The organism is Ancylobacter sp. Lp-2 (assembly GCF_020523795.1).
Taxonomy (GTDB): Bacteria; Pseudomonadota; Alphaproteobacteria; order Rhizobiales; family Xanthobacteraceae; genus Ancylobacter.
Genome location: NZ_JAJALI010000011.1, coordinates 1 through 111,985, shown reverse-complemented (window position 1 = coordinate 111,985; position 111,985 = coordinate 1). Strand labels below are relative to the sequence as shown.

The following is a 111,985-nucleotide window of genomic DNA, read 5'->3' as shown; positions in this document are numbered from 1 at the left end:
TCGCCTTCCGGCCGGAAGATGTCGGCCTTGAGCATCACGCCGTCACGCATGGGGATGTCGACATCCCTCTCGATGACGATCCGGGACGCGGTGGCCGTTTGCGGGGCGAGGGTCGTGGGCGCGTTCATGAGCGGGATTCCGGGCGATGATCGGGAAAGGCGGCGGCGGGCGCGAGGCTCACTCCAGCGAAACGTTGGCGTCGGCCACCGTCTTGCGCCATTTCTCGATCTCGGCGCTCAGCCAGGCCTGGGCGTCCTCCTGCGAGGCGCTCGGCTCGGCGGCGATGACCTGCTTCTGGAAGGCGGCGACGATCTCCGGCGAGGCGAGCGCCTCGACGACCGCCTTGTGCAGCGCATCGAGCACCGGTTTCGGCGTGCCGGCCGGTGCGAACAGCCCCTGCCAGTTGAAGGTGCCGATGCCGGCATAGCCGAGCTCCTTCAGGGTGGGCACGTCGGGATATTCCTTCATGCGGGTGTCGGTGATGACCGCCAGCGGCTTGAGGTCGCCGGACTTCACCATGGCCATGGAGCTCGCCACATTGATGAAGGCGGCCTGCACGTCACCGGTGATGAGGTCGTTGATCATGCCGGAGGCACCCGCCTTGGTTGGCACGTGCACGGCGTCGAAGCCGGCCTTCTTGGCGAACACCGCCATGTCGAAATGCGGGTAGCTGCCGACGCCGGCGCTGGTGTAGCGCAGCTTGCCCGGATTCTGCTTGGCGTAGGCGACCAGCTCGGCGAGCGTGTCGACCTTGAAGCCGTTCGCCGTCGTCGCCACCACCACAGCCGGGATCACCGCCAGCCGCGCCACGGCCACCACGTCCTTCTGGTAGTCGATCTTGAACTTGCCGGCGTAGATGATCGGCGTGATGGCGTTGGTCGAGACGTTGCCGACCATCAGCGTGTAGCCGTCGGGCTTGGCGCGCACCATCTCCTCGATGGCGAGGATGCCGAAGGCGCCCTGCTTGTTCTCGACGACGAAGGCCTGGCCGAGCTTCTCGCGCAGCCGGTCGGCGAGCAGGCGTGCCACGATGTCGGTGGCCCCGCCCGGCGCATAGGGCACGAGGATCTTCACCGGCTTCGAGGGATAGGTATCGGCAAGGGCGGCACCGGTGGCGAGCACCGCGCCGACCAGGCCACACAACAGCGTACGGGCGAATTTCATGGCACCACCTCCGGGGCTCAGTCCCGCGGGCCGGCAGGGGTGGACCGCCGGGGCAAGCCGGGCGCACGCCCGGGCTGCACCGGTGCGGCCTTCGCGTCGATCGCTCCCGCGTCATCGGCGGGAGGATGAACGGGAGGCCGCCTCCGTCCTCACTGTCCGGCGGCGGATGGCGTTGGCGTTTTCCTCCAGCCGCCTCGTGTCTCCGAGTTTCGGCGGAATGCCGGCGCGTCATCGCCCGGCAAGGGGTAGCGTGTTAGCTCGACCCGATATTTTCCAATGATAAGATCTTATCCTTCCGATCATGATTTATAATGTCGAGGAAAGTCTTCGAGCGCGGCCGGGCATGGTGCAGCGCAGTAAAACCAGACGCCGACCTTGCGTCGCCTGCAATGGCCGGCAGCCGCGCCGTCATTCGTCTTCCCAGCCGCACGAAGCCTCGGGACATAGGGTGCAACAGCCGGGCTCGCGCCGACCAACTCTGCAGGTCGCGATTGTCCCCCCACGCCGCCGAGCGAGAACCCGTGCACCCGCGAGGCGGGAAAAAAGGACATCGTCGCCGAACGATGCCCCCGGCCTGAACCCCGCCTCCTCCGCATCCGCTTCCACGGCTCGCCGCCGACCGGATCGGTTCGGGAGCAATCCACGGCAGGTTCGATCGAGCGAAGATTCCACGCGATCATGCGCGGTTTCCCGGGCACGGTTTCCCGCCTCCCCGATGCGCGCTCCACCAACACACGGCGCGCGCGGCATCCCACACCGCCGGAGGTCGTCACGGTGTGGATCCCCGATACGACCCGCGCCGCATCAGCGCCCGGCGCTCCGGAGCGAACCAGCCGCTCGATATCTGCCGCGCGACGGTGGCCGACAGCTTGTCGATGCCGGGCACGAGATCTGAGGCACCGAAGCTGAACCCGAAACCGAGGCCGCTTTCACGCCTCCTCGCCGGCCCGCCGGCGATCACCGGCACCTTTCATCCAGCCCCGGTGGCGCCGCCATCGCAACGCAATGAGCGGCGCCATATCGGGGATTGAATGCCAGGATTGCCGTCGGTCGGCATGGCGGCGAACCACCTCCCGAAACAGGCTTTCGACGGAAGCGGCGTCAGCCGTAACGCCCACGCGGCCCGGGATCCGCCCACAGCGACCACCGCTTACCCCCGAGCAGACGGACGCAAGGACGTCATCGATTTTCCTATCGGAATATATTGTTCGCTTCCGCCGCCAATGCTTTGATGTGTCGGACTCGTATTGCCGGCGGAGGCACGACCATGGACATGAAGACCGGCGAGAGCCTCGGGGTCGATCTCGGTGCCCGTGTGAGAGGGCTGCGCGGCCGTTCCGGTCTCACCATCAAGCAGGTGTCGGCCCGTTCCGGCATTTCGCCGTCGGCGATCTCCAAGATCGAGAACAACCTGCTCTCCCCGACCTATGACAACATCATCCGCCTCGCCAAAGGGCTGGATGTCGATATTTCCGAGCTGTTCTCCTCCACCCGCAAGCAGGTGCCGCATGGTCGCCGCTCGCTCACCCGCGCCGGGCAGGGCGACTACATCCGCACCCCCGCCTACACGCTGGAAATGCTGTGCTCCGACCTCACCGCCAAGCGCATGCAGCCGATGAAGGCACGGCTGCGCGCCCATGAGACGCGCGAATTCGGCACGCTGGTCGCCCATGCCGGCGAGGAGGTCGTTCTGGTGCTCAAGGGCCGGGTGACGCTGCTCACCGAGTTCTATGCGCCGGTGACGCTCGACGAGGGCGACAGCGCCTATTTCGACAGCACCATGGGCCATGCCCTGCTCAGCGCCGGCGAGGACGATGCCGAGATTTTCTGGGTCTGCGCCGCCGACCAGAGCCTCAATTTCAGAGAGACACCGCCGGAAGCATCTTGACAGTTTCGTATTGAGAATAAAATGTTCTCATAAGAAATGAATTGCAAAATTATATATCAAATAACTATATAATTAACCCGCTCGTTCCAGAGGATATTCACATGACTGAACAGGTCGGCAGTCGCCGCGCCTTCCTGGCCGCCGGATCGCTCGTCGGAGCCGCCGCGACCCTCGCCGCCGCCTCCTCATCCTCCGCGTCGGCCCAGGACGCCGCCGGCGGCTCGCTGAAGGCGATCCGCGACCGCGGCGAGCTGCGCATCGGCGTCGCGCCGGGCGAGCCGTGGTTCTACAAGGACCAGCGCAGCGGCGAGTGGTACGGCCTCGGCTGGGGCCTCGGCGTCGCCGTCGCCAAGGAACTCGGCGTGAAGCCGGTGCCGGTCGAGACCACCTGGGGCAATGCCGTCGCCGCGCTCCAGGCCGGCCAGTTCGACGTCATGTTCACCATGGACGCCACCCCGCAGCGCGCGCTGGCGGTGGATTTCCCGGTACAGCCCATGTTCTGGTACGCGCAGGGCGTGCTCCTCGCCGACGGCGTCACCGTCACCTCGTGGGAGGAGATGAACAAGCCGGAATTCCGCATCGGTGTCGTGCTCGGTACCTCGCCCGATCGCGACATCACCGTGCGCCTGCCCAAGGCCACCATCGAGCGCTTCCCCAGCGCCGACGAAACCGGCGCCGCCTTCATTGCCGGCCGCATGGACGGCATCTCGCTGTTCCACCCGGCGCTGGTGATGCTGCAGTCGCGTCTCAAGCGCGGCAAGGTCATCCTGCCGCAGCCGCTGCGCGAGTCGCCCTCCTCCGCCGCGGTGCCGAACGTCGCCGACAAGAGCTGGCGCGACTGGCTGGGCGTCTGCCTCGCCTATTTCTACGCCACCGGCCAGACGCAGAAGATCTTCGAGGATTATCTCGCCTTCCGCGGCATCGACCCGGCCTCGACGCCGGCGATCATGCGCGAGCGCTGGAAAGCCTGATCGTACACCTCACCGGTCCGGCGCGCCGCCCCGTCGCGGCGCGCCGGTTCGCTGTCGCGCCCCTCCGCTCCCGCAGCCGGCAAGGTGGATCCGAATGCAATATGTGTGGGATTTCCGGCCGGTCTGGCTCAATTTCGGCGTGCTGCTGGAAGGCCTCGTCAACACGCTGAAGCTCTCCGGCTTCTCGATCGGCCTCGGCCTCGTCATCGGCCTCGTGCTGGCAATGGGGCGGCTGGCGCCGACGCGGTTCCTCTCCATCCCCGCCACCGCGATCATCGAGTTCTACCGCAACACCCCGCCGCTGGTGCATTTCTTCTGGTATTTCTATGGCTTGCCGATCCTGACCGGCATCAGCCTGACCCCGTTCGCGGCGGCGGCGGCGGCCTTGTCGGTGCAGTCCGGCGCCTTCTTCGCGGAGGTGTTTCGCGGCGGCATCGTCTCGGTGGAGCGCGGCCAGTGGGAAGCCGGCCGCGCCATCGGCATGGGCCATGCGCAGCTGATGCGGCGCATCATCCTGCCCCAGGCCTTCCGCCGCATGATCCCGCCGCTGATGGAGCGCTCCTTCGAGCTGGTGAAGACCACCTCGCTCGCCGCCACCCTCACCTATGGCGAACTCGTCTACCAGGCGATGGTGCTGGCGACGCAGACCTACCGGCCGATGGAGATCTACTCCACGGTCGCGGCGCTGTTCTTCACCGTGCTGTTCCTCGCCAGTTTGGGCATGCGTGCGGTGGAGCACCGCCTCGCCCGCCGCGCGGCACGGTGATCGCCATGAGCTATTCCTTCCAGTTCGGCGAGATCCTGGCCAATAGCGACCTGCTGCTGCGCGGCCTGAAGCTCACCATCCTGCTGTTCGCCCTCGCCTTTTCCGGCGCGCTGGTCTGCGGCCTGTTCATCGGCCTCGCGCGCGCCTCCACGCGCCGCATCCCCAACCTCGTCGCCACCGCCTATATCGAGCTGTTCCGCAACACCCCGGTGCTGGTCCAGCTGATCTGGTTCTACTACGCGCTTCCCGCGCTCTCCGGCTGGCAGCCCACCGCCTTCACCGCCGCCGCGCTCGGCCTGTTCCTCAACACCTCCGCCTATTGCGCCGAGATCTGGCGCGCCGGCCTGCAATCCCTGCCCGCCGGGCAGTGGGAAGCTGGCCGCGCCATCGGCATGAGCGAGTGGCAATTGCTGCGCCGGATCGTCGTGCCGCAGGCGATCGCCCGCATGGTGCCGGCCTTCACCAATCGTGGCGTCGAGCTCGCCAAGATGACCTCCATCGCCTCCACCATCACCGTGCAGGAGCTGATGTACGAGGCGAAGATGCTGAGCACGCAGACCTTCCTGCCGCTGGAGACCTTCACCGTGGTGGCGGTGATCTATTTCGTCCTCATCTATCCGGGAACGCTGGCCGCCTATGCGCTCGAGCGCCGCCTCAACTCGAAGGGAGCCTGAGAATGGCTGATGCGACACCCGTCCTCGCCGTCGAGGGGCTGCGCAAGAGCTTCGGCCCCAACGAGGTGCTCAAGGGCATCGACCTGAAGGTCGGCGCCGGCGAGCGCATCGCCATCCTCGGCTCCTCCGGCTCCGGCAAGAGCACTTTCCTGCGCTGCATCAACTTCATGGAGACGCCGAGCGCCGGGCGCATCGAGCTCGACGGCGCGCCGATCGGCACGCAGGGCCGGGACGGCGTCCTCACCGCCAAATCCGGCGAGCTGCGCCGGCTGCGCACCCGCGTCGGCATGATCTTCCAGCAGTTCAACCTGTTCCCGCACATGACGGTGCTGGAGAACGTGATGGAAGGCCCGGTGACGGTGAAGGGCATGAAGCGCGAGGAGGCCCGCGCCAAGGCGCAGGACTATCTCAAGCGCGTCGGCCTCGCCGAGAAGGCAGACCAGTATCCCCAGCGCCTCTCCGGCGGCCAGCAGCAGCGCGTCGCCATCGCCCGCGCGCTCGCCATGGAGCCGGAAATCCTGCTGTTCGACGAGCCGACCTCCTCGCTCGATCCGGAACTGGTCGGCGAGGTGCTGGATGTCATCCTCGGCCTGTCGCAGGAGGGCCGCACCATGCTGCTGGTCACCCACGAGCTCGGCTTCGCCTACCATTTCGCGACGCGGGTGCTGTTCCTGCACGAGGGGCGCATCCACGAGCAGGGCACCCCGGACGAGGTGCTGAAGAACCCGCGCGAGGAGCGCACGCAGGCCTTCCTGCGCCGCTTCTCCGCCTTCCATTTCTGAACGGGAGCCGCGAATGGCCGAGGAAAAGGGCGCGCAGACGCCGGTCGAGGACCCGCGCAACCACGATCTGTGGATCTGGCTCAACGGACGGCTGGTGAAACGCGCCGAGGCGCTGGTGTCGATCTTCGACGCCGGCTTCGGCCTCGGCGACGGCGTGTGGGAGGGCATCCGCATGGCCAAGGGCCGGCTGGTGCTGGTCGATGATCACCTCGACCGGCTCTATGAGGGCGCCAACACCATCGCCCTCGACATCGGACGGACCAAGGCCGAGATGAAGGCGGCGCTGGAGGAGCTCTGCGCCGCCAACGGCATCACCGATGGCGGCCATCTCCGGCTGATGGTCACACGCGGCGAGAAGCACACCGTGCATCAGGATCCGCGCAACGCGCTGGGTCGGCCGACCATCGCCATCACCGCCGAGTTCAAGGTGCCGGATCCGGAGATCAAGAAGGCCGGCATCAAGCTGTTCACCTCCACCTTCCGCACCTCCGGCCCGGACAGCTTCGACCTGCACCTGAATTCGCACAGCCGGCTCAACTTCATCCGCCCGCTGTTGCAGGCTATCGCCGCCGGCGCGCATGAGGCGCTGATGCTCGATCCCGCCGGCTTCGTGGCGAGCTGCAACTCGACCAATTTCTTCATCGTGAAGCGCGGCGAGTTGCTCACCTCCACCGGCCGCACCTGCTTCAAGGGCATCACCCGGCGCAAGGTGATCGAGCTCTGCGCCAGGGAAGGCATCGCCTGCCGCGAGACCGACTTCACCCTCGCCGAGGCCTATAACGCCGACGGCGCCTTCGTCACCGGCACCTTCGGCGGCCTCACGCCGGTGCGGAGCCTCGACGGCCGCGCCATCGGCTCCGCGCTGCCCTGTCCCGTCACCGCCCGCCTGTCGGATCTCTATGACCGCGCCTTCCTCGCCTGATCCCCTCCCCGCGGAGGCCGGCGTCACCGCCGCCGTCAGCCGCTTCGCCGCCAGCTTCGACGGCGCCGGCATCCCGGCGGCCGTGCGGGCGAAGGCGCGCCTCCACATCCTCGACGCCCTAGGCTGCGGCCTCGCCGGTGCGCCGACCGACATGCAGAGGCGCATCCTCACCGCGACGCGGGCCGAGGCGCGGCCCGGCCCCTGCCGGGTGCTGGGCGAGGCGGAAGGCTTCGGCCCGGTGGCGGCGGCCTTCGTCAATGCCGCGGCGATGAACGCGCTCGATTTCGACGACGGGCTGGAGGATGAAGCCGGCCGCGGCATGGGGCATCCCGGGGCCTCCAACGTCGCCGCCGCGCTCAGTGCCGTCTTCGAGCGGCCGGTGTCCGGCGCCGCCTTCGTCGCCGCCGTGGCACTGGCCTATGAGGTGAACAACCGGCTGATCCGCGCGATCCAGCCGAGCATCGAGCGCTTCCGCCTCGTCTATGGCGTCTGCCAGCACCAGGCCATCGGCGCCGCCATCGCCTATGGCCGGCTGGCGGGCCTCGATGCCGACGGCATGGAAAACGCGCTCGGCTTCGCCGGCACCTTCGCCAATGTGCCGAGCCTGCGCAAATACAATTGGGAACGCCGGCCGCTCATCACCTTCAAGGATTTCCTCGCCCCGGCGGCGGAGGCTGGCGTGCGCGGCGTCGCCCTGCACCGCGCCGGCCTCGTCGGCGCCAGGGCGGTGCTGGATGGCCCCTCCGGCCTGTGGCGCATGCTGGGTTCGGACCAGTTCGAGCCGGAACGCCTCACCGATGGCCTCGGCGAACGCTGGACGCTCGGCTTCAACACCCTCAAGCCCTACCCCGCCTGCCGCTGGATGCACGCGACGCTCAGCGCCTATGAGGCACTGCTGGTCGCGCACGCCATCCCGGCCGAGGCGATCGAGGCCATCGTGGTGCATACCGACGCCGCGCTGCTGCGCGACTTCATGGATGCGACCCCGCTCAGCATCAACGACGCGCAGTTCTCGTTCCCCTACGCCATGGCGGCGCTCGCCCTGCGGCTCGACCGGCCGCACTGGTACGACGCGGCTAGCATGGCCTCGCCGGCGCTGAAGGGCCTCGCCGCCCGCGTCTCCGGTGCCGTCGATGCGGAGGCGAGTGCGCTGATGAGCGGCCAGCGCCGGCCCGCCGGCCGGGTCGATGTCCGGTTGAAGGATGGCACCGTGCTTGGTTCGCCGCTTGCCGTCGACGCGCCCGGCGGCGTGCGGCTGCCGCTTGCCGACGACGCCGTGGCGGAAAAATTCCGCCGTAACGCCGCCGTCGTCCTCGACGCCCGGCGCGGCGCCGATCTCCTTGCCCTCATCGAGGACATCGAGAACGTGCCCGACCTCGGCGCCGCGCTCGCCGCCCGCCTCTAGAGCCTTTCCGGTGAACTCTGCTTCACCGGAAAGGCTCCAGGGTCTTGTTCGGACGCGTTTTCTTCACGCGAACCGGATTCCACTTCGCTCGAAAGCGCTCTAGCTCAGGCCGGCCCGCCCGGCGCCGACCGGTGCCGGTCGATCTGCCGCGCCATCCCGAGAAGCGCCAGATCCGATCCGGCCGCGCCCACCAGCGACAGTCCCAGTGGGCATCCCTCGCTGTGAGCCAGCGGCAGCGAGACCTGCGGCAGGCCGGCAAGCCCGGCGATGCACAAGAGGTTCATGGCGAGGTTCCGATAGGCGACCTCGACCTCGGCCACCGGGAGGCCCTTAAGCGGCGCGACGCGCGGCACCGTCGGCAGTACGAGGAACGTGCCGGGCACCAGCTGCCGCCGCACAGCCTCGACGATCCGCGTGCGCTCGATCTTCGCCTGCCCCACCTCCGCCGCCGTCACCGTGCCGGCGAGGGCGAAGCGCTCGGCGACGCCGGGGCCGAATTGCGGGCCGACGCGTTCGATCCAGCCGCCTAGCGAGTTCCAGATCTCCGCCGCCTGCAGCGTGCGGAACACCGCCGACCACCGCGCCAGCCCTTCGGGGGCGAGGTCGATCGTCTCGGCCGCGCCGAACAGCTCCTCTACCCGCCGCAACGCCGGCACCAGCGCCTCCCGCACGTCCGGCGCCAGCGCCTCCAACGCCTCGCGCGGCATCAGCAGGCGAGGCGGCGGCGGCTCCCCGGCCGCCGCGCCCAGCATCGCCTCGCCGACCCGCAGCAGCGTCGCGGCGTCGCGCGCCATCCAGCCGACGCAATCGAAACTGGGCGCGAACGGCGCGCAGCCGTCGAGCGAAACGACGCCATGGGTCGGACGGATGCCGTAGAGCCCGCAATAGCTGGCCGGCACCCGGATGGAACCGCCGCAATCCGAGCCGAGCCCGATATCGGCCAGCCCCGCCGCCACCGCGCTGGCCGAGCCGCTCGACGAGCCGCCCGACACCCGCGCCGGCGCGGCCGGGTTCAGCGGCGCGCCGTAATGGGTGTTCTCCCCGGTCAGCGAGTAGCACAGCTCGTCGCAGACCGTCCGGCCGACCAGGTCCGCGCCGGCCTCCAGCAGCCGAGCGACCGCCCAGGCATGGCGCGGCGCGGGCTCATGCGTACGCAGCCAATCCGGATTGCCGTTGCCGGTGACGGAGCCCGCGATGTCGAACATGTCCTTGGCCACGAAGCTGAGGCCGGCGAGCGGCCCCGCGCCGCCTCCCTTGGCGGTGGCGTTGTTCGGCCCGCAGAAGGCGCCGGTCGCCGTGGCGTCAGGAACGGGCATGGGACGCCCCTTCGGGAAAATGGAGATGCGCCGGCTGGCGGGTGAGCGTCCGGCGCCCCCGCTTGAAGGCGTGCAGCACCGGCGCCAGCTCGGCCACCGCCGCCTGCGGGCTGGCAGCGTCGAGCACGACGAAATCCGCCGGATTACCGACCGCGATGCCGTAATCTTCGAGGTTCAGCAGGCGAGCGGAGCGGCCGGTGACCATCTGGAAGCACTCGCCCATGTCGTGCGCCGAGCCGACATGGCAGATATTGGCGTTGAGGTTCGCCATCCGCACCAGCGAGCAGTCGCCGAACGGCGTGAAGGGGTTGAGCACGTTGTTGGTGGAGAGCGAGCAGTTCACGCCGTGATGCAGGAATTCGTGCGCCTCCGCCACGCCGCGCGTCTTGGCATGGTCGCGGTCGCGCCCCATCAGGAACAGGTCGGTCGCGGGCAGCACGGTGAGCGCCACGCCGGCGTCGCTCATGCGCCGGGCGATCTCGGCCCGCTGCGCCGGCGGGACATAGGCGAGCTTGGTCACGTGGCCGATCGCCGTGCGCCCGCCCCAGCCGAAGCGCATCGCGCAATCGCAGACGTGATGCAGGTCGAGCCCCGCCGTGTCGGTGCCGAAGTCGAGATGCATATCGACATCGACGTCGAACTCGCGCGCCATCTCGAACACCCGGTCGATCTGCCCGTGCGGGTCGCTGTCGGTGTAGGGCGCCGCGCCGACGCAGCCGGCCCCGCGCTTCAGCGCCTCCACCATCAGTTCGTCGGTGCCGGGATTGTTGAGCAGCCCCTCCTGCGGAAACACGCAGATCTCGATGTCGATGGCCCAGCGATAAGCCTCGCGCGCCGCCAGCACGCCCTCGAGGCTGCGCAGGCCGATGCCGGGATCGACCTCCAGATGGGTGCGCATGTGCGTGGTGCCCTGCGCGATGCATTTCTCGATGGTGCGGCTGGCCCGGGCGTAGACGTCCTCCGCGGTGAAGTCGCCCTTGACCCGGGCGACCTCGGCGATGGCCTCGGTGAGATCGCCGCGCGCGGAGCGGCAGCGCTCCAGGATGCAGGACTTGTCGAGGTGGATATGCGTCTCGACGAAACCGGGCGCGACCAGCCGGCCCTGCGCGTCCAGCCGCTCGGCATCGCCCGCCAGACCCGCCCCGATCGCCACGAAGCGGCCGTCGGCGATGGCGATGTCGACGAGCCGCTCCGGCTCATCCGCCAGTCGGGCATTGGTTACGATCAGTTCCATCGGACGGTCTCCTCGGCATCGGGGGCGCGCGTCAGCGCGTGACGGTACGCAGTGTTTCAAGGCGGGCGCGGTCGCCCCGGAGCCGGGCGAGCCAGACCCCCGCTCCCACCATCTCGGCGATGACGTCGGCCATCACCTTGGCCACCGCCTCGCTGCCGCGCGGGTTCATCGTGCGCTGGGAGACCACGACCGACAGGCGCCAGGACGGGGTGGGGTCGACGATGGGAACGGCGACCATCTCGCCGCGCTCCATCTCGTCGGAAAAGGCGAAATGCGGCATCACCGCCAGCGCCTTGCGGGCGCGAACCATGCGGGCGATGGCGGGAAGGCTGTCGCAGGCCATGGCGTTGGGCACCACGTCGTGGCGGGCGGCGAACTGCTCGATCACCGTGCGCATCACATTGGGCGCGCCGGGCAGCACGATGGGCAGCGCGAACATGTCGCGGAAGGAAATGCTGCCCTGCGCCACCACCGGATGATCCGGCGGCGCGAACAGCATCAGGTCCTCCACCATCATCTCGGTCCACGCCACATGCTCGAAGGCCTTGTGGTCGTAGAGCAGGGCAACGTCGAGCCGACCCATCTGGATGAAGTCGTCGAGGTAGCCGGTCATCGCCTCCACGATGTGCAGGGTGATGTTGGGCTGGCGCTCCTCCATCGCGGTGATCAACGGCAGCGACAGGCCGCGGCAGGCCGAGGTGGGCAGGCCCACCGACACCCGCCCGGACGGGTTCAGCGACTGCGACCGGACGACGTCGCGGGTGCGCTCGACCTCCTCGAGGATGCGCCGCGCGTGGTCGTAGAACTGCTGGCCTATCTCCGTTGGGGTGACACCGCGCGCATGGCGCAGCAGCAGGTCCACCCCCAGCTCCTCCTCCAGATTCTTCATCTGCTGGCTGAGTGAGGGCTGGGCGATGCGCAGCACCTCCGCCGCGCGCGAGAAATTCCCGCTTTCGGCGATCTGAACGAAATATTTGAGCTGACGCAGATCCATGGAAAGGCCTTTCGTCGCCAACTCTGCCGCTCAAAAACCAAATGTCAAACGACTAAAAAATAGTCCATATGCACAAACTATTGACATATGTTTTCAATTAATACCGTAAAAACAATAAGATATACGATCCACTGTGTTATATGAATTGCCTATAATTACACACAATAGCCACAGCCTATATCTCCGATTGGAAAATCATCTTTGTCGATAGGCAGTCCTTATACGTAGCCTAGCTCAGTACCCGACAGAGACGGGCCTCGACGCCCACCCCCTCCGTTCATCCTGGCCACGACAGGAGAAATAAACATGTCTTCCAAAGGACTTATGCGCGGCCAGCTTCTGGCGGCGACGGTGGCGTTCGGCCTTGCGGGCTCGATGGCCCACGCGCAGCAGCAGCCCTGCATCGGCAATTCGGCCGCCGTCACCGGCCCGGCCGCCTTTTCCGGGCAGGCGATCAAGATGGGCGCGCAGATCGCCATCGACGAGATCAACGAGGCCGGCGGCGTGCTCGGCCAGAAGCTGCGCCTCGTCCAGTATGACGATGCCGGCGCGCCGCCGCGCGGCGTCGACAACACGAGGCGCATCGCGCTGGCCGACAAGTGCATCGCGGTGCTCGGTGGCTTCCACTCCACCGTCGCGGTGGCGCAGGTCGAGCCGGTCAACGAGATCGGCATTCCCTACATCGGCGTGTGGGCGGCCAACACCAAGGCCATCGAGAACGGGCGCGACCCGAACTTCATGTTCCGCGTCTCCGCCAAGGACAAGTGGGTGGCCCGCTTCCTCGTCGACGAGGCGCTGAAGGTCTCGAAGGACGGCAAGATCGCCTTCTTCTACGAGAACACCGGCTGGGGCAACGGCGCGCTGCCGGACATCAAGGCGGCGATGGCCGCGCGCGGCAAGGAACTGGTCGCCGCCGAGACCTTCAACTGGAACGACCAGGACATGTCCCCGCAGGTCATCCGCGCCCGCGATGCCGGGGCGGAAGTGGTGATGGTCTGGTCGCTCGACCGCGAAGGCAACCAGATCCTGCGCGCCATGGACAAGATCGGCTACAAGCCGGCGGTGATCGGCGCCTGGGGCATCAGCGGCAATCTCGGCGAACTCGCCGGCCCGCTCGCCAATGGCGTGCGGGTCATGCAGACCTATTCCTTCCTGACGCCGCAGGGCGAGACGGGCAAGAAGGTCCTCGCGGCGCTCGCGGCGAAATACGGGCTGAACGATCCCTCGGCGATCAAGGCCGCCTCCGGCATCGCCGATGCCTATGACGCCGTCTACATCCTTGCCGACGCGATCAGGATCGCCGGCGCCTTCGACTGGGCGAAGGTCCAGAAGGCGCTCTACGAGGTCAATCGCGACGGGCTGGTCGCTCCCTACAAGCCGGCCTTCGACAAGGCCGATCCCGAGCGCAACGACGCCCTGCTGCCGGAGCATTACCTGCTCGCCGTGTGGCACGACGGCAAGCTGATCCCCTTCAAGGGCTCGCCCTACGACAAGTGAGACGGAGATGGCGGGCCCAGCGCCCGCCGCCTTTCGCAGCAGCAACTTTCGCCCTCCCCCCAACGGCGTTCACGCGCGAGGAGACCCCCGCCGATGTCGACGGTGGCGCAATACATATTTTCCGGGCTCGCCATCGGCGGCATCTATGCGCTGGTCGCGCTCGGCTTCCACATCATGTGGTCCGCCGCCCGCGCGGTGAACTTCGCCCATGGCGACACGCTGATGATCGGCGGTCTGCTGGCGGCCTATCTGGTGGGAGCCGGCTGGCCGCTGGCCCTCGCCTGCGGGCTGGCGGTGCTGGTCGGCGGCGCCTTCGGCTTCGTGATCGAGCGGCTGGCCGTGCGCCCCTTCGCCGGGCAGGCGAACTCCATCGGCTGGATGCTGACCACCATCGCCATCGGCATCATGGTCGAGAGCGTGGCGACGATCGAGACGCAGGGCTACGCGCTGCCGCTGCCCTCGCCCGGCGTCGCCGGCTCGGTGCAGGTGCTCGGTGCCGGGCTCTACCCGCAGGAGCTGGCCATTCCCGTCATCGCGCTGGTCGCCATGGCCGGGCTGCGCCTGCTCCAGCGGCGCACGCTGATCGGTCGCGCCATGCAGGCCGTCGCCCATAACCGCAACGCGGCGGCGCTGATGGGCATCGACGTCAACCTCGTGATCGCCTTCTCCTTCGCGCTGGCCAGCCTCACCGGCGCGGCGGCCGGCGTGCTCATAGCCCCGGTGGTGCAGGCTTCCGCCACCATGGGCGTGCTGCCCGGCCTCAAGGGCTTCGCGGTCGCCATCATGGGCGGCATCACCTCGGCGCCGGGCGTGGTGCTCACCGGCCTCGCCTATGGGGTGATCGAGAAGTTCGTCGAGGGCTACGTCTCCACCGCCGCGCGCGAGATCGTCGGCTTCTCGCTGATGATCGTGGTGCTGCTCGTCTTCCCGCAGGGCCTGTTCGGCAAGCGCGAGGTGGCTAAGGTATGACCCGCCTCCACACCCTCGGCTTCCTCGCCCTCGCCACGCTTCTCCTCGCCGTGCCGCTCACCTCGGGCAACGAGTACGAGCTCCGGCTGTTCATGCTGTTCCTGATCTACGCGATCATCGCGGTCGGGCTCAACGTGCTGGTCGGGCTCGCCGGCCTCGTCTCGCTCGGCCAGGCCGGCCTGTTCGCGCTCGGCTCCTATACCGGCGCCATCGTGGCGACCCGGCTCGGTTTCGACATGATCGGTTCGGCGCTGGTCGCCGCCGTGGTGGCCGGGCTGTTCGGCGTGCTGCTGGCCTATCCGACGGTGCGGGTGCGCGGCGTCTATCTCGCCGTTGTCACCATTGCCTTCGGGCTGATCGTCGAGAACGTCGCCATCGAGTGGCAGTCGCTCACCGGCGGCACGACCGGCCTCACCTCCATTCCCGCCCCAAACGTCTTCGGCGCCGTGCTGTCGGGCTATGCCTATTACGGCGTGCTGGCGGCCTCGTTGTTTCTGCTGGTGCTGGCGGCCCACAATCTGAAATTCTCGCGCTACGGCCGCGCCATGCTGGCGATCGCGCAGAGCGAGACGGCGGCGCGGGCGCTGGGGCTGAACCCCACCGCCATGCGCACCCTCGCCTTCGTGGTGGCGGCGGTGACCTCCGGCATCGCCGGCACCTATTACGCCTTCCTCAACGCCTATATCTCGCCGGACATCTTCACCTTCACCGACAGCGTGCGCTTCCTGCTGATGGTGATCCTCGGCGGGGCCGCCTCCACCTTCGGCCCGGTGATCGGCGCCTACATCCTCACCTATCTGCCGGAATACCTTCAGGAATTCGCCGTCTGGCAGAAATTCGCCTATGGCGCGCTGCTCCTCGCGGTGATGTTCGTGCTGCCGCGCGGCATCATGGGCTCGCTCGGCGCGCTCGCCGCCCGGCTGCGGCCCGCGGCGAAGGCGGCGACGCCGACGGCCGGGCTGCCGGCGGAGATCACGCTGGCGCCGGACGAGCGACGCCCGCATGCCGAGCTGGTGGCGCGTGCGCTCACCGTGCGCTTCGGCGGCCTCACCGCGCTCGCCGAAGCCTCGCTGCGGGTGAAGCCGGGCGAGATCCACGCGCTGATCGGGCCGAACGGCGCGGGCAAGTCCACCTTCGTCAACACCATTTCCGGCTTCTACCGGCCGACCTCCGGCGCCTTCGAACTCGATGGCGTCCAGCTCACCGGCCTGTCCTCCCACGAGATCGCCCGCGCCGGCCTCGCCCGTACCTTCCAGAACACCGAGCTGTTCGGAGAAATGACGGTGCTGGAGAACGTGATGGTCGGCTACCAGCAGCGCCTCGCCTACGGCCTTGCCGCCGCGTTGCTGCACACGCCGGCCATGCGCCGCGAGGAGAACCGCTGCCGCGAGACGGCGGCCGGGCTGCTCGCCTTCGTCGGGCTGGCGGACTACCGGCACGAGCAGGCGCGCTTCCTGCCCTTCGGCCTGCAGCGCCGGCTGGAGATCGCCCGCGCGCTCGCCGCCGGGCCGCGCCTGCTGCTGCTCGACGAGCCCGCCGCCGGCCTGACCACGCAGGAGATCGACGAGCTGGAAGCCATGATCCGCCGGATCGCCGGCCTCGGCATCAGCGTGCTGCTCATCGAGCACCATGTCGAGCTGATCATGGCGGTGGCCGACACCGTGACCGTGCTCGACTACGGGCAGGTGATCGCCAGCGACACTCCGGCCGTCGTCCAGGCCGATCCGCGCGTCGTCGAGGCCTATTTCGGCAGCTCGGCCAGCCACGCCAACCTCGCGGAGGCCTCGGCATGACGACGAGCGGCGATACCCTTCTCGACATCCGCCATCTCGAACTGCGCTACGGTGCGGCGGTGGCGGTGCGCGACATCTCGCTCGCCGTGCGGCGCGGCCAGCTGGTAGCGGTGATCGGCAATAACGGCGCCGGCAAGTCCTCGATGGTGCGCGGCGCCACCGGCCTCGTCCGCCCCTCCAAGGGCCAGGTGCTGTTCCGCGGCGAGGACACGACGGCGCTCCCCGCCCACCGCAAGGTACGGCGCGGCCTCGTCATGGTGCCGGAGGGACGCCTCTTGTTCCCCGACCAGAGCGTCGAGGACAATCTCATCCTCGGCGCCTACGCCCATGGCGGGCTGAAGGGCGCCCGCGCCCGCGCGACGCTCGACAAGGTGCTGACGCTATTTCCCCGCCTCAAGGAGCGGCTCGGCCAGCAGGCCGGCTCGATGTCGGGCGGCGAGCAGCAGATGCTCGCCATCGCCCGCGGCCTGATGGGCGAACCCGAGCTCTTGATCATCGACGAGCTGTCGCTCGGACTCGCGCCGAAGATCGTCGACCAGCTGATGGCGGTGCTCGCCGAGCTCAACCGGCAGGGCCTGTCGATCCTGCTCGTCGAGCAGTTGGCCGCGCACGCGCTGGCCATCGCCGACCACGCTTACGTCATCGCCAATGGCCGCGTGGTGCGACACGGGCCGAGCGCGGAGATCGCCCGCGATCCCGAGGTGATGGAATCCTTCCTCGGCAAGAAGAAAGCCGTTTCTTTATAGTGCTTTGTGGCACATCTCTTATTCAGAACTTTAAGGAGTGACCATGTCCCGCGTCATCGACCTGAGCCTGCTCATCGAGGACAATATGCCGGCCCACAAGCTGTTCCAGCGGCCGGTCATCACCACCCATCTCAGCCATGAGGGCTCCAAGGCGCTGGGACTCGGCGTGCCCGGCGACGCCATGACCTTCCAGACCAATTTCATCGCCATGCTCGACCATGTCGGCACCCATGTCGACGCGTTCCGCCACGTGAACCCCAATGGCGCGCCCATCGACGAGATGCCGCTCGATATGTTCATGGGCAAGGCAGTGTGCTTCGACCTCAGGCACATTCCCGATCTCGGCGACATCACCGCCGAGCACATGCAGGAAGCCGAGGCGAAGGCCGGCGTGAAGGTCGACGGCCACATCGTCCTGCTCTGCACCGGCTTCCACGCCCGCAACTATCCGAGGCTGGATTCGGTGTGGAAGAACCCGCTGCTCACCGTCGAGGCCACGCGCTGGCTCTATGACCGCGGCTCGAAGATGCAGGGCGTCGAAGGCCCCTCCACCGACAAGCCGACCGACGACATCTTCGCCCAGCATCGGCTCTGCCGCGAGCTCGGCATGAGCCACTGGGAGTGGCTGGTCAATCTGGAAGAGCTGATCGGCAAGGGCGAGTTCCAGTTCTTCGGCGTGCCGCTGAAGTTCAAGGGCGGCTCCGGCTCGCCGGTGCGCGCCTTCGCGATTGTTGACTGAGCTCCAGCCGGGCGGTCCGCCGTCCGGCATCGTTCTTGCTGCGTGATGGTCATGATATCCGGTCTACCAGCACATGCTCCCTTTTCGCGGCTGAGCGCCCACGAGGCACGCGACCGCATCGCGCGCCGCGAATTGTCGCCGGTGGAGCTCACCCGCGCGGCGCTCGGCGCGGCGCGGGAGACGCAGGCGAGCCTCAACGCCTTCTTCCTCATCTTCGAGGAGGAGGCGATGGCCACCGCGCGGGCCGCCGAAGCCGCCGTTCTCAATGGCGAGGCGCTTGGCCCGCTGCACGGCGTGCCGTTCTCCGCCAAGGACCTGATGGCGGTGAAGGACGCGCCCTATGCCTCCGGCTCGCGCGCCATGGCGGGCAATATCGCCACTGTCGATGCGCCGGCGGTGGAGCGGACGAAGGCAGCCGGCGCCATCCTCATCGGTAAGACCACCACCAGCGAGTTCGGCTGCAAGCCGGTGGGCGACAGTCCGCTCACCGGCATCACCCGCAACCCGTGGAACCCTGCCAAGACGCCGGGCGGCTCCAGCGCCGGCGCGGCCGCCTCGGTGGCGGCCGGCATCACCCCCTTCGCGCTCGGCACCGATGGCGGCGGGTCGATCCGCATTCCCTGCGCCTTCTCGGGCCTCGCCGGCCTCAAGGGACAGTTCGGCCGGGTGCCGGTGTGGCCGGTCTCGGCGACGCCGACGCTAGCCCATGTCGGGCCGATCGCCCGCGACATCGCCGATGCGGCGATGCTGTTCGCCGCCATCGCCGGCCATGACGCACGCGACCCGTTCAGCGTCGCCGGCCCGGTGCCGGACGTGGAAGGCGCGGTCGGTGCCCCGATCGAGGGCATGCGCATCGCCTGGAGCCCGACGCTGGGCTATGCCCGCCCGGATGCCGAGGTGCTGCGGGTGACCGAGGCGGCGGTCCGGCGCCTCGCCGATCTCGGCGCCATCGTCGAGGAGGTGGAGAGCGTCTTCGCCACCGACCCCGCCGACCTCTGGATCGCCGAATTCTACGCCGGCGTCGGCACTCGCCTGCGCGAGGTGGTCGAGACCCGGCGCGAGCTGCTCGATCCCTCGGTCGCGGTGGTGCTGGAGGCCGCACTCGGCCAGGAGATGCGCGCCTATTACGAGACGGTGTTCGCGCGCTACGCGCTGCGCGACGAGATGTGTCGCTTCTTCGAGCGCTACGACGCGCTGGTCTCGCCGGTGCTGCCGGTCACCTCGCTGGATGCCGGCCTCGACATGCCCGCGCATCTCGCCGACCGCAACCTGGTGAGCTGGGTGTTCTACACCTACCCGTTCAATCTCACGGGCCAGCCCGCCGCCAGCGTCTGCGCCGGCCTCGATGCCGCCGGCATGCCGGTCGGCCTGCAGATCGTCGGCCGCACGCTCGGCGAGGCGGATGTCGTGCGGGTGGCCAGCGCCGTCGAACGGGTACGCCCCGCCTTCGATCCGGTTCCTCCCGCCTTCCGCCCCCCGTCAACCGAGGCCCACCCATGAGCACGCCCGACTTCTTCATGCGCCGCGCCATCGAGATCAGCCGCGAGAAGATGCGCGCCGACGGCTCAGCGCCGTTCGGCTGCGTCATCGTCAAGGATGGCGAGATCGTCGGCGAAGGGGTGAACAACGTCGTCAACAACCATGACGCCACCTCGCATGGCGAGGTGGAGGCGATCCGCGACGCCGGCCGCCGGCTGAAGAGCTGGGACCTCAGCGGCTGCGACCTCTACACCACCTGCGAGCCCTGCGAGATGTGCGTCGCCTCGATGTTCTGGGCGAAGATCTCGCGCCTGTACTACGCGAACACGCTCAAGGACTGCACCGAGGTCGGCTTCGACCTCGAGCCGCTGACGCAGGCGGTTCGCTCAGATCTCCACGACCGCGCCCTCCCAGCCGAACGCCTGCTCGCCGCCGAGGCGCGCGAGGTGCTGGACGAGTGGGTCGCCTCGCCGGGGTTCAGCGCCTTTCAGTGACGTGCCCACGCCTGTGCCTGCACCGATGCCGGCCGCGGAAAAGGCCGGCCAAGATCTTCAAACAACCTTCCCGCAAATAACCTTCCCGACGGAGCCATCGTCAATGAACGAGTTCGACGACAAGATCACGGATTTCCGTGCGCTGCTTCACCCGCTCAATCGCCGCCGCTTCCTGCAAGCCACCGGCGCGCTCGCCGGCGCCGCCGCGGTCGGCGCTGCCGCCGTGCCGGAGGAAGCCTATGCGCAGGACAAGGTGCTGAACCTGCTCAGCTGGCCCGGACATGGCGACCCGGCCTTCGTGAAGCCCTTCGAGGAGAAGTATGGCTGCAAGGTCGTCGCCAAGGAATATGTCGGCGGCGAGCCGATGCTGGCGCTGATGAACCAGTCGCCTCCCGGCACGTTCGACGTGGTGCTGGCGGACGCCGAGTATATCGGCATGCTCGCCCAGGGCGGCCTCATCGACAAGATGGACCCCGCCGACTACCCGCTCGCCGACTACTGGCCGGAGTTCCAGAAGTTCGGCCCGCACTGGGTCAACGAGAGCCTTTACTCGGTGCTGATCCGCTTCGGCTATCTCGGCATCGCCTACCGCACCGACGTGCTCAGCGAGAAGGATGTCGAATCCTACAAGGTGCTGTGGGACGACAAAATCAAGGGCAAGCTCGGCTTCTTCGACTGGTACCTGCCGACCATGGGCTGCCTCAGCCTGTATGACGGCAACCCCGCTCCCTTCGACATCTCCGCCGAAGCCTTCGACAAGCTGAAGAAGACGCTGTTCTCGCTGAAGCCGCAGACCTCGGGCTTCTACTCGATGGCGGACCAGTTCTCGATGCTGACCAACGGCACCGCGGCCGCGATCCCCGGCGTCGGCGACTGGGTGGTGCTGCTCTTGCAGAAGAACGGCGTGCCCGTTTCCGCCACCGTTCCGAAGGAAGGCGGCATCCAGTGGACGGAATCGATGTCCATCGTGTCGTCCTCCACCAAGAAGGACCTCGCCAAGGCGTTCATCCAGTACGCCTCCTCGCCGGAAGGCCAGGCCCGCTCGGCGATCCTGCCGTCCTACTGGGCGTCGATCCCCAACAAGAAGGGTTGGGACGTGCTGATCAAGGATCACCCCGCCGAGGCCAAGGCGCTGCGCCACACCTATGACGCCCGCAACGTCATGGATGAGTACAAGGACGGCAGGATCCACATCCGCCAGACCCCGGTGAAGCAGTCCATCGAGGAATGGAACGACGTCTGGTCCGAATTCAAGTCGATGTGACCCCCGCGCCGGACGGTGACCTGCCGTCGCTGTCCGGCTTCCGGCCCGCCCCCTCCCTCCGACCTTTCCACCGCCGCGAGCGCTCGCCCTATCATGCCGGACGCACGATCCACCCAGACACGGCCATTGGCCGCACCGGTCACCTCATCGGCCCGGGCGACACGGTGGCGTTTCGCCGCTTTCTGGGGCCTTCCGCCGCTGCTGTGGCAGTTCGCCTTCTTCGTGGTGCCGCTCGGCTTCCTCGTCGCCATGACCTTCTGGTCGGTGAAGAGCTTCCGCCTGACCCCCGATGCGACGCTGGCCAACTGGACCTTCATCCTCAACGCCGGCTTCTTCCGCAACGCCTATGTCTACACCTTCTGGCTGGCCGGGCTGACGGCACTGCTGGCGAGTGTCATCGCCTTTCCGGCCGCCTATACCCTCGCCTTCCGACTAAAGCCGGCGACCCGGCGCTTCCTCGTCTTCATGCTGGTGGTGCCGTTCTTCACCTCCTACCCGGTGCGTATCTACTCCACGCAGATCTTCTTCAGCCCGCAGGGCATCATCAACGCGGCGCTGCACCCGTTCGGGCTCGGGCCGATCTCGGTGCTCAACACGCCAGCCGGCACGGTGATCGGCTATCTCGTGCTGACGCTGCCGCTGGTGGTGCTGCTCCAGACCTTCGCGCTGGCCAATGTGCCGAGAACGCTGATCGAGGCGGCGCACAATCTCGGCTGCGGACGGCTGCGCACCATCCTCACGGTGATCGTCCCCTCCGCCCGTGTAGGCCTGATCGTCGCGGCCACCTTCGCCTTCGTGCTGGCCTTCGGCGACTATGTGGCGCCGCTCTATCTCGGCGGCTCCAAGCCGCCCACCCTGTCGATCCTCATCGCCGACCAGGTGAAATCCGGCAATCACTGGCCGCGCGCCTCGGTGGTCGCGGTGATCATGATCGCGACGCTGATCGCGGTGATGACGGCGATGCTCGCCCTCGCCTATGGTCGCAAGGGAGGCAAGCGATGAACGCCGGCCTGCTGCGCCGCGGGGCGCTCCTCATCTGGACCGCGCTGGTCTTCGCCTTCATCTTCGCGCCGATCGTCTCGACGATCGTGTTCTCCTTCAACGCCGACCGCTTCCCCAGCCTGCCCTGGGGCGGCTTCAGCCTGCAATGGTATGAGGCGATCTTCGCCGATGCCTCGGTCCAGCGCGGCCTGATCAACAGCCTGATCGTCGCCGGCGCCACCTCGGTGCTGGCGACCTTCCTCGGCTTCGCCGCCGCCTATGTCGATTACCGCTACCGCTTCTTCGGCAAGATGGCCTATACGGCGCTCGTCGCCATGCCGCCGACCGTGCCGGTGGTGATCCTCGGCGTCGCCATGCTCACCTTCGAGGGGCGGGTAGGACTGTCGGGCACGCTCACCGGCGTCACCGTCGGCCATGTGGTGCTGGCGGCGCCCTTCGCCATGGCGCTCATCCGCATGCGGCTCGCCGACCTCGATCCCGGCATCGAGCGCGCCGCCTGGAACCTCGGCGCCACGCCTTGGGCCACGATGACCGGCGTGGTGATGCCGTTCTGCCTGCCGGCCATCCTCGCCTCGGTGTTCCTCACCGCCGCCGTCTCCTTCGACGAGTTCATGATCGCCTGGTTCGTGTCGGGGGTGAACGAGACGCTGCCGGTGCGGGTGCTCGCCATGCTGCAGGGGCAGGTGTCGCCGCGCATCAACGCCATCGGCGCCATCGTGTTCATCGTCTCGATGACGCTGGTCGTCGTCGCCCAGATCCTGATCGGCCGGCGCCTCGGCCGCCGCAGCAAGGAAGCCTGACCATGACCGGAACCAAAGCCGGACCGATGCTGGAGATCGACCGCGTGGCCAAGCGCTACGGCGACACGGTCGCGGTCGCCGAGGTCTCCTTCAACATCGAGAAGGGCGAGTTCATCGCGCTGATGGGTCCGTCGGGCTGCGGTAAGACCACGACGCTGCGCATGATCGCCGGGCTCGACACGCCGAGCGAGGGCGAACTGCGCCTGTGGGGGCGCCGCATCAATGAGGACGCCCCCTGGGAGCGCGACGCGCCGCTGGTCTGGCAGAACTACGCGCTGTTCCCCTTCCTCTCGGTGGTGAAGAACGTCGAATTCGGCCTGAAGCAACGCGGCCTGCCCGCCGCCGAGCGCCGCAAGAAGGCGATGGAATGGATGGAGCGGCTCGGCATTGCCGGCTTTGCCGAGCGCAGCGTCGACCAACTCTCCGGCGGCCAGCGCCAGCGCGTCGCGCTCGCGCGCGCGCTCGCCCTCGAACCCGACATGCTGCTGCTCGATGAGCCGCTCTCCGCCCTCGACCCGCATCTGCGGGTGCGCATGCAGTCGGAACTGGTGCGGCTGCATCGCGAGCTCGGCATCACCTTCGTCTGCGTGACGCACAGCCATTCGGAAGCCTTCGCCATGGCCGACCGCGTGGTGATCATGAGCGAGGGACGGGTGCAGCAGATCGGCGCGCCGCGCGCCATCTACCGCCGCGCCGCCAATCGCTTCGTCGCCGAATTCGTCGGCGGCAATAACCTGTTTGCCGGCAAGGCCTCGCGCGCCAGCAGCGGGTCGCTGCGCATAGACGGGCCGTTCGGCTCGGCGCTCGCGCCGCTTCCGCCCGACCCGGCGATCGGCGAGGGAGCGTCGGTCACACTGGTGGTCGCGGCCGACCGCATCGACATCGCCGCGACCCGTACGGGCACCGGCAACGAGATCGAGGCTCGGGTGGTGACGATGGAAGTCGTCGGCTCCTCTGCCACCGTCTTCCTGGAAACCGCGGGCGGCGCCGAACTGAGCGTGCAGCGGTCGCTGCATCAGATCGAAGATACCCCTCTCAATCCCGGTCAGGCCGTGATCGCCCGCTGGTCGCAGGACGAAGGCTACTTCCTGCCGGCCTGACACCACCTTTCAGTTGTTTCATGGAGTGATCCGATGTCGATCTTCATCCGCGGCGCCACCGTGCTCGCCATGGGCGGTGCGTCCGGCAGCACGCCCTTCACCGGTGACATCCTCATCGAAGGCGACCGCGTCGCGGCGATCGGCCCGGACCTGCCGGTGCCGGACGGCGCCACGATCATCGAGGGCGCCGGCAAGCTGGTGATGCCGGGCCTCGTCAACGCCCACCTGCATTCCGGCGAGGCGCTGTTCAAGGGGCGCTACGACAACCTGCCACTCGAACTGTGGATGCTCTATTCCTATCCGATCCTCGGGGCGAAGGCGCTCGCCGAGCGGATGATCTATTTGCGCTCCATGGTGGTCGCCATCGAGTCGCTGAAGACCGGTGTGACCTGCCTCACCGACGACATCTTCGAGGCGCCCCGCCAGTCGCTCGCCCAACTCGGCGCCGCCGTGCAGGCCTATGACGATGCCGGCATCCGCGCCACCGTCTCCGGCCATGTGATGGACCGGGACTTCCTCGATTCCATCCCGTTCTCGCGCGAGCACGTCCCGGCCGATCTGCAGGCCGAGGTCGCCAAGCTCGGCGTACCGACGACCGCCGAATATATCGACTTCGCCAAGGAGGCCTACGCCGCCTTCCACGGCCGTTCCGGGCGTATCCGCTTCATGGTCGCCCCCTCGGCGCCGCAGCGCTGCACGCCGGAGCTGATGCAGGCGGCCAACGAGCTGGCGCTGGAATGGAAGGTGCCGTTCCACACCCACATCGTCGAGACGAAGGTGCAAGGCGTCACCGGCCCGGCCAATTACGGCAAGACGCTGATGCGCTACATGGCCGATCTCGGCCTCATGCATTCCGGTACCACCATCGCCCATTCAATCTGGGTGACGCCGGACGACATCGCGCTGATGGGCGAGGCGGGAGTCTCCATCGTCCACAACACCATCTCGAACCAGAAGCTCGGCGCTGGCGTCGCCCCGGTGCGCCAGTTGCTCGACGCCGGCGTCAATGTCGCGCTCGGCTCGGACGGCATCTGCTCCAACGACACGCCGCGTATGTTCGACGTGATGCATGCCTGCGGCCTGATCCACAAGGTGACGACGCCGGACTACACCAAGTGGGTCAGCGCCGCCGAAGTGCTCAACGCCTGCACGCTGGCCGGCGCGAAGAGCGCGCTGATCGGCCACGAGACCGGCTCGCTGGAGGCCGGCAAGAAGGCGGATCTGCTCGTCATCAACCTCAACACGGTGAGCTTCACGCCGCGCAACGACATCCTCAACCACCTCGTCTATTGCGAGAACGGCTCCTCCATCGAGAAGGTGATGGTGAACGGCGAGATCGTCGTCGAGAACGGCCGCCTGACCAAGATCGACGAGGAGGCGCTGCTCGCCGAATTGCAGGCGGCGATGCCGGCCTTCAACACCTACCATTCGGGCGTCGAGGCCACGAACCGGGCCTTCGAGCCGGCCTTCGACGCCATTCACCGCCGCTGCAACCAGATCGACATCGGGGTGCACCGGCTCATCGGCAACAGCGATATGTGGCCGGCCAGCCCGGCGGGGAACTTCTGATCATGAGCACGCCCACCCCTCTCCTCGCCGACCTGACCTGGTACGATTTCGCCGAGCGGATCAAGGCGAACCCGATCGTGTTCCTGCCCATCGGCTCGGTGGAGCAGCACGGCCCGCATTTGCCCCTCGCCACCGATACGCTGCTGCCGCAGGCGATCGCCGTCGAGGTCGCCGGGCGCGTCGGGGGCCTCGTCGCCCCGCCGGTCGCCTATGGCTACAAGTCGCAGCCGAAATCCGGCGGTGGCAACCACTTCCCCGGCACGCTGAGCCTCGATGCCGGCGTGCTGATCGGCCTCGTGCGCAATGTCGTCAACGAACTGGTGCGCCATGGCGCGCGCCGCATCGTGCTGTTCGACGGCCACATGGAGAACCAGTGGTTCCTCGTCGAGGCGGCCGACCTCGCGCTTCGCGACCAGGCGATGCTCGGCCGTACGGATGTGCAGATCATCAAGCTCGGCTACTGGGAGTTCATCACCAAGGCGACGGAGAAGGTGCTGTTCCCCGACGGCTTTCCGAGCTGGGAGCTGGAGCACGCGGCGGTGATGGAAACCTCGGTCATGCTGCATATCCGGCCGGATCTCGTCCGGCAGGACCGCATCCCCGACGACCCGGCGGCCGATTTCCCGCCCTACGACATCTACCCGTTCGACACCCGGCCAATTCCGCCCACCGGCGTGCTGTCCTCGGCCAAATCGGCTTCGGCGGAAAAGGGGAAGGCCGTGCTGGAACAGGTCGTACCCGATATCGCCGATGCCCTAGCGAAGGCGTTCGGCGCATAAGGCCGCCGCGACGCCTCGCAACGGCGGTCAGTGCCGCCTGACGTCGAACCCCGGCAGCCAGGTTGCATGCTCGTCATGCCTGGTTGCCGGCAATAGCTCCTTGCATGAATCGCGCGACGCCAAGGCTTAGAGCCGCGCCGGAATGGCCCACGCCACCTCGCCTCGGCTAGGAGGCGGATACCGCGCGTTCCCGGCACAGGCCTCCGACATGCTGCCAGGCCCGGTGGACGTTGGAGAGGATGTGTTCCATCGAGCCGGAAACATCCGCCAGCTGATTGCGCTCGATCTGCCGCTTCACCGCCTCGGCATGCAGCACTACGGCCGTGAAGGCGTTGATGGCCTCGACCATCGCTGAAACGGTGTCATCACCGGTCGCAGGGTGAGCCGGGCCCAACGTCCAGGCTGCCGTCGGCTCGCCGTCACGTTCGATGGTGATCCGCACCGCGGCGATCTTGTCGTTGGCATCGCGCTCCAGTCGAACCTGAACGCGCCTGCGTACCGGCAACACCGTGCGCAGGCGCACCATCTGCTCGATCTCACAGTCCTCGCCGCTGCCGAGAGCTTCGGCCATCGCTTGGCGAATGAGCTCGAATTCGCACGGGTCGAGCGAGGCACCCCCCTCGCCATCCAAGGGATGTTTCGCGTGCATTCCCATCGCTCCGGCCACGGCAATTCTCCCGCCACCATCCGGGTGGCACCTATGAGTTAGCCGATGCGGAGCGCGCGAAGGTGCAAAAAACTGCAAAATCTCCGTCAGGCCAGCTGTCGCCTTGTTTGCGGTCGCAGCGACAGGGCGAACAGAATGGAGGCTGCCACCACGGCAGCGATGGCGGTGGCAATCAGCGCTTCGGGACCCAACGAATAGACGAGGCCGCCAACCGCGGGGCCAGTGGACAATCCGAGCTTGGAGGCAAACCCGGCCAGCACGGCCGAGCGACCAGTGCCGTCCCCCTCGGCACAGAGCGCGAAGGCATAGGGCAGCGCCATCGCCATGGTGAGGAACACCGCCGCGACGGCGATGGCGAACATGGCCGGATCCTGCCCGAACCCGACCAGTACCTTGCTGAAGCCGGCCGCTAGCACGATCGGCACCATCGGGCGCCAGCCGAAGGAGCGGCTCAGCATCAGCATGGCCAGGGCTCCGGGTACGCCCGCCCACAAGCCGAAGCCGACCGCCGCACCGGAAAAGCCCGCCGCGTGACCAAAATCGGAGCCGATGCCGATCAGAAAGGCACCAAGTCCAAGATTGGCGGCCTGAAACAGGAACAGTGCGCCGATCCGCATGAGATTGCGCGCGGGAAGCCGGCCACCGCCATCAGGCGCCTTGTCCGACCTGGCCTCCTGTCGAAATGCCGGCAGCTGCGGCACCACCAGGAGCGCGAGCAGTCCGAAGACAGCGAGCACCAGGAAAACGACGCCATGTGTCATGTAAGGCGCGAGAAAGGTGGACGCGACCACCCCTAGGCCACCGAAGCCGAAATGGAACATGAAAAGGATGCCGAACCCCTGGCGCGGGTCGGCGGTGCGGGCAATCAATCCGTAGCAGAGGCCGACCAGCAACCCGCCGACCACGCCATGGCCGGCACGTACGGCCACCAGCACTTCATAGCTGCGCACCATGGTGGTGGCGATGTCGGCCGCAACGAGACAGATGAGCAGAGAGGTCGCCAGAGGTCGCCAAGGCACGCGCGACACGATGAACAAAGCGAGCAATGCCCCGAGCGTCGAACCATAGCCGTTGCTGGCCGCGACAAACCCGGCCTGCGCAGCGCTCAGGCCATATTCGGTGCGCAGCGCGGCCACGATGGAAGGCATGATGTCGATATAGAGCGGCCCCGCCATGGCAAGCAGCGCCAGCAGCACGGCAACCCGCAGTCCGCCCGGTCGCGGCTCCACCTGCACCGCCGCTGCGGAAGGGATCTTTCTCATGAAAGCCGCCGTTCCCTTACGTCCATAGAACCCGTTGCCATCGCTGGGGAAAATTGATGAGTGGTTCTCTTTTCAGGATATGTCTATACGCATTATGATCGAGGACGCGATGGCCGAATAGACGTCCCCCGGATCCTTCATGAAACCCGCCTCACGTGCCGCTCTCTTTGGCCCGTTCCGCCTCTCCCTCGCCTCGAAGCAATTGTTGAAGGACGGCGGCGTCGTCCCCATGGGCGGCCGCGCGCTCGAACTGCTGGTAACGCTGGTGGGACGCGCCGGCGAGGTGGTCACCAAGCAGGAACTGCTGGCGAGCGCCTGGCCTGACCTGTTCGTGGAGGAAGCCAATCTGCGGGTGCAGATGACGGCGCTGCGTCGCGTGCTCGGTGACGGTCAGGACGGACGGCACTACATCGCCAATATCGCCCGCCGCGGCTACAGCTTCATCGCCGATGTCACCTTCACCGACATTGCCGACCGCGACACCGCACACGTCCCCTCGATCCGGCAGAACCTGCCTCTCAACCTCACCCCGGTACTGGGACGCGAAGCCGCCGTAACGGTGATCCGCGAGGAGCTCGCCCGCCATCGCTTCGTGAGCGTGGTCGGTGCCGGCGGCGTCGGCAAAACGACGGTGGCGCTCGATGCGGCGCGTGCCGCACTGGCACCGGACGCAGGCCCCGTTCCGGATGCCGTCGTCCTGGTCGAACTCGCGCAGATCAGCGATCCGGCGCTGGTGGAAAACACGGTGGCCTCTGCCATCGGCATGACGTTGGGATCCGGACCCGTGCAACTCGCCGAGCGACTGCCGGTAGAGCGGGGGCTGCTCATCCTCGACAATTGCGAGCAGGTGGCGGCGGCAGCCGCGACGCTTGCCGAGCTCGTGCTCAACGCGAATCCGGAGCTGCGTCTGCTCGTTACCAGCCGTGAGCCGTTGCGGGCCAAAGGCGAACACGTCTTCCGACTGGCAGGGCTGGAAGTGCCGCCGCGCGAAGGCTCCCCGGGGGCCGATGCCCTCGCCTTCCCGTCGGTGCGGTTGTTCGTGGAGCGCGCGGCGGCGACGTTGGGCAGTTACCAGCCGACGTCGGAAGAGGTATCGGTCATCGTCGGCATTTGTCGCCGCCTCGACGGGTTTCCCCTCGCCATCGAGCTCGCGGCCGGGCGGGTCGACGCCTTCGGGATCAAGGAACTGGCCCAGCGGCTGGACGACGTGTTTCGCCTTCTGGTCGCCGGCCGGCGCACCGCGCTTCCGCGCCACCAGACGCTGCAGGCGACGCTGAGCTGGAGTTACGATCATCTCAGCCCCGGCGAGCAGACCACGCTCTGCCGACTGGCCGTCTTCGCCGGACATTTTTCGCTCGACGCCGCTAGCAAGGTCGCCGCCATCGAGGAAGCGAGTTGGGAGACCATCGAGAATCTCACCAGTCTCGTGTCGAAATCGCTGATCGCCGCGGATTTCTCGCAGGCGCTGCCCCGCTATCGCCTTCTGGAAATCACCCGCGCCTATGCGCTGGAGAAGCTTAGGCAGAGCGGCTCCTTCGAGCGACTGAGCCGCCGCCACGCCCTGCTGGTCAAGGAGCTCGCCGCCGCCGCCGAGCAGGAATGGCCACGCGCGCGCCCTGAAGAGTGGCTCGCCACCTACGCCGGACAGCTCGACAACGTACGCGCCGCACTCGACTGGTGTTTCGGGCCGAAGGGCGACCGGGAGATCGGGGCCGCGATAACCATCTCTTCCGCGGTGCTGTGGTTCCAACTGTCTCTGGTGAATGAATGTCGCGCACGTTTCGAACGCGCGGTGGCGAGTCTTGACGAGGGCCTGCCGCTCGACGCCGCTCGCGAGGTGTCGCTGCTGACGACGCTGGGCACATCTCTGATCTACACCATCGGACCGGGCTCGGAGGCCGAAGAGCCCTTGCGAACCGCCTGCCGGATTGCGCGGGAGACCGGCAGCATCGACCTGCAGCTCCGCGCGAACTGGGCTCTGTGGCTGGTCGAGTTCTGTTCCGGTCGATACGTCTCTTCGCTGGAATTGGCCGAGGTCTTCGCCGAACTGGCGCGCTCGGCCGGTGGGACCTCGGAAGCAACCGATCTCGTCATCGCCCATCGCCTCACCGGCATTTCGCTGATGTTCCTCGGTCGCGTTGAGGAGGCACGAACGGCATTCGAGGCAGCGCTCGGCGGCGTCACCACCGCCAACGCCATCGTCCGCATGCAGTACGATCAGCAGTTGAACGGGCGAGCCTTCTATTCGGCAACCCTTTATTTGCTCGGCTTGCCGGATCAGGCCTCCGCGCTCGCAGCTCGTAACACGATCGACGCCCGCGCCCACGGCCATGCCACAACGTTGGCGCTCAACCTCGTCGATTCCGGCTGCCCGGTTGCCTTCTACTGCGGGGAGACCGAGGCGTTGGCCGAGCGGCTGGAGGTGCTGGCCGATGTTTCAAGCCGTTATCCTTTCGGGCCGTGGCGGGCCTGGCATCGGTGCTATCGCGGATCTCTCCATCTGCTGAAGGGCGATTTCGCACCGGCTGCCGAAGATCTGGCCGCGGGAATCGAGGCGCTGGAACGGACGCGCTGGCCGATCCGACGGGCGATGTTCCTCGGCCATCACGCACAAGCGCTTCATGGGCTCGGACGCGGGGCGGAGGCGCTCTCCCGTGTCGACGAGGCGATCGGCTTTTGCCGTGCAAGCGGCGAAGGGTGGATCCTGCCGGAACTGCTGCGCATTCGCGCCGACATCGTCGCGCCGATGTCGGCGGATGAAGCGATGGACGACCTCGATGAGGCCTGGCGGATCGCCCAACGCACCGGCCTGCGTTCTTGGGCGCTGCGCGTTGCCACGACGGCGGTCGGGCTAAGGCCGCAGGCACGCCTCTTCGTCGAGCGGTTGGGTGAGATCGCCGCCACCTTCGGCGAGGGCCATGCCAAGCCGGATTATCGCAACGCTCGACACGCGATCAAGGGCGTGTCGATCACCACGCATCCCGAGCCGAGATAGGTTCACGCGCCGGGGAAGCCGCCGGTCACGCCACCCGATCCGTCGCGGCCCCCGCGTCAGCCACCGAGATATTCGGTGATTACCGCGCGCGCGCCCTTCGCCCACAGCGCCTCCAGCGCTTCCTTGAAGGCAGCCACCACCTCGGCATCCTCGCCGAGATCGCCATAGACCTCCTGCATGGCCAGCCACACGGCGGGATCGGCCTTGGCCTGCCACGCCCGCGCTGTCAGCGCCTCCCAGTTGGGATCGTTCGGGGCGATGACCACTCCGGAATCCGACACGCCGGCGCAGTAGCGGCACCACAGCGCCGAGGCGAGAATCAGCCCGCTCGGCAGCCGCCCGGCGGTGCGGTTGTCGCGGATCGAGGGCACGATAAATTTCGGCTGGCGGTTCGAGCCGTCGAGGCAGAGCCGCCGCACCGTGTCCGCCACCTCGGGGTTGGCGAAGCGCTCGCGGATGATCGCGTAATAGGCCGCGAGGTCGGTGCCGGGCACCGGCAGCACGATGGGGATGATCTCCTCGCGCTCCACCTTGTCGAGGAAGGCGAGGATCAGCTTCTCCTCCATCGCCTCGTGCACCAGCTCGACGTCCATCAGCCCGCCGGGGTAGGCGATGATCGCGTGGCCGCCATTGAGGATGCGGATCTTCATCGCCTCATAGGCATGGACGTGATCGGTGAAGACGACGCCCACCTTCTCCAGCGCCGGCCGCCCGGTGGGGAAGTCGTCCTCCAGCACCCATTGGCGGAATGGCTCGCAGGTCACCGGCACCGGGTCGTCGAGGCCGAAGGCGGCCGCCATGGCGCATTCGCGCTCGCCGGTCGCCGGGGTGATGCGGTCGACCATGCCATTGGGAAACGCGACATGGGCGTCGACCCATTGCGCCAGCTCGGCGTCGAACAGCCCGGCCAGCCCGACCACCACCTGCCGGGTGACATGGCCGTTGCCCGGCAGGTTGTCGCAGCTCATCACCGTGAAGGGTGCGATGCCGGCAGCGCGGCGCGCCTTCAGCGCGGCGAGGATGGCGCCGAAGGCGGTCTGCGGCGCGGCGGGATCGGCGGCGTCGGCGCGGATCTCGGTGACGGCGGTGTCGAGCCGGCCGTGCGGGTCCATGAAATAGCCGCCCTCGGTCACCGTCAGGCTGACGATGCGGATCTCCGGCCGCGACATGGCGGCGATCAGCGCGCCATTGCCCGGCTCGACGGGGAGGAAATCGATCATCGCGCCGATGCGGCGCGCCCGCTTGCCGGAGGGGTCGAGCTCGATGACAGTGGACAGGCAGTCCTGCGCCTTCAGCGCGTCGCGCATCCGCGCATCGGCCGGGCGCACCCCGGCGCCGATGATCGCCCAGTCATGGCCCTCGCCGAGCGCGAACAGGTCGTCGAGATAGACGGCCTGGTGCGCGCGGTGGAAATTGCCCAGCCCGATATGGACGATGCCCGGCGTCAGTGCCGAGCGGTCATAGGCGGGAAGCGATGGGGCGGGCGTACTCATCTCGTGTCATCCGGTTTGCCGCCGTCGGCGCCAGCGCCTCGGGCAACGTCTTGATCCACCTCGCGCGGCACGCGAGGAATGTCGTGCCAGCTGCGGCGGCGCTAACCGGCGACGGCCCGGCCGCCCTCGTCGAAGCGATGCAGCTTGCCGGCCTGCGGCGCGAGGCCGACGGTGTCGCCATAGTTCAGTCCCACCTCGCCGCCGGCACGCACGGTCAGCGGGCCGATGCCGTCCACCTGCACCTTGAGGAAGGTGTCGGAGCCGAGATGCTCGGCGAGGCCGACCACCCCCTTCCACGGACCGTCGGCGGCGAGGACGATATGCTCGGGCCGCACGCCGATCGTATGGACGCCATGTTTCGCGGCTTCCGCCCCGGCGATGAAGTTCATCTTCGGCGAGCCGATGAAGCCGGCGACGAACAGATTGGCCGGGCTCTTGTAGAGCTCTAGCGGCGAGCCGACCTGCTCGATGCGCCCGGCATTGAGCACCACGATCTTGTCGGCCATGGTCATGGCTTCGACCTGGTCGTGGGTGACGTAGACCATCGTGGTCTTCAGCGAGCGGTGCAGCTCGGAAATCTCCTGCCGCATCGAGACGCGCAGCGCCGCGTCGAGATTGGACAGCGGCTCGTCGAACAGGAAGGCCGAAGGCTCGCGCACGATGGCGCGGCCGATGGCGACGCGCTGGCGCTGGCCGCCGGACAGCTGGCCCGGCCGGCGGTCGAGATAGGGGGTGAGGTTGAGCACCTTCGCCGCCGCCTCGACCTTACGCGCCTGCTCGTCTTGCGGCATGCCGGCCATGCGCAGCGGGAAGGCGATGTTCTTGCGCACGCTCATATGCGGGTAGAGCGCGTAGCTCTGGAACACCATGGCGAGCCCGCGCCGAGCCGGCGGCAGGCGGGTGGCGTCGTGCCCGTCGATGGAGATGGTGCCCGACGACGTGTCCTCCAGCCCGGCGATGAGCCGCAGCAGGGTGGACTTGCCGCAGCCGGACGGGCCGACGAACACCGCGAACTCGCCATCGTCGATGGTGAGGTCGATCCCCTGGATGATGGAGACGCCGCCGAACGACTTCTTGACCTCGGAAAGAACGATCTCGCCCATGGCAGTCTCCTATTTCACGGCGCCGAAGGTGAGGCCGCGCACCAGTTGCTTCTGGCTGAACCAGCCGAGGATCAGGATCGGCGCGATGGCCATGGTGCTGGCGGCGGACAGTTTCGCGTAGAACAGCCCTTCGGGGCTCGAATAGCTGGCGATGAAGGCGGTCAGCGGCGCCGAGTTGGCGGCGGTGAGGTTCAGCGTCCAGAAGCTCTCGTTCCAGGCGAGGATGACGTTGAGCAGCAGCGTCGAGGCAATGCCCGGCACCGCCATCGGGGTCAGCACGTAGAGGATCTCCGAGCCCAGCGACGCGCCGTCCATGCGGGCCGCTTCCAGGATCTCGCCGGGGATCTCCTTGAAGTAGGTGTAGAGCATCCACACGATGATCGGCAGGTTGACCAGCGTCAGCACGATGACGAGGCCGGTCTTGCTGTCGAGCAGGCCGGTGTCGCGCGCCAGCAGGTAGATCGGCACCAGCACGCCCACCGCCGGCATCATCTTGGTGGACAGCATCCACATCAGCAGGTCCTTGGTCCGCTTGCCCGGCACGAAGGCCATCGACCAGGCGGCGGGAATGGCGATGAGGAGCCCGATCAGCGTCGAGCCGAGCGCGATCACAACCGAGTTCCAGAAATGCGCGAGGTAGTCGGAGCGCTCATTGACCGTGTGGTAGTTCTCCAGCGTCCAGTCGAAGAACAGGAAGGACGGGTGGGCGTTGATCGCCTCGCCCTCGGTCTTGAAGGAGGTCAGCACCGTCCACAGGATCGGGAAGAAGATGACCAGCCCGACGCCCCAGGCCAGCGCGGTGACGGCGGCCTTGCGGCCGGTGGAGACGTTGCGTGCCATCTCAAGCCTCCAGGTTCTTGCCGATCATCCGCATCAGGAAGATCGCGACGATGTTGGCGAGGATGACGGCGACGATGCCGCCCGCGGAGCCGAGCCCGACGTCGAATTGCAGCATGGACTGCATGTAGACGAGGAAGGTCAGCGTGGTGGAAGCGGTGCCCGGCCCGCCATTGGTGGTGACGAGGATCTCGGCGAACACCGACAGCAGGAAGATGGTCTGGATCAGCACCACCACGGTGGTCGCCCGCGTCAGATGCGGCACGGTGAGGTGCAGGAAGCGCCAGAACGGGCCGGCGCCGTCCATCTCCGCCGCCTCCATCTGCTCGCGGTCGAGGCTCTGCATCGCGGTGAGCAGGATGAGCGTGGCGAAGGGCAGCCATTGCCAGGCGACGATGACGATGATCGAGGCGAGCGGCGCGTCGGCGAAGAAGTCGAAGGGCTCGAGGCCGAGCCCGCGGGCGAAGGCGGCGAACAGCCCGTTCACCGGGTTCATCAGCATGTTCTTCCACACCAGCGCCGAGACGCTGGGCATGACGAAGAACGGCGCGATGACGAGGACGCGGACGATCCCCTGCCCCCACATCGGCTGGTCGAGCAGCACCGCCAGCGCCACCCCGCCGATCACCGTGATGAACAGCACGCCCAGCACCAGCGTCAGCGTGTTGGCCAGCGCCGGCCAGAACGCCGGATCGGTGAAGAAATAGACGTAGTTCTCGAAGCCAGTGAACGCCTCCGTCCCCGGCATCAGCAGGTTGAAGCGCAGGAAGGAGAAATAGATGGTCATGCCGAGCGGCACGATCATCCAGAGGAACAGCAGCAGCACCGCCGGGGAGAGCATCAGCCGGCTTGCGGTCTGCGAGGCTTGCGTCGCCATGGGTGGGCTCCCGGCGTGAGCAGGCGGCCGGCGGCATCCGCCGCGCCTGCGAGGCAAGGGTGAGGCACAGGTGAGGCTGCGAAGCGGGTGGCGGGCGGCGCGGGAGAAGCGCCGCCCGGCCTGCGGCGCCCGCTATTTGGGATAGCCGGCGCGGGTCATCTCGCGGGACGTCAGCGCCTGCGAGGCGGCCAGCGCCTGGTCGGCGGTCGCCTTGCCGGCGAGCGCCGCCGAGAATTGCTGGCCGACCGCGGTGCCGATCGCCTGGAACTCGGGGATCGCCACGAACTGGCCGCCGGTATAGGGCACCGGCTGCTCGGACGGCTTCTGGGTGTTCGCCGCTTCGATGGCCTTCAGCGTCATCGGCGCGAAGGGCGCGGCCTTCAGATAGGCCTCGTTCTTGTAGAGCGAGGTGCGGGTGCCCGGCGGCACGTTGGCGATGCCCTCCTTCTCCGCCACCAGCTTGGTGTAGGCCGGCGAGGTCGCCCAGGCGACGAAGGTCTTGGCGGCATCCGCCTTGGTGGTGCTGGCGGGAATGGCGAGGTTCCACGACCACAGCCAGTTGCCGTGGTTCGAGCCACCCGCGCGGGTCGGCGCCGGGGCGAAGCTAACCTTGTCGGCGACCTTGGATTCCTTCGGGTCGGAGATGAAGGAGGCCGCGACGGTGGCGTCGATCCACATGCCGCATTTGCCAGTCTGGAACAGCGCGAGGTTCTCGTTGAAGCCGTTTGACGACGAGCCGGGCGGGCCGTAGCTGGTCATCAGCTTCAGATAGGCGTCGAGGGTCTTCTTCCATTCCGGCTTGTCGAATTGCGGCTTCCACTGCATGTCGAACCAGGCGCCGCCCATGGAATTGTTCATCGAGGTGAGGAACGCCATGTTCTCGCCCCAGCCGGCCTTGCCGCGCAGGCAGATGCCGTACACGCCGGCCGCCTTGTCGGTCATCTTGGCCGCCGCGTCGGTGATGAAGCCCCAGTCGGGGTTCTCCGGCATCTTCAGCCCGGCCTTCTCCAGAAGGTCGGTGCGATACATCAGCATCGAGCTCTCGGCATAGAACGGCGCCGCATACAGCTTGCCGCCCACGGTGAGCGCCGCCGCCACCTGCGGCAGCAGGTCGGCCTGGTCGTAGTCGGCGCCGAGATTGTCGAGCGGCAGCAGCCAGTTCTGCTTGGCCCAGATCGGCACCTCGTAATTGCCGATCGTCAGCACGTCGTATTGGCCGCCCTTGGAGGCGATGTCGGTGGTGACGCGCTGGCGCAGCACGTTCTCCTCCAGCGTCACCCAGTTGACCTTGATGTCGGGATGCTTGGCGTTGAAGTCGGATGTGAGCCGCTGCATGCGGATCATGTCGCCATTGTTCACCGTGGCGACGGTGATGGTGGTCTGCGCCGAGACGGCGCTGGTGGCGGCAAGCAGCAGCGACGCGCCCATAAGGGCGCGGGCGGTGACGTTCATGGCTTTCCTCCCTGGCGATTTGAGCAATTCATCGCCTTGTGGGCAAATATTCACCCGAGATGACGCGTCGTCAATTCCCATGCTGTGCTGCACCTGCGAGACGCAGGCTCCCTTCTCCCGGCCGGAGGGAGCTCAACGCGTGGAAATGCGGGGATTCAACGCCGCCGGCCCCGCGCCGGTTGCCAGGCGCGGCGACACGTTGGCGTGACGCGGGAATCGCTGGAAGCCGCCTGAGCGGCGGGAGCCTCAGACGGCCAGCACGCCGCGCGCGGTGGGCTCGTCGGTGATCAGGCCATTGAGGATGCCCGAGCGCAGCGCCGCCGCGATGGCCGAAATCTTCGACGGGCCGGCGGCCACGCCGATGACCGGCCGGTCGGGCCGGGCGGCCGGCGCCTGCATGCCGCCGAAGCGCTGGTTGATCGCGAGATCGAGATAGCGGCCCTCGACATCGAAGATACGACCGGCGACCTCGCCGACCGCCCCGGCCGCCTGCACCTCGTGCAGCTCCGACGGCTTGAGGAAGCCGTCGGTCAACAGCGGCGCGTCGTCGCTCATCTGGCCGACGCCGACGAAGATGACGTCCGCCGCGCGCGCCAGCTCGCGCACCTTGCGCACCGGGCCGAGCGACTGGAAGGTGGCGTTCTCCTCGGCGGTGTCGGAAATCACCGGCACCGGCATCGGGTAGTGCGGCGCATGCACCTTCTCCGCCATCCGCATGATGACGTCGAAATAGGAGGCCGAGCCGTCCGGCGCGATATTGCCGATCAGCGACACCAGCCGATGCTGCGGCGCCTCGATCGCGCTGAGCGCCTCCGCCATGCCACGCATGGCGCGGCCGGTGCCGAGCGCGATGACCAGTGGCTCGGGCTGGCGCAATACCCGCTCCATCTCTGCCGCCGCCGCCGGCGCGATGGCGCGCACCGGGTCGCGGTCGGCGCCCAGCCCGGGCATGACCCGGCAGCGCACCAGCCGGAAACGCTCGCGTAGCGCGGTCTCCAGCTCCTGGCAGCTCGCCAGGTGATGGTTCAGCCGCACATGGATGAGGCCGGCGGCCACCGCCCGGCTCACCAGCCGCTGGGCGCGCTGGCGCGAGACCCCCATCTCGGCGGCGATCTGGTCCTGCGTCAGGCCGCCAATGTAGTAGAGCCAGGCGGCGCGGGCGGCCTGGTCGTCGGCGGAGGCATCGAGCTCGGTGGGAAGGTTCATGCGGGATTGGCCCGATCGGCAGACATGAGGGCGGGCGACCGGAAGAGGTCCGGCAGCGCCGCCCGCAATTCGGTGAAACTGGCGTAGCTCCGTTCAGGGCGGAGATCGTCCGGCAGGACAGCCGCCCTGAGGGCCAGATGGCTACCGCCGGTAAAATGCCATACCCGCATGCCGGCTGCCACGCCCGCCTGAAGGCCAGCGACGCTGTCCTCCACCACGACGCAGGCGGCCGGCTCGGCGCCCATGCGGGCGGCGGCATGCAGGAAAAGGTCAGGTGCCGGCTTGCCGCGCGACACCTCGCTCGCGGTGAAGGCGCGGCCGGCGAAGAAGTGATCGAGCCGCGCGATCCGCAGCGACGCGGCAAGCCGCATCGGCGTCGATGAGGTGGCGAGGCAATAGGGAATGTCGAGCGTCTCCAGCGTCTCTACGGCGCCGGGCATCGGCGAGAGCGCGCCTTCGAAGACGGCGATCAGCCGCGCGCGATACTCCGCCTCGAAGCTCGCCGGCAGCACGACGCCGAACCGTTCGCGCACCTCGGCCAGGATCACCTGGTAGGCCCGGCCGATGAAGTGGCGCGCCACGAACTCCATGTCGACGGCGACGCCGTGACAGGCCAGCTCGTCGATGAGCGCGCGCGCGCTGAGCACCTCGCTGTCGATCAGCACGCCATCGCAATCGAAGATGATGAGACCGGGACGCATATCGAGCGATCTAATCCGCCGCGGGCCTGCCGTCCAGCAAAGGTAACTTCCTGCGGCAGCTCAATCCGACAATACGGGGGTCGTCACCACTTGTAGCGCAGCCCGGTGAGCGCAGTGCCCGAGGTGAAGTCGCCGTTGAACTTCACGTTGGCATTCACGAAGCCGTTCCAGCCGCTCGTCTTGGCGAACCAGTTCAAATTACCGCCGATCTCACCGAAGGCTCCATCGAAATCGTCCGACACGCTGAACGGGAGGCCGGTATTGAGGAGAGTGACGCGATTGTCACCGTCAAACTCGTACCACAGGCGCCCGACGGCCGAAGCCTCCATCCAGTAGGCATCGGTTTCGTAAAGCCGGCCGCCTACCCGCGCACCGATAGCGCCGCGCAGACTTTCGCCATCGTGGAACTGCACGGTGTTGCCGGAAAGGCCGACGAGGTCGTCGATGCCGGTGCTCACATAGGCGAGCGTGGCCACCGGCTCGACGAACAGCTTGTCGGTCCAGGCGATGCGATAGCCGGTGTCGAGCACGAAACCCAGCGAGGTAGCGTCGGTGCTCTCACCGGTATAGCCGACATCGCCCAGCGTCGGCGCGCTATAGTCGAGATCGAGGATATCGGCCTTGAACAGCGCGTCGAGGAAGAAGCCGCCGTTCAGATAGGTGGCGTAGACGCCGACCGTGCCGCCGGAATAGTCGGCCGAGGTCGGTGACCCGTCGAAATCGAGCGACGAGGTGACGTAGCCGCCCATCACGCCGAAAATCCAGGCCGAACTGTCGGTGGTCTTACCGAAATCGGCGCCGGCGATGAAGCCGTAAGTATCCTGGCTATAGGACGTGTCGAAGCCGTATTGGTTGCCGAGCGCGCCATAGCTTGCGGAATTGTCACGCGACATCCAGCTGCCGACCGCCTTGGCCCACACGCCGGGCGTGACCCCGGGGGCGGCCGCGGGCGGCGCTTTGGTAACGAGCCCCTGTTCCTTGGTGACGACCGGCGTGCCCGGAGAGGGTGGCGCCGGGTTCGTGAGATAGGAGCGCAAATCGGCCTGCCGGTCGAGCCAGAGACCGGCCGTCTCATGCCAGACGGTCTGCGCGCCGGTGATAAGCGAGGGAAGCTCGAACGCCTCCTGATCCGGCACGCCGACGAGATACTGCCCGGTGCCGCCACCGGCGACCGGCGCCACGGCGAGGTCGTAGATGAACAGGCCCTTGTCGATGACGCCGCCGAACTTGTCGGCATAGTTGGCCGAGGTCGGATCGATGACGAAATTCGAGGCATCCGTCGTCCCGTTGCGGACACTAACCACCAGGATGCCCTCCGGGTTGAAGCCACCCGGGCCGGTATTGAGGTCGTTGATCCGGATCTTGGTCGTCCCTGTCGTGGCGGCACCCGCCACGGGATTGCCGTTCATATCGAGCCCGCCGATTTGAAGCTGGTCGGACGTCGCACCCGGCCCGCCAAGCCAGGCATCGACGCCGAGCGTGCTGTTGCCCGTGCCGGCGAAGATGCCGCTGGTATAGGTGACATCGCGGGAAGCGTCGAAGGCGCGCGCACCCGGCGTCTCGTCGATCATCGTCAGCAAGCCAGCGCCGGCGCCCGCCGGATCGCCATTGGTAAAGCTCTCCAGCGACAGGAAGCTCGTCTGCTCGGCGACGTCACCTTGCAGGGCCGCGACGATGCGGCCCGGGTTGGTCAGCGCATCGGCGCCGCCGCCGAAGCTGCTCGTGCCGGTGACGATCCAGCTGGTCGAGCTGAGATTGGCCAGGCTGTCGGTATTGTCGGTGAGGCCGATGCGCCCGACGAGCGTGCCCGCATTGCTGATCGTGGTGGCGCCGCCATCCGTGTCGAGCACGATACGGCTCGCGGCGGTCACGACATCGTTGTTCGCCGACGTGCTGCCGTCGAAAGCCCAGGGCGTCACCAGCGCACCCGCCCCGATGGAGATCGTCGTCGCATCGTCGCTGGCGACCGAGATCACCGCCATGTTCCAGGACTGACCCGAGCCGGAAACAGTGGCTCCCTGCTCCAGCGTCACCGTTGCGCTGTCCGCATTGATGATACGGATCGCCGATCCAATGCCCGCCGCGCCGGAATCGCCGCGCACGACGCTGTTCTGGCTGACGGTCACGCCGACATCGTCCCAGCTGCCGGCGCTGATCGCATCCGTTCCCGCGCGGATCACGCTGCCGAAGCCGGTAGCGACGGTCGCCTCATTACCGCCGCCGCCGATATTGCTATAGGCCGAAATGCCGGTGCCCCCGGCGACAATGCGCGAGGAATCGCCGGTGATCACCACCGCATTGCCGGACCCGCCCGACAGCTTGGTCGCCGCTATGCCGGTATTGGTAGCGGCAATCGTCGTGCCTGTTCCGGTAACGACGATCGCGTCGCCCGACTGTCCCTCGCCATAGGCCGTCACGCCGTCCGCTGCAGTGATGTCGCCCAGCACCAGCACGCCAATATCGCCGGCACCGGAAGTCTTCGCCGCACTGATGCCGATCCCGCCGGCGACGATGCTCGCGAGGTTCACCGCCGAGACATTGCCGTCGCCATCCGTCTGTTCGAGGACAATGCCATTGCCACCGGCGGTGATGGCGCTGCCGGCACGGACCACCACCGCATCGGCGCCATTGCCGTTGCTGGCCAGCTTGTTGACGGCAATGCCGTCGCCACCAGCCGTAAGGGTGCCAGATGGGCCAGTGGTCACCGAGACGAGACCGTCGCCACCGGCGTTCACCACCAGAATGCCGTCATCGCCCGCCGTGAAACTGGAAAGCCCGCCGACGGGCCCATTCGCCTGGACGGTGGTATCACCGTCGCCGATCTTGAGAGCCAGCACGCCGACGCCATCGGAGCGGACCGAACCACCCTCCCCGATCGTGACGGCGACGGCCCCCGACCCGATATTGGCCCCGACAAGGCCGATCGATTGCGCCTGCACATTGGCATTGGCGGTCAGCGTCGCCGCGCCGGAACCGAGCGTGACGGCGGCAGCCCCGACCTGCGGCGGGTCGATGACACCATTCACGGTGAGCGTCGCGTTGCCACCGCCCGTGGCCAGCGCCAACGCACCGACATAGCCGTCATCGGCGACCGAGATCTTGCCGCTCGTGGTGACCTTGACATCACCGCCGGTGTTGAAGCCGACCACACCAGCGAGCCCGGCCGAGACCGGGCCGGACGTGGTCACGCTCACCGTGCCGCCCGCGCCGACGACACCGCCGAGCACGCCGATGCCGGACATCGATGCGACCGGGCCGCTGGCTGCGACATCGACATCGGTACCGTCGCCAAGGCCGAGGCCGGCAACACCGAATCCCTCGGTCGCAGATGCCGCGCCCGTCGCCTCGACCGACAAGGTGGACCGACTGCCGACGACCAGCCCGCCCACACCGAGATAGCGTCCCGCCGTGCTGCCGGCACCGATGACCTCGACGGCGGTTTCGTCGCCCAGCCCGATGCCCAGCACGCCGAGGCCGTTCACGGACTCCACCGCACCCAGCGTCTCGATGGCCAGGGTGCTGTCGCTGCCGGCCACGATGCCGCCGACCCCGAGAATGCCGCCGTTCACCGCCGCCTCGACGATGATGGTGACGTCGTTCTCCGACGTGCCGAGCACGCCGCCGAACACGCCAATCCCGTCCTCGGACGATACCGTTCCGGAACTGTAGAGATGCACCATGCTGTCGCTGCCGAACGCCAGCGCGCCGACGCCAAGATACCGGCCGGAGATCGCCCCCAGCGTCGTCACATCGACCGTCGTCTCGTCGCCAAAGGCGAGGCCGGCGACGCCGAGGCCGTCGGACGAGGACACCGTACCCGACGCTTCGATGGACAGAGAGGCGCCGGTGCCCAGCACAAGGCCACCAATGCCGAGATAGCGCCCCTCGACCGTGCCGTCGCTGACGATCCCGGCCGCCATGTTCGTGCCGATACCCAGCGCGGCGACGCCGAAGCCGTCGTCAGCGGTAACGGTACCATAGGTCGTGAGAGTGAGATCACCCTCCTCGCCGATCACCGCGCCGCCAACGCCGAGCAGATCGCCGGTAACGGGGCCGGAGGTCTCGACCGTCACCCGCGCATCGTCGCCGAGGGCAAAGCCGAGCACGCCGCCCGCGGTGCCCGTCACCTCTCCGGCCCGCACGTCGACCGAGCCGGCCGCGCCGCTCGCGATCGCCCCCGCGACGATGCCGAAGCCGGCGCCGCCGATGACCTGGCCGCCGGTCGTGTCCACGGCGACCTCGTTGCCGCCATTACCGATGCCAAGCGCGAGAATTCCGGTACCGCTGACGCCGGTCACTGTGCCGCTGGTGACGACATCGACGCTGGCTCCGCCGGCTCCCGCCGTCCAGGCCAGCGGATCGACCGGATCGAGCCCCCCGACATCGCCACCGATACTACCGGCGACCGCAACGATGCCGAACTGATCGCCGGTGATGTCGGCGCTGCCCGTCACCTGCGTCGCCGCATGGCCCTCGCCGCCAGTCAGCGAGCCGGCCAGCGAACCTGCGAGGATGCCAATGCCGGAGGTACCGGTCACCGACGCGCCATCGGCCCTCACCGTGGTCGACGCGTCGAGATCGAGCCCGGCGGACAGCGCAAAGATGCCGTCGTCGCCGCCGAGCAGCACCGCCCCGTCGCGCGTCGTCACCGACGTCGTTCCTCCCGAGCCGAGGAGGCCGAGCGAGGTGGCGCTGACGGCCTGGCCGACCGCGCCGGTCACCGATCCGCCTTCGACCTCCACTGTCGCCCCGCCGCCCAGCGTGTCGACACGGATACCGCTGGCGCCGCCAAGCACGAGGGTGCCGCGCGTGGTAACCGACGTCGTGACGCCATCGACGGCGATGCCGTCACCGGCAACGCCGGTAACCGAGCCCCCGGTGAGGTCGACGGTGGAGACGGCGGCGGCGATGTCGATGCCGTCATCGGCACCCCGAAAGCTGGTGCCGGTACCGGTGAGGCTGGCGGTCGCCGCGACGATGCTAATCGCATCGCCGCCACCGCCGATGATGGTCCCAGCGCCGGTGGTCACCGTCGACGAGCCGGCAACGATGTCGATGCCGGTGCCCGCGGTCGAGGTGACGTCGCCGGCACCGGAATAATTGCCGACGAACAACGTATCGATGTCGACGGCATTGACGGTACCCGAGGCGAAATCATTGCTGATCTGGCCCTCATTGGTGACGCTGCCCAGCGAGCCGACGCCGCGCCCGGTGACGGCGACGCCCGCCCCGACATTGGCCGGCGCCACGAGGCAGGTGCGCCCCCCGAGGCCGAAGATCAGCTCATTCGTCGCGCCGCTGGAAAAATTGCAGGCGGCGCGGGCCGGAGAAGCCAGGAGAAATGCCGCAGCGGAAAAGGTCGCGGCCAGGGTGGTTACGCTTGCGGTGGAACGCAGAAGGCTGGCTCGGCGGCGGCAGAACCGGCTAACCGGCTCGCTTTTCCTTTGAACCCCGTAAATATCCCGAGCCCCGAAACCCACTTTCTTCTCCCCGCCTCGCCCGCCAAACCGAATCGCCGGACAATCCTGCACTAAGCGAGGGAATTTATTCGAGAACTACATGCAAATTTCGAAAGATCTGCCGCCGCATTCGACCGCACATCGGCGTGAGCGATCGTCAGTTGCGAGCCCGCGACGCTGACGCGGGTCGCCCGTGAATTGGTTCGCCCGTCGACTGGAGAGCCCGGACCTCGCTCCCAACGTGCGTTACGCGCCAGTGCATGGACGAGGGCGCTAAGCCCTCGGCAACGCTGCAGCCTGCCAAGCGCTAGCCCTTCTTGGCCATCAGGAACACCACGCGGTGGACGCGGAGCCCCATACCCCCTCGCCTGCCTTTCGTGAAAAGCCGTTGAGTGTGGCCACTGGATGAGAGCCGAGGTCGCCTGGCCCTCCGGCACCTTGTGGCGCCCCTGCCCTGAAAGGTCTACTCCCCTGCCGACGGCAGCGGCCCAGATATTTCTGGCCAATCAAGCGTCAATTCGTAATAACACCGCCATGCCGCCGGCGCCTTCCCCAAGGGACAATCAATGATAGACCCGTTCGCTCTGATCTCCGGCTTCCTCATCCTCTGCATCTCGGGGGCGATCGCCTTTCTGATCCGAAAGATTGTTCCTGCCGCGCTGCTCATCGCGGCCTTGGCGATACTGGCTGCGGTCGCCGCCGTGCGCTTCGGTCAGTTCGAGGAATTTGCGCCGCTCCTCGTCATCTACGTGAATGGCGGGCTCATGGGCGGCCTGGGCGGCTTCCTGTTCGCCAAGAAAGCCGCCGAGCCGGGCTGAGGAATACCCCTCCGGCGTGCCGTAGCCTCGCCCATCGGAAAGGATGCCCTCCCGGAAGCCTTGGCGCCCGCCCGTCAATGCCGGGCTACCGCGCACCGAGCATTTTGAGCGCCACGTTCTCGAGATGAATGCGCATGTGCCGCTCGGCATTGGCCGGATTCCGGTCCGAGATGGCCATCACGATATTCTCATGCTCTCTGAATTCGCTACGCTCCGGCTGCGGTCCGTCTGGATCCGCCCGGAACCGCCCCCATGCGACAGCGCGCCGGACAGTATTCAGCGTATCGAACATGACAAGAAGCAGCGGATTGCGGGCCGATTCCGCAATGGCCCTGTGCAAGCGATTGTCCCAGTGCTCGGCGCGGCGCCACGAACTGGCTTCCTTACCCCGTGAAAGACATACACGCATCTCGGAGATGTTTGCCGAGGTCGCATTCGTAGCGGCCTCACGCGCCATCATCGGCTCGAACAGTATCCGCGCCCGCATGACTTCCGCCGGACTGGTCAGGTGCGCCAGATTGACGACCTCCATCGGCCCCTCCGCCTGTCGGGGACCGATGAAAGTACCCTTCCCCACATGCCGCCAGACCTGGCCATCGGCTTCCGCGATCGCGAGCGCCTTGCGCAACTCGCCGCGTGAAACGCCCAGCAAATCGCACAACTCGCGCTCCGGTGGAAGGCGCTGATTGGCAACCAATTGGGATTGGGCAAGAAAAGCCTGCAACTGGGTAAAGGCTGCCAGCTCCCTACCGGACTGAATTTCGGCGGCACCTGCCACGTCCGCAGATTCCATCGCTCTCCTCGTGTCGAAGCGTGCGGACCAATCGACATAAAGGGTGATGGCGAGTGGGAGATGCCGTGTCAAGCGCAAAAAATGCGTCGCAGCGGAGAATGGCGCTTGCAAACCAATTTATAATCGGTCCTTAATTGGTCAAACGATTGGTTAAGCGCGATGCGGATTGCTCCGGGCCACTTTCAGAGGGCGCGAGGGCCTCTCATCAAGCCCTGGTCGTCCGGATTTCCGCGGCTGCGCCCGCCGCGAAACCAATAATATCGCCTGCAATGCGCCGGTCGCGCGCATCATTTCAACGTGTATGGGAGACCTCCATGATTGTCGGCATCGATCACATCGAGATCATCGTTCGCGATGTGAAAGAATACGTCGAGTTTTATCAGAAGCTCGGCTTCAAGCTCCTCAATTGGACCGATCACCATGGGGGGTCGGCCGAACTTCAGCTTCCGGGCGACAACCAGCCGATCTTCGAAATTCATCAGCTACTGACCGAAGAGAACCCCGGGATCAATCACATCTCCTTCAAGGTGCGGGACATCGACGACACCCACGCCGATCTGGTGAACAAGGGGATCAGCTTCTACCGCGACGTGCACCCCTCCCCGTCCACCGGGCGCAAGAACGCTCTGCTGCGCGATCCCGACGGCTGGCGCCTGCAGCTGAGCGACGAGAAGCGGGTCGAGCACACCCAGCACGAGACGATCTGAGCGCCGTCGCCGGCGACCTGCTGACGCGGAGGAGCCAAGGCCCCTCCGCCCCCTGAACCGCCGCTTGCCGAAATGAGGGAGTCGTGTCCGAAGACGTCCTAAGTATCCGCAACCTTCACACCCATTTTCGTACCGAAGACGGCGTGGTGAAGTCGGTTCGCGGCGTCGACCTCGACATCGGTCCCGGCGAGGTCGTCGGGCTGGTCGGGGAATCCGGCTCGGGGAAAAGCGTGACGGCGCATTCCATCATGCGCCTCATTCCATCCTCCGGCCGCATCGTGCAGGGCGAGATCCTGTTCGAGGGCGAAGATCTCGCCCACGCCTCGGTGCGGCAGATGCAGAAGGTGCGGGGCAACCGCATCGCCATGATCTTCCAGGAGCCGATGACCTCGCTCAATCCGGTGCTGCGCATCGGCGAGCAGGTTGCCGACGTGCTGCGCCTGCATCGGGGTCTGTCGAAAGCACAGGCGCTGGACGAAGCGAAGAACCTTCTCGGCCGCGTCGGCATTCCCGACCCGCAGGCGCGGCTCGCCAATTTTCCTCATGAGCTGAGCGGCGGCCAACGTCAGCGCGTGATGATCGCTACCGCCCTCGCCTGCCGCCCGAAACTCATCATCGCCGACGAGCCCACCACAGCGCTCGACGTCACCATTCAGGCGCAGATTCTCGATCTGCTGATCGATCTCAAGCACGACGTCGGTTGCTCCGTGCTGCTGATCACCCACGATCTCGGCGTCATCTCGGAGACCGCCGACCGCGTTGCGGTGATGTATGCCGGCCAGATCGTCGAGTTCGCCGAGGTCGCCGCGCTGTTCGACGAACCGCTGCATCCCTACACGCTCGGCCTGATGCGCTCGGTGCCGAAGCTCGACGAGGATCTGCCGGAGGATCGCCTGCTGCCGGTGATCGGCGGCGTGGTCCCCAATCTCGCGGAACTTCCCGACGGGTGCGCCTTCCAAACCCGCTGCCCGCATGTGCAGCCGCGTTGCCGGATAGAGGAACCGCCGCTGCGCGAAGCCCGTCCGGCTCACAAGGTCAGGTGCTGGCTCCATGATGCATGATCCCGTCCCCCTGCCGACCACCCTTCATCCGGAGATCGCCAACGAGGCACCCGGCGACGCGACGCCCCTGCTGCGCCTCGTCGATGTGCGGAAATATTTTCCCGGACGCCGTGCCTTCCTGCGCTCCGACATGGTGGCGGTGAAGGCGGTAGACGGCGTGTCTCTGTCGGTTCGCCGCGGCGAAACCCTAGGATTGGTTGGCGAGTCGGGTTGCGGCAAGAGCACGCTCGGACGCTGCATCCTGCATCTCGAGCCGCCAACCGCCGGCCAGGTACTGTTCGACGGACAGGATCTGGCGACGCTCTCGGCCGAGGAGATGCGCCGCCGCCGCCGCGAGATGCAGATCGTCTTCCAGGATCCCTATTCGGCGCTCAACCCGCGCAAGACGGTCGGCTCCATCCTGACCGAGGCCTACCGCATCCACGGCCTCTACATGCCGGCCGAACGGATGGACAAGGCGCGCGCCCTGCTCGACATGGTCGGGCTGCGCACCGAGCACATCCACCGCTACCCGCATGAATTCAGCGGCGGCCAGCGCCAGCGCATCTGCATCGCGCGCGCCATCGCGCTCGATCCCAAACTGATCGTCGCCGACGAGGCGGTCTCCGCCCTTGATGTCTCCGTGCAGGCCCAGGTGCTGAACCTGATGGTGACGCTGCAGAAGCGCCTGGGGCTCACCTATGTGTTCATCTCCCACGACTTGCGGGTGGTGCGGCACATCAGCGACCGAGTTGGGGTCATGTATCTCGGCCGCCTCGTGGAACTGAGCGACACGGCCTCGCTCTATCGGCGTCCGCTGCATCCCTATTCGGAAGCTCTGCTTTCAGCCCTGCCGCGCCTTGGCCCGCGCACCGGCGCTACGCGCATCGTGCTCAAAGGCGACATGCCCTCGCCAATAAACCCGCCCAGCGGCTGCGCCTTCCATCCGCGCTGCCCGCAGCGGCGCGACCGCTGCGCGGTCGAGACCCCTGAACTGCGCGAGCATGCGCCCGGCCGGCTGGCTGCCTGCCATTATCCGCTTCTCGACGTACCTTCCGCTCAGGACAGTGCGCTCCCCAGCGACATCTCCAAACACAACAACAACTTCCAGAGAACAGGGTTGGCTCCATGAAATCCATGATGATGGAAAGCTTGCGACGTGGCGCTCTCGGCGCCTGCATCGCTCTCGTCTCACTGGCTCTGTTCGCCGCCCCGGGCTCGGCGGCACCGCCCGGCGGCAAGGATGGCGGCACTATGGTGGTTGCCCTGCCGGGCGATCCGCCAGTGATCAATTCGGCGATCACCACCGATATCTCGTCCAGTAACATCTCCGGGCAGGTCTACAGCACGCTCGTCCGCCTCGACGCCAATGGCAAGGTGCTGCCGTCGCTCGCCAAGTCCTGGGACATCTCGCCGGACGGGCTGACCTACACGTTCCATCTTTATGAAGGCATCAAATGGCACGACGGCGCGCCGTTCACCGCCGAGGATGTCGCGTGGGGCCTGTGGAACGTCAACAAGAAGTATAACGGCCCATCCTCCGGCCTGCTGGCACCCGTGGAGGAAATCGTCGCCGTCGACCCCAATACCGTGGTGTTCAAGCTGAAATACCCCTCGCCGCCGCTGCTGCGCGGGCTCGCCTATTTCAACTCGTCGACCATCGTGCCCAAGCATGTCTTCGACAACGGCCAGGACCCGCGGAACAACCCCGCCAACCTGAAGCCGATCGGCACCGGCCCCTTCGTGTTCAAGGAATACAAGAAGGGCAGCCACATCATTCTGGAGAAGAACCCCAACTACCATCTCGCGGGCCTGCCCTATCTGGACCGCGTGGTGTTCCAGATCATCCCGAACGAGGGCGCGCGCTCCATCGCGCTGGAGAAGGGCGACATCGACTTCATCCCCTATTACGCCATGCCGCTCGGGCAGACCGAGGGGCTGCGCAAGAACGACAAGCTGGTCGTGACCTTCGCCAAGCGGATGATCGCCGGCGAGTACATGGCGTTCCTCAACACCCGCGAGGGTCCGCTCGCCAAGAAGGAGGTGCGCCAGGCGCTCTACTACGCGATGAACCGCAAGGCCATGCTCGACAAGGCCGGCTTCGGCTACGGCAAGGTGGCGGTCGGCCCGGTCTCCTCCGAGCAGCCGATCTTCTACACCCAGGACGTGCGGCAGTACGATTACGACCCCGCCCTCGCCAACAAGATGCTGGACGAGGCCGGCTTCCCGCGCGGCACCGACGGCAAGCGCTTCAAGCTGCGCGTCAGCTTCGACGTCAAGGAAGGCCCGATGGACGACGTGGCGCGGCTGATGCGCCTGAACTTCGCCGCCGTCGGCGTCGACCTCGAGATCATGGGCATGGACAGCGGCGCCTGGCGCGACACCGCCTTCAAGGACTGGAACTTCGACATCACCATGGGCAGCTTCTCGACCGGCCCGGACCCGGCGGTCGGCGTCGAGCGCATCTATGTCTGCCGCAACATCGAGCGGCTGATGGCCCGCAACGCCTCCGGCTACTGTAACCCGGCCCTCGACGAGATCTTCGACAAGGCCGGCCGCGAGGGTGACGAAGCCAAGCGCGTCGACCTCTATCGCCAGGCGCAGAAGATCCTGGTCGAGGACGCTCCGCACTGGTGGCTGTGGGACCGCTACTACCCGATCGCCTTCAGCGCGAAGATCGACGGGCTGCTCGAGGATCCGACCGGCTACGGCGCCTTCGACGTCGTCTACTGGAAGAACTGAACCGCCGACGCTGGCGGGCGCGGAACCTCCGCGCCCGCCCTATCGCTTCGCCCTTCCGTTCCCCGGAGAACCGCCATGCTGATGAAACGTCGTTCGCTCTTGATGGCCGCCGCGCTCTGCGCCCTCGGCTCCACCGCCGCCTTCTCAGAGGGCAAGCCGATCCGCACCTTCGTGGTCGGCATCCCCGGCGATGTCGCGGTGATCAACTCGACTATCACCACCGACATCTCGTCGAGCATCGTCGGTGGGCAGGTCTACAGCACCGTCGTTCGTCTCGACAAGGACGGCAACGTCGTCCCGTCGCTGGCGAAATCATGGGAGATCGCGCCCGACGGCCTCACCTATACCTTCCACTTCTATGACGACATCAAGTGGCACGACGGCGTGCCCTTCACCGCCGAGGACGTCGCCTGGAGCCTGTGGAACGTCAACAAGAAGTATAACGGTCCGGCGGCGGGCCTGCTGGAGGCGGTGGAATCGATCACCGCAACCGACAAGACGACGGCGGTGTTCAAGCTGAAATACCCCTACCCGCCGCTGCTACGCGGCCTCGCCTATTTCAATTCGTCGACTATCGTCTCCAAGCACATTTTCGATGACGGCCAGGATCCGCGGAAGAACCCGTCCAACCTGAAGCCGGTCGGCACCGGGCCCTTCCTGTTCAAGGAATACAAGAAGGGCAGCTACATCACGCTGGAGAAGAACCCCGCCTATCACGTCGAGGGGCAGCCGCATATCGAGCGGCTGGTGTTCCAGATCATCCCCAATGAAGCCTCGCGCGGCCTCGCTATCGAGAAGGGCGACATCGACTTCATCACCTACAACTCGATGCCGCTCGGCGAGGTCGACCGCCTGAAGCAGGCGAAGAACGTCACCGTCGCCTTCCAGAAGCGGGTGATCGCTGGCCAGTACCAGGCGTTCCTCAACACCCGCAAGGGTCCGCTCGCCAAGAAGGAAGTGCGCCAGGCGCTCTATTACGCGATGGACCGCAACGCCATGCTGGAAAAGGCCGGCTTCGGCTTCGGCAAGGTCTCGAGGGGCGGGCCGATCTCCTCCGAGCAGCCGATCTTCTACACCGAGAAGGTCCGGCAATATGATTTCGATCCCGCCCTCGCCAACAAGATGCTGGACGAAGCCGGCTTCCCACGTGGCGCCGACGGCAAGAGGTTCCCGCTGCGCGTCAGCTACTCGCTGGCGGAAGGCCCGCTGAACGACGTGGCACGACTGATGCGCTCCAATTTCGCCGCGGTCGGCGTCGAACTGATCGACCAGGGCATGGACGCCGGCGCCTGGCGCGACAGCGCCTTCGTCAAATGGGACTTCGACATCACCATGGGCTCGTTCGCCAGTGGCCCGGATCCGGCGATCGGCGCCCAGACCTTCTTCCTGTGCTCGCGCATCGAGCCGCTGTTCGGTCGCAACGCCTCGGGCTACTGCAATCCCAAGGTCGACGAGTTGCTGAATACCGCCGCTCAGGAACTCGACGAGGCCAAGCGGGTGCAACTCTATCATCAGGCCGCCGCCCTCATCACCGAGGACGTGCCGCATTGGTGGCTGTGGGACCGCTACTATCCCATCGCCTTCAACGCCAATGTGGTCGGCATCACCGACGACGTGACGGGCTATGGCACGCTTGACCAGATTTCCGCGAAATGACCGCGGCAGTTCCGGCGCCGGACGGGAGTAGAGTATGAGCCTGCTGATCTTCGTCATCCGACGGCTGATCTATACCGTGCCGCTGCTGGTCTGCGCGGTAACGGTGATCTTCATACTCGTGCATTCGGCGCCGGGTAATCCGATCGACTACATCATCGGCGAGGCTGGCGCCGACAGCGAGCTGGTGGCGCGACTGCGGGCCGAGATGGGACTGGACCAGCCGCTCCCCATCCAGCTCTGGCGCTACGTGCTGCAGGTGCTGAGCGGCAATCTCGGCTACTCGCTGGTGTCGAGCGCCCCGGTGCTCGACCTCATCCTCGAACGCTTTCCCGCCACCCTGCTGCTGATGGCGAGCCAGTACACGCTCTCCGCCATCATCGGCGTGCTGCTCGGCGTGCTGGCGGCGCGGCGGCCGAACTCGCCCCTCGACACCGCCCTCACCTTCCTGTCGCTGACCAGCTTCTCGCTGCCGATCTTCTGGCTCGGCCAGATGATGATCCTCGCCTTCGGCTATCACCTCGACTGGTTCCCGATCCAGGGCATGAGCAATCTGCGCGAGGGCTACACCGGCTGGCGCTACGCGCTCGACGTCGCCTACCACATGGTGCTGCCGGTGGTGACGCTGACCATCTTCAATCTCGGCCTCATCATGCGCCTCACCCGCGCCAGCATGCTGCAGGTGGTCGGGCAGGACTTTGTGAAGGTCGCCTATGCCAAGGGGCATTCGGAGCGCACCGTGCTGTTGCACCATGCGCTGCGCAACGCCCTGCTGCCGGTGGTGACGGTGGTGGGCCTGGAGATTCCCGGCCTGATCGCTGGCGCCGTGCTCGCCGAAACGGTGTTCGCCTGGCCGGGGCTCGGCCGGCTGACCTTCGATGCCATCACCGCACGGGACTATCCGCTGCTGATGGGCATGTTCATCTTCATCTCCTTCTTCGTGATCGTGGCCAATTTGCTCGTCGACCTCATCTACGGGCTGCTCGATCCCCGCATCCGCTACCAATGAGACGGCCATGTCGATGAGCGTTCCCGTACCGACCAGCCTGCCCCTCACACCGGGGCGGCGCGCCTGGCGACGGCTGCGCCGCCAGAAGGCGGCGATGTTCGGCATGATCGTCACGGCGGTGTTCCTGTTCACCGCCGTCTTCGCCCCGTGGCTCGCCCCCTACGGCCTGCTCGACATCGGCGATTCCTTCGTGCCGCCCTCGCCCGAGCACTGGCTCGGCACCGACAGCCTCGGCAGCGATGTCCTGTCCAACATCATCTACGGCGCGCGGACCTCGCTGATCGTCGGGGTGTTCGCCATGGCGACCTCCTCCGTCATCGGCATCACGCTCGGGAGCATTGCCGGCTATTTTGGCGGCTGGGTCGACGACGCGCTGATGCGCCTGACCGAGCTGTTCCAGATCCTGCCGCAGTTCTTCCTCGCCATCGTGATCGTGGCGCTGTTCGGCTCCAGCATCTGGAATATCGTGCTGGTCATCGGGATCCTGGCCTGGCCGGTCACCGCCCGCCTGATCCGCGCCGAGTTCCTCACCCTGAAGCGGCGCGATTTCGTGGAGGCCGCGCGCAGCCTTGGCATGTCGGATCGCGACATCATCATCCGCGAGATCCTGCCCAACGCGCTGCCGCCGATCATCGTCAACGGCACGCTGCAGATCTCCGGCGCCATCCTGCTGGAGACCAGCCTCGCCTTTCTCGGCCTAGGCGATCCCAACATCATGAGCTGGGGCACCATGCTTCACAACGCGCAGGAGTTCTTCAACCGCGCCTGGTGGATGGCGGCCTTCCCCGGCTTCGCGCTGTTTCTGGCGACCCTGAGCCTGAACCTCATCGGCGATGGGCTGAACGACGCGCTCAACCCGAAACGATGAGCGCGGCGTTCGCGGACCCTGAAGAGACCTTCCGAAACGCAACGCGGACCACCGAAGCGCCCCGCATGAAAAAGCCGCGCCAGCAGTCGCCAAGCGCTCTCGCCCTCCAGGGCAACCGCTAGGCGGCGGCCGAAACGCTGAGTTCTGCCCCTCGCCTCTCGATCCGTTCGCGGATGCTGGCCGGAAGCTGCCGAGCCGATTTCACGCGCGGCATATCCATTTCGGCGATCGCCTGTCTCGGCTCGCCATAGAGCGCCTCGAACTCGGCATAGTTATCGAAGCGGCGCCGGGTCACATTGTCCACGAAGGTCTCCGCCGCAACACCCTCGGCAAGGACGAGTGCGTGGTCCTCCAACTCGATATGGTAATAGGTGAACCGAACCTCTGACGGCCGATGACGGGTCACCGACGTGCCGTTGACGAGCGCACCGGCCTGCACGAGCACGCCATCGATCATCAATGCATGGTCGGGCGATACGAACAGGTCGGACCGAGGCAGGTTGTGATCCAGGGCACCTGCGGAAATCCGGATCGGCCAGACGCGGTCGGGCTCCCCGAAATGGCGGTGCATCGTCTGCCGGCCGATCCAGCGCACGGGTCGCGTCTCGCCAGAGGCGACGCTGACGAGATCGCCGATAACGAGATCTTCCACGAGACGCTCGCCATCCGGCGTGGCGATGCGGGTACCGGCCAGGAAGCACATGGGAGCCACGAAGGCGCCGGTCGTTTCATCGATGTAGGCGCTCGGGTCTGCCGCGATGAGCTCCGCCAAAGCCGGGTCCATATCCTCGAGGTTGAAGGTGACGCTGCCGCCCGCGTCGTTGTCATATACGAGAACGGCATCGCCCGTTCCGGCATCGTAGGTGAAGCGGTCATAGCTTAGCCCGACAACATTCAACGAGTCGCCGTAGCTGAAGCCGTTGACGGTGAAGCTGGGTGTTTCGGCGCTCGACGACGTGAAGTCGTAGGTGAAGCTTCCTGCCTCGTCCCCGACGAAATCCACGGAGTGACTGCTCAGGATTTCGTAATTGAAGTCACCCGGGTGAACCGTGATGCTGGACGCGCCGCTCACCTCATAGCGCAAACTGCTGCCAACCGAGAGGCTCAGCCCGTTCTGCCAAATATAGACATTGGCACCGTTGATCGCCTCGAAAGTCGTATGCGCCAGTACATCGACCCCAAGGCGCGTGAAGACCACCGTTGCATCGATCCCGTCGATGATCAGCGTATAATTCCCGCCGATATCTATGATGTCGAGGGTCGTGGCGGAATTGGGATCATACTCGACCGACCCCGAGCCTACGGTCTGGTCGGAATCACTGAGGTCGATGTCGATCGTCGCCATGGTTGCCCTCCCCTGCGTCGTAACGGGAGGTCACACATTGCCCCACCCGATTTGGCGTGCGGCACATGATCCATTTGACTGCCTCTGAGGCAACCAACCCTCGAGAAATAATCGCGACTTGTTTTGAATATGTGATCTTTTTGACACGAACTTCAGCCAGCTATCCAACCGATCAATATCTGGCTCGGTCCGCATCGCGGGCCCGACCTCCGAGCCGTACGTTTCCCGGCGGCATCCGTCACCTCGCCTCCCTCCGCGTCAGAAGAAGGCGAGGCCGCCGGACGAGAACCGGTCTCCATACCTTCCCTGTATCGCCGCCCCGCCTTCGACGAGGTGCGGCAGATCGGCGCCGGCGGCACTCGCTCGCCTCATCCGTATCGTTTGCCCTGCCCCATCATTTGATCGACGCCTTGCCCAGCGAGACGAGCGAGGCGCGCCCGCCTTGCCTCCGCAAATGAATGATCTGGGCAGCCAGCCCGACAATGAGAATGACGAGGAGACTGGCTTGAGAGCCGAGCAGAAGCGGTGCATTCAGATCCGTCACGAAGGGATGGCCATCCGGAACACGGCGCAGGACTTCCGTCACCGTCGGCAACATCAGCAGAAACGCCGTCAGGCTGAGGAAAATCGTTTCGAGATACGTTCCCGCGCGTCCAAAACTCGAAACACGACCGACGCCATATCCGGCGAGCAGGAGCAGAATCGTCACGGCGCCAATGCCGTAGCTCACCGGCTGATGCGCGACGAGGAACACCGTGACCGCACCAATCATCATCGAGACGAAATAAACCACGCCGGGCGCTGACCGAGGCACGATGCGTCCGTGGCGGGCGAACATGTAGATGGCCAGAGGGATGGCAGGCAGGCTGCCAAGCGTATGCACCCAGCCTAGGGGGGAAATTCCAAACATATCGATCTCCATACCACTCTTCCAACCAGTAGGTAGGCTCAGAGCGCACGTTTTACGGAACATCACGCCGAAACGGTCTCGGCCAAGCACGGCACATCGATGATCAGTGAATATCGCCCGAGGTCACTCAGCGAAGGGCAACCACAACCGGGCTCGTCTCTTCCGGTCATGAATCATAACGATTTCTCGACCCCGACATGCCATTACTTCGCAGATCGCGAACCCGCCGCGTCGGCGATTTTCAGCAGTCATGCGATTAGTTCGAAGACGGCGAAGCCACCTACAATCACATCCATCGCGCCCCTGGAACTTGGACCGACAACAATCAGTTTGACGTCGTTTCATCCTGATCACGACGGCGATCATCCTTCCCGTGGCTATCGTCACGGAGAGATCGCGAAATGAGCCCTTCCATGAGTTGGCCTGTCACGACAGCGAATATCTTCGGATCGCCATAAGCCCGTGCCGAAAGCATCGCGCCGTGAACCGTCGCCATGAAGGCTTCGGCCTCGGCATGAGGGCTATTCGTCAGTTGAAGTTGGCCGTGCTGCGCGCCGCGCTCCAGCACGGATGTCAACCACTCCGACAGAGAGCGGAAATGCGCGCGCACCTCCACGACAACTCCCTCGGGCAAGACGGGGAGTTGGCTGGCCAACAGCGCACAGACACAAAACGGAGCGCTGGCGTCCGCGATACAAGCTTCCCAATATCCTACATAGGATCGAAGCTGTTCCACCGGATCGGAGACTTGAAGCTCGAGCCTCGCCATCCCCGCTTTAGCTTCTTCCCGATACCGCGCAATCAATGTGCGGACCAGATCGACTTTGCTTGGGAAATGGTGATGGATGCTCGCCTTGCGAATGCCGACCACATTCGCGATGTCGGCATAGCTGAAGCCATTATATCCACCAGCGACGATCAGAGCGCGCGCGCAAGCCAGAATGTCATCAGAGGTAGTGGAAATATTGCCCATGCCCATACCTACCTTCTAGTAGGCAGCCTGTCAAACGCCTCCAAGCGAGCGGCTAGACGGGCAGGCCCCTCTTCTGTCGAAGCGTTCAGGCAAGCTCGCCGAGATGCCGGCGCATCCATTGGGCCTCTTCCGATGCCGTACGCCGGAAGTGTCGCTTGAAATCACGACTGAACTGGGCAGGGCTGGCATAGCCGACCGATGCCGCGACTTCCGCGATCGTCCTGCCCTGGCGCGCGATCATCAGGCGTGCCTCGTGGAGGCGCATCGCCTTCACATATTGTATCGGAGTGCTGCCTGTCAGGGCCTTGAAATGGACGTGGTAGGAGGGAACGCTCATGCCGGCCTCACTCGCAAGCGCGGCCACTGAGATCGGCGACGCGTAGGTTTCGCGCAGCCGGGTGAGGCTTTTCACGATCCTCCCGGACGCGCCCCGCTGCTGCAAGGCGGCGATCATCGCCCCGCCTTGCGGGCCGACGAGCACCCGGTAATGCAGTTCGCGCAGGATACTGGTTCCCAGAACGGCAAGCTCCACAGGGTCGCGCAACGCCCGTAACAGGCGCAGCACGACGTCTTCGATATTCGGCTCCATGCGGCTGGACACCAGCCCCTTCACCTCGCCGACTGCCGGTTCGGAACGCCCCGCGCCCACCTCCGAGGCGATCTCGGCAGCCAGACGCATGTCGAACTCGACATAGACGGCGAGCAAGGGGCGCGCTGCGCTCGCCACGGATTCCATCCGGAATGGAACTGGGACCGAAACGGCCAGATAGTGCTCCTCGTCGTAGCGATAGACTTCCCCCTCGAGCATGCCCTGCTTGCGGCCCTGCAGCACGAATACCGCGCCCGGCCTGTAGAGCACCGGGACGTCGTGAAGCACCGCCTCGGTCCTGAGAATGCGGACCCCATCGAGCCCGGTCGGATTGTAACCGTGGCGAGGGGCAAGAAGCCCGGCCAGTTCCACCATCTCGTCGCGCCCCGGCTTGGCGCGCTCCGATGCCATAGGATTTGGCAAGACATTCATAGTTTTCACGATCGATGGCTGCCCGCGCGCAGACTATCAGTCATGGGCATCGCCTATCAAGGAGAGGACAGCATCCATGGCAGCCAAGAGCTTCTTCATCACCGGCGCGAATTCCGGCTTCGGATTCGCGATCGCCGCAGCCGCGATCAAACAGGGCCATCTGGTCATCGGTGCCGTCCGCTCGGAACAGGCGCGAGCCGCTCTTGTGGAACGCCTGCCGGCAGCTCGGTCGGTGCTGTGCGACGTGACGGAGTTCGACCGGATAACCGACATCGTCGCACAGGCCGAAGAGGATCATGGACCGATCGACGTGCTGATCAACAACGCCGGCTACGGTCACGAGGGCATTCTTGAGGAATCGTCTCTAGAGGAGATGAGGCGCCAGTTCGATGTCAACGTCTTCGGTGCCGTCGCCGTCGCCAAGGCATTCCTGCCGCGGTTCCGCGAAAGGCGCCACGGTTTCATCGTCAACATGACCTCGATGGGCGGCATGATCACCATGCCCGGCATCGCCTATTATTGCGGAAGCAAGTTCGCCCTTCAGGGCATTTCAGAAGTCATGCGGGCGGAGATGGCGCCGTTCGGTGTCCACGTCACCGCACTATGCCCCGGATCCTTCCGGACGGACTGGGCCGGACGCTCGATGATCCGGAGTGAGCGATCGATCGCGGATTATGACGCGCTCTTCGATCCGATCCGGCTGGCGCGGCAAGCCAAGAGCGGCAAGCAACTTGGCGACCCCGACAAACTCGCGGCGGCCGTCTTGGGTCTGGTCGAGTCCGGCAACCCGCCGCCCCAGCTTCTGCTCGGCAGCGACGCCTTCGAACTTGTGTCGGACAGGCTCGACCGTCTCAGGCAGGAAATCGAGGCTTGGAGGTCCGTGACTACGTCCACCGACGGCTGATGGCGTGGGCCAGCAGCAGCGGGCGCCTTGTGCTCGAACAGGACGCAGGGCAGCAGCATGCCGGAGGGCAGTCGACTCCCGGATCAGTCCCGGCCGCGCCCTCTTTCTCCCGGAATAGCCGCCACGTCCTAGCGGGCCGACGGCAACTGCCGGCCCTCCTGCCATTGGCCGAGACAATGAAGGCCACAGTGTCCGCCCGGCTCCTCACCCATATGTCGCCCAACCGACGAGTGACCGCTCCAGGAGACGGATGGCGAACTCCAGCGCGAAGGCCACGGCTGCGATGACCAGGATGCCGGCCACCACGACATCGGTGGCGAGGAAATTGGCGGCGGACTGGATCATGAAGCCCACGCCGCGCGTCGCCGCCACCAGTTCGGCGGCCACCAGCGTCGACCAGCCGGCTCCGAGTGCGATGCGCGTGCCGGTGAAGATCGACGGCAGGGCGGACGGCAGCACGACGAGCCGCAGCACCTGCCACCGCGTAGCGCCGAGCGCGCGTGCGACGTTGAGCCTGTCGCGCGCCACGCCGCGCACGCCGGTCGAGGTGGCGATGATGATCGGCGGCAGCATGGCCAAGGCGATGACCAATACTTTGGTGGTCTCGCCGATACCGGCCCAGATGACCACCAGCGGCAGATAGGCCAGCGGCGGAATCGGCCGGAGGAACTCGACAATCGGATCCAGCACGCCCCGTCCGACCGTGGACAGGCCGATGGCGAAGCCGGCGGGTATGCCGATCGCCAGCGACGCGATGAGTGCCGCGAACACACGGGCCAGGCTGGCGCCAAGATGCTGCGCCAGGGTGGCATCGACGAAGCCCTCCGTGGCGATGCGCCCGAGTCGTTCGATCACCACCGCCGGCGAAGGCAGGAACAGCTTGCCGACCAGCCCGGACGCGCTTGCCGCCCACCACAGGGCAATCAGCCCGACGATAGTTGCGAGGGATACAGCGAGCCGAAGGGACGACCCGTCACCGCGTGGCCGCCTCGCCGGCCCCACTGGCTCCGCCGGCTCCACGGGCACCGCGCCACGCGGTAGCCCCTCGGCCGGGACAACGAAGGGCAAGGCGAGTTCGGACACCGGTACCGGCGCGGACATCAGACCGTCCCCTCGAAGAGCGCGGCACGCAGTCGTTCGCGGGCGGCGGAGAAATCCGGGGCCGATTTGACGCTGGCGCCGACGCCCTTTGCCAGCGACCGGCGACCGAAGTCCGACGGCTCGTCCACCACGATCCGCCCCGGCCGCCCGGCGAGGACGATCAGCCGGGTGGCGAGGTAAAGCGCCTCGTCGAGGCCATGGGTGACGAACAGAATGGTTTTGCCGGTCCGGCGCCAGACGTCGAGAACGAGATCCTGCATCTGCTCGCGGGTGAGCGCGTCGAGAGCGCCGAGCGGTTCGTCCATCAGCAGGATTTCCGGATCGGCGATGAGCGCGCGCGCCAGGCTCACCCGCTGGCGCTGCCCGCCCGAAAGCTGCCAGCTCGCGTGATCGCCCTTGCCGGCTAGGCCGACGAGAGCAAGCGCCTCTTCCGCCCGCGCGTCCCGCTCCCGCTTCGGCAGTCCTTTGATCCGCAATCCGAAGCCGACATTTTCCCGGGCGTTGAGCCAAGGGTAAAGCGCGTCCGTCTGCAGCACCACGCCGCGATCGGCCCCCGGCGCGTGCACCTGACGGCCTTCGACACGGATCACTCCGTCATATGCCTGATTGAACCCGGCGACGGCATTGAGCAGCGTCGATTTCCCGCAACCGGAAGCGCCGAGCAACACCACCAGCTCTCCCGCCGGAACGGCAAGGGTAATGTCCTCGAGAATGGTGGCCGTCGTGCCGTTGGGGGTGGGGAAGCGGACGGTCAGTCCGTCGATCGTGAGCTTCATCGCGTTCAGCCTGTACGGAACGGGCTTCCCGAGAAAAATGACCCGGCTTCGCAGCGTCGAGATGCAGCGGAAAGCCGGGTCAAGTTACGCCGTTCGGTAGCCTCGAAGACGGCGCTCGGGAACCTCGTCGGGGATCAGTTGATCTTGGCCGCCTGCTCCGCCGGCGTGCGGCTGACATAGGGGCCGTAATCCTTCAGCACGGCGTCAATCCGACCCTGCTCCTTCAGGAAACCGGCCGTCCTCACCAGCGCCTCGACCGAGCCGCCACCGAGCAGCGCTTCGGAGAGCTGGTCCTTCAGCACCGGAAACTGGTTACCCTTGAGCAGCTCCGGAATCTCCTCCGGCTTGGCGCCAGTGAGCTTGGCAATGGCCGCCACCTGCGGCGAGGCAGCCGTCCAGGTGGCACCGTTCTTCGCATAGTCGGCGTAGGCATCCGCCGTCACCTTGACGAACTGCGCGACGATCTCCGGATGCTTTTCCGCGAAGTCCTTGCGCACGATCCAGGCATCGAAGGTGGGAGCGCCCCACTTCGCCACATCCGCCGAGGAGGCGAACACCTTGCCACTCTCCTTGATCTTGCCGAGCGCGGGATCCCAGACATAGGCGGCATCGATGTCACCGCGCGCGAAGGCCGCCGCGATCTCCGGTGGCCGCAGGTTCAGGATCTCCACGCTCTTGGGATCGACGCCCCAATGCTTCAGCGCCGCCAGCAGGGAATAATGCGTGGTGGAGACGAAGGGCACGGCGATCTTCTTGCCCTTGAAGTCTTCCGGCTTGGCGATGCCCGCTCCGTTGCGCACCACCAGCGCCTCGGCGTCGCCGAGCAGCGCAGCGACATAGATCGTCTCGATCGGCACCTCTCGGCTCGCCGCCGCCGCGAGGGGGCTCGATCCGACATAACCGATCTGCACGGCACCGGAGGCGATAGCGGCGATGACATCGGCACCGGAATCGAATTTGCGCCAGTCGATGGAGGCCTTGGTCGCCTTCTCATAGGAGCCGTCGGCCTGCGCGACCTTGGCCGGATCGGCGCCGGTCTGATAGGCGATGGTCACATCGGCGGCGTGAGCAAGGCTCGCCGTAAAAAGGCCAAGCACGGCCGTGGCCGCGAGCAGAGCGCGGCGGGACAGGAAAGACATCGGAAATTCCATGACAAAGCCGTCGCGGCGCCGCGTAGCGCCGGCATCACGGCCGGATTGGACTATGTGCGGAAAATCGGCAGTGCCGGGATATCAGCGGCGTCGACAGGTCCAGGTCATTTTGCGCCCCCCATTTCCAACGCTGCCCTTTGGCCGAGAAGGCGAGGCTTCAGCGTTGATTTTTCTATGTGAGGGCAGAGCGCGGAGGGTGTCAATAATTTTATATTAGTATTGTAGATTATTTCCGATGCGCCAGCCTCTCCGCCTCCCCGCATCATTCCGGCCGGCTTGCGCTAGAGCGCCTCGCGAATGGTCTGCGTCAGGATGGCGGCGAAACGTTTCACCGCCGATGACGGCGCCTCGGCGAGACAGGCGCGCAGGCATACCGTGCCGAGCGGCGGCAGGCCGGGATGCGTGAGCGCCGTCAGCCCCCGAGGCAGGCCGAAAGGCGTGCGTATGGTCAACCCCAGCCCGGCGGATGTCGCCGCCCAGAGACCAGCGAGGCTCGAACTGGTGAAGGTGACGCGCCAGTCCCGACCGCTCTCCGCCAGCCGCGCCAGCGCATGGGCCCGGAACAGGCAGGGCTCGCCCATCACCACCAGCGGCACCGCCCCCTCTTCCGGCTGGAAGGGACCATCTGGGCCAATCCAGAGAATCGGCAGCTCGGCGACGAACTCCCCGGGCGCCTCGACAGCCGGCGGATTGCGATCCCAGACCAGCGCGATGTCGAGGCGACCACCGGCGATGTCGTCGAGCAGCGCGGAATTGCGATCGACGCGCGCCTCCATGGCCACGCCGGGATGCGAGCGGCTGAAGCGCCCCAGCATCTGCGGCAGCCAGGTCTCGGCGAGATCGGGCGGGATGCCGAGCCGTACCTCGCCGGCCTCGTCGCGCGGCGAGAGCGCCTCCAGCGCCTCGTCGTTCAGGTCGAGCAACCGCTCGGCATAGGCGAAGAAGGTGCGCCCGCTGTCGCTCAGCCCGAGGCCGCGTCCTTCACGATGGAACAGGCGCACGCCCAATTGTTGTTCCAGCCGGCGCATCTGCAGGCTCACCGCCGACTGGCTGCGCCCCACCCGCTCGGCCGCGCGCGCGAAGCTGCCGAGCCGCACCCCCGTAACGAAGGTGCGTACCAGATCCATGTCGAGATTGCCGCGGGCCGGAGGACGCGGTTCTGCCGAGGGACGAAGGTTCATGGGTTGCGACGCGGCGGCTCCATCAATTCATCAATTTTATAAAAGTATCGGGACGCAGAATCAATTTGCCAAAATGGATAGATCCAATACTCTCTTAAATCGATAGATAATTAGTGGCGACAATGCCACGAGTGAGGATTCATGTTCATTCGCAATCCATTGAAGGGGATGAGTCGGCAGGCGATGGGCCTGCTGGCTGCCGCTGGCGTGCTGGCGGCTTTCTCGGCGCCGGCCATCGCCGAGGGCTGGAAGCCGGAGAAGCGGGTGGAGATCGTCCTCGGTGTTTCCGCCAGCGAAGGGCTGAACCGCAATGCCCGCCTCATCCTCGACTGGCTGGTCAAGGACGGCACCATCCCGCCGTCGAGCGTCGTGGTGAACAAGCCGGGTGGCGGGCACGCACTGGCGCTCACCTATACGGCGAGCCAGGTCGGCTCGGGCGAGACCATCCAGTTGGTCAACACGCCGCTGATCACCAACAATCTGCTCGGCCGCAGCCCGATCACCTACAAGGACTTCACCCCCATCGCGCTGCTCTATGACGAGACGGTGGTGTTCTCGGTGCCGTCGAAGTCCAGCATCAAGACCGCGCAGGACCTGATCGACCGGCTGAAGCAGGACCCGTCCTCGGTGGTGTTCTCCACAGCCACCGGCCTCGGCACCGTGCAGCACATCGCCACCCTCGCGCTCGCCAAGGGCGTGGGCGTCGACATCAAGGGCGGCAAGCTCAAGACGGTGAATTTCTCCAACGGCAATGCCGAGGCGATCACCGCCGCCCTCGGTGGGCGCATCGACGTAGTGGTGTCGTCGCCGCAGCCGGTGCTGCCTTTCGTGCAGTCGGGCGACCTGCGCCCCATCGCCGTCGCCAGCCGCGAGCGTGCCGGCGGCTTCCTGGCGGATGTGCCGACCTGGAAGGAATACGGCATCGATTCCGTCATCTATGCCTGGCGCGCCATCGTCGCGCCCAAGGGCCTGACGCCGGAGCAGATTAAGTTCTGGGACGATACCTTCGCCGCCCTCGTCAAGACGCCGGCATGGGAGGAGGAAGTGAAGAAGAGCGACCTCAACCCGCGCTACCTCAACAGTGCCGATACGGCGAAGTTCTTCGAGAATGAGAACAAGCGCTATGCCGACATCTATGGCGGGCTCGGCCTCGATGTCGCCAAGCAGCAATAGCGCCGTGACGCTGGGCGCGCCGGCGGTGCCGCTGTTCCGCCGGCTCGGGGCACAGGCGAGGATCAGTCTCGCTTTGTCCGCCGCCACCGCGATCTTCGCCATCGGCTACATCCGCGCCGCCGCCGCGCTGCCGACCCCGCAACTGGTCGATCCGGTGGGGCCGCGCGCCTTTCCCTACCTGATCGGCGCGGGGCTGCTCATCTGCGCCGCCGGGCTGCTGGTCGAGGGGCTTGTGCTGTTTCGCGACGAGCCGGCGGTCGCTGGCGCCGGCTTCGATCTCGCCGACCCGCGCTACCGCATCGCCGCCGGGGTAATGGGCTGGACGCTGGCCTATTATCTGGCGTTCGGACCGCTAGGCTACATGCTCGCCACTGGCCTGTTCCTGGCTGGCCTGATCTACGTGTTCGACGGCCGCCGGCTGTGGACCACCCTCACCGTCGCACCCACCTTCGCGGTGGCGAGCTTCTATCTGTTCAACAACCTGCTGGACGTCTTCCTGCCGGCCGGCACTCTGTTCGGATTCCGCTGATGGACGGCGCCGACCTTTTCCTGCACGGCCTCACGGTCGCGCTGCAGCCGCATAATCTCGGCTACATCGTCGTCGGCTGCCTGCTCGGCACCGTGGTCGGCATCCTGCCCGGCCTCGGTCCCTCGGCCGGCATGGCGCTGCTGATCCCGATCGTGTTCGGCATGGATCCGACCAGCGCGCTAATGATGATCGCCGCGATCTATTACGGCGCCATGTATGGCGGCTCGGCGACCTCGATCCTGCTCAACACGCCGGGGGAAGCCTCCTCGGTGATGACGACGCTCGACGGCTACCAGATGGCGCGCAACGGCCGGGCCGGCGCGGCGCTGGCGGTGTCCGCCATCGGCTCCTTCATCGCCGGCACGGTCGGCATCGTGCTGCTGAGCGCGCTGTCGCGGCCATTGGCGCAGTTCGCGCTACAATTCGGCCCGCCTGAATACTTCACCCTGATGGTGTTCTCGATGCTGTCGGCCGCTTCGCTGGGCGGCCGCACGGTGGCGCGCGGGCTTTTGTCCATGCTCATCGGCCTCGTCATCGCCACCGTCGGCATCGACCTGCAGAGCGGCATGCCGCGCTTCACCGGCGGCTTCCCGCAACTGCTCGACGGCGTCGACTTCATCCTGGCGGCGGTGGGGCTGTTCGCGCTTTCCGAGGTGTTCGTCAGTCTGGAGGATCATTTCCGCAATCCGGCGCAGCTGATCGGCATCAAGGGCCGGCTGTGGCTCACCCGCGAGGAATGGCGCCGCTCCGTCGGCCCGATCATCCGCGGCACCGCCATCGGCTTCGTCAAGGGCGTGCTGCCCGGCGGCGGCGCCACCGTCTCCACCATGCTGTCCTACAGCCTGGAGCGGGCGCTCTCGAAGGACAAGGCGAAGTTCGGCACCGGCATGATCGAGGGCGTCGCCGGACCGGAGGCGGCCAATAACTCCTCCGCCGCCGGCTCGATGGTGCCGCTGCTGGCGCTCGGCCTGCCGGGCTCGGGCGCGACCGCCGTGCTGCTCGGCGCCTTCGTCATCCTCGGCATCCAGCCCGGGCCGCTGCTGATCAACCAGCATCCGGAGGTGTTCTGGGGCCTCGTCAACAGCATGTATGTCGGCAATGTCGTGCTGTTCGTGATGAACCTGCCGCTGATCTTCCTGTTCGTGCAGCTGCTGCGCATCCCGACCGGCATCCTGTTCCCGCTGGTCATCGCCATCGCCTCGATCGGCGTCTACGCGGTGAATGGCAGCGTGTTCGACCTCTACATCGTCTTCGGCTTCGGGCTGCTCGGCTATGCCTTCCGCAAGCTCGACGTCCCGACCGCGCCGCTGGTGCTCGCTTTGGTGCTGGGCGGGATGATGGAGCAGTCGTTCCGCCAGTCGATGACCATTTCCGGCGGCGATCTCTCGATCTTCGTGTCGAGCGGCCTCGCCATCCTGTTCCTGGTGCTCAGCGTGCTCGCGCTCGCGGCGGCGCTGGTGGTGCCGAGCCTGCTCAAGGCACGTGGTGGGCGGGTATTCGTCGAGGAAGCAGCCGATGTCTGAAGCGCTGCTATCCGACGCGCCGCCGTCTCGGCTGGCGCGGCTCGCCCGGCACGGCACAGCGCTCGCCCGGGCGCGGAAGCTGGCCGCGCAATTCGCGCGCACCGCCGCGCATTACGACACCACCGCCGAGGTGCCGGTCGCGAACTTCGCCGCGCTGCACGCCGAAGGGTTGAGCGGGCTTACCGCGTCTCCCGCCCATGGTGGCGCCGGTACCGGCCTCGCCGAGGCGGTGGAGGTGATCCGCATCCTCGCGCAGGGCGAGCCCTCCACGGCGCTGATCCTGTTCATGCAGTATCTCAACCTCGCCACCCTGCCGCATGGGCGCTGGGATCCGGCGCTGGTAAGCGAGGTGCTGACGCAGGCGGTCGCCACCGGCGGCATGATCAACTCGCTGCGGGTCGAGCCGGAACTCGGCTCGCCGACCCGCGGCGGCCTGCCGGCGACGCTCGCCCGGCGCACCGCGGCCGGCTGGTCGATCAGCGGGCGCAAGATCTATTCGACCGGCTCCAGCGTGCTCGGCTGGATGATCGTCTGGGCCCGCACCGACGAGCCTGAGGTGCGGGTCGGCCGCTTCGCCGTGCCGGTGTCCAGCCCCGGCATCGTCATCGAGCCGACGTGGAACGCACTCGGCATGCGTGCCAGCGGCAGCCACGACGTGGTGTTCGACGCGGTCGCCGTGCCGGCGCGCTACGCCGCCGATCTGCGCCGACCGGAGGAATGGACCGGCAAGGAGCCCCTTCAGGCCGCCTGGCACGGCGTGCTGCTCGGCGCGGTCTATGATGGCATCGCCCGCGCCGCCCGCGACTGGGTCGCCGGCTTCCTGAACGAACGGGTGCCCACCGGCCTCGGCGCGCCCTTGGCCACCCTGCCGCGCGTGCAGGAGGAGATGGGGCGGATCGAGCGGCTGTTGCAAGTCAACGAGGCGCTGTCGCAGGGGCTCGCCCGCGCCGTCGACGAGGGCCGGCTGCCGACGCCCGAGCAGGCCGGCCTCGCCAAGCTCACCGTCACCGAGAACGCCATCGCCGCCGTCGACATCGCGCTGAGGCTGTCCGCCAATCACGGCATCGCTCGCGCCAACCCGCTCGAGCGCCACCACCGCAACGTCCTGTGCGGACGCATCCACACGCCGCAGGAGGATGCCGCGCTCGTCGCCGCCGGCAAAACCGCCCTGTCGGCGGCGCTCGCCCCCTCTTCATCGGAGACATCGTCATGAGCGTCGAACTGATCGGCTATGTCGGCCATTTCAATTCGTCGGAGACCATGCGCCGCGCCGGGCCGGCGCTCGACATCGACCATATCGAGGCGGTGGCCAAGGCGCATGAATATGTCGGTTTCGACCGCGTGCTGGTCGCCTTCAACTCGAACTCGGCCGAAAGCATCCTGATCGGCCAGCATGTGGCTGGGGTCACCGAGCGGCTCAAGCTGATGATCGCCCATCGCCCCGGCTTCACCGCCCCGACGCTGGCGGCGCGCCAGTTCGCCACGCTCGACCAGTTCTCGCGCGGGCGCATCGTCACCCACATCATCACCGGCGGCAACGATTCCGAGCTGGCGCAGGATGGCGATCACCTCACCAAGGACGAGCGCTATGCCCGCACGGGCGAATATATCGAGGTGCTGCGCCGTGAATGGACCAGCCCCGAGCCCTTCAACTTCGACGGCCGCTACTACAAGGTGCGCGGCGGCTTCGGCGACGTGAAGCCGGTGAACCCGACGGGCATCCCGATCTTCTTCGGCGGCGCCTCGCCGGCGGCGATCGAGATCGCCGGCCGCCAAGCCGACGTCTACGCCCTCTATGGCGAGACGCTGGAGCAGGTCGCCGAGCTGATCGGCCGGGTGCGCGCCGCGGCCGGGCCGCATGGCCGCTCGCCTGGCTTCTCGGTCTCGCTCCGCGTGGTTCTCGCCGACACCGAGGAAAAGGCCTGGGCCAAAGCGGAGGACATCCTCGCCCGCGCCACCGCGCTGCGCAATGCCGGCGGCAACCAGCAATCGCCGCACAATATCCGCCGCAAGCGCGCGACCGGCGAGGCCCCTCCGAACGAGGGCTCACGCCGGCTGCTGGCAGCGGCGGCGAAGGGAGCGCGGCTCGACAAATGCCTGTGGACCGGCATCGCCTGGCTCACCGCCGCGCAGGGCAACACCACCGCGCTGGTCGGCACGCCCGACCAGGTTGCCGACGCGCTGCTCGATTACTACGACCTCGGCGTGCGGCGCTTCCTCATTCGCGGCTTCGACCCGCTGGTCGACGCCATCCAGTATGGCCGCGAGCTGCTACCGCGCATCCGCGCGCTGGTCGCCGAGCGCGACACCCGCGCCGCCGCCTGATCCCCTTTTCACCGCCAGCGCGGAGACTGCTCCATGACCCTCGGATCAACCGCCCCCGGACCGACCGGCCTCGAATTCATCGGCTATGTCGGCCATTTCAGCAATTCGGAGGCGCTGCGCCGCACCGGCCCGGCGCTCGACATCCCCTATATCGAGGCGGTGGCGAAAGCGCAGGATTATACCGGATTCGATCGGGTGCTGGTCGCCTTCCACTCGACCTCGGCGGAGAGCATCCTGATCGGCCAGCATGTCGCGAGCGTCACCGAGCGGGTGAAGCTGATGATCGCCCATCGCCCCGGCTTCACCGCCCCGACGCTGGCGGCACGCCAGCTCGCCACGCTCGACCAGTTCTCGCGCGGCCGGGTGGCGGTGCACATCATCACCGGCGGCAACGACACCGAGCTGGCGCAGGATGGTGATCACCTCACCAAGGACGAGCGCTATGCCCGCACCGACGAATATATCGAGGTGCTGCGCCGCGAATGGACCAGCCCCGAGCCCTTCGACTTCGACGGTCGCTACTACAAGGTGCGCGGCGGCTTCGGCGACGTGAAGCCGGTGAACCCGGCGGGCATCCCGATCTTCTTCGGCGGCGCCTCGCCGGCGGCGCTGAAGGTCGCCGGCCGCCATGCCGACGTCTACGCCCTATGGGGCGAAACCTATGAGCAGGTCGCCGAGCTGGTCGGCCGGGTTCGCGCGGCAGCGGCCGAGCACGGGCGCACGCCGGAATTCAGCCTTTCGCTGCGCCCGGTGCTGGCCGACACTGAGGAAAAGGCCTGGGCCAAGGCCGACGACATCCTGGCCCGCGCCAAGGCGTTGCGAGCCGGCGGCGGCGACGGCCGCGCCCCGAACAACGCCCGCAAGTCGCGCGATCCCGGCGTCGCCCCGCCGAACGAGGGCTCGCGCCGGCTGCTGGAGGCGGCGGCGAAGGGGGCACGGCTCGACAAGTGCCTGTGGACCGGCATCGCCGCGCTGACCGGCGCCAGCGGCAATTCGACCGGACTGGTGGGTACGCCCGATCAGGTGGCCGATGCGCTCGCCGACTATGCCGAACTCGGCATCAGCAAGTTCCTGATCCGGGGCTTCGATCCGCTGGCCGACGCCATCCAGTACGGCCGCGAATTGCTGCCGCGCGCCCGGCAGGTGATCGCCGAGCGCGCGAGCGCCGCCACGCTTGCCGCCGAATGATCCGCCAGGGAACCTTGCCGTGAAGCTCTATTACTCTTCGACCTCGCCCTATGCCCGCAAGGTCGCCATTGTCGCGATCGAGACCGGTCACGAGGCGGCCATCGAACGCCTCGCCGCCGCGCCGCATCCCATCGACCGCGATGCGCAGGTGGTCGCCGCCAATCCGCTCGGCAAGGTTCCGACGCTGGTCACCGATGACGGGCTGACGCTGTTCGACAGCCGGGTCATCGCCGAATATCTCGACGCCCATACGCGCCGGCGCCGGGTGTTTCCGGCCGAAGGACCGGCGCGCTGGACGGCGCTGACCCAGCAGTCGCTCGGCGACGGCCTCCTCGATGCCGCGCTGCTGATACGTTACGAGCAGACGGCCCGCCCCGCCGAGCATCGCTGGGATCTCTGGCAGCAGCGCCAGTTCGACAAGATCGGTTCGGCGCTGGCACGGATCGAGGAGTGGTCTCCGGCCCTGACGCCCGACCTCACCATCGGCACCATCACGCTTGGCTGCGCCCTCGGCTATCTCGACCTGCGCTTTCCCGACTACAATTGGCGCGCCGCCCATCGGGGAGCGGCCGACTGGTTCGCGGCGGTCTCGGCGCATCCGAGCCTTGAGGCGACCCGCGCACCACAGCCGCTGGCCGCGTGAACGGGTCGAGCACAGGACAAGACAATGAGCGAGCCTTCACACGACCATCCGCATGATCACGATCACCACCATGATCACGCGGAGGACCGCTGGAAGCACAATGGCGTGCGCGTCATCAAGGGCGACCGGCTCGACGACAACACCGCCCAGACGCCCGGCATGTACCGTCAGGCCGCCATCAATCATGCCCGCGTCGGTGCGCAGAAGATCTGGGCCGGCACGGTGACTATCCAGCCGGACGCCAAGACCGGCGTGCACCATCACGGCGAGTTGGAGAGCGTCATCTATGTGGTGCGCGGGCGCGCCCGCATGCGCTGGGGCGACCGGCTTGAATATGTCGCCGAGGCCGAGCCCGGCGACTTCATCTTCGTGCCGCCCTTCGTGCCGCACCAGGAGATCAACGCCGACCCGAACCAGCCGCTGGAATGCGTGCTGGTGCGCTCGGACAACGAGGCGGTGGTGGTGAACATCACCGATGTCGACCCGGTCGAGAAGCCGGAGGCGGTTTACTGGGTCGACCCGATCCACAAGGCGCCAGGCGGTCAACCTGATTCAGGCAAGGCTTAGCGCCCCGCACCTCGTTCGTCGGAAACCCTGATCATCAGGCGTCGCGTGGGCTAGAATGGCTGGGCGTGGACAATTCTTCCATCGACCAGCGTCATCAGACATTCGAGCCCCCGCACCTCCCCCGCGTCGAGTGACAAGGGGTTGCGCGACAGCACGGCAATGTCGGCGGCGAAGCCCGGCATCAACGGCCCCTTCCAGCCTTCGTCGAAGGTGAGCGCCGCGCCCGCCGCGGTGAACAGCCGCAGCGCCGTCTCAACGTCGAGCGCCTGCCCGGGGCCGATCTGCCGCCCGGTGACGCGCTCCTGCCGCGCCATCGCAACCCATAGGGTGAAGAAGGGGTCGTAGGGGATGTTGTCGGTGGCGATGGCCAGCGGCAGGCCGAGATCGAGCATATGCCGGTGCGGCACGACCAGGTCGCCGCCGTCGGGTTCGTTCAGATAGGCGTGCCCGCCCTTCCAGAGGAAATAGGTCGGGATCGTCGTTACCATCACGCCGAGCGCCTTGAGGGCCTTCAGATCCTCGAGGCGCGCCCGTGCGATGTGCTGGATCACCCAGCGCTTGCCGGCGAGCGGGTGCCGTTCATTGATCGCCTGCAGCACCGGCACGATCTCGTGCAGGTGGTCGCCGACAATGGTGTTCAGCCGCAGATCGTGCTCGGCGGCGAGGAAGCACACCTCACGGAACTCCTCGGGCGTGTAGGCCTGCTCCACGAAGCCGGACCAGCCGGTATTGGGCAGGTCGGCGCGGGCGAGCTCCGCGACCAGCTTGTCGCCGCCATAGGCGACATGAACGCCGGATATGCTGAGCCAGGGATCGCCGAGCCCTTTGCCGCGCGCATAGGCCAGCCAGTCGCGCATCGCGCGCTGCGCCTCGCCGACGCCGGACCAGCTCGGACTGACGCACAGCCCGGTGCGCATGGTCAGCTCGCCGCGCTCCCACAGGGCACGATAGACCGAGATGGTCTCGGGCGCGGAACCATGCCCTTCATACACGCTGGTGGTACCGCAGGCGTGGTAGAGCTCGATCGAGCGCCGCAAGCCTTCCAGCCGCTCCTCGAAGCCGAAGCGCGGCACGGCGCGAAGCATGTCGAACTCGACCGCCGGGCGGCCATTGCGCTCGACAATGGCGCCAGTGGGCTCGCCGGTCACCTCGTCGCAGATGAAGTCGATGCCGCGGCAGCGCGGGCAACTGTGGCGGCTGAGGCCGTTGAGGGCGATGGCGCGGGAATTTAGTGCCGTGTGACCGGGTGGCACGCCCCAATTGCCGAAATGGCCGGGGATATAGACGGGGTTCTCCGGCGCGGCGCGGTCGAGCTCCTCGCGCGTCGGCATCCGGCCTTCGGCGAGCTTGGTCACCCCATCGAAATAATAGGGTGGCTCGCCTACGGGCATGGTGACGATCCAGTCACCCGGAGACGCGGCGGCGGTCGCGGTCGCGATGCGCCGGAGAATTTCGGCCACCGAGCCCGCACCTGCGAGCGACAGGCGCTGCTGCTTCAGCCCCTCTCTCTCCATATGGGCATGGGTATCGTTGAAGCCGGGCATGGCGAACCGGCCCTGAAGGTCGATCCGCCGCGTTGCCGGGCCGGAAAACGCCGCGACGAGATCGTCTCCCCCCGTGGCCACGATGCGCCCGCCGCGAACGGCCAGCGCCTGCACGCGCGGCCGCGTCGGATCGAAGGTCAGGATGTCGCCATTATGCAGGATCAGCTCGGCCGGCTCGGTCATGTCACGCCATTCAGTTCACGTACCAGGGGAACAGCCGCCGCGTGAGCCACACGAAGAGGCGGTCGAATACGAAGCCGAGCGTGCCCAGCAGCATGAGCCCGATGAACATGATGTCCACGCGGAACAGCTGGTGGCCCATCGACATCATGTAGGCGACGCCGGAGGTGGCACCCGACAGCTCCGCCGCGACCAGCACGATCAGCGAGATCGCCATGGCCTGCCGGAGCCCGGCGAGGATCAGCGGCAACGCCGCCGGCAACACCACCAGGAACATGGTGGCGAGCTTGCCCGCGCCGAGGCAGGCCGCCGAGCGCAGATAGACGAGGTTCACGTCGCGCACGCCGATGAAAGTAGCGATCCAGATCGGGAAGAACGCCCCCGTCGCCACCAGGGCGATCTTCGCCCCTTCGCCGATGCCGAACCACAGCACGGAAAGCGGCACCAGCGCGATGACCGGCACCGAGCGGAAGCCGTGCAGCAGCGGTTCGGTGAGATAGTCGGCGACGCGCGAGCGCGCCGTGAACACGCCGGCGGCGATGCCGACGAAGGCCGCCAGCACGAAGCCGGTCGCCGCGCGGCGCACGCTCACGCCGATATTGAGCACGATCTCGCCCGAGAGCAGCATTGGCCAGAAGGCGCTGAACACCACCGAGGGTGTGGGGAACAGCACCTTGTTGATGGTGGGGAACAGCCAGGGCACGCTCTCCCACAGGAGAAGAAACAGCGCCACTCCGCACAGATTGAGCGTCAGCCGCATGAGGAACAGCCACCGCCGGCGGCGTTGCTGAGCGTGCAGGAAGGCGGCTTCCAGTTCGAGGCGATGCGCGCTCTCGGTCGCCAGGCGATTGGCTTCCATGCTCATTCTCCGAGCGCCGCGCCGATATCGGCGTAAAGCCCCGCAAACTCGGCGGAGGAACGTTGACGCGGATACGGCAGGTCGATGGTCATGGAGCGCTTCACGCTGCCGGGATGCGGGCGCATGACCACGACGCGCTGCGCCAGAAAGGCGGCTTCGTCCACATTATGGGTGACAAACACCACCGAGACGCCGGTCTGCTGCCACAGCCGCACCAGATCGTCCTGCAAGGTCGTGCGGGTGATGGCATCGACTGCGGCGAACGGCTCGTCCATCAGCAGCACCCTCGGTTCGTTGACCAGGGCACGGGCCACGGCGACGCGCTGGCGCATGCCGCCGGACAGCTCGTGCGGGTAGCGGTCGAGCGCGCGCTCGAGCCCGACGCGGGCGAGCGCCTCGCGGGCGCGCTCACGCCGCTCGGCCCGGCCCATGCCGCGCATGCGCAGGCCGAACTCCACGTTCTGCCGGGCGGTCATCCACCCGAACAGAGCGTATTCCTGGAAGACGACGCCGCGATCCGGCCCGGGTTCGCCGACCGGGGCGCCGGCAAAGCGCACGCGGCCCTCCGACGGCTTCATGAAGCCGGCGATCAAATGGAGCAGCGTGGTCTTGCCACAGCCGGAAGGGCCGATGAGGCAGACGAATTCGCCTGCCTCGATCTCAAGGGATACCTGCCAGAGCGCCCAGTTCGCCTGGCCCTCGCGCGTCTCGAAGATTTGCGAGACGCCTTCGACTTCGATCAGGCTGGCCACGGTCAGATCGTGACCCGGTCGGGCTTTGCCGCCTTGACGGGTCCCTCATAGATGAGGCCGCGCAGCAGGGCGCGCAGATCGCCCTCCGGCCGCTTGGAGAGCCCGGCGGCGATGGCCCATTCCGCCTGCGCTACGAGATCGTCGAGGAATCGCTCGTCGAAGCCGATCTTGAACTCGAACACGCTGGTGGCGTCCTTGATCTCCTCAGCCGGCGCGCGCACGCGCTCCGAAATGAGCGTGGCCCAGTTCGGGTCCGAATTGATGCGCTCCTCCGCGCCGAACAGCGACTTCACCGCAGCGGCGAGCAGCGCCGGATTCTCCTTGATCACCTTCTCGGAGGTGAGCAGCAGCTGATGGCTCTGGAAGAACTTCTCGAAGCCTTCCTGGGTCATCACCTCGACCTGTCCGCCGGACTGCTTGAGCGCCACGTTCGCCGCCTGTCCGGTCCAGGCGAAGCCGTCGACATCGCCACGCACCGTGGCGACCGTCATGTCGTTGGGCGAGAGGTCGACGACGGTGACGTCGCCAAGGCCGAGGCCGGCCATCTCCAGATATTTCGCCAGCATGTACTGGCCGCTGGTGCCCACGCGGGTGGCGATCTTCTTGCCCTTGAGGCTCGCCGGAGACTTCGGGTCGATGCCGCTGGCCTTGCTAACCACCACCTTCATGTCGCGGGTGTAGCGGCTGTAATTGACGAGAACGATCGGCCTCAGCCCCTGCAGCGCCGCGAAGATGAAGGGCGTGTCCGTCGAGGTCGAGAAATCCGCCGAGCCGGCGAGCAGCGCCTGCATGGATTCACGGCCGGTCGGAAAGTCGATGACGTTGAGATTGACGCCGTTCTGCTTCCACGTGCCCAGCGCCTCCGCGACGAAGGTGAGCGCCCATGTATAGCCCGTGCTGCCATAGGCGAGCGTGGCGTTGATATCGGCCGCATGCGCGCCTCCCCAGGGAAGAGCGGAGGCGACAGCACCCGCTGCGCCCAGTTGCAGCACGGATCGGCGGCTGAGAAATGAGGGAGAGGAGGCGCTGGTCATGGAAACTCCACCTTATTGTCGATAAAATCGATGGATATATACGAGTTAAGTCGTTTGAGAAGCCACCGGGACGAGCGTGGCGGCTACGTCTTTGGCCACGTTCACACATTGATCACGGCCATTGGGTACGGACGTCACTTCCCAGAACCGCCCGCGACCGGGCGGGCCGACCAGATAGAGGCCGGCATGGGCCTGCCCATCCGCATCGACTAAGCGATGTCGATGGTCGCAATCGAGACCCAGGCCGAAAGGACCGGGACGGGCCACGCCACAGCTGAGCAGGGACTGCACCAGCGGAATGCGGCTGCGGGAATAGTGCTCGTCAGGACCGGTGCAGTTGATGACCCAGTCGGTCTCCAGCGTTTCGCCGGCCTCCATGGGCCTGCCGCGCCGATGCAGCCGCAAGGCATAGCCTTCCGGGGTCGGTTCGCCACCCAGCACGCGCGCGGCAATGATTTCGACGCGCCCCTCCGCCTGCAGCTTCTCCATCTGACGGGCGATGTCGGGCGCCAACCGATGCCGGTGGACGAGCCAGGGTGAACGAAGATGGCGCAGGAATCGGCGGCGCTCGTCATTCGACAGGGCGAGCCATATGTCACCGGCGCGGGCGCGGAAGGCATCGAACACGCTCTGCCAGGGGATGCCGCGCTCCGCATGGTCGGAGATGGCCGCGCGCAAGGCCGTCATCATGCCGCGCACCGTGTCGGCGGGAATAGGGTCCAGCGGATCGCACGGCAGGCCCGGCGCATCGACAAGGGGCAGCCGCCCCCCGCGCGAGATCATGCGGATACGCGATCCGACGCCGCGCCGGACGAGTTCGAGCACGGCATCGATGGCGGTCGCCCCCGTGCCGACGATGACCACATCGTCCGAGGCGCGGATCGGATCGAGGCTGCCAGCCGCCCAGATATCCGGTACGAGTCGCGGTGCGGGCACGGTTGCCCGGATCGGTGCCGGCGGCGGGTTGCCGAGACACAGTACCACCGTGGCGGCCTCGATCGTCTTGCCGGAAGCGGTAACGACCGCGTGGCCGCCCGGCCGCCGCTCAAGTGCCTGCACATCGTCGCGAAGCCGGCTCAGGCGCCTGGTCGCCTCCACCGCTGCCAATTCGGCGCAGAGATAATCGCCATAGAGACGGCGGGGAACGAAAGTGTCTTCATAAGTTCGACCGGCCGGCCATCCGTTCCGCTGCAGCCAGGTCGCGAAGCCGGCGCCATCCTCCTGGTCGCGCCCGCCCATGCGCTCGGCCGGCACGTTGAGCCGGTGGCAATCCGCCGTGGCCGAGTAGGCGACGCCCCGACCGAACCGCCCATCCCGGTCGATGAGTACGATTTCCTCGATCCCCGGCACTCTCGCCAGATGCACGCCCATCCAGGTACCGTTCGCACCACCGCCGACAATGACGGCCCGACGAGACCTATCCCCGCTCGAAGTCAAGGACGTCATCGCGCTACGAGCTGCCATTCAATCGTGGCGTCGGTCATGACAGGACAGGCAGGCATCGCTCTCCAATCCATACAAACGGAACGGACGGTCCGGTCCGTTTCGAGAGAAAAAGCCATTCCAAACAAGGGCGGCAGCATCTCGCTGCTCATCCATTAAGGCGTACCGGAGTGCCTGTCGATGATTTTTTGATCGCGCCCAACAACCGAGCAGAACGACACCGGCACAGCGACCTGCCTGTATGGGATCACCTCGAACGGCCACCTTCAAAAGGGGAAGATAACGATCAGATCCGGCACGGGTGACCTCCCCCACCCGGTCGATCCAGCCAAGGTGGCACGCACTGCGCTGCGGGACGCGACCTCCGGCGCCGGCCTGCCCGTCACGACCGAAGCGCTCATCGCCGAACTGCCGCACCACAAACCTGCAGCCGCGGCACCGGGGCCTGGCGCCGACGTCTGACGCCAGCAGCGACGGGGCTCGCCGGACACAGCGCCCCCACATCGTGAAGGCACGGGTCGCGACGACCCCATCTTGCCGTGTGCAGAATGACGCGGGAACCGACGCCCGCTTGGGCGCCGCGCGGACGGCCTCCAGTACCGCCATCCCCACGGCCTCCTTATGGCGCGAACTGTCCGATGATTGTCAGGAAATGCCATTTCACGTTGTATGAACTGAGCCATCATGTCTCCATGTGAAAACGATGGAGACGACAAGAATGTCCGCCCAAACCGCTCTGCTCGTCATCGACGCGCAGGAATCTTTCCGTCACCGCCCGTATTTCCGTGAAGATGGCCTGCCGGCCTATATCGAACGCCAACAGGCGCTGATCGATGGCGCGGCAACCCTCGGCATCCCCGTGGTGCAGATCTTCCACGTCGAGGAAATCGGCCCCTTTTCCGAGGCATCGGGCTTGCTGACGGCCCTCGCACCGCTGCGCCTCGAAGCCGACGCGGTCTTCCAGAAGCGGCGCCACAGCGCCCTGATCGGCTCCGGTCTCGACGTGTGGCTGACAAGGAACGGCGTTCGCCGGATCATCGTCTCCGGCATCCGCACCGAACAATGCTGCGAGACCACGACCCGTCACGCTTCCGACCTCGGATACGGCGTCGACTACGTGGGCGAGGCCACGCTGACCTTCCCGATGACCGATGCCACGGGACGCGAATGGAGCGCCGCCGAAATTCGCGCGCGAACGGAACTGGTCCTGGCCGGGCGCTTTGCCCGCATTGCCACGGTGGAGGCGGCCCTCGCCTCCTCGGCCGAGCGAAGCGCGGCATGACCAAGGAGCCGGCGTTGAGAACGATCCCGGTTTTCGTGGTCGTGCCTCCGCGCGCGCTGCTCCTCGACATTGCCGGCCCGATGGAGGCGCTCCGCAAGGCTAATCTGGAACAAGCGGAGGTGCGTTTCGACGTCACCTATATCGGGCCAGCGGATGCCATAGGCAGCTCGATAGGGCTTGCTCTGTCGGGCATCGCTCCCCTGCCCGACGGCCTTCCGGACGATGCGCTGGTCATTGTCGCCGGAGCCGTCGACCTGCCGCTTGGCGAAAGCCACCCGCCTCGGTTGGAAGACCGTGAATTGGAGGAGGCGATCACGACGTGGCTGGCGCGCTCCGTCGGCAAATCCGTCCGGCTCATCACCATCTGTTCCGGCGCCTTGCTGGCCGCACGCGCCGGTCTGCTCGACGACCATGACTGCACCACCCATCACGGCGCGCTGCCCGAGCTCAGGCGCCTCGCACCGTTAGCCCGCATATGCGAGAACCGTCTCTTCGTCGAGGATGGCAACCGGATGACCAGCGCCGGGATCACCGCCGGCATCGACCTCATGCTGCATGTCATCGCGCAGGAAGCAGGACCCGCGACGGCCCTTGCCGTCGCCCGCTACCTCGTCGTCTATCTCCGGCGTGGCGGCGCCGATCCGCAACTGTCGCCATGGCTCGAAGGTCGCAACCACATCCATCCGGCTATTCACCGCGCGCAAGACGACATCACTGCCGACCCAACTCGAAACTGGTCGGTGGAGGAGATCGCACGAAGTGCCGGAGCGAGCCCCCGCAACCTGTCGCGACTGTTCAACGAACATGCGGGTATGAGCGTCACCGATTATGTGAATCGCGTGAGAATCGCCCTCGCCCGCGAATTGGTCGTTGGCTCGCGGCTCGACATGGAGAGCATCGCCGAAAGAGCGGGTTTCGCCTCCAGCCGACAATTTCGCCGCGTGTGGAAGCGGATGCACGACACATCGCCAGCTCAGGGGCGAACGGCCGCAAAACACCCGTAGCCCGCCGTCGCGCCCCTTGGCCTCGACCGGAGACACGCGGACGGATGCTGCCAGCGACACGTCTGGGAGCCGTGCCGGGTCTATTATATATTAAATTTATAGAATTTATTGACATTCACCGATTTCACGGCACGATGGGATGCCCATCTGGTCCGCAGACGTGTTCGTGCCGCTGCGCGCCGGGCTTCCATCTCATCGGAATTTTGCCATGTCGCACCCCATCTCCCGGACATTCGGCCGCCGCCTTCTGATCGCCGCCGCTGCGCTCGCCGCCTTCGTTGCCATCCCGGCGCGCGCGGAAACGCCGCCCGATGTCATCCGCCTCGCCGGCCAGGGGAATGCGGCGGGCAAGCCCTATGGCTCGGCGGTCATCGGCGTGGTTCGTGCCAAGGAATATCTCGAAAAGGAATTCGCCAAGGACGGCGTGAAGATCGAGTGGCAGTTTCCGCGCGGTACCGGTCCCGCCATCAACGAGGCGCTGGCGAACGGACAGGCCGATTTCGCCAACTATGGCGGCCTGCCGAACATCGTCGGCCGTGGCGCCGGACTGAAGACCAAGGTGCTGGCGTCCTACGGCACCAACCCCTCCTATCTCGTCGCTCGTCCCGACCGCGGCGTCGGGAAGATCGCCGATCTGAAGGGTAAGAAGATCGCCGTCTCGCGCGGCACCATCAACGAGCTGGCGCTCAATCGCGTCCTCGCGCAAGGCGGCCTGACGGAAAAGGACGTCACCATCTTCGACCTGCAATCGGCCGACCAGGTCGCCGCCGTCACCACCGGCGACGTCGATGCCGTGCTCGGCGGCAACAATCTGCTGCCGTTGGTGGAGAAGGGCACGGTGAAGACCGTGTACTCCACCAAGGGCAGCCCGGCGCCCGGCAGCCTGTTCGGCTCCTTCATCGTCACCGAGGCCTTCGCCAGCAAATATCCCGAAACCACCAAGCGAGTGGTGAAGGCCTTCGTCGAGGCCGCCGCCTTCGCTTCCGACGAAAAGAACCGCGACGCCGTGCTCGACATCTGGGCGCTGACCGGCGTGCCGCGCGAGGCCCTCGCCAACGACTTCGCGGGCGACAAGCTCGCCGACCGGCTGAGCCCGCTGCTGGACGACTTCTACAAGACCAACATCACCAACGGCGTGACCTTCGCCCTGGAGAACAAGCTCATCAAGACGTCGTTCGACGTCAACCAGTGGATCGACCCGACCTATCTGAACGCCGCCATCAAGGAACTCGGCGTCGAGAAGGCCTGGACGGCGCGCAACGCCAAGGGCGAGCCGCAAAGCTGATCGCTTGAAACAGAGAAGCAAGGCGCGTTCGGCTCGAGGGTCGGACGCGCCTTCCCTACTACTGGAACAGTCGCCACATGCCGCACACCTCACCTCGCCGGAAGTCGGCTGACCGGACCGCTCCGCTCACCCTGGAGGCCGATGTCCTCGTCCTCGGTGGCGGACCCGCGGGCGCATGGGCGGCGGTGACGGCGGCCGAGAATGGCCGCCGAGTGGTACTGGCCGACAAGGGCTATTTCGGCACCAGCGGCGCCACGGCACCGTCGAACACCGGCACGTGGTGCGTGCCGCCGGGCGAGGCCCGCGCCGCCCAGGTGGAGCGTCGCGCCGCCCGTGCGTTCGGGCTCGCCGATCCGCATGTCATGCTGCGCATGCTCGATACCGCCCATGAGGCGCTGCGCATGCTTGGGAACGACGGCTACCCCTTTCCGCGCCAGTCCGATGGCGAACTCTACATCGCCAATCTGCGCGGCCCCGACTACATGCGCCACATGCGCCGCCTCGCCCTGAAGCGCGGCGTCATCGTGCTGGACCATCATCCGGCGCTGGAGCTGCTCGGCGCGGACGACGCCATCGTCGGCGCGGCGGGATGGGATCGACAGCAGAACCGTCCCTGGCAGGTGACGGCTGGCGCGGTGGTGCTGGCGACCGGCGGCTGTGCCTTCGGCGAACGCATGCTCGGCGCCACCGGCCTAACGGGCGACGGCTATCTCATGGCCGCCGAGGCGGGTGCCAGCCTCTCCGGTATGGAATTCTGCGGCCAGTACGGCGTGGCACCCGCCGGCAGCTCGCTCAACAAGGGCCTCCCCTATCGCTGGGCGAGCTTCTTCGATGTCGATGGCAAGCCGCTCGACATGAGCGCCGGCGACCGGCACGTCGCGGTGGCGAAGGGACTGCTGCGCGGCCCCGTCTTTGCCCGCCTCGACAAGGCGGGGCCGGAGATCCAGGACTGGCTGCGGCGCGGCCAGCCGAACTGCTTCCTGCCGTTTGACCGCATCGGCGTTGATCCGTTCACGCAACGCTTCGAGATCACGTTGCGCGGTGAAGGGACGGTGCGCGGCGTTGGCGGGATCCGCCTTCTCGACGAGGGCGGCTGGACCGGCATTCCCGGCCTCTACGCCGCAGGCGATGCCGCAAGCCGCGAGGATATTGCCGGCGCGGCCTCTGGAGGCGGCGGCCCCAACGCGTCCTGGGCTATCGCCTCCGGCCGTTGGGCGGGTGCGGCGGCGGCCCGCACGGCGGTGAGCTCGAAGCGGGACGTGACAGGAAAACTTCGTCGGCTCGGCGGCATTGGGCTGGTCGCTCGCAGTGCCCGTCCCGAGGCGGAAGCGAGTACCGATGTCGTCGCAGCCGTGCGCAAGGAGATGCTTGCCATCGACGGCAACTTTTTCCGAACCGGCCCGAAACTGCGACGCAGCCTGACCCGGCTGGACGGGCTTTGGCGCGACGCCCAGGCCACCCTCGCGGGCGAAGGCGCAGCTGCCATTCGCACCCGCGAAGCCGGCGCGCTGCTCGCCTCCTCGCGCTGGGCGCTCGCCAGCGCCGTGTTTCGCAATGAAAGCCGTGGGCTTCACCGACGTAGCGACGCTCCGGAATCCGATCCGCACTTCGCCCATCGCATCCGCACCTTCGGGCTCGACGAAATCGGCGTAGCTCTCGATCGCGCGAGCTATGCCTCGCCGTTGCGGGTGGCGCAGTCATGATCGAGGTCGTGTCCGCGACGCGCTGCATCGCCTGCGATATCTGCGTGAAGGCCTGCCCGGCCAATGTGTTCGACGGCGGCCCGGGCAGGGTTCCGGTGATCGCCCGGCAGCAAGACTGCCAGACGTGCTTTCTCTGCGAGATCTACTGCCCCGCCGACGCATTATTCGTCGATCCGAATGCCGAAAGGCCGACCGGCATCGACGAAGCGGAAATCACCGCGCGCGGGCTGTTTGGCAGCTATGCCCGCGCGCTCGGCTGGAAGCGCGGCAAGGCCGCCGGTGCCGAAAACGACCCCACCTTCGAATTGCGCGCCTTTCTTTGATTTCACCCCGCCACCGTGAGGAGAGCAGCCATGTCCGATATCGGAATCCAGCGTTCCCAGGGTTTGGTGCCGGGTGGCCTGGCGCCCGACATCACCAGCTGGGATGCACCGCACGCCGTTTCGCGGGCCTGGCGGCGCGGCGGCAGCTTCGCCGTCACCGTCCTTCTCGGCTTGTCGTTGCCGGCGGTGCTGGTGCTTATCTGGTCGGTGGCCGTCCGCCAGGAATGGCTGGCGCCGCAGATCCTGCCGGCGCCGAGCCTCGTCTGGCAAACCGGTCTGGAGCTCGCCACTTCCGGCCAGCTCGCACACGAACTCGCGGTCAGTCTCGCGCGGGTGATGACCGGCGTCCTGCTTGGTGGCCTTGCCGGACTGGCCGTCGGCGTCGCGTTCGGCCTGTCGCGGACGCTGGAAACCTATGCCGCGCCGACCATACGCGCCTTCTTCCTGGTCCCCTCGCTCGGCTGGCTGCCCTTCTTCATGCTGGTGCTCGGCATTGGCGAGACACTGAAGATCGTCCTGATCGCCAAGACCGCCTTCCTGCCGCTGATGGTCGGGGTGTTCGAAGCCATCCGCTCGATGCCGGCGAAATATGACGACGTCGCACGGGCATTGGAACTCGATCGCCGCGCCCGGCTGCGCCACATCGTGCTGCCGGCGGTGCTGCCGGCCATCGCCACCGGCTTCCGCCTCTCGCTCTCCAAAGGATGGAAAGCGCTCATCCTCGTCGAGATGCTCGCCTCGGCGGCAGGCATCGGCTACCTCATGATGTGGGGGCGCAAATCGTTCCAGCTCGACGTGGTATTCGCCACGATGATCGTCATCGGTCTCGTCGGCTGGGCGCTCGACCATGGGCTGCTGAAGCTGCAGAACCGGACCACTCGCTGGTCCTTCCATAGCGTGAGGTGAGGCGATGAGCACCGCCCCCCCCACATCCTCCCCCTCACAGCCGGCCTTGACCCGCTGCGGCCGTCTCTGGCGCGGAGCCCTGCTGCCGATCGCGCTGATCGCGATATGGGCGGCGATCAGCGCCGCGGGTCTCGTCAACCCCGAGCTCTTCAGCCCGCCGCAGGTCGTACTGCACACCGCCATCGAGGATTTTGCCTCGGGCGCGGTGCCCTTCGCCCTGGCGGCGACGTTGCTGCGGGCGCTGATCGGTTCGGCCATCGGCATCTCCGCGGGTTTCCTCGTCGGCACCTTGCTCGGCCTCTCCGGCATCGCCCGGCGCATCGGCGACCCGACCATCAACAGCGCCCGACAGATCGCGCTCTTCGCTTGGATTCCGCTGCTCAGCGCCTGGTTCGGCAACGGCGAATTGATGAAGATCACGCTGATCGCGCTCGGCGCCTTCTTTCCCATGGCGCTGGCGGCGGAGGCCGGCTGCCGCAACGTGCCTGTGCCCTATCGCGAGATCGGCCGTGTGCTGGAGCTCGACCGGCTCACCACGCTGCGCCGCATCGTGCTGCCGGCGGCCACCCCGGCGCTGCTCGCGGGGCTGGAACTGTCGCTCAACATCGCCTGGCTCGGCACCTTCGGCGCCGAGTACCTGATCGGCACCGGCTACATTAACGGCATGGGCGACGGACTCGGTGCCTATCTCGCCGCCGCCCGCGAATTTGCCCGCATGGACCGGGTGATCGTCGGCGTCGTCTCGCTGGCGGTGGTCGGGCTGGCGCTCGACCGCGCCGTCGTGCTGCTTTCACGGAGGGCCCTGCCATGGTCCAGACACTAGACGCCTCGCATACCGCTCCAGCCGCCGGCCCGCATCGCAGTGACATCGACATCCGCAACGTCTCGAAGAGCTTCGCCGTCGACGGCGGCACGGTGCAGGCGCTGACGGATGTCTCGCTCGCCGTGCGGCCGGGCGAGTTCGTCAGCCTCGTCGGGCCGAGCGGCTGCGGCAAGTCGACTCTTCTGCGCCTCATCGCCGGTCTCGATGTGCCGGACAGCGGCACCGTCGCGGTTGACGGCCAGAAGGTGACGAAGCCCAGCCTCACCCGCGGCATCGTCTTCCAGGATCATCGCCTGCTGCCCTGGTTGAGCGTGGAGGCCAACATCCTGCTCAGCCTCAACAGCGTGGCCGGCGCGGCGGAGGAAAAGCGTACCCGCGTCGCCGAACTGATCCGCCTCGTCGGTCTCTCCGGCTTCGAGAAGGCCTTGCCGCACCAGCTTTCCGGCGGCATGTCGCAGCGCGCCGCCATCGCCCGGGCGCTGGCGCCACGCCCACGCCTGCTGCTGCTCGACGAGCCGCTGGGCGCCCTCGATTCGCTCACGCGCGGCTATCTCCAGGAGGAATTGCTGCGCCTGTGGGAGCACGAAGGCATCGCCATGGTGATGGTGACACACGATGTCGAGGAAGCGGTGTTCCTCTCCAACCGCGTGGTGGTCATGGACCCGCGCCCCGGACGGGTGCGGCAGATCTTCGACATTGCCGGTGCACGGCCACGCCAACGGGCGGAGCGCGCCTTCGTGGAAGTGAAGCAGGACATCCTCGATCTGCTTCACCTCCACCGGCACGCTGCCTGAGCCAGCCGCGTCCGCCAGGCGCGACCTTTCGCGCCGATCAAACCTTCTGCCCGGTCTCGGGCGGTCCGTCGGCGAAGGCATGGCGCCGGGCGAGACCGATCGCGACGAGGCTTGCCGCGCACAGCGCTGCGGCGATGCCGATCAGCAGCGGCAGGCCGAGCCAGCCGGCGGCGATGCCGATGAGCGCGGCGCTGGCGGCCGGACCGGTGCGGAAAATCAAGCCGTAGAGCGCCATGGTGCGGCCACGGAACATCGAGTCGGAGAACAGCTGCGCCAGCGACTGCATGCCGATATTGCACATCACATGGCAGAGGCCGGCCAGGGCGACCAGGACGAACGCCACCGTCCGGTCCCCGACGAAGCAGAAGGCGATGAGCGCGCCGGCCATACCGATGCCGGCGAGATAGGTCACCGTTACCAGTCGGTCGGTGGAGCGCCGACGCAGCATCCAGCTGCCGCCGATGAGGGCGCCGACGCCCTGCAAGCTCATCAGCGTCGAGAGCACGCCAGGCCCACCGCCCAGCATATCGCCGGCGATGGCAGGGAACAGTTCGGTGAAGGGACGACCGAGCACCGAGAACGCGATAGCGAGCAGGAACACCGTCGCGACCGCCGGGGTGCGGGCGACATAGCGATAACCGCCGACGAAATCCTGCAGCACGCTGCGACCGCTGGCGGCGCCCGGGCGGTCCAGAGCGGCGCGCAGGCGAGCGAGGACGAAGATCAGCACCGCGAAGCTGGCGCCGTCGACGAGGAACACCACCGCCGTTCCGGCATGGACGATGACAAAGCCCCCGAGTGCCGGGCCAGCGGCACGCGCAACGTTGAAGGCGATGGAATTGGCCGCCACCGCCCGCGCCATGTGGCGGCGGTCGGCCAGGAACCCGATGGCGACGGCCCGGGCCGGCTGGCTCAGTCCCTGCCAGCTGGCATCCGCCAGCGCCAGCAGCCAAAGCAGTTCGATGGTCATCGCCCCCGTCACGGTGACGGCGAACAGCGTCAGCGTCACCACCATGCCGCAGCACTGGAAGAGGAGATTCAGCCGGTAGGGATTGCTGCGGTCGGTGATGACACCCGCGAGCGGCGCCACCCACAGTGCCGCCACCAGTTCGGTGAGGGCGATGGCACCGATCCAGGCGACCGACTGGGTCAACTCCCAGGCCAGCCAGCCGATCGCCATGCGCTGCATCCAGCTGCCGGTGGAGGAGACGGCCTGCCCGGCAGCGTAGAGAATGAAGGGACGGCTGGATGTGGCCGGTGTCGTCTGACCTGGGTCAGGCATGCGTAGGTTCCGTTCATAGGCTCGGCATCGAGAGCCGCGCACGTCCGGATCGGTCCGGCAGCACGCGGGTCGGGCGGTACAAGGGAAGACGCCGGGCGGGAAGCCTGCGGCGCGAGGAAAGAGGAGGCGAAGGCATGACGACGATCCGGCTATGGAGCGACGCCGAGGTGGAGGGGCATCCCGCGGTGAAGGCGGTGTTCGACGACATCCGCACGACGCGCAGGTCCGATTTCATCAATAATTTCTGGCGGGCGCTCGCCAACGATCCGGCGGCGCTGGCGCGGACATGGGACAGCCTCAAGGCGGTGATGCTCGCCGAGGGGCCACTCGATCCTCTGACACGCGAACTGATCTACATCGCCGTCTCGACCGCCAATGGCTGTTCCTATTGCATTCACTCGCACACCGCCGCCGCGCGGGCCAAAGGCATGACCGACGCGCAGCACCTCCATCTGACCGCGATCATCGGCATGGCGGCGCAGACTAATGCCCTCGTTACCGCGCTCCAGGTGCCGGTGGATACCGCCTTCCTCATCGAGAGCTAGCACAAGGGCGACCCATCGTTCCGGCTGCAGGCACTGATGGGCTGCGATCACTTCCCGTTTGGGAGGTTCTCGCAGCTCGTTCCCGTATGGCGCGCCGAGACCGAACCGGAATTAAGACCTGAGACGAGGCTCGTGGTCCGGCACCTTGGCCCGGCCGTCCAGCGTCAAGGGTTTCCGAGAGTTCAGCCTGCATCTCAACATTTTACCAATGAAGGAGTTGACGCCAATAAATTATATTATCTATCGTATTTATATAAATTCGGAACGCGGCCATGGCAACTTCACAGATCCGCCTCAAGACAGACGTGCTGGTCATCGGTGGAGGACCGGCCGGCATATGGGTGGCGCTCAGCATCGCCGAAGCCCGCGCACGCATGGTGACCGCCGAGAAGGATTATGTCGGCGCCTCCAGCTCCTTCAGCAGCGCCAATGCCGGTGCCGACGGCATCAAGCCCGACGATCCCGCTCAAAGCGCGCGACGTCCCGATCCACATCGCCAGCCCGGCGCACATGCCGATCACCACCGGCGGCGAGGTAGCCGGCGTGTCGGCGGAGGTCGAGGCGCGCAAGGCCGCGGCGCGCGCGCCATCTCCCTGTCCGAGACCACGATGGACAGCAGCCTCCATGCACCGGGCCGCCAGCTCGCTTCGCGGAAGTCGACGGGCCGAGACGCATCGTGACAGCCCAGGCGGATACCAAACTGGAGGCAGACGTCGTCGTAATCGGCGGCGGGCCGGCCGGCTGCTGGGCCGCCCTCACCGCCGCCGAGCAAGGCGCGCGCGTAGTCGTGGTCGAGAAGGGCTATGTCGGCACCTCCGGCGCCACTGCCGCCGGCAACACCACCATCATCGATGCCGCACCCGGGTCGGTGGCGCAGTTCGAGGCGTTGGAGCGGCGACGCGCGCGGGGCGCCGGCCTCGTCGAGGAAGACATCGTCACGCGGGTGCTCGACGAGACGCACCGCCAGCTCGACCGCCTCACCGACTGGGGCTACGGCTTTCCTACCTCCGATAACGGCTTGCTGTTCCGCGGCTCGATGCGCGGCGTCGATTATCTCTATTTCATGCGCCGGAAACTGCTGAAGGCAGGCGTGACCATCCTGGACCACGCTCCGGCCGACACATTGCTTGCCCATGACGGCGCGGCGGCCGGTGTCTCCGGCTGGTGGCGCGGCTCGGGCGAACGCTGGACGGTGCACGCTGGCGCCGTCGTGATCGCGTCAGGTGGCTGCGCATTCCTCAGCGGCGCCCTTGGCACCCATAACCTCACCGGCGACGGCTATCTGATGGCGGCGGAGCTCGGCGCCCGCCTCGCAGGCATGGACTTTACCGGGCAGTACGGCATCGCCCCCAAGGGATCCTCGGTGACCAAGGGCATCGTCTATTTCTGGGCGACGCTCTTCGACGCCGACGGCAATCGCATCGAGGAGACCGGCGACCGGCAGGAGATCGTCGCCCGCCATCTCCTCCGGGGGCCGGTGCGCGCGGTGCTCGACAAGGCCCCCGAGCGGCTCCGCGAGGGCATGCGACACGGTCAGCCCAATATCTTTCTGCCCTTCGACCGGCAGGGTATCGATCCCTTCACCCAGCCCTTCGAGGTGACGCTGCTCTATGAAGGTACGGTGCGTGGGGTGGGCGGCATCCTGATCGGCCAGGATGGAGCGACCGACCTGCCCGGCCTTTATGCCGCTGGCGATGCCGCGGCGCGCGAACCGATGAGCGGCGCCACCTCCGGCGGCGGCGGGCCGAACGCCTCCTGGGCGCTGGCAACCGGCGTGTGGGCCGGCGGCGGCGCGGCCCGTTTTGCTCGTTCGCTCGGCCCTCTCGCCACTCGCCGACCGGCGCGCGCCGCCACCGAGACGCTCGGGACGAATGTCGCGCATGCCGATGCGCGGGCGGAAATCGCCGGCATCATTCGGGCTGTGCAAGACGAAGTGCTGCCACTCGATCGTAGCTTCTACCGCTCGGGAGCCCGCCTCGCCGTCTCGGCGCGGCGGCTCGACGATCTCTGGCAAGCGGTTCGACGGTTCGACGGGCGCCTGCCCGGACAGGAAAAAGCGCATGAAGCCGCTGCCATGACGGCCACCGCGCGCTGGATCGTCGCGAGTGCGCAGGCGCGACCGGAGAGTCGCGGGATCCATCGTCGTGAGGACGCCACATCGACCGGCGAGCCGCCCCGGCGGATACATTCCGGCGGGTTGGGCCGCGTCTGGTCGCGGTGGTCTCATGTCACCGACCGTCCACCCCTCGAAAGCTTGGCCGCCGAATGATCGAGCTTCTCTCCGCGACGCGCTGCATCGCGTGTAATCTTTGCGTCAAGGCCTGCCCCGACCACGTATTCGAGGCGGTCGAGAACAGCATCCCGGTGATTGCGCGCAAGGAAGACTGCCAGACTTGCTTCCTGTGCGAACTCTACTGCCCCGTCGACGCGCTCTATGTATCGCCCCTGCGTGATCGCGACGAGCCGGTCTCGGAGGCAGATCTCGCCGATCGAGGCCTCCTCGGCAGCTTCCGCCAACGGATGGGTTGGGATCGTGCCCGTCCGAAGGGCACGCACAGGGACACCAGCTATCGCATGTTCGAGGATGACAAGGTCAAACCTTAACTGATCAAACCGGCAAGCTCTCCGTCACGGACAGCCTAGTGGGCAGAACTGGGAGCCCCCGAGCCGTCCCTCTCCTGCCTCTCAGGGAGCACCACATGGAACGGTTGTTCCGCAGGATGGTGGCCGAGGCAGCCTCACCCTTCCCGTGCATGCCCCTCCTCCTCGCCTTCCGTGAGGGGCGTCCCCTCACATAGCCCCAGCTCGCCTCCTGGCAGGCCTCGCCAAGCGCCACCTCAGGAACGTCTGTCCGATCAGAAGGGCGCATGGCGTCCCTGGGGCACCCGCCGCACGACCTCATCAATGCCGCTTCGGTGACTGTGAAGGGCTCCGTGAAGTTGGCCTCAGGGGCTACGGAAGGGGATGGCTGCATGTGCATGACAAGCCCCCCACCGCTGCCAAAAAGAGACCCGCCAGGCGACGGACCTCATTGCAGCCGTTCGAGGCCGTGTTTATCACCAGCCAAGCTCATAGAATGATGGGAGCCTTCTATGGAGGTGCTGAAAGCGGCTGTCACAGCAGTCGTTGCGGGTGACATGAATGGCCTTCCGATGGTTCTAGACGCTAGTCACGCTGAACTGCGGGATGCCGCTGCAAATCTGGCTCAGTTATCGGTTTCGCGAGCCGCTTTGGTGAGGGTGTTGAGGGAGTGGCGCTGCGGCGCCTACAATGATGAAAATGTTCAGCAATGGGCGTCATTCATCAGGCGCGGCTACGTTGCTGGAAGAAACAAGGGCGCGATACATCCCATTGTCATCGAATATGACGCAAACGACGAAGAGTTAATCGCGCGAATAATCGGAAGGCTCGACGACATCGGAGACCGGATTGATGGGTTTATCGACAAAAATGAGCAAGTGGGAATGCTGCGCGCGCTTGAGATATAGGCACCCAAGACTTGCTCGGAGACATCCCACACCGGCCGCCCTCACCGGCGAGGACTTCCAAGCACGTATCGACGAGCTCCACAATACCGACTCAGACCGGCACCGGAGGAACTTCTGCGGCGCTGGTCGGTGACCGCGAAAATGAACAGCAGCCGATATAAGGAACCCGACTCGATTGAGCCGCTGTCAACCGGGCGACATTCGGACGCGCAGGAGAGCCGTTCGCTAGGCCCCCCTAGGGGACACGTCCATTTTCTCGTCATCGAATATCGAATAAATTCAATGACTTATGGACATGAAAATCAACTGGCGCGCCCTAGGGGAGTCGAACCCCTCTCTCCACCGTGAAAGGGTGGCGTCCTAACCGATAGACGAAGGGCGCGCAGGCGGGCACCTTATACGGGCGCTTGACGGATCGCACAAGTCATCCCCCGCCTGCCCATCCACAGCTTTGCGGCCGCTTTCGCTCTGGGCGCGAAAGAGCCGAGATGGGCGCAACATCGCCGGAGATCACGCCCTGTACGCGGCACAACCGGCCGCCACCACGAGACCCAGCGCTGTCCGCTTCACCACATCGACCAGGCCGCGTAGACGCCACCGACCACCACCACCATGACAACCAGCAGGCTGTTCACCAGAACCAGCCGGATCAGGGCGCGCTTGGCTTCAGGATCGTCGGCCATGATCAGGATCCCTCGTCGACGGCGGCGCTCGCCGACCTGGATCCACACTACAAGCGGGGACCGGGAGCCTCTACGGCACGTGTCGTCGCAGCACCGGTATCGAGAGGTGAAGGAGCTGAGGCGTTTCGTCGCTTATTGCGGCGCCCCTGCCGTAGCCGCACCGCGGGCCACCACATGCACGACACGATAGCCGCGCTCCTTCATCGCCCTGAGCAGGGCCGGCACCATCCGGGCGGTCTGCAGGCGGGTGTCGTGAAACAGCACGATTCCACGTCCGGCATGTGCCATGCGCGCCAGCACCAGATCCAGTTCGGCTTCCGGTGTCATGGTGTTCCAGTCGCTCGCCCACAGATCGGCGCCGAACACGCCCATCTTCCGGCTGGCGACATAGGCCAGCAACTGCGGCGACGACCCAAAGCCGGGGAAGCGAAAGAAGGGAAAGCGCGGCGAGGCCACCACATTGCCATAGGCCGCGCGATCGACGCTGGCGATGCCACGCTCGATATCCCGAACCGCCTTGTCATAGGGCATGTCCGCCAGCGTCATCGGGTGCGTCTGGCTGTGATAGCCGACGCCATGCCCCTCGGCGAGGATGCGCTTGACCAGCGCCGGGCTCTCGGCGGCACGCGTCCCCACCAGGAAGAAGGTGGCGCGGACGCAGCCGGCAGCCAGCGCCTTCAGCACCATTGGCGTGGTGCCCGCGGAGGGACCATCGTCGAAGGTGAGGACGAACTCGCCTTCAGCCAGATCGAGCGTCTGCGGAAAATGCTTGAGACCAACCTCGAGGCCGGCGGGATCGACCTCCAGCACCCGTGCGGTACCCGGCCCGGCGGAACAGTCCCCGGCAGCGAACACCGGCATGGAAAGGCCGGGCAGAATCGCAGCCAAGGCCAACAGAGAGGTCAGAAATCGCATGACGCCACCAGAATGCGTGGAACGGCGTCTCCTACTCCAGCGCCGTGCGCGCCGCCAGCCGCGTGCGACATGGCTGCCCCGCCACCTGCTCATTCGGCGCGATGTGAACGGTCGGGAATGTTGAGGGTGTAGATCCGAACAGTGGCGTTCCGGGGGCCCGGAGACGGCAGGTCTGCTCCGGGCGCCCCCTGCCCGCGCTAAGCGCGGGCTCGCGCGCAGAACCGACGACCTGGACGATCCGGTCAGGACCGCCACACGCCAACCACTCACTCGATGTCCTGGAAAAAGTGAAAGCTTCGGTCGCCCGCAATGCCGACCGAAGCTTTCCGCAAGCGTATATAAATCGCTCAAACGATCACTGCCGGCTTCAAGAAGCCTAGTATTGATCGGCTGGCAACCAACCTTGCGGCCGGTGCCTATATGCTTAAATCAACTGCCTCCTATGGCACCGCATTGCAGCATAACTTTCAAGCCCTAAAATTAGGCAGGTGCTTACTCAAAAACCGGCAACCTCTACAAATTCCTAACGTTCAGCATTACGTTACGTTCAATTAAGTCTCCGGGGCGTCGACAATGGGGTCATATTGCGACGCATCAAACCCCAATACGCTCCAGCTCTGCTGCATATGCGGGGGGAGAGGCGCCGATACATCGATCAGCCGCTCCTCCCGCGGATGCGGGATCACCAGCCGCCGCGCCAGCAGGTGCAGGCGATTCTGCAACCCGCCGGGCAACGGCCAGTTCTCGATATCGAAATACTTCGGGTCTCCGACAATTGGATGACCGATATGCGCCGCATGCGCGCGCAGCTGATGCGTACGCCCCGTCACCGGCTTCATCGACAGCCAGGACAGCTTCTGCGCCGCCTGGTCGACCACGGCGTAGTAGGAGACGGCGTGGCTCGCCTCATCGTCGCCATGGCGGGCGACTCGCATGCGCTCGGCCGCCTCGTCCTTGGCGAGATAGGTCGAGATGCGCCCCTGCCGCGGCTTGGGCACGCCCGGCACCAGCGCCCAGTACACCTTGCGCGCCGAACGGGAGCGGAAGGTCTTGGCCAGCGTCGACGCCGCGAGCCGGCTCTTGGCGATCAGCAGGATGCCCGACGTGTCCTTGTCGATGCGATGGACCAGGCGCGGCTTCTGGCCATCCTCGGCGCGCAGCGATTCCATCAGCCCGTCGACATGGCGGTAGGTGCCGGAGCCTCCCTGGACGGCCAGCCCGTAGGGCTTGTTCAGCACCATCACGTCGCGATCCTCATAGAGCGTGATGGATTTGAGGAAGGCCGCGTCCTTGTCATCAGCCACGGCGCGCTTCACCGCGGGGGCGGCCAGAGCTTCCGCCTCCCCTATCGCACGAGGGCGAGGGGGCGGGGCCTCGCCACGGGCGGCAGCCTCCTGAACTTCCAGATAATCGGCCGCGGAGGGCTGGGGCTTTTCCTCCAGCGGCGGGACGCGCACGCTCTGGCCGGCGGCCAGCCGCGTATTGGTCTTCACCCGGCCGCCGTCGACCCGCACCTGGCCGCTGCGCAACAGCTTCTGCAGGTGGCCGAAGGACAGGTCGGGAAAATGCGCCTTGAACCAGCGGTCCAGCCGCATCTCATCTTCGTCGCGGGCGACGGTACGTATCTCGACGGCCATGATGATGTCTCCTTGGCCAAGGAGATAGCCGAGCCGGGCCCTTGCGTCACGCGAATGCGCGTGTAAGCGCGAGCCCAGCGAACACGGCGATGAGCGACAACCCGACACTGCCTACAACATAGGCAATCGCCGACCAGGCTTCGCCGCGCTCAAACAGCACCGCCACATCGAGCGAGAAGGCGGAAAAGGTGGTGAACCCTCCCAATATGCCGGTCACCATGAACAGGCGCGCCGATAGCGACCAGCTCTCGCCAGCGCGGAACGCCAGCCAGCCGGCGATCACGCCGATCAGGAACGAGCCCAGCACATTGATGGCCAGCGTCCCGCCGGGAAAGTCGGTGCCGATCATTCGCGGCGCGGTCACGTTCACCGCATGCCGCAGCATGCCGCCTAGTCCGGCACCGACAAAAACCAGCAACCAATTCATCGCCCCGCCTCCGGAAACCGCCCTGCCCTGCCCTCGCCGACCTATCGTCCGCGCCGCTCCGCCCTCAGCTTCGCCCAGTACTCAAGCCGCTTCTTCACCTCGCGCTCAAAGCCCCGCTCATTGGGAGCGTAGAAATCGGTACGGCGATCGCCGGCGAGATCGTCGGGAAAGAAGGTCTGGCCGGCATAGGCGTCCGGATAATCGTGATCGTACCGGTAGCCCTCGTGGTAGCCGAGCTCCTTCATCAGCTTGGTCGGCGCGTTGAGAATGTGCTTGGGCGGCTGGAGCGAGCCGGTCTTCTGCGCCAAAGCGAGCGCGGTGTTGAAGGCCGAATAGGCGGCGTTGGATTTCGGCGCGGTGGCGACATAGGCGATGGCCTGCGCCAGGAACAGCCGGCCCTCCGGCCAGCCTACCCGATCGAAGGCCGTCCAGGCGGCCACCACCTGCGGCATCGCCTGCGGATCGGCCATGCCGACATCCTCGGACGCCGCGCAGCACAGCCGGCGGAAGATCGTGCCGGGGTCCTCGCCACCGGTGAGCATCCGCGCCGCCCAGTACATGGCGCCGTTCACGTCGGAGCCGCGCAGGCTCTTATGGAAACAGCTCAGCAGGTTGTAATGCTCGTCCTGCCCCTTGTCGTAGATCGGTGCCCGCTTCTGCATGGTCGCGGCGAGGCCGGCGACGTCGAGGTCCTTCTCCGGCGGCAGGCGGAACAGCTCCTCGACCATGCCCAGCAGATAGCGCCCGTCACCGTCCGCCATGCCGACGAGGGCAGCGCGGGCTTCCGGCTCCAGCGGCAGACGATGCCCCTCCAGTTCCTCGGCGCGGGCCAGCAGCCGCTCCATCGCGAGCGCGTCGAGCGGCTTGAACACCAGCACCCGCGCCCGCGACAGCAGCGCCGCGTTCAGCTCGAAGGACGGGTTTTCCGTGGTGGCGCCGATCAGGGTGATGGTGCCGTCCTCCATCACCGGGAGGAAGCTGTCCTGCTGGGCGCGGTTGAAGCGATGGATCTCGTCGACGAACAGCAGCGTGCCGGTGCCGACGGCGCGGCGCCCCCGCGCGGCCTCGAACACCTTCTTCAGCTCGGCGACGCCGGAGAAGATCGCCGAGACCTGCTCGAAATGCAGGTCTGTTTCCCGTGCCAGCAGCCGGGCCACCGTGGTCTTGCCGGTGCCGGGCGGCCCCCAGAAGATCAGCGAACCGATGGAACGCCCCTCGGCCATGCGGGTGAGGATGCCGTCCGGGCCGGTCAGATGCTCCTGTCCAACCACCTCGTCGAGCCGACGCGGACGCAGCCGGTCGGCGAGCGGGCGCGGCGCCCCCGCGTCCATTCCAGCTTGTGCGAACAGGTCGGCCATGGCGCGATCAGCCCGGCAACATGGCGGAGATCTTGCGCCCGCCGCGCTGCACGGTGATGCGCCAGACGCGGGACGGCGTCTGCGTCGCCCGCGAGAGGTCGGCGGTGCGGGCGATAGGAAGGCCGTTCACCTCCAGCACCACATCGCCGACGCGCAGGCTGCTGCGGTCGGCCGGGGAGCCCTCCTCGATGGCGGTAACCACCACCCCCTGGTCGACATCGACCGTGCGCAGTTCCTCCACAACAGCCGGCGACAGGTTGACCGCCGTGGCGCCGGTCAGCGGCGAACGCCCGCCGATGGTCACCTCGTCGCGCGGCGAGGTTTCCGGCGCGGGCTCCAGCGGCAGGTTGACCGCCAATTCCTTGCCCTGCCGCACCACCGTCACCGCCACGGCGCCGCCGAGCGGCCGGGTAGCGAAACGGTAGCCAAACGCATCGGGGTCATCGACCTCCTGGCCGGCAATCGCCGTCACCAGATCGCCAACCCGCAATCCGCCCTTCTCGGCCGGGCTGCCGGGCGTCACGCTCTGCACCAGCGAGCCGACCGGGCGCGGCAGGTCGAGCCCCTCGGCGATATCCGGGGTCACGCGTTGCAGCTTGGCGCCCAGCCAGGGCCGCCGCACCGACTTGCCGCCGTCGAGCGCCGACTGCACCACCACCCGGACCATGTCGGCTGGAATGGCGAAGCCGATGCCCTGCGAACCGCCGGAGCGCGAGAAGATCGCCGTATTGATGCCGACAACCCGACCGGCGGTGTCGACCAGCGCGCCGCCGGAATTGCCGGGATTGATGGCGGCATCGGTCTGGATGAAGAACTGGTAGTCGGTGATGCCGATCTGGGTGCGGGCGAGCGCCGAGACGATGCCCTGCGTCACCGTCTGGCCGACCCCGAACGGGTTGCCGATGGCCAGCACGATGTCGCCTACCTGCAAGTCATCGGAACTGCCGAGCTCGGCGAAGGTGAAATTGCCCTTGCCGCTCTTCAGCTTCAGCACGGCGAGATCGGTGCGCGGGTCGCGGAGCAGGATGTCGGCGTCGAACTCGCGCTTGTCGGCGAGCGCCACCCGCACTTCGTCGGCGCCCTCGATCACGTGATTATTGGTGATGACGAGCCCGCTCGCATCCACAACGACGCCGGAACCCAGCGCCCGCTGCATCCGCTCGCTCGGGCCGCCGAAGCCGGGCCCACCGGGGCCGCCCGGCCCGTTCGGCACGCCGAAGAAGCGGCGGAAGAACGGATCGTCGAACAGCGGGTTGCTCTGCCGCGCCTGCACCGTGCGCAGTGCGTAGACGTTGACGATGGCCGGCGCCGTCCGCGCCACCACCGGGGCGAAGCTGAGCGATATCTCGGCGCGCGAGGTCGGCACCCGGGGCGTCTGCGCCGCCGCGGGCTGGAAGGTGGCGATGAGGGCGAGGAGAGCGAGAGAGAGAATGGTGCGTTGCATGGCGGAAATATAAGCGCCGACCCATGGCGGAGAAAGGGCAGCCCCGGCGGCGAAAACGAAACGGGTCACGAATCGGCGACCGCCAGAACGACGAAGGGCGACCCTAAGGCCGCCCTTCGCTTGATGCATTCCAAAACCGATAGCGCGATCAGGCCGCGGCGTTCTCTTCCGACTTCGAGGCCTCGTGGCGGGCCAGATCGGCAGCGCCCTTGGCGCTCTCGTCACGATCCACCAGCTCGATCACCGCGATCGGAGCCGAATCACCATGGCGGAACCCCGCCTTGATGATGCGGGTGTAGCCGCCATTGCGCTCCTTGTAGCGCGGGCCGACGACGTCGAAGAGCTTGCGCACGACGGCGACGTCGCGGATCTCTGCGATCGCCTGGCGACGCGCATGCAGGCCGCCGCGCTTGCCGAGGGTGATGAGCTTCTCGACCACCGGGCGAAGATCCTTGGCCTTCGGCAGGGTGGTGACGATCTGCTCGTGAGTGATGAGCGCCTGGGCCATATTGGCGAACATGGCCTTGCGGTGCTCTGCGGTCCGGTTGAACCGGCGATATGCCTTGCCGTGGTTCATGGCAAAATTCCTACAATGCGACGGCTTTCGAGCCGGGGGATGGATGGAGCGACTCGAACGTCGCGCTCAATGCTCAGTAATGATCTTCGAACCGCTTGGCGAGATCCTCGATGTTCTCCGGCGGCCAGCCCGGCACTTCCATGCCGAGATGCAGGCCCATGCTGGCGAGAACTTCCTTGATCTCGTTCAGCGACTTGCGGCCGAAGTTCGGGGTACGGAGCATCTCCGCCTCGGTCTTCTGGATCAGGTCGCCGATGTAGACGATGTTGTCGTTCTTCAGGCAGTTGGCCGAGCGCACCGACAGTTCCAGCTCGTCGACCTTCTTGAGGAGCGCCGGGTTGAAGGGCAGCTCCTGCATCGCCGGGCTTTCGGCCTCGCGCTTGGGCTCTTCGAAATTCACGAAGATCTCGAGCTGGTCCTGCAGAATGCGCGCGGCATAAGCGAGCGCGTCTTCCGGGCCGATCGAGCCGTTGGTCTCGATGGTCATGGTCAGCTTGTCGTAGTCGAGGATCTGGCCCTCACGGGTGTTCTCGACCTTGTAGGAGACCTTCTTGACCGGCGAGTAGAGGCTGTCGACCGGAATGAGACCGATCGGCGCGTCCTCGGGACGGTTGCGGTCGGCGGCGACATAGCCCTTGCCGGTATCGACCGTGAACTCCATGCGGATCTCGGCGCCGTCATCGAGGGTGCAGAGCACCAGCTCGGGGTTCAGCACCTGCACGTCGCCGACCGTCTGGATGTCGCCGGCGGTGACGATGCCCGGACCCTGCTTCTTCACCACCATGCGCTTCGGGCCATCGCCGGCCATCTTGATGGCGATGTCCTTGATGTTCAGCACGATGTCGGTCACGTCCTCGCGAACGCCCGGGATGGACGAGAACTCGTGCAGCACGCCGTCAATATGGACCGAGGTCACCGCCGCGCCCTGCAGCGAGGACAAGAGGATGCGGCGCAGCGCGTTGCCGAGGGTCTGGCCGAAGCCACGCTCGAGCGGCTCGGCGACCACGGTCGCAAACCGCTTCGCATCGCTTCCGGCGGAGACTTCGAGCTTTTCGGGCTTGATGAGCTCTTGCCAGTTCTTCTGAATCACTTGCGTCACCCTTGCTCTCGACGGAGCCGCGGGCACCCTGCCCTGCGACCGCCGCTCCTGCCCGAAGGCCGGAGAGAATGCCAAACGCAGCGGAGCCGGTGGCGACGAGCGCCACCGGACAACGAATGCGTCAGACGCGCCGGCGCTTGCGCGGACGGCAACCATTGTGCGGGATCGGGGTAACGTCGCGGATCGACGTCACCATGAAGCCCGCCGCCTGGAAGGCGCGCAGCGCGGATTCACGGCCAGAACCGGGACCCGACACCTCGACCTCGAGGGTGCGCATGCCGTGCTCGGAAGCCTTGCGGGCGCAATCCTCGGCCGCGACCTGCGCCGCGTAAGGGGTGGACTTACGGGAGCCCTTGAAGCCCATGGCGCCGGCCGACGACCAGGCAATGGTGTTGCCCTGCGCATCGGTGATGGTGATCATGGTGTTGTTGAACGACGCGTTCACATGAGCCACGCCGGAGGCGATGTTCTTGCGCTCGCGACGCTTAATGCGGGTAGTATCCTTGGCCATCGACTTCTCGATCCTTCAGACGCGCCCGTAGTGCCAGGCGCTCGGGACAAACATGCATGCGAAGCTCGCGACGGCAGCCGCGAGCACGAAAGAAGCGGGCCGAAACCCGCCTCGACTCACTTCTTCTTGCCGGCGATCGGCTTGGCCGGACCCTTGCGGGTGCGGGCATTGGTATGGGTACGCTGACCGCGCACCGGCAGGCCACGACGGTGACGCAGGCCGCGATAGCAGCCGAGGTCCATCAGGCGCTTGATGTTCATCGCGACTTCGCGGCGCAGATCGCCTTCAACGATGTAGTCGCGATCAATGGCTTCGCGAATCTGGAGCACTTCCTGGTCGGTCAGCTGATTGACGCGACGCTCCAGAGGAATGCCGACCTTCTCGACGATATCGGCGGCGTTCTTCGCGCCGATGCCGTGGATATACTGAAGCGCGATGATGACGCGCTTGTTGGTCGGGATATTGACGCCTGCGATACGGGCCACGTGCCGTCTCCATGTGAACCGGCGAACCGGAATAAAACAAACCCGCGTCCGGTGGAGGCCGGCCCATGCGAGTACACGTACAAGGCGCCGCCCGACATCGCGGACGATGTCGAAAGACGACGCCTGCTTAAGTGAAGCGCGGCTCTTAGTGCGATTCCGGCACGGAGTCAAGCTCCACGCCGAAACCTCACCTGCCGCCTACACGGTTTCGAGAACGTCGGCGATCGCCTTCTCGACCTCGTCGATCGGGCGCATACCGTCCACGCTCACCAGAAGACCACGCTCGGCATAATAGGGAGCCACCACGGCGGTATCGCGGTTGAAGGCCTCGAGCCGGGTCTTGAAGATCTCCGGATCGTCGTCCTTGCGCACCGCCTCGCCGCGCTCGCGCGCTTCCTGCGCGCGCTGCAGGATGCGGCCGACCAGCTTCTCCTGGTCGACCTTGAACTCGATCACCGCGTCGAGCTTCTGCCCCTTGCGGGACAGCAGGGTGTCGAGCGCTTCGGCCTGCGGCACGGTGCGCGGGAACCCATCGAGGATGAAGCCCTTGGCGGCATCCGGCTCGTCGATCCGATCGGAGATGATGCCGATGACGATCTCGTCGGACACCAGCTTGCCGGCATCCATCACTTCCTTGGCCTTGAGGCCGACCGGCGTTCCGTTCCGCACGGCCTCACGGAGCATGTCGCCGGTGGACAGCTGCACGATGCCGTGCCGCTGCACCAGACGTTGTGCCTGAGTTCCCTTGCCCGCTCCAGGCGGACCAAGAAGAATCAGTCTCATCGACGCTTCCCCCTGAGCTTGGCCTTCTTGACCAGCCCCTCATATTGATGCGCCAGCAAGTGTCCCTGAACCTGAGCCACCGTGTCCATCGTAACGGAAACCACGATAAGCAACGACGTACCGCCGAAATAGAACGGCACTGCCGCATAGGAGATCAGGATCTCGGGAAACAGGCAGACGATCGCTAGGTAAGCCGCACCGATGACCGTGATGCGAGTCAGCACATAGTCGATATATTCGGCCGTGCGCTCGCCGGGCCGGATGCCAGGGATGAAGCCGCCGTGCTTCTTCAGATTGTCCGCGGTCTCGGTCGGATTGAACACGATCGCGGTATAGAAGAAGCAGAAGAACACGATCAGCAGCACATAGAGCAGCATGAACAGCGGCTGTCCGTGGCCGATCAGCGTCGTCACCGTGGTCAGCCATGCCGGGCCCTGCCCCTGCATGAAGCTGGCGACCGTGGTCGGAATCAGCAGCAGCGAGGAGGCGAAGATCGGCGGGATGACGCCCGAGGAGTTCAGCTTCAGCGGCAGGTGCGAGGACTGACCCTCATACACCTTGTTGCCGACCTGGCGCTTCGGATACTGGATCAGCAGCCGGCGCTGGGCACGCTCCACGAACACGATGAACATGATCACCGCGGCCGCCATCAGGATCACGGCGATGATCAGGCCGGTCGAGATCGCGCCCTGACGGCCGAGCTCCAGCGTATTGGCGATCGCCGACGGCAGCTCCGCGACGATACCGGCAAAGATGATCAGCGAGATGCCGTTACCGATGCCGCGCGACGTGATCTGCTCGCCGAGCCACATGAGGAACATGGTACCGCCGGTCAGCGTGACCACCGTCGAGATGCGGAAGAACCAGCCGGGATCCGCCACCACGGCGCCCGAGCCTTCCAAGCCCACGGCGATGCCATAGGACTGGAACACCGCGAGCACCACCGTCAGGTAGCGGGTGTACTGGTTGATCATCTTGCGGCCGGACTCGCCCTCCTTCTTCAGCGCTTCCAGCGTCGGCGAGACGGTGGTGAGCAGCTGAACGATGATGGAGGCGGAGATGTACGGCATGATGTTCAGGGCGAAGATGGCCATGCGCGAGACGGCGCCGCCCGAGAACATGTTGAAAAGGCCGATGATGCCCTGCTGCGCGGTGCGGAACACGTCCGCGAGCGCATCGGGATTGATTCCCGGCATCGGAATGTAGGTGCCCAGCCGATACACGAGAAGCGCACCCAGTGTGAACCAGATGCGCTTCTTCAGTTCTTCGGCTTTTGCCAGAGCACCAAAATTGAGGTTAGCCGCGAGTTGTTCCGCTGCGGACGCCATGGTGGCTGCGCTCCTCGCCTGTGCCCTGTATCAATTCGGAAGGCCTGACTTAAGCGTCAGGCCTCCGTTTCGCCAGTGGTCTCCGGCGCCGCCGGCAGCGTCACGGTGCCGCCGGCCTTCTCGACCGCCGCGATCGCCGACTTGGTGGCATGCGCCACGTCCAGCGAAATCTTCGCGGTCAGCTCGCCGGAACCCAGCACGCGCACGCCAGCCTTGGCACGGCGCAACGCGCCGGCGGCGACCAGGGCCGCCTCGGTCACGGGCTGCTTGGCATCCAGCTTGCCGGCATCGATCGCGGTCTGGATGCGGCCGAGGGTAACCTCGTTCCAGTCCAGCGCGAAGATGTTGTGGAAGCCGCGCTTGGGCAGACGGCGATGCAGGGGCATCTGACCGCCTTCGAAGCCCTTGATCGCGACGCCGGTGCGCGAGGTCTGACCCTTCACGCCACGGCCGCCGGTCTTGCCCTTGCCCGAACCGATGCCACGACCGACGCGCATGCGCTTCTTGCGCGAGCCGTCATTGTCCTTGATATCGTTGAGGTTGCTCATCGCCTGTCTCCTCTACCCGCCGTCACGCTTCGACGACGCGAACGAGGTGGCGGACCTTCTGGATCATGCCACGCACGGCCGGGGTATCCTCGAGCGTCGCCTGACGCCCGATCTTGTTCAGTCCGAGACCGACGAGCGTCGCCCGCTGGTCTTCCGGCCGGCGGATCGGGGAACCGACCTGCTCGACCGTGATCGTCTTGGTGCTCTTCGCCATGATACGCTCCAATCCCTGTCCGAAGCGCGTCAATCGGTCGCTTCGGCGTCGTCGATGCGACGGCGCGACTGAAGCTGCGACACCTTGAGGCTGCGGCGCGCCGCAACCAGACGCGGGCTGTCCTGGTTCTTCAGCGCATCGAAGGTCGCCCGAACCATGTTGTACGGGTTGGACGAGCCGAACGACTTCGCCACCACGTCCTGCATGCCCAGCGTCTCGAAGACGGCGCGCATCGGGCCGCCGGCGATGATGCCGGTACCCGCCGGGGCGGCGCGGAGCACCACCTTGCCGGCGCCGTGGTGACCATGCACGTCATGGTGCAGGGTACGGCCTTCGCGCAGCGGCACGCGGATCAGCGCGCGCTTAGCGGCATCCGTGGCCTTGCGGATGGCTTCCGGCACTTCGCGGGCCTTGCCGTGGCCGAAGCCGACGCGACCCTTCTGGTCGCCTACGACGACCAGCGCGGCGAAGCCGAAACGACGGCCACCCTTCACAACCTTCGCGACACGGTTGATGTGGACCAGCTTGTCCACGAACGTGTTGTCGCGATCTTCGCGTTCACGCTCACGTTCACGAGCCATGATCTTATCCTCGTCGTTCTGCGGGGGATCCCGCTCGTGATTAGAAGTTGAGTCCGCCCTCGCGGGCGGCCTCGGCGAGCGCCTTGACGCGGCCGTGATAGATGAAGGCGCCGCGGTCGAAGACCACGTCCTTCACACCGGCCGCGACGGCACGTTCCGCCACGAGCTTGCCGATCGCCGCAGCCGCCGCGACATCCGCGCCGGTCTTGAGGCTTCCCCGCAGATCCTTCTCGATCGTCGAGGCGGCGGCGATGGTCACGCCGCGCGCATCGTCGATGACCTGCGCATAGATGTGCTTCGACGAGCGATGCACCGAGAGGCGCGGCCGCCCGTTCGCCGCCGAGCGCAGGGCCCGGCGGACACGCGCCTTACGGCGCTCGGTAGCGTCCTGAAACTTTGCCATGGTACCGATCCGTTACTTCTTCTTGCCTTCCTTGCGGAAGATGAATTCGCCGGCGTACTTGACGCCCTTGCCCTTGTAGGGTTCGGGGCCGCGATAATCGCGGATCTCGGCGGCGACCTGCCCGACCTTCTGACGGTCGATGCCGGTGACGACGATTTCCGTCGGCTTCGGCGTGACGATCTGGATGCCTTCCGGGATCGCGTAGATCACGTCGTGGCTGTAACCGAGCGAGAGGTTCAGGTTCTTGCCCTGCACCGCCGCCTTGTAGCCGACGCCGCTGATCTCGAGCTTCTTCTCGAAGCCCTTGGTCACGCCTTCAACCAGGTTCGACACCAGCGTGCGGGACAGACCCCACATCGCCTTGTGACGGTTGGTCTCGCCGCGCGGCTTGAAGGAAATGACGTTGCCATCGAGGCTGGCGTCGATCTCGTCGACGATCTTGACCTCGAGAGCGCCCTTGGGTCCCTTAACCTTGACGGACTGGCCGTCAATGTTGGCGGTGACACCAGCCGGGACGGTGATGGTAGCTTTGCCGATCTTGGACATGTGCTCTCTCTCCTTCCCGATCAGAAGACCGTGAAGAGGACCTCGCCGCCCACGTTCTTGTCGCGGGCTTCGTGGTCCGCCATCACGCCCTGGGGCGTGGAGACGACAGCGACGCCAAGACCGTTGGCGACGCGCGGAAGGGTCTTCACCGACGAATAAACGCGGCGACCCGGCTTCGAGACGCGGGAGATCTCGCGGATCACCGGCTCGCCGTCATAGTACTTCAGCTCGATCTCGAACTCGCTGCGGCCGTTGACCGGCTCCGAGGTGGAATAGCCCCGGATGAAGCCTTCGGCCGCGAGAACCTCGAGAACCGACGCACGCAGACGCGAGCCGGGGGTCGAGATCTTTTCCTTACGGCGCATCTGCGCGTTGCGGATGCGGGTGATCAGATCACCAATGGGATCGGACGTGGACATGGGTCGACCCTCCTCACCAGCTCGACTTGACGAGGCCGGGCACCTGGCCCTGCGAGCCGAGCTCGCGGAGCGCAATGCGGCTCATCTTCAGCTTGCGATAGAACGCGCGCGGACGCCCAGTCACTTCGCACCGGTTACGGATGCGGGTCTTGGACGAGTTACGCGGCATCTCGGCCAGCTTGAGGACCGCGGCGAAGCGCTCCTCGATCGGCAGTTCCTTGTTCTGGACAAGGGCCTTGAGACGCGCGCGCTTCGCGGCGGCATTCTTCACCAGCGTGCGGCGGTGTTCGTTCTTTTCGACGGCGCTTTTCTTCGCCATATGCCTTTGCTCCTAGCTCTCCGCGTTTGGGGCTGTGCCCCACGGCCGGAAGGGGATGCTTACTGCCGGAACGGGAAGTTGAAGGCCTTCAGAAGCGCACGCGCCTCTTCGTCCGTCTTCGCCGTCGTGCAGACGATAATGTCCATGCCCCACATCTGATCAACCTTGTCGTAGTTGATCTCCGGGAACACGATGTGCTCCTTGATGCCCATGGCGAAATTGCCACGGCCATCAAAGCTCTTCGGGTTCAGGCCGCGGAAGTCACGCACGCGCGGCAGCGCGATCGTGACCAGGCGGTCGATGAACTCGAACATCCGGGTCTTGCGAAGGGTCACCTTCGCGCCGACCGGCTGGTTCTCGCGCAGCTTGAAGTTCGAGATCGCCTGACGGGCACGCGTCACGACCGGCTTCTGACCGGCGATCTGCGCGAGGTCCGCCGCAGCGGTCTGCACCTTCTTGGTATCGGCAGTAGCCTCGCCAACACCCATGTTGATGACGACCTTCTCGATCGTCGGCACTTCCATGGGGTTCTTGTAGCCGAACTGCTCGATCATCTGCTTGCGGATCTCGTCCTGATAAAAGGACTTCAGCCGCGGGCTATAGCTAACCTCAGCCATCGATCTTCTCCCCCGAGCGCTTGGCGACGCGCACCTTGGTGCCGTCAGCCTGCACAAGGAAACCGACGCGGGTCGGCTTGCCATCCTTCGGATCGGCGATCGCGATGTTCGACAGGTCGATCGGGGCCTCCTTGGAGATGATCCCGCCTTCCTGGTTCGCGCTCTGCCGCTGGTGGCGCTTCACCAGGTTGACGCCGCGAACCTTCGCGGTGCCTTCCTTGGGAAGAACCGAAATGACCTCGCCGGAGCGACCCTTGTCGCGGCCGGCGAGAACGACGACTTTGTCGCCCTTCTTAATCTTCGCCGCCATCACAGCACCTCCGGCGCCAGCGAGATGATCTTCATGTGGTTCTTGGCGCGAAGCTCGCGCGGAACCGGCCCGAAGATACGGGTGCCGACCGGCTCCTTGTTGTTGTTGATCAGCACGGCCGCATTGCGGTCGAAGCGGATCACCGAACCGTCGACGCGACGGATGTCCTTGGCGGTACGAACGACCACCGCCTTCATCACGTCGCCCTTCTTCACGCGGCCACGCGGAATGGCTTCCTTCACCGACACCACGATGATGTCGCCGACATGAGCGTATTTCCGCTTAGAACCGCCAAGCACCTTGATGCACATAACGCGACGCGCACCGGAATTGTCCGCCACGTCGAGATTGGTCTGCATCTGGATCATGACGCACCTATTTCTCGTAAAACTGCGCGCTGCGGTGAAGCTGGCGCACCCTCAACCCCGTTTCCGGGAAGCTCATTCGTGGAGTCCAGGCTGGAAGCTCAGACTTCCGCCCGCTTCTCGCCCTGGACGACGATCCAGTTCTTCAGCTTGGACAGAGGACGGCTCTCCTCGATCCACACGGTATCGCCTTCCTTCCACGCATTCGCCTCGTCATGGGCGTGATACTTCTTGGAACGGCGGACGGTCTTCTTCAGCAGCGGATGCGTGAAACGACGCTCGACACGGACCACGACGGTCTTGTCCTGCTTGTCGCTCACCACGACGCCCTGCAGCAAACGCTTCGGCATCGTTATCTCCTCACTTCGCCTGGGCCGCGGCGGCGGCCTTCTGCGCCTGGATCGTCTTGATCCGCGCGATATCGCGACGGATCTGACGCACGCGCGCGGTATTCTCCATCTGACCGGTCGCCTTCTGGAAGCGCAGGTTGAACTGCTCCTTCTTCAGGCCGAGCAGCTGGTCGCTGAGCTCGTCGACGGTCTTGGTCCGGATGTCGGAAGCCTTGGTCATGTTTCCCTCCGTCACTCGGCGATACGTTCGACGAAGCGCGTCTTGATCGGCAGCTTGGCAGCAGCGAGCGTCAGCGCTTCCTTGGCGATCTCCTGGCTCACGCCATCGATCTCGAACATGATGCGGCCGGGCTTGACCTTGGCGGCCCAAAATTCGGGAGCGCCCTTGCCCTTACCCATGCGGACTTCGGTCGGCTTCTTCGACACCGGCACGTCCGGGAACACCCGGATCCACACCCGGCCCGCACGCTTCATGTGACGGGTCAGCGCGCGGCGCGCGGCTTCGATCTGGCGAGCGGTCACCCGCTCCGGCTCGATCGCCTTCAGCCCGAACTGGCCGAAGTTGAGGTCAGTTCCGCCTTTCGCAACGCCGTGGATACGGCCTTTGAACTGCTTGCGGAACTTCGTGCGCTTTGGTTGCAGCATGTCGCGCCTCTTAATTCCTTATCCGTCAAAACTCACGCCGCGTCGCGGCGCGAGGGACGACCACCCGACGGCTCGTTGTCCGAAAGACGCTTATCCTGCGCCATCGGATCGTGCTCGAGGATTTCGCCCTTGAAGATCCAGACTTTGACACCACAGGTGCCGTAGGTCGTGAAGGCGGTGGCAGTACCGTAATCTACGTCCGCGCGCAAGGTGTGAAGCGGCACGCGCCCTTCACGATACCACTCCAGACGCGCAATTTCCGCGCCGCCAAGGCGGCCGGAGCAGTTGATACGGATGCCTTCGGCCCCGAGACGCATCGCGGACTGCACCGCGCGCTTCATTGCGCGACGGAAAGCGACGCGACGCTCGAGCTGCTGGGCGATTGATTCGGCAACGAGGCGCGCGTCGATTTCCGGCTTGCGGATCTCGACGATGTTGATGAAAACCTCCGAGCTGGTCATCTCGGCGACCTTCTTGCGCAGCTTGTCGATGTCCGCGCCCTTCTTGCCGATCACCACACCCGGACGCGCCGAGTGAATGGTCACGCGGCACTTCTTGTGCGGACGCTCGATCACGATCTTGGAGACCGCAGCCTGCTTGAGCAGCTTCTGCAGCATCTCGCGGATCTTGATGTCCTCGTGCAGCAGCTGGCCGTATTCGCCCTTGCTGGCGAACCAGCGCGAATCCCAGGTGCGGTTGATGCCGAGCCGGAGCCCGACCGGGTTGACCTTCTGACCCATCAGGCCTTCTCCTCGACTTCACGCACCACGATGGTGATATGCGAGAACGGCTTCTCGATGCGGCTCGCACGACCGCGGGCGCGGGCGGCGAAACGCTTCATGACGAGGCCCTTGCCGACATGGGCTTCCGCGACGATGAGATCGTCGACGTCCAGCTCATGATTGTTCTCGGCATTCGCGATCGCCGATTCCAGGCACTTCTTGACGTCGCCGGCGATCCGCTTGCGGGAGAACTGCAGGTCGGCGAGCGCGGTCGCGACCTTCTTCCCGCGGATCAGACCCGCGACGAGGTTGAGCTTCTGGGGGCTGACGCGAAGGTTACGCGCAACCGCCTTGGCTTCCGTATCCGCGAGCGTGCGCGGACGAGCTGCCTTTCCCATGACCCTTGCCTCTACTTCCGCTTGGCTTTCTTGTCCGCCGCATGCCCGTAATAGGTACGGGTCGGGGCGAACTCGCCGAACTTGTGGCCGACCATGTCCTCGTTCACCGAGACCGGGACATGCTTGTTACCGTTATAGACGCCGAAGGTGATCCCCACGAACTGGGGCAGGATCGTGGAGCGACGGCTCCAGATCTTGACCACCTCGTGGCGCCCCGAGGCGCGCACGGCTTCCGCCTTCTTGAGGAGGTAGCCGTCGACGAACGGACCTTTCCAGACCGATCGAGACATAATTCAGATTCCCTCGCTCACTTCTTGCGGGCGTGACGGCTCGACACGATGAACTTCGTGGTCGACTTGTTCTTCCGGGTCTTCTTGCCCTTGGTAGGGAAGCCCCAGGGGGTAACCGGATGACGGCCGCCCGAGGTGCGGCCTTCGCCGCCGCCGTGCGGATGGTCGACCGGGTTCATGGTCACACCACGGTTATGCGGCATGCGGCCCAGCCAGCGCTTGCGGCCGGCCTTGCCGAGGTTGGTGTTCATGTGGTCCGGGTTGGAAACCGCACCCACCGTTCCGCAGCACTCGCCGTGGATCAGACGCTGCTCACCCGAGTTCAGGCGGATGATCACGTAGCCGTTGTCGCGGCCGACGATCTGCGCATAAGAGCCGGCGGAGCGGGCAATCTGGCCACCCTTGCCGATCTTCATCTCGACATTGTGCACGATCGTGCCGACCGGCAGATTGCCGAGCGGCGCGGTGTTGCCGGGCTTCACATCGACGCTCTTCGAGGCGATCACCTTGTCGCCCACAGCGAGACGCTGCGGAGCGAGGATGTAGGAGAGCTCGCCGTCCTCATACTTGATGAGGGCGATGAACGCCGTGCGGTTCGGGTCGTACTCGATCCGCTCGACCACGGCCGGCACATCGCGCTTGGCGCGCTTGAAGTCGACCAGGCGGTACGACTGCTTGTGGCCGCCGCCGCGGAAGCGAACGGTCACGCGACCGGTGTTGTTGCGGCCGCCAGCTTCCGTCTTGCCTTCGGTCAGCGTCTTGACCGGCTTGCCCTTGTACAGGCCCGAGCGGTCGACGATGACGAGCTGACGGAGGCTCGGCGTTACCGGCTTGAAGGTTTTGAGCGCCATGTCTCTGATCCCTTGTCCCGGCTCACAGACCCGTCGTGATGTCGATGGTGTGGCCCTCGGCGAGGGTCACAACCGCCTTCTTCACGTCGTTCTGCACGCCCTTGCGGCCCTTGAAGACCTTGGTCTTCCCCTTGCGGACCAGCGTGTTGACGCTCACGACCTTGACGTCGAAGAGCTTCTCGACCGCTTCCTTGATCTGCGGCTTGGTAGCCGTCAGAGCAACCTTGAAGACGACCTTGTTATGCTCGGACGCAGCCGTGGCCTTCTCGGTGATCACCGGGGACACGATCACGTCGTAGTGGCGCGGATCGAGACTCATTTGAAGCGCGCCTCCAGAGCGTCGACAGCCGCCTTCGTCAGCACCAGAGTCTGGCGACGCAGGATGTCGTAGACGTTGATGCCCTGCACGGGCAGCACGTCGAGGTGGATGATGTTGCGCGAGGCAAGACCGAAGTTCGGATCCACCTCGGCACCGGAAATCACCAGCGCGTTGGACAGGCCGAGAGACGCCAGCCGCTCCTTGAGCAGCTTGGTCTTCGGCTCGGCGAGGGTCGCGTCATCGAGAACGATGATCTGCTGTTCCTTCGCCTTCACCGACAGCGCGTGCTTCAGCGCCAGCGCCCGGACCTTCTTGGGAAGGTCGGAAGCATGGCTGCGCTGCACCGGGCCGAACGCCTTGGCGCCGCCGCGGAACTGCGGAGCGGAAGCCGCACCGTGGCGAGCGCCGCCAGTGCCCTTCTGCTTGTACATCTTCCGCTTGGTGCGGTTGACGTCAGCGCGCGACAGGGTCTGGTGCGTGCCGGCCTGGCGGCGGGCAAGCTGCCACACCACCATGCGGTGCAGGATGTCCTGGCGGGGCTCGAGACCGAAGATCTCGTCCGACAGCGTCACGGAGCCGGCATCGGCCCCTTCGAGAGTTTTGACGGCGAGTTCCATCACACGGTCTCCTCGGTCGCAGCCTCAGCCGCCGGAGCGACGTCGGCGGCAGGAGCTTCAGCCTCGCCCGGCAGCCGGAACTTGCCCGGCTTCGGCGCTTCGGCCGGCAGTGCCCGCTTCACCGCGTCGGCGACGATGATCCAGCCACCCTTGGTGCCGGGAACCGCGCCTTCGACGGCGATCAGGCCGCGCTCCACATCCGTGAGCACCACCTTGAGATTCTGGGTGGTCACGGTCTCGACGCCCATGTGACCGGGCATCTTCTTGTTCTTGAAGGTCTTGCCCGGGTCCTGACGGCCACCGGTCGAACCGATCGAACGGTGCGAGACCGACACGCCGTGGGTGGCGCGCAGACCGCCGAAGTTGTGACGCTTCATGCCGCCGGCAAAACCCTTACCGGTGGAGGTCCCCGTCACGTCGACGAACTGACCGACCACGAAATGGTCCACCGTGAGCTCAGCCCCGACCGGGATGAGCCCGTCTTCCTCGACGCGGAACTCGGCGAGCTTGCGCTTGGGCTCGACCTTCGCCACAGCGAAGTGCCCGCGCATGGCGCGCGTCGTGTTCTGCGGCTTTGCGCGGCCGACGCCGAGCTGAACCGCGACATATCCGTTCTTGTCGATCGTCCGGTGGGCAACCACCTGGCAATTATCGACTTTCAGCACAGTGACCGGAATATGCTCGCCTGCATCGGTAAAGATGCGGGTCATTCCGACCTTCTGGGCGATGACGCCTGACCGCATGGCCGTGTCCCCTCGCCTTTCTCAGAGCTTGATCTCGACGTCGACACCCGCAGCGAGGTCGAGCTTCATCAGCGCGTCCACGGTCTGGGGGGTCGGGTCGACAATGTCCAGCAGACGCTTATGCGTCCGCATCTCGAACTGCTCACGCGACTTCTTGTCGACGTGAGGAGAGCGGTTGACCGTGAATTTCTCGATCCGCGTCGGCAGCGGGATAGGTCCGCGAACCTGGGCGCCGGTGCGCTTCGCCGTGTTGACGATTTCGCGCGTGGAGGCGTCCAATATACGGTGATCGAACGCCTTCAGGCGGATCCGAATGTTCTGGCCGTTCATTTGACTTCAAGGCTCCCAGAGGGCTCGCCAATAGGGCTCTATTACGAGCTCCACGAAAAAGGGGCGCAGGCGAACCGGCGCCCCTCGGGATTTGCTTCCTACTTCACTCGATGATGGCGGCGACGACGCCGGCACCGACGGTACGTCCGCCTTCACGGATGGCGAAGCGCAGCTTCTCTTCCATCGCGATCGGCACGATCAGCGCCACGTCGACCGAGATGTTGTCGCCGGGCATCACCATTTCCGTGCCTTCCGGCAGCGTCACCACGCCCGTCACGTCCGTCGTGCGGAAGTAGAACTGCGGGCGGTAGTTGGTGAAGAACGGCGTGTGGCGGCCGCCCTCTTCCTTCGTCAGGATGTACGCCTCGGCCTTGAACTTGGTGTGCGGCTTCACCGAACCCGGCTTGCACACGACCTGGCCGCGCTCCACGTCCTCGCGCTTGGTGCCGCGCACCAGGATGCCGACATTGTCGCCCGCCTGGCCCTGATCGAGCAGCTTGCGGAACATCTCGACGCCGGTCACCGTGGTCTTGATGGTCGGGCGAATGCCCACCACTTCGACTTC

115 protein-coding genes, 1 tRNA gene and 1 pseudogene (1 of these 117 cut by a window edge) are annotated in these 111,985 nt (G+C 66.4%); 52 read left to right on the top strand and 65 right to left on the bottom strand.

Translation table 11 applies throughout. From position 1 onward, the window contains the following. The 3 genes from LGR54_RS21985 to LGR54_RS21975 all read right to left on the bottom strand — a co-directional run. Positions 1-128 carry the 5' portion of a CocE/NonD family hydrolase gene (locus LGR54_RS21985; protein ID WP_230364096.1) on the bottom strand. It extends 1,573 nt beyond the left edge of the window, so 128 of the gene's 1,701 nt are visible here — the first part of the coding sequence; it begins with the start codon at positions 126-128; its stop codon lies off the left edge, out of view. A 49-nt stretch (positions 129-177) separates the two neighbouring features. Further along, positions 178-1,164 carry a tripartite tricarboxylate transporter substrate binding protein gene (locus LGR54_RS21980; RefSeq protein WP_230364095.1) on the bottom strand — a complete coding sequence of 329 codons (987 nt, stop codon included), beginning with the start codon at positions 1,162-1,164 and terminating at the stop codon, positions 178-180. A gap of 769 nt (positions 1,165-1,933) precedes the next feature. Further along, positions 1,934-2,131: a hypothetical protein gene (locus tag LGR54_RS21975; protein ID WP_230364094.1), complete on the bottom strand. Its 198-nt coding sequence runs from the start codon at positions 2,129-2,131 to the stop codon at positions 1,934-1,936. A 300-nt stretch (positions 2,132-2,431) separates the two neighbouring features. Between LGR54_RS21975 and LGR54_RS21970 the strand changes: the two genes are divergently transcribed. The 7 genes from LGR54_RS21970 (at position 2,432) to LGR54_RS21940 (ending at position 8,572) form a co-directional block, all read left to right on the top strand. After that, positions 2,432-3,052 (top strand): helix-turn-helix domain-containing protein, encoded by a 621-nt coding sequence (locus LGR54_RS21970; RefSeq protein WP_230364093.1) that lies wholly within the window; start codon positions 2,432-2,434, stop codon positions 3,050-3,052. Between the two features lie 101 nt (positions 3,053-3,153). Then, the gene (locus tag LGR54_RS21965; RefSeq protein ID WP_230364092.1) at positions 3,154-4,023 is read left to right on the top strand and encodes a transporter substrate-binding domain-containing protein; all 870 of its coding nucleotides are present in this window, start codon (positions 3,154-3,156) and stop codon (positions 4,021-4,023) included. Between the two features lie 94 nt (positions 4,024-4,117). Beyond that, complete coding sequence (locus tag LGR54_RS21960; protein ID WP_230364091.1) at positions 4,118-4,789, top strand: amino acid ABC transporter permease; 672 nt, start codon at positions 4,118-4,120, stop codon at positions 4,787-4,789. Between the two features lie 5 nt (positions 4,790-4,794). Further along, positions 4,795-5,463: an amino acid ABC transporter permease gene (locus LGR54_RS21955; protein ID WP_230364090.1), complete on the top strand. Its 669-nt coding sequence runs from the start codon at positions 4,795-4,797 to the stop codon at positions 5,461-5,463. Positions 5,464-5,465: 2 nt separating this feature from the next. Continuing rightward, positions 5,466-6,245: an amino acid ABC transporter ATP-binding protein gene (locus LGR54_RS21950; protein ID WP_230364089.1), complete on the top strand. Its 780-nt coding sequence runs from the start codon at positions 5,466-5,468 to the stop codon at positions 6,243-6,245. A 13-nt stretch (positions 6,246-6,258) separates the two neighbouring features. Continuing rightward, on the top strand, positions 6,259-7,167 hold the full coding sequence (locus tag LGR54_RS21945; protein ID WP_230364088.1) for an aminotransferase class IV: 909 nt from the start codon (positions 6,259-6,261) through the stop codon (positions 7,165-7,167). Continuing rightward, positions 7,145-8,572: an MmgE/PrpD family protein gene (locus LGR54_RS21940; protein WP_230364087.1), complete on the top strand. Its 1,428-nt coding sequence runs from the start codon at positions 7,145-7,147 to the stop codon at positions 8,570-8,572. The genes LGR54_RS21945 and LGR54_RS21940 overlap by 23 nt, the downstream gene beginning before the upstream one ends. Before the next feature lie 104 nt (positions 8,573-8,676). On the opposite strand, the gene LGR54_RS21935 is transcribed toward LGR54_RS21940, so the two are convergent. Genes LGR54_RS21935 through LGR54_RS21925 form a run of 3 tightly spaced genes read right to left on the bottom strand, consistent with a single transcriptional unit; the run spans position 8,677 to position 12,116 of the window. Next, positions 8,677-9,888 (bottom strand): amidase, encoded by a 1,212-nt coding sequence (locus tag LGR54_RS21935; protein WP_230364086.1) that lies wholly within the window; start codon positions 9,886-9,888, stop codon positions 8,677-8,679. After that, complete coding sequence (locus LGR54_RS21930; protein ID WP_230364085.1) at positions 9,875-11,122, bottom strand: amidohydrolase family protein; 1,248 nt, start codon at positions 11,120-11,122, stop codon at positions 9,875-9,877. Before LGR54_RS21930 ends, LGR54_RS21935 begins: the two co-directional genes overlap by 14 nt. Positions 11,123-11,153: 31 nt before the next feature. Continuing rightward, on the bottom strand, positions 11,154-12,116 hold the full coding sequence (locus LGR54_RS21925; RefSeq protein ID WP_230364084.1) for a LysR family transcriptional regulator: 963 nt from the start codon (positions 12,114-12,116) through the stop codon (positions 11,154-11,156). 306 nt (positions 12,117-12,422) lie between these two features. Between LGR54_RS21925 and LGR54_RS21920 the strand changes: the two genes are divergently transcribed. The 13 genes from LGR54_RS21920 to LGR54_RS21860 all read left to right on the top strand — a co-directional run bounded on the left by LGR54_RS21920 (position 12,423) and on the right by LGR54_RS21860 (position 26,347). Further along, the gene (locus LGR54_RS21920) at positions 12,423-13,613 is read left to right on the top strand and encodes an ABC transporter substrate-binding protein (protein ID WP_230364083.1); all 1,191 of its coding nucleotides are present in this window, start codon (positions 12,423-12,425) and stop codon (positions 13,611-13,613) included. 93 nt (positions 13,614-13,706) lie between these two features. Then, the gene (locus LGR54_RS21915; RefSeq protein WP_230364082.1) at positions 13,707-14,582 is read left to right on the top strand and encodes a branched-chain amino acid ABC transporter permease; all 876 of its coding nucleotides are present in this window, start codon (positions 13,707-13,709) and stop codon (positions 14,580-14,582) included. Next, positions 14,579-16,375 (top strand): ATP-binding cassette domain-containing protein, encoded by a 1,797-nt coding sequence (locus tag LGR54_RS21910; protein WP_230364081.1) that lies wholly within the window; start codon positions 14,579-14,581, stop codon positions 16,373-16,375. Before LGR54_RS21915 ends, LGR54_RS21910 begins: the two co-directional genes overlap by 4 nt. Continuing rightward, positions 16,372-17,121 carry an ABC transporter ATP-binding protein gene (locus tag LGR54_RS21905; RefSeq protein WP_230364080.1) on the top strand — a complete coding sequence of 250 codons (750 nt, stop codon included), beginning with the start codon at positions 16,372-16,374 and terminating at the stop codon, positions 17,119-17,121. The genes LGR54_RS21910 and LGR54_RS21905 overlap by 4 nt, the downstream gene beginning before the upstream one ends. 43 nt (positions 17,122-17,164) lie before the next feature. Then, entirely contained in the window at positions 17,165-17,860 is a 696-nt protein-coding gene (locus LGR54_RS21900; protein WP_230364079.1) for a cyclase family protein, read from the top strand. A 51-nt stretch (positions 17,861-17,911) separates the two neighbouring features. Beyond that, the gene (locus tag LGR54_RS21895; RefSeq protein ID WP_230364078.1) at positions 17,912-19,360 is read left to right on the top strand and encodes an amidase; all 1,449 of its coding nucleotides are present in this window, start codon (positions 17,912-17,914) and stop codon (positions 19,358-19,360) included. Continuing rightward, entirely contained in the window at positions 19,357-19,833 is a 477-nt protein-coding gene (locus LGR54_RS21890) for a nucleoside deaminase (RefSeq protein ID WP_230364077.1), read from the top strand. The genes LGR54_RS21895 and LGR54_RS21890 overlap by 4 nt, the downstream gene beginning before the upstream one ends. Before the next feature lie 103 nt (positions 19,834-19,936). Next, on the top strand, positions 19,937-21,097 hold the full coding sequence (locus tag LGR54_RS21885) for a PotD/PotF family extracellular solute-binding protein (protein WP_230364076.1): 1,161 nt from the start codon (positions 19,937-19,939) through the stop codon (positions 21,095-21,097). Positions 21,098-21,223: 126 nt separating this feature from the next. Then, positions 21,224-22,099 carry an ABC transporter permease gene (locus tag LGR54_RS21880; protein ID WP_230364075.1) on the top strand — a complete coding sequence of 292 codons (876 nt, stop codon included), beginning with the start codon at positions 21,224-21,226 and terminating at the stop codon, positions 22,097-22,099. Beyond that, positions 22,096-22,899 (top strand): ABC transporter permease, encoded by an 804-nt coding sequence (locus LGR54_RS21875; RefSeq protein WP_230364074.1) that lies wholly within the window; start codon positions 22,096-22,098, stop codon positions 22,897-22,899. Before LGR54_RS21880 ends, LGR54_RS21875 begins: the two co-directional genes overlap by 4 nt. Positions 22,900-22,901: 2 nt before the next feature. Next, the gene (locus LGR54_RS21870) at positions 22,902-23,999 is read left to right on the top strand and encodes an ABC transporter ATP-binding protein (RefSeq protein WP_230364073.1); all 1,098 of its coding nucleotides are present in this window, start codon (positions 22,902-22,904) and stop codon (positions 23,997-23,999) included. A 33-nt stretch (positions 24,000-24,032) separates the two neighbouring features. Continuing rightward, positions 24,033-25,568 carry an amidohydrolase family protein gene (locus tag LGR54_RS21865; RefSeq protein WP_230364072.1) on the top strand — a complete coding sequence of 512 codons (1,536 nt, stop codon included), beginning with the start codon at positions 24,033-24,035 and terminating at the stop codon, positions 25,566-25,568. Between the two features lie 2 nt (positions 25,569-25,570). Beyond that, on the top strand, positions 25,571-26,347 hold the full coding sequence (locus LGR54_RS21860) for a creatininase (RefSeq protein WP_230364071.1): 777 nt from the start codon (positions 25,571-25,573) through the stop codon (positions 26,345-26,347). 166 nt (positions 26,348-26,513) lie between these two features. On the opposite strand, the gene LGR54_RS21855 is transcribed toward LGR54_RS21860, so the two are convergent. Together LGR54_RS21855 and LGR54_RS21850 are read right to left on the bottom strand one after the other, a co-directional pair. Continuing rightward, positions 26,514-27,014 (bottom strand): hypothetical protein, encoded by a 501-nt coding sequence (locus LGR54_RS21855; protein WP_230364070.1) that lies wholly within the window; start codon positions 27,012-27,014, stop codon positions 26,514-26,516. 86 nt (positions 27,015-27,100) lie between these two features. Next, positions 27,101-28,276: an MFS transporter gene (locus LGR54_RS21850; RefSeq protein WP_230364069.1), complete on the bottom strand. Its 1,176-nt coding sequence runs from the start codon at positions 28,274-28,276 to the stop codon at positions 27,101-27,103. Positions 28,277-28,415: 139 nt separating this feature from the next. On the opposite strand from LGR54_RS21850, the gene LGR54_RS21845 reads away from it, so the two are divergent. Further along, positions 28,416-31,271, top strand: a complete 2,856-nt coding sequence (locus tag LGR54_RS21845; protein ID WP_230364068.1) for a winged helix-turn-helix domain-containing protein — start codon at positions 28,416-28,418, stop codon at positions 31,269-31,271. Between the two features lie 56 nt (positions 31,272-31,327). Here LGR54_RS21845 and LGR54_RS21840 read toward each other — a convergent pair whose 3' ends face one another. From LGR54_RS21840 to LGR54_RS26135, 8 genes are all read right to left on the bottom strand, one after another. After that, the gene (locus LGR54_RS21840; protein WP_230364067.1) at positions 31,328-32,764 is read right to left on the bottom strand and encodes a mannitol dehydrogenase family protein; all 1,437 of its coding nucleotides are present in this window, start codon (positions 32,762-32,764) and stop codon (positions 31,328-31,330) included. A gap of 101 nt (positions 32,765-32,865) precedes the next feature. After that, positions 32,866-33,867 (bottom strand): ABC transporter ATP-binding protein, encoded by a 1,002-nt coding sequence (locus LGR54_RS21835; RefSeq protein WP_230364066.1) that lies wholly within the window; start codon positions 33,865-33,867, stop codon positions 32,866-32,868. Between the two features lie 9 nt (positions 33,868-33,876). Continuing rightward, positions 33,877-34,707, bottom strand: a complete 831-nt coding sequence (locus LGR54_RS21830) for a carbohydrate ABC transporter permease (RefSeq protein WP_230364065.1) — start codon at positions 34,705-34,707, stop codon at positions 33,877-33,879. A 1-nt stretch (position 34,708) separates the two neighbouring features. Further along, positions 34,709-35,581, bottom strand: a complete 873-nt coding sequence (locus LGR54_RS21825) for a carbohydrate ABC transporter permease (protein WP_230364064.1) — start codon at positions 35,579-35,581, stop codon at positions 34,709-34,711. A gap of 132 nt (positions 35,582-35,713) precedes the next feature. Continuing rightward, positions 35,714-37,033: a sugar ABC transporter substrate-binding protein gene (locus LGR54_RS21820; RefSeq protein WP_370638258.1), complete on the bottom strand. Its 1,320-nt coding sequence runs from the start codon at positions 37,031-37,033 to the stop codon at positions 35,714-35,716. Between the two features lie 246 nt (positions 37,034-37,279). Then, the gene (locus LGR54_RS21815) at positions 37,280-38,239 is read right to left on the bottom strand and encodes a sugar-binding transcriptional regulator (protein WP_230364063.1); all 960 of its coding nucleotides are present in this window, start codon (positions 38,237-38,239) and stop codon (positions 37,280-37,282) included. After that, entirely contained in the window at positions 38,236-38,940 is a 705-nt protein-coding gene (locus tag LGR54_RS21810) for an HAD family phosphatase (RefSeq protein ID WP_230364062.1), read from the bottom strand. Before LGR54_RS21810 ends, LGR54_RS21815 begins: the two co-directional genes overlap by 4 nt. 83 nt (positions 38,941-39,023) lie before the next feature. Then, the gene (locus LGR54_RS26135) at positions 39,024-44,189 is read right to left on the bottom strand and encodes an autotransporter outer membrane beta-barrel domain-containing protein (RefSeq protein ID WP_230364061.1); all 5,166 of its coding nucleotides are present in this window, start codon (positions 44,187-44,189) and stop codon (positions 39,024-39,026) included. Between the two features lie 776 nt (positions 44,190-44,965). Between LGR54_RS26135 and LGR54_RS21800 the strand changes: the two genes are divergently transcribed. Continuing rightward, positions 44,966-45,217 carry a hypothetical protein gene (locus tag LGR54_RS21800; RefSeq protein WP_230364060.1) on the top strand — a complete coding sequence of 84 codons (252 nt, stop codon included), beginning with the start codon at positions 44,966-44,968 and terminating at the stop codon, positions 45,215-45,217. 85 nt (positions 45,218-45,302) lie between these two features. Here LGR54_RS21800 and LGR54_RS21795 read toward each other — a convergent pair whose 3' ends face one another. Further along, entirely contained in the window at positions 45,303-46,010 is a 708-nt protein-coding gene (locus tag LGR54_RS21795; RefSeq protein ID WP_230364059.1) for a FadR/GntR family transcriptional regulator, read from the bottom strand. 314 nt (positions 46,011-46,324) lie between these two features. On the opposite strand from LGR54_RS21795, the gene LGR54_RS21790 reads away from it, so the two are divergent. From LGR54_RS21790 to LGR54_RS21760, 7 genes are all read left to right on the top strand, one after another. Beyond that, the gene (locus LGR54_RS21790) at positions 46,325-46,717 is read left to right on the top strand and encodes a VOC family protein (RefSeq protein WP_230364058.1); all 393 of its coding nucleotides are present in this window, start codon (positions 46,325-46,327) and stop codon (positions 46,715-46,717) included. Positions 46,718-46,800: 83 nt separating this feature from the next. Continuing rightward, positions 46,801-47,778 carry an ABC transporter ATP-binding protein gene (locus LGR54_RS21785; protein ID WP_230364057.1) on the top strand — a complete coding sequence of 326 codons (978 nt, stop codon included), beginning with the start codon at positions 46,801-46,803 and terminating at the stop codon, positions 47,776-47,778. Beyond that, positions 47,768-48,889, top strand: a complete 1,122-nt coding sequence (locus tag LGR54_RS21780) for an ABC transporter ATP-binding protein (protein WP_304512007.1) — start codon at positions 47,768-47,770, stop codon at positions 48,887-48,889. Before LGR54_RS21785 ends, LGR54_RS21780 begins: the two co-directional genes overlap by 11 nt. Then, positions 48,886-50,499, top strand: a complete 1,614-nt coding sequence (locus tag LGR54_RS21775; RefSeq protein WP_230364056.1) for an ABC transporter substrate-binding protein — start codon at positions 48,886-48,888, stop codon at positions 50,497-50,499. Before LGR54_RS21780 ends, LGR54_RS21775 begins: the two co-directional genes overlap by 4 nt. Positions 50,500-50,574: 75 nt before the next feature. Beyond that, positions 50,575-52,155, top strand: coding sequence for an ABC transporter substrate-binding protein (locus LGR54_RS21770; RefSeq protein WP_230364055.1), 1,581 nt, complete (start codon positions 50,575-50,577; stop codon positions 52,153-52,155). A 34-nt stretch (positions 52,156-52,189) separates the two neighbouring features. Continuing rightward, positions 52,190-53,161, top strand: a complete 972-nt coding sequence (locus LGR54_RS21765; RefSeq protein ID WP_230364054.1) for an ABC transporter permease — start codon at positions 52,190-52,192, stop codon at positions 53,159-53,161. A gap of 7 nt (positions 53,162-53,168) precedes the next feature. After that, positions 53,169-54,029 carry an ABC transporter permease gene (locus tag LGR54_RS21760; protein ID WP_230364053.1) on the top strand — a complete coding sequence of 287 codons (861 nt, stop codon included), beginning with the start codon at positions 53,169-53,171 and terminating at the stop codon, positions 54,027-54,029. Between the two features lie 118 nt (positions 54,030-54,147). On the opposite strand, the gene LGR54_RS21755 is transcribed toward LGR54_RS21760, so the two are convergent. The 4 genes from LGR54_RS21755 to LGR54_RS21740 all read right to left on the bottom strand — a co-directional run bounded on the left by LGR54_RS21755 (position 54,148) and on the right by LGR54_RS21740 (position 58,278). Further along, positions 54,148-55,374, bottom strand: coding sequence for a Hint domain-containing protein (locus LGR54_RS21755; RefSeq protein WP_230364052.1), 1,227 nt, complete (start codon positions 55,372-55,374; stop codon positions 54,148-54,150). Positions 55,375-55,768: 394 nt separating this feature from the next. Further along, on the bottom strand, positions 55,769-56,284 hold the full coding sequence (locus tag LGR54_RS21750; RefSeq protein ID WP_230364139.1) for a hypothetical protein: 516 nt from the start codon (positions 56,282-56,284) through the stop codon (positions 55,769-55,771). A 325-nt stretch (positions 56,285-56,609) separates the two neighbouring features. Further along, positions 56,610-57,257: a TetR/AcrR family transcriptional regulator gene (locus LGR54_RS21745; RefSeq protein WP_230364138.1), complete on the bottom strand. Its 648-nt coding sequence runs from the start codon at positions 57,255-57,257 to the stop codon at positions 56,610-56,612. Positions 57,258-57,342: 85 nt separating this feature from the next. After that, complete coding sequence (locus LGR54_RS21740; protein WP_230364051.1) at positions 57,343-58,278, bottom strand: AraC family transcriptional regulator; 936 nt, start codon at positions 58,276-58,278, stop codon at positions 57,343-57,345. Between the two features lie 76 nt (positions 58,279-58,354). Here LGR54_RS21740 and LGR54_RS21735 point away from each other — a divergent pair, with 76 nt between their 5' ends. Then, entirely contained in the window at positions 58,355-59,182 is an 828-nt protein-coding gene (locus LGR54_RS21735) for an oxidoreductase (protein ID WP_230364050.1), read from the top strand. Positions 59,183-59,386: 204 nt separating this feature from the next. Here LGR54_RS21735 and LGR54_RS21730 read toward each other — a convergent pair whose 3' ends face one another. From LGR54_RS21730 to LGR54_RS21715, 4 genes are all read right to left on the bottom strand, one after another. Then, positions 59,387-60,283, bottom strand: a complete 897-nt coding sequence (locus LGR54_RS21730; RefSeq protein WP_230364049.1) for an ABC transporter permease subunit — start codon at positions 60,281-60,283, stop codon at positions 59,387-59,389. Beyond that, the gene (locus LGR54_RS21725; protein ID WP_230364048.1) at positions 60,283-61,059 is read right to left on the bottom strand and encodes a taurine ABC transporter ATP-binding protein; all 777 of its coding nucleotides are present in this window, start codon (positions 61,057-61,059) and stop codon (positions 60,283-60,285) included. The genes LGR54_RS21730 and LGR54_RS21725 overlap by 1 nt, the downstream gene beginning before the upstream one ends. A gap of 134 nt (positions 61,060-61,193) precedes the next feature. Next, on the bottom strand, positions 61,194-62,198 hold the full coding sequence (gene tauA, locus LGR54_RS21720; protein ID WP_230364047.1) for a taurine ABC transporter substrate-binding protein: 1,005 nt from the start codon (positions 62,196-62,198) through the stop codon (positions 61,194-61,196). Positions 62,199-62,491: 293 nt separating this feature from the next. Then, entirely contained in the window at positions 62,492-63,391 is a 900-nt protein-coding gene (locus tag LGR54_RS21715) for a LysR substrate-binding domain-containing protein (RefSeq protein ID WP_230364046.1), read from the bottom strand. A 141-nt stretch (positions 63,392-63,532) separates the two neighbouring features. Here LGR54_RS21715 and LGR54_RS21710 point away from each other — a divergent pair, with 141 nt between their 5' ends. The 8 genes from LGR54_RS21710 to LGR54_RS21675 are packed head-to-tail and all read left to right on the top strand — an operon-like array spanning position 63,533 to position 71,339. Next, on the top strand, positions 63,533-64,564 hold the full coding sequence (locus LGR54_RS21710) for a tripartite tricarboxylate transporter substrate binding protein (RefSeq protein WP_230364045.1): 1,032 nt from the start codon (positions 63,533-63,535) through the stop codon (positions 64,562-64,564). Further along, positions 64,545-65,093 (top strand): tripartite tricarboxylate transporter TctB family protein, encoded by a 549-nt coding sequence (locus LGR54_RS21705; protein ID WP_230364044.1) that lies wholly within the window; start codon positions 64,545-64,547, stop codon positions 65,091-65,093. The genes LGR54_RS21710 and LGR54_RS21705 overlap by 20 nt, the downstream gene beginning before the upstream one ends. Further along, positions 65,093-66,616, top strand: coding sequence for a tripartite tricarboxylate transporter permease (locus tag LGR54_RS21700; RefSeq protein WP_230364043.1), 1,524 nt, complete (start codon positions 65,093-65,095; stop codon positions 66,614-66,616). Before LGR54_RS21705 ends, LGR54_RS21700 begins: the two co-directional genes overlap by 1 nt. After that, positions 66,609-67,829, top strand: coding sequence for an acyl-CoA dehydrogenase family protein (locus LGR54_RS21695; protein WP_230364042.1), 1,221 nt, complete (start codon positions 66,609-66,611; stop codon positions 67,827-67,829). The genes LGR54_RS21700 and LGR54_RS21695 overlap by 8 nt, the downstream gene beginning before the upstream one ends. Beyond that, positions 67,826-68,941, top strand: a complete 1,116-nt coding sequence (locus tag LGR54_RS21690; RefSeq protein WP_230364041.1) for an LLM class flavin-dependent oxidoreductase — start codon at positions 67,826-67,828, stop codon at positions 68,939-68,941. Before LGR54_RS21695 ends, LGR54_RS21690 begins: the two co-directional genes overlap by 4 nt. A gap of 33 nt (positions 68,942-68,974) precedes the next feature. Continuing rightward, positions 68,975-70,129 (top strand): LLM class flavin-dependent oxidoreductase, encoded by a 1,155-nt coding sequence (locus tag LGR54_RS21685; RefSeq protein WP_230364040.1) that lies wholly within the window; start codon positions 68,975-68,977, stop codon positions 70,127-70,129. A gap of 19 nt (positions 70,130-70,148) precedes the next feature. After that, complete coding sequence (locus LGR54_RS21680; protein ID WP_230364039.1) at positions 70,149-70,772, top strand: glutathione S-transferase N-terminal domain-containing protein; 624 nt, start codon at positions 70,149-70,151, stop codon at positions 70,770-70,772. Positions 70,773-70,796: 24 nt separating this feature from the next. Next, positions 70,797-71,339 carry a cupin domain-containing protein gene (locus LGR54_RS21675; RefSeq protein ID WP_230364038.1) on the top strand — a complete coding sequence of 181 codons (543 nt, stop codon included), beginning with the start codon at positions 70,797-70,799 and terminating at the stop codon, positions 71,337-71,339. Positions 71,340-71,389: 50 nt separating this feature from the next. Here LGR54_RS21675 and LGR54_RS21670 read toward each other — a convergent pair whose 3' ends face one another. Genes LGR54_RS21670 through LGR54_RS21650 form a run of 5 tightly spaced genes read right to left on the bottom strand, consistent with a single transcriptional unit; the run spans position 71,390 to position 77,154 of the window. Further along, positions 71,390-73,066, bottom strand: coding sequence for an amidohydrolase (locus tag LGR54_RS21670; protein WP_230364037.1), 1,677 nt, complete (start codon positions 73,064-73,066; stop codon positions 71,390-71,392). A gap of 10 nt (positions 73,067-73,076) precedes the next feature. Beyond that, positions 73,077-73,922 carry an ABC transporter permease gene (locus tag LGR54_RS21665; RefSeq protein ID WP_230364036.1) on the bottom strand — a complete coding sequence of 282 codons (846 nt, stop codon included), beginning with the start codon at positions 73,920-73,922 and terminating at the stop codon, positions 73,077-73,079. A 2-nt stretch (positions 73,923-73,924) separates the two neighbouring features. Further along, positions 73,925-74,674, bottom strand: a complete 750-nt coding sequence (locus tag LGR54_RS21660; RefSeq protein WP_230364035.1) for an ABC transporter ATP-binding protein — start codon at positions 74,672-74,674, stop codon at positions 73,925-73,927. Between the two features lie 2 nt (positions 74,675-74,676). Continuing rightward, entirely contained in the window at positions 74,677-75,708 is a 1,032-nt protein-coding gene (locus tag LGR54_RS21655) for an ABC transporter substrate-binding protein (RefSeq protein WP_230364034.1), read from the bottom strand. 45 nt (positions 75,709-75,753) lie between these two features. Next, positions 75,754-77,154: an FAD/NAD(P)-binding protein gene (locus LGR54_RS21650; RefSeq protein ID WP_255607923.1), complete on the bottom strand. Its 1,401-nt coding sequence runs from the start codon at positions 77,152-77,154 to the stop codon at positions 75,754-75,756. A 315-nt stretch (positions 77,155-77,469) separates the two neighbouring features. On the opposite strand from LGR54_RS21650, the pseudogene LGR54_RS21645 reads away from it, so the two are divergent. From LGR54_RS21645 to LGR54_RS21605, 9 genes and pseudogenes are all read left to right on the top strand, one after another. Continuing rightward, positions 77,470-77,613, top strand: a pseudogene (locus LGR54_RS21645) (molecular chaperone); the annotation flags it as partial. A 256-nt stretch (positions 77,614-77,869) separates the two neighbouring features. Next, on the top strand, positions 77,870-78,433 hold the full coding sequence (locus LGR54_RS21640) for an isochorismatase family protein (RefSeq protein WP_230364032.1): 564 nt from the start codon (positions 77,870-77,872) through the stop codon (positions 78,431-78,433). After that, positions 78,430-79,437, top strand: a complete 1,008-nt coding sequence (locus tag LGR54_RS21635) for a GlxA family transcriptional regulator (protein ID WP_230364031.1) — start codon at positions 78,430-78,432, stop codon at positions 79,435-79,437. Before LGR54_RS21640 ends, LGR54_RS21635 begins: the two co-directional genes overlap by 4 nt. Before the next feature lie 208 nt (positions 79,438-79,645). Further along, on the top strand, positions 79,646-80,722 hold the full coding sequence (locus LGR54_RS21630) for an ABC transporter substrate-binding protein (RefSeq protein WP_230364030.1): 1,077 nt from the start codon (positions 79,646-79,648) through the stop codon (positions 80,720-80,722). Positions 80,723-80,799: 77 nt separating this feature from the next. Then, entirely contained in the window at positions 80,800-82,425 is a 1,626-nt protein-coding gene (locus tag LGR54_RS21625) for an FAD-binding protein (RefSeq protein WP_230364029.1), read from the top strand. After that, complete coding sequence (locus tag LGR54_RS21620) at positions 82,422-82,748, top strand: ferredoxin family protein (protein WP_230364028.1); 327 nt, start codon at positions 82,422-82,424, stop codon at positions 82,746-82,748. Before LGR54_RS21625 ends, LGR54_RS21620 begins: the two co-directional genes overlap by 4 nt. A 30-nt stretch (positions 82,749-82,778) precedes the next feature. Next, the gene (locus LGR54_RS21615) at positions 82,779-83,654 is read left to right on the top strand and encodes an ABC transporter permease (protein ID WP_230364027.1); all 876 of its coding nucleotides are present in this window, start codon (positions 82,779-82,781) and stop codon (positions 83,652-83,654) included. Between the two features lie 4 nt (positions 83,655-83,658). After that, entirely contained in the window at positions 83,659-84,477 is an 819-nt protein-coding gene (locus LGR54_RS21610) for an ABC transporter permease (protein ID WP_230364026.1), read from the top strand. Then, the gene (locus tag LGR54_RS21605; RefSeq protein ID WP_230364025.1) at positions 84,462-85,271 is read left to right on the top strand and encodes an ABC transporter ATP-binding protein; all 810 of its coding nucleotides are present in this window, start codon (positions 84,462-84,464) and stop codon (positions 85,269-85,271) included. Before LGR54_RS21610 ends, LGR54_RS21605 begins: the two co-directional genes overlap by 16 nt. Positions 85,272-85,308: 37 nt before the next feature. Here LGR54_RS21605 and LGR54_RS21600 read toward each other — a convergent pair whose 3' ends face one another. Further along, positions 85,309-86,553 (bottom strand): MFS transporter, encoded by a 1,245-nt coding sequence (locus LGR54_RS21600; protein WP_230364024.1) that lies wholly within the window; start codon positions 86,551-86,553, stop codon positions 85,309-85,311. Between the two features lie 134 nt (positions 86,554-86,687). On the opposite strand from LGR54_RS21600, the gene LGR54_RS21595 reads away from it, so the two are divergent. From LGR54_RS21595 to LGR54_RS21575, 5 genes are all read left to right on the top strand, one after another. Then, a complete protein-coding gene (locus LGR54_RS21595) occupies positions 86,688-87,098 on the top strand; it encodes a carboxymuconolactone decarboxylase family protein (RefSeq protein WP_230364023.1) in 411 nt (136 codons plus the stop codon). A 272-nt stretch (positions 87,099-87,370) separates the two neighbouring features. Next, positions 87,371-87,778 (top strand): FAD-binding protein, encoded by a 408-nt coding sequence (locus LGR54_RS26130; RefSeq protein WP_370638257.1) that lies wholly within the window; start codon positions 87,371-87,373, stop codon positions 87,776-87,778. Continuing rightward, complete coding sequence (locus LGR54_RS21585; protein WP_370638256.1) at positions 87,775-89,367, top strand: FAD-dependent oxidoreductase; 1,593 nt, start codon at positions 87,775-87,777, stop codon at positions 89,365-89,367. Before LGR54_RS26130 ends, LGR54_RS21585 begins: the two co-directional genes overlap by 4 nt. Beyond that, positions 89,364-89,702, top strand: coding sequence for a ferredoxin family protein (locus tag LGR54_RS21580; protein ID WP_230364021.1), 339 nt, complete (start codon positions 89,364-89,366; stop codon positions 89,700-89,702). The genes LGR54_RS21585 and LGR54_RS21580 overlap by 4 nt, the downstream gene beginning before the upstream one ends. Before the next feature lie 488 nt (positions 89,703-90,190). Beyond that, entirely contained in the window at positions 90,191-90,586 is a 396-nt protein-coding gene (locus tag LGR54_RS21575; RefSeq protein ID WP_230364020.1) for a hypothetical protein, read from the top strand. Positions 90,587-90,893: 307 nt separating this feature from the next. On the opposite strand, the gene LGR54_RS21570 is transcribed toward LGR54_RS21575, so the two are convergent. The 34 genes from LGR54_RS21570 to LGR54_RS21405 all read right to left on the bottom strand — a co-directional run. Next, a tRNA-Glu gene (locus tag LGR54_RS21570) sits at positions 90,894-90,968 on the bottom strand. A gap of 433 nt (positions 90,969-91,401) precedes the next feature. After that, a complete protein-coding gene (locus LGR54_RS21565; RefSeq protein WP_370638255.1) occupies positions 91,402-92,157 on the bottom strand; it encodes a polysaccharide deacetylase family protein in 756 nt (251 codons plus the stop codon). A 578-nt stretch (positions 92,158-92,735) separates the two neighbouring features. Beyond that, on the bottom strand, positions 92,736-93,821 hold the full coding sequence (locus LGR54_RS21560; protein WP_230364019.1) for an RluA family pseudouridine synthase: 1,086 nt from the start codon (positions 93,819-93,821) through the stop codon (positions 92,736-92,738). A 46-nt stretch (positions 93,822-93,867) separates the two neighbouring features. After that, entirely contained in the window at positions 93,868-94,248 is a 381-nt protein-coding gene (gene crcB, locus LGR54_RS21555) for a fluoride efflux transporter CrcB (RefSeq protein ID WP_230364018.1), read from the bottom strand. A 41-nt stretch (positions 94,249-94,289) separates the two neighbouring features. After that, positions 94,290-95,606, bottom strand: a complete 1,317-nt coding sequence (locus LGR54_RS21550) for a replication-associated recombination protein A (protein ID WP_230364017.1) — start codon at positions 95,604-95,606, stop codon at positions 94,290-94,292. Positions 95,607-95,613: 7 nt separating this feature from the next. Next, positions 95,614-97,050, bottom strand: coding sequence for a Do family serine endopeptidase (locus LGR54_RS21545; protein WP_230364016.1), 1,437 nt, complete (start codon positions 97,048-97,050; stop codon positions 95,614-95,616). 148 nt (positions 97,051-97,198) lie between these two features. Then, positions 97,199-97,627 (bottom strand): 50S ribosomal protein L17, encoded by a 429-nt coding sequence (rplQ, locus tag LGR54_RS21540; RefSeq protein ID WP_230364015.1) that lies wholly within the window; start codon positions 97,625-97,627, stop codon positions 97,199-97,201. Positions 97,628-97,700: 73 nt separating this feature from the next. Further along, a complete protein-coding gene (locus LGR54_RS21535; RefSeq protein ID WP_370638254.1) occupies positions 97,701-98,726 on the bottom strand; it encodes a DNA-directed RNA polymerase subunit alpha in 1,026 nt (341 codons plus the stop codon). Positions 98,727-98,847: 121 nt separating this feature from the next. Beyond that, on the bottom strand, positions 98,848-99,237 hold the full coding sequence (rpsK, locus tag LGR54_RS21530; protein ID WP_213356507.1) for a 30S ribosomal protein S11: 390 nt from the start codon (positions 99,235-99,237) through the stop codon (positions 98,848-98,850). A 116-nt stretch (positions 99,238-99,353) separates the two neighbouring features. Then, positions 99,354-99,722: a 30S ribosomal protein S13 gene (rpsM, locus tag LGR54_RS21525; protein ID WP_230364014.1), complete on the bottom strand. Its 369-nt coding sequence runs from the start codon at positions 99,720-99,722 to the stop codon at positions 99,354-99,356. A 198-nt stretch (positions 99,723-99,920) separates the two neighbouring features. Further along, entirely contained in the window at positions 99,921-100,505 is a 585-nt protein-coding gene (locus LGR54_RS21520) for an adenylate kinase (RefSeq protein WP_230364013.1), read from the bottom strand. Beyond that, positions 100,502-101,833 carry a preprotein translocase subunit SecY gene (gene secY / locus LGR54_RS21515; RefSeq protein WP_230364012.1) on the bottom strand — a complete coding sequence of 444 codons (1,332 nt, stop codon included), beginning with the start codon at positions 101,831-101,833 and terminating at the stop codon, positions 100,502-100,504. Before secY ends, LGR54_RS21520 begins: the two co-directional genes overlap by 4 nt. A gap of 56 nt (positions 101,834-101,889) precedes the next feature. Next, on the bottom strand, positions 101,890-102,381 hold the full coding sequence (gene rplO, locus LGR54_RS21510) for a 50S ribosomal protein L15 (RefSeq protein ID WP_230364011.1): 492 nt from the start codon (positions 102,379-102,381) through the stop codon (positions 101,890-101,892). 22 nt (positions 102,382-102,403) lie between these two features. Then, the gene (gene rpmD, locus LGR54_RS21505; protein ID WP_230364010.1) at positions 102,404-102,595 is read right to left on the bottom strand and encodes a 50S ribosomal protein L30; all 192 of its coding nucleotides are present in this window, start codon (positions 102,593-102,595) and stop codon (positions 102,404-102,406) included. Positions 102,596-102,624: 29 nt separating this feature from the next. Then, positions 102,625-103,176, bottom strand: coding sequence for a 30S ribosomal protein S5 (rpsE, locus tag LGR54_RS21500; RefSeq protein WP_213356496.1), 552 nt, complete (start codon positions 103,174-103,176; stop codon positions 102,625-102,627). A 40-nt stretch (positions 103,177-103,216) separates the two neighbouring features. Continuing rightward, positions 103,217-103,579: a 50S ribosomal protein L18 gene (gene rplR, locus LGR54_RS21495; protein ID WP_214006587.1), complete on the bottom strand. Its 363-nt coding sequence runs from the start codon at positions 103,577-103,579 to the stop codon at positions 103,217-103,219. Between the two features lie 12 nt (positions 103,580-103,591). Next, positions 103,592-104,125: a 50S ribosomal protein L6 gene (rplF, locus tag LGR54_RS21490; RefSeq protein ID WP_230364009.1), complete on the bottom strand. Its 534-nt coding sequence runs from the start codon at positions 104,123-104,125 to the stop codon at positions 103,592-103,594. A gap of 20 nt (positions 104,126-104,145) precedes the next feature. Next, positions 104,146-104,544: a 30S ribosomal protein S8 gene (gene rpsH, locus LGR54_RS21485; protein WP_230364008.1), complete on the bottom strand. Its 399-nt coding sequence runs from the start codon at positions 104,542-104,544 to the stop codon at positions 104,146-104,148. 13 nt (positions 104,545-104,557) lie between these two features. Then, positions 104,558-104,863 (bottom strand): 30S ribosomal protein S14, encoded by a 306-nt coding sequence (gene rpsN / locus LGR54_RS21480; protein WP_213356488.1) that lies wholly within the window; start codon positions 104,861-104,863, stop codon positions 104,558-104,560. 59 nt (positions 104,864-104,922) lie between these two features. Next, a complete protein-coding gene (gene rplE / locus LGR54_RS21475) occupies positions 104,923-105,480 on the bottom strand; it encodes a 50S ribosomal protein L5 (protein WP_230364007.1) in 558 nt (185 codons plus the stop codon). Beyond that, positions 105,473-105,790 carry a 50S ribosomal protein L24 gene (rplX, locus tag LGR54_RS21470; protein WP_214006582.1) on the bottom strand — a complete coding sequence of 106 codons (318 nt, stop codon included), beginning with the start codon at positions 105,788-105,790 and terminating at the stop codon, positions 105,473-105,475. The genes rplE and rplX overlap by 8 nt, the downstream gene beginning before the upstream one ends. Beyond that, entirely contained in the window at positions 105,790-106,158 is a 369-nt protein-coding gene (gene rplN, locus LGR54_RS21465) for a 50S ribosomal protein L14 (RefSeq protein ID WP_018390610.1), read from the bottom strand. The genes rplX and rplN overlap by 1 nt, the downstream gene beginning before the upstream one ends. A 98-nt stretch (positions 106,159-106,256) precedes the next feature. Next, on the bottom strand, positions 106,257-106,505 hold the full coding sequence (rpsQ, locus tag LGR54_RS21460; protein WP_230364006.1) for a 30S ribosomal protein S17: 249 nt from the start codon (positions 106,503-106,505) through the stop codon (positions 106,257-106,259). Positions 106,506-106,515: 10 nt separating this feature from the next. After that, the gene (rpmC, locus tag LGR54_RS21455; protein WP_214006581.1) at positions 106,516-106,725 is read right to left on the bottom strand and encodes a 50S ribosomal protein L29; all 210 of its coding nucleotides are present in this window, start codon (positions 106,723-106,725) and stop codon (positions 106,516-106,518) included. Positions 106,726-106,736: 11 nt separating this feature from the next. Further along, complete coding sequence (rplP, locus tag LGR54_RS21450) at positions 106,737-107,150, bottom strand: 50S ribosomal protein L16 (RefSeq protein ID WP_214006580.1); 414 nt, start codon at positions 107,148-107,150, stop codon at positions 106,737-106,739. Positions 107,151-107,182: 32 nt separating this feature from the next. Further along, positions 107,183-107,890, bottom strand: a complete 708-nt coding sequence (rpsC, locus tag LGR54_RS21445) for a 30S ribosomal protein S3 (protein ID WP_230364005.1) — start codon at positions 107,888-107,890, stop codon at positions 107,183-107,185. After that, positions 107,890-108,270 (bottom strand): 50S ribosomal protein L22, encoded by a 381-nt coding sequence (rplV, locus tag LGR54_RS21440; RefSeq protein WP_018390605.1) that lies wholly within the window; start codon positions 108,268-108,270, stop codon positions 107,890-107,892. Before rplV ends, rpsC begins: the two co-directional genes overlap by 1 nt. A gap of 11 nt (positions 108,271-108,281) precedes the next feature. Continuing rightward, positions 108,282-108,560, bottom strand: coding sequence for a 30S ribosomal protein S19 (gene rpsS, locus LGR54_RS21435; RefSeq protein WP_213356476.1), 279 nt, complete (start codon positions 108,558-108,560; stop codon positions 108,282-108,284). A 17-nt stretch (positions 108,561-108,577) separates the two neighbouring features. Beyond that, positions 108,578-109,411, bottom strand: coding sequence for a 50S ribosomal protein L2 (gene rplB / locus LGR54_RS21430; RefSeq protein WP_230364004.1), 834 nt, complete (start codon positions 109,409-109,411; stop codon positions 108,578-108,580). Positions 109,412-109,433: 22 nt separating this feature from the next. Continuing rightward, complete coding sequence (locus tag LGR54_RS21425) at positions 109,434-109,730, bottom strand: 50S ribosomal protein L23 (RefSeq protein WP_214006577.1); 297 nt, start codon at positions 109,728-109,730, stop codon at positions 109,434-109,436. Then, a complete protein-coding gene (gene rplD, locus LGR54_RS21420; protein WP_230364003.1) occupies positions 109,727-110,347 on the bottom strand; it encodes a 50S ribosomal protein L4 in 621 nt (206 codons plus the stop codon). The genes LGR54_RS21425 and rplD overlap by 4 nt, the downstream gene beginning before the upstream one ends. Then, on the bottom strand, positions 110,347-111,090 hold the full coding sequence (gene rplC / locus LGR54_RS21415) for a 50S ribosomal protein L3 (RefSeq protein WP_230364002.1): 744 nt from the start codon (positions 111,088-111,090) through the stop codon (positions 110,347-110,349). Before rplC ends, rplD begins: the two co-directional genes overlap by 1 nt. A 21-nt stretch (positions 111,091-111,111) precedes the next feature. Beyond that, a complete protein-coding gene (gene rpsJ / locus LGR54_RS21410; protein WP_068022220.1) occupies positions 111,112-111,420 on the bottom strand; it encodes a 30S ribosomal protein S10 in 309 nt (102 codons plus the stop codon). Between the two features lie 103 nt (positions 111,421-111,523). Further along, positions 111,524-111,985: EF-Tu/IF-2/RF-3 family GTPase (locus LGR54_RS21405; protein WP_255607904.1), on the bottom strand; the 462-nt coding region annotated here is incomplete at its 5' end.

Coding starts and splice junctions, on each gene's coding strand:
- LGR54_RS21980 (WP_230364095.1), bottom strand. CDS start 1,164: ATGAAATTCGCCCGTACGCTGTTGTGTGGCCTGGTCGGCGCGGTGCTC.
- LGR54_RS21970 (WP_230364093.1), top strand. CDS start 2,432: ATGGACATGAAGACCGGCGAGAGCCTCGGGGTCGATCTCGGTGCCCGT.
- LGR54_RS21965 (WP_230364092.1), top strand. CDS start 3,154: ATGACTGAACAGGTCGGCAGTCGCCGCGCCTTCCTGGCCGCCGGATCG.
- LGR54_RS21960 (WP_230364091.1), top strand. CDS start 4,118: ATGCAATATGTGTGGGATTTCCGGCCGGTCTGGCTCAATTTCGGCGTG.
- LGR54_RS21955 (WP_230364090.1), top strand. CDS start 4,795: ATGAGCTATTCCTTCCAGTTCGGCGAGATCCTGGCCAATAGCGACCTG.
- LGR54_RS21950 (WP_230364089.1), top strand. CDS start 5,466: ATGGCTGATGCGACACCCGTCCTCGCCGTCGAGGGGCTGCGCAAGAGC.
- LGR54_RS21945 (WP_230364088.1), top strand. CDS start 6,259: ATGGCCGAGGAAAAGGGCGCGCAGACGCCGGTCGAGGACCCGCGCAAC.
- LGR54_RS21940 (WP_230364087.1), top strand. CDS start 7,145: ATGACCGCGCCTTCCTCGCCTGATCCCCTCCCCGCGGAGGCCGGCGTC.
- LGR54_RS21935 (WP_230364086.1), bottom strand. CDS start 9,888: ATGCCCGTTCCTGACGCCACGGCGACCGGCGCCTTCTGCGGGCCGAAC.
- LGR54_RS21930 (WP_230364085.1), bottom strand. CDS start 11,122: ATGGAACTGATCGTAACCAATGCCCGACTGGCGGATGAGCCGGAGCGG.
- LGR54_RS21925 (WP_230364084.1), bottom strand. CDS start 12,116: ATGGATCTGCGTCAGCTCAAATATTTCGTTCAGATCGCCGAAAGCGGG.
- LGR54_RS21920 (WP_230364083.1), top strand. CDS start 12,423: ATGTCTTCCAAAGGACTTATGCGCGGCCAGCTTCTGGCGGCGACGGTG.
- LGR54_RS21915 (WP_230364082.1), top strand. CDS start 13,707: ATGTCGACGGTGGCGCAATACATATTTTCCGGGCTCGCCATCGGCGGC.
- LGR54_RS21910 (WP_230364081.1), top strand. CDS start 14,579: ATGACCCGCCTCCACACCCTCGGCTTCCTCGCCCTCGCCACGCTTCTC.
- LGR54_RS21905 (WP_230364080.1), top strand. CDS start 16,372: ATGACGACGAGCGGCGATACCCTTCTCGACATCCGCCATCTCGAACTG.
- LGR54_RS21900 (WP_230364079.1), top strand. CDS start 17,165: ATGTCCCGCGTCATCGACCTGAGCCTGCTCATCGAGGACAATATGCCG.
- LGR54_RS21895 (WP_230364078.1), top strand. CDS start 17,912: ATGATATCCGGTCTACCAGCACATGCTCCCTTTTCGCGGCTGAGCGCC.
- LGR54_RS21890 (WP_230364077.1), top strand. CDS start 19,357: ATGAGCACGCCCGACTTCTTCATGCGCCGCGCCATCGAGATCAGCCGC.
- LGR54_RS21885 (WP_230364076.1), top strand. CDS start 19,937: ATGAACGAGTTCGACGACAAGATCACGGATTTCCGTGCGCTGCTTCAC.
- LGR54_RS21875 (WP_230364074.1), top strand. CDS start 22,096: ATGAACGCCGGCCTGCTGCGCCGCGGGGCGCTCCTCATCTGGACCGCG.
- LGR54_RS21870 (WP_230364073.1), top strand. CDS start 22,902: ATGACCGGAACCAAAGCCGGACCGATGCTGGAGATCGACCGCGTGGCC.
- LGR54_RS21865 (WP_230364072.1), top strand. CDS start 24,033: ATGTCGATCTTCATCCGCGGCGCCACCGTGCTCGCCATGGGCGGTGCG.
- LGR54_RS21860 (WP_230364071.1), top strand. CDS start 25,571: ATGAGCACGCCCACCCCTCTCCTCGCCGACCTGACCTGGTACGATTTC.
- LGR54_RS21850 (WP_230364069.1), bottom strand. CDS start 28,276: ATGAGAAAGATCCCTTCCGCAGCGGCGGTGCAGGTGGAGCCGCGACCG.
- LGR54_RS21845 (WP_230364068.1), top strand. CDS start 28,416: ATGAAACCCGCCTCACGTGCCGCTCTCTTTGGCCCGTTCCGCCTCTCC.
- LGR54_RS21840 (WP_230364067.1), bottom strand. CDS start 32,764: ATGAGTACGCCCGCCCCATCGCTTCCCGCCTATGACCGCTCGGCACTG.
- LGR54_RS21835 (WP_230364066.1), bottom strand. CDS start 33,867: ATGGGCGAGATCGTTCTTTCCGAGGTCAAGAAGTCGTTCGGCGGCGTC.
- LGR54_RS21830 (WP_230364065.1), bottom strand. CDS start 34,707: ATGGCACGCAACGTCTCCACCGGCCGCAAGGCCGCCGTCACCGCGCTG.
- LGR54_RS21825 (WP_230364064.1), bottom strand. CDS start 35,581: ATGGCGACGCAAGCCTCGCAGACCGCAAGCCGGCTGATGCTCTCCCCG.
- LGR54_RS21820 (WP_370638258.1), bottom strand. CDS start 37,033: ATGAACGTCACCGCCCGCGCCCTTATGGGCGCGTCGCTGCTGCTTGCC.
- LGR54_RS21815 (WP_230364063.1), bottom strand. CDS start 38,239: ATGAACCTTCCCACCGAGCTCGATGCCTCCGCCGACGACCAGGCCGCC.
- LGR54_RS21810 (WP_230364062.1), bottom strand. CDS start 38,940: ATGCGTCCCGGTCTCATCATCTTCGATTGCGATGGCGTGCTGATCGAC.
- LGR54_RS21800 (WP_230364060.1), top strand. CDS start 44,966: ATGATAGACCCGTTCGCTCTGATCTCCGGCTTCCTCATCCTCTGCATC.
- LGR54_RS21795 (WP_230364059.1), bottom strand. CDS start 46,010: ATGGAATCTGCGGACGTGGCAGGTGCCGCCGAAATTCAGTCCGGTAGG.
- LGR54_RS21790 (WP_230364058.1), top strand. CDS start 46,325: ATGATTGTCGGCATCGATCACATCGAGATCATCGTTCGCGATGTGAAA.
- LGR54_RS21780 (WP_304512007.1), top strand. CDS start 47,768: ATGATGCATGATCCCGTCCCCCTGCCGACCACCCTTCATCCGGAGATC.
- LGR54_RS21775 (WP_230364056.1), top strand. CDS start 48,886: ATGAAATCCATGATGATGGAAAGCTTGCGACGTGGCGCTCTCGGCGCC.
- LGR54_RS21770 (WP_230364055.1), top strand. CDS start 50,575: ATGCTGATGAAACGTCGTTCGCTCTTGATGGCCGCCGCGCTCTGCGCC.
- LGR54_RS21765 (WP_230364054.1), top strand. CDS start 52,190: ATGAGCCTGCTGATCTTCGTCATCCGACGGCTGATCTATACCGTGCCG.
- LGR54_RS21760 (WP_230364053.1), top strand. CDS start 53,169: ATGTCGATGAGCGTTCCCGTACCGACCAGCCTGCCCCTCACACCGGGG.
- LGR54_RS21755 (WP_230364052.1), bottom strand. CDS start 55,374: ATGGCGACGATCGACATCGACCTCAGTGATTCCGACCAGACCGTAGGC.
- LGR54_RS21750 (WP_230364139.1), bottom strand. CDS start 56,284: ATGTTTGGAATTTCCCCCCTAGGCTGGGTGCATACGCTTGGCAGCCTG.
- LGR54_RS21745 (WP_230364138.1), bottom strand. CDS start 57,257: ATGGGCAATATTTCCACTACCTCTGATGACATTCTGGCTTGCGCGCGC.
- LGR54_RS21740 (WP_230364051.1), bottom strand. CDS start 58,278: ATGAATGTCTTGCCAAATCCTATGGCATCGGAGCGCGCCAAGCCGGGG.
- LGR54_RS21735 (WP_230364050.1), top strand. CDS start 58,355: ATGGCAGCCAAGAGCTTCTTCATCACCGGCGCGAATTCCGGCTTCGGA.
- LGR54_RS21730 (WP_230364049.1), bottom strand. CDS start 60,283: ATGTCCGCGCCGGTACCGGTGTCCGAACTCGCCTTGCCCTTCGTTGTC.
- LGR54_RS21725 (WP_230364048.1), bottom strand. CDS start 61,059: ATGAAGCTCACGATCGACGGACTGACCGTCCGCTTCCCCACCCCCAAC.
- tauA (WP_230364047.1), bottom strand. CDS start 62,198: ATGTCTTTCCTGTCCCGCCGCGCTCTGCTCGCGGCCACGGCCGTGCTT.
- LGR54_RS21715 (WP_230364046.1), bottom strand. CDS start 63,391: ATGAACCTTCGTCCCTCGGCAGAACCGCGTCCTCCGGCCCGCGGCAAT.
- LGR54_RS21710 (WP_230364045.1), top strand. CDS start 63,533: ATGTTCATTCGCAATCCATTGAAGGGGATGAGTCGGCAGGCGATGGGC.
- LGR54_RS21705 (WP_230364044.1), top strand. CDS start 64,545: ATGTCGCCAAGCAGCAATAGCGCCGTGACGCTGGGCGCGCCGGCGGTG.
- LGR54_RS21700 (WP_230364043.1), top strand. CDS start 65,093: ATGGACGGCGCCGACCTTTTCCTGCACGGCCTCACGGTCGCGCTGCAG.
- LGR54_RS21695 (WP_230364042.1), top strand. CDS start 66,609: ATGTCTGAAGCGCTGCTATCCGACGCGCCGCCGTCTCGGCTGGCGCGG.
- LGR54_RS21690 (WP_230364041.1), top strand. CDS start 67,826: ATGAGCGTCGAACTGATCGGCTATGTCGGCCATTTCAATTCGTCGGAG.
- LGR54_RS21685 (WP_230364040.1), top strand. CDS start 68,975: ATGACCCTCGGATCAACCGCCCCCGGACCGACCGGCCTCGAATTCATC.
- LGR54_RS21675 (WP_230364038.1), top strand. CDS start 70,797: ATGAGCGAGCCTTCACACGACCATCCGCATGATCACGATCACCACCAT.
- LGR54_RS21670 (WP_230364037.1), bottom strand. CDS start 73,066: ATGACCGAGCCGGCCGAGCTGATCCTGCATAATGGCGACATCCTGACC.
- LGR54_RS21665 (WP_230364036.1), bottom strand. CDS start 73,922: ATGGAAGCCAATCGCCTGGCGACCGAGAGCGCGCATCGCCTCGAACTG.
- LGR54_RS21655 (WP_230364034.1), bottom strand. CDS start 75,708: ATGACCAGCGCCTCCTCTCCCTCATTTCTCAGCCGCCGATCCGTGCTG.
- LGR54_RS21650 (WP_255607923.1), bottom strand. CDS start 77,154: ATGACGTCCTTGACTTCGAGCGGGGATAGGTCTCGTCGGGCCGTCATT.
- LGR54_RS21640 (WP_230364032.1), top strand. CDS start 77,870: ATGTCCGCCCAAACCGCTCTGCTCGTCATCGACGCGCAGGAATCTTTC.
- LGR54_RS21635 (WP_230364031.1), top strand. CDS start 78,430: ATGACCAAGGAGCCGGCGTTGAGAACGATCCCGGTTTTCGTGGTCGTG.
- LGR54_RS21630 (WP_230364030.1), top strand. CDS start 79,646: ATGTCGCACCCCATCTCCCGGACATTCGGCCGCCGCCTTCTGATCGCC.
- LGR54_RS21625 (WP_230364029.1), top strand. CDS start 80,800: ATGCCGCACACCTCACCTCGCCGGAAGTCGGCTGACCGGACCGCTCCG.
- LGR54_RS21620 (WP_230364028.1), top strand. CDS start 82,422: ATGATCGAGGTCGTGTCCGCGACGCGCTGCATCGCCTGCGATATCTGC.
- LGR54_RS21615 (WP_230364027.1), top strand. CDS start 82,779: ATGTCCGATATCGGAATCCAGCGTTCCCAGGGTTTGGTGCCGGGTGGC.
- LGR54_RS21610 (WP_230364026.1), top strand. CDS start 83,659: ATGAGCACCGCCCCCCCCACATCCTCCCCCTCACAGCCGGCCTTGACC.
- LGR54_RS21605 (WP_230364025.1), top strand. CDS start 84,462: ATGGTCCAGACACTAGACGCCTCGCATACCGCTCCAGCCGCCGGCCCG.
- LGR54_RS21600 (WP_230364024.1), bottom strand. CDS start 86,553: ATGCCTGACCCAGGTCAGACGACACCGGCCACATCCAGCCGTCCCTTC.
- LGR54_RS21595 (WP_230364023.1), top strand. CDS start 86,688: ATGACGACGATCCGGCTATGGAGCGACGCCGAGGTGGAGGGGCATCCC.
- LGR54_RS26130 (WP_370638257.1), top strand. CDS start 87,371: ATGGCAACTTCACAGATCCGCCTCAAGACAGACGTGCTGGTCATCGGT.
- LGR54_RS21580 (WP_230364021.1), top strand. CDS start 89,364: ATGATCGAGCTTCTCTCCGCGACGCGCTGCATCGCGTGTAATCTTTGC.
- LGR54_RS21575 (WP_230364020.1), top strand. CDS start 90,191: ATGGAGGTGCTGAAAGCGGCTGTCACAGCAGTCGTTGCGGGTGACATG.
- LGR54_RS21560 (WP_230364019.1), bottom strand. CDS start 93,821: ATGGCCGTCGAGATACGTACCGTCGCCCGCGACGAAGATGAGATGCGG.
- crcB (WP_230364018.1), bottom strand. CDS start 94,248: ATGAATTGGTTGCTGGTTTTTGTCGGTGCCGGACTAGGCGGCATGCTG.
- LGR54_RS21550 (WP_230364017.1), bottom strand. CDS start 95,606: ATGGCCGACCTGTTCGCACAAGCTGGAATGGACGCGGGGGCGCCGCGC.
- LGR54_RS21545 (WP_230364016.1), bottom strand. CDS start 97,050: ATGCAACGCACCATTCTCTCTCTCGCTCTCCTCGCCCTCATCGCCACC.
- rplQ (WP_230364015.1), bottom strand. CDS start 97,627: ATGAACCACGGCAAGGCATATCGCCGGTTCAACCGGACCGCAGAGCAC.
- rpsK (WP_213356507.1), bottom strand. CDS start 99,237: ATGGCCAAGGATACTACCCGCATTAAGCGTCGCGAGCGCAAGAACATC.
- LGR54_RS21520 (WP_230364013.1), bottom strand. CDS start 100,505: ATGAGACTGATTCTTCTTGGTCCGCCTGGAGCGGGCAAGGGAACTCAG.
- secY (WP_230364012.1), bottom strand. CDS start 101,833: ATGGCGTCCGCAGCGGAACAACTCGCGGCTAACCTCAATTTTGGTGCT.
- rplO (WP_230364011.1), bottom strand. CDS start 102,381: ATGAGCAACCTCAACGATATCAAGGACAATGACGGCTCGCGCAAGAAG.
- rpmD (WP_230364010.1), bottom strand. CDS start 102,595: ATGGCGAAGAGCACCAAGACGATCACGGTCGAGCAGGTCGGTTCCCCG.
- rpsE (WP_213356496.1), bottom strand. CDS start 103,176: ATGGCTCGTGAACGTGAGCGTGAACGCGAAGATCGCGACAACACGTTC.
- rplR (WP_214006587.1), bottom strand. CDS start 103,579: ATGGCAAAGTTTCAGGACGCTACCGAGCGCCGTAAGGCGCGTGTCCGC.
- rplF (WP_230364009.1), bottom strand. CDS start 104,125: ATGTCCAAGATCGGCAAAGCTACCATCACCGTCCCGGCTGGTGTCACC.
- rpsH (WP_230364008.1), bottom strand. CDS start 104,544: ATGTCCACGTCCGATCCCATTGGTGATCTGATCACCCGCATCCGCAAC.
- rpsN (WP_213356488.1), bottom strand. CDS start 104,863: ATGGCGAAGAAAAGCGCCGTCGAAAAGAACGAACACCGCCGCACGCTG.
- rplE (WP_230364007.1), bottom strand. CDS start 105,480: ATGGCTGAGGTTAGCTATAGCCCGCGGCTGAAGTCCTTTTATCAGGAC.
- rplX (WP_214006582.1), bottom strand. CDS start 105,790: ATGGCGGCGAAGATTAAGAAGGGCGACAAAGTCGTCGTTCTCGCCGGC.
- rplN (WP_018390610.1), bottom strand. CDS start 106,158: ATGATCCAGATGCAGACCAATCTCGACGTGGCGGACAATTCCGGTGCG.
- rpsQ (WP_230364006.1), bottom strand. CDS start 106,505: ATGCCGAAGCGTTTGCTGCAGGGCGTCGTGGTGAGCGACAAGCAGGAC.
- rpmC (WP_214006581.1), bottom strand. CDS start 106,725: ATGACCAAGGCTTCCGACATCCGGACCAAGACCGTCGACGAGCTCAGC.
- rplP (WP_214006580.1), bottom strand. CDS start 107,150: ATGCTGCAACCAAAGCGCACGAAGTTCCGCAAGCAGTTCAAAGGCCGT.
- rpsC (WP_230364005.1), bottom strand. CDS start 107,890: ATGGGTCAGAAGGTCAACCCGGTCGGGCTCCGGCTCGGCATCAACCGC.
- rplV (WP_018390605.1), bottom strand. CDS start 108,270: ATGGGAAAGGCAGCTCGTCCGCGCACGCTCGCGGATACGGAAGCCAAG.
- rpsS (WP_213356476.1), bottom strand. CDS start 108,560: ATGTCTCGATCGGTCTGGAAAGGTCCGTTCGTCGACGGCTACCTCCTC.
- rplB (WP_230364004.1), bottom strand. CDS start 109,411: ATGGCGCTCAAAACCTTCAAGCCGGTAACGCCGAGCCTCCGTCAGCTC.
- LGR54_RS21425 (WP_214006577.1), bottom strand. CDS start 109,730: ATGAGTCTCGATCCGCGCCACTACGACGTGATCGTGTCCCCGGTGATC.
- rplD (WP_230364003.1), bottom strand. CDS start 110,347: ATGGAACTCGCCGTCAAAACTCTCGAAGGGGCCGATGCCGGCTCCGTG.
- rplC (WP_230364002.1), bottom strand. CDS start 111,090: ATGCGGTCAGGCGTCATCGCCCAGAAGGTCGGAATGACCCGCATCTTT.
- rpsJ (WP_068022220.1), bottom strand. CDS start 111,420: ATGAACGGCCAGAACATTCGGATCCGCCTGAAGGCGTTCGATCACCGT.